We start from the raw sequence: 115343 nt of genomic DNA, 5'->3' as shown, positions 1-115343 counted from the left end.
CGACTTGCGAAGCTACTGCATTTGATCCTTGAATATGGGAAATATCATAACCTTCGATGCGGTGGGGTACATCTGGTAAATCAAGAATAGCCGCTAAATCTTGCATTGCTTGGTCGTTGCGATCGCCTAATTTCTGCATTCTTTGCAATTCATACTGGGCATTTCGCTCTACCATCTCAATTAATTCTGCCTTAGTTTGCCGCAAAGGAGTCAAGATTGTGACTTTTTTCCCTTTACGTTGAGTTAAGACATCCGCCAATATTTCGCTATCTGGTAAATCATGCTGTACTAGAATTTCTAAAGGTATTTCCACTGAGTCAGCAGTTTGGTAATGTTCCTCTAAAGCTCGTTGTAAAATAGCTCCCGGTTCTGCATGAGCATCCGCCACAAAGGCCAAGCGTCCTACCAATTGCCCAGCGCGAATCTGGAATAGTTGAATACAGGCGTATTCTTCGTTGGCTGCCAGTGCGATCGCATCCCGCGAAACTGTATCATCTGGTAAGGAAACTTTTTGATTGGCTGTCAGCGACTTTAACCCAGAAATTTGGTCACGAATCCGCGCTGCTGACTCAAAATTCAAGTTCTCAGCTGCTGCGTTCATCTGTTGAGTCAAAATCTCAATCAGTTCCTGAGTTCGACCTTGGAAGACCATCGCTATTTTTTGCACAATTTTGCGATATTCTTCTGGTGAAATCATTTGTTGACATACACCCGGACAACGCCCTAAATCATAATTTAAGCAAGGACGGTCTTTGAAAAGTGGTTGAGGCCGTTGTCGCTGTGGAAAGATCCGCTTGCACAGGCGAACAATTTCTCGTAAAAGACCAGCATCAGTATAAGGCCCGTAAAATTTATCCTTTTCTTTGCCGAATTGGCGTTTACGAGTAATAAAAATTCGCGGATAATCTTCTGACCAAGTGATGCAGAGATAGGGATATTTTTTATCATCTTTGAGCAGCACGTTAAAGTATGGCTGGTGCTGCTTGATCAAATTTGCTTCTAGCGCTAACGCTTCGGCTTCGGTATCAGTGACAATGAATTCAATTTCTGTTACCAACTTGACCATCGTGGCGATGCGTTCACTCTTGTTGTAGCCATCCCGGAAATAGGAACGGACACGTGATCGCAACTTACGTGATTTACCTATATATATAATGCGATCGCTACTGTCCCGCATGAAATAAACCCCCGGTTCCGATGGAATTTCGGCTAGACGATTTTCCAGTCGTTCTGGCTCTTTAACCAGTGGTAATATTTGAGTAGATATTGTCACAACCAAAATTAGTTAATCTTTCTCTATTTTAAGAAAAATTATTTTTTCGTGCCGATTTAACAAGTAAATGTAAAGTAGCCGTCATGAACTGCATACACCAGAACACATAAAACAGGTGCTGGGGACTAGTATTTTTACTCAGCACTGGCTCAACCATAGCTATCCGCTAACAGCACTTTCAAGTCAGATAGGCTTTGAATCCGTGCAAAGACAGGTTTTAGGGCCAGTTTCCCACCTAGACGTTTGCGAGTAAACTTGCTACAAGCATCAGAACTTTGGAGCAGACAAGAGTTTGTTTAGCTGCGATCTTAGTCATTAGCTGCTAAGTACGACGGCATAAATAATTAAAGGTTTGTAGCATACTTTAGGGATCTTGCTACGCGTAGCGTCTCATAGAGAAGACTAAAGCCCTTAAAAAGAGCTAGAGCCGCTTACTACAAACTTATTTAAATACTTTTACGTTACTTAAGATAGTTTTATTTATTCACACCCACTTACTGTCATAATAAAAATTTTGCTTTTTGAATCTATAATTAACATTTTTCAAATTGATAATACTTTATTGTTTAAAAATTTATAGTTTTAGAAAATAATATTTTTAGTATTGATTTTAATAATTTTGTATATGGCTTTTAATAATAAATAATATATTTATATATTAATTTTATAAATATAAGATAAATAATTTATTAATTAGCAATATTTTACTTTATAGATTGAACTTATAACATTAAGCGAATTAACGGATTTAGTAAGTTAAATTTAAGATTATGATTGAGAATATAGCTATTATATTGATTTCAAACTAAACGTTACCCAACAAAGCCTTGATAATGTTGGGTTACCCTGCCTTAAGCCCCTTTGGATCTACGTTCCTTAACCCAAGCGTATTGCCGTGTGTTCTATTCATAGACTTTGCCGCCAAAAATCTTTGGCGTTTAGTTTGAGAAGAAATTTGATTGACACTCTCCTGGCCTTTAGGCGAGGAGATTCTTAAGACTTCACAATCTTAATATCCTGTTTGCACAGGTTCTCAGACTCAACACGTTTGCACAAAAGTGCGTGCTGATATCTTCTGAGCGTTTAGCTTGGTAAGCAACCCGTTTATCTGTAATCTTTTTGTGAAAGCGTCCTAACTTGCTAGCTGCTTTTTTACGATTTTTACTACCTTTGACTTTTCTGCTAACTCGCCTCTGTCTAATTTTCAGAGTGCGTTTAACTTTTTTGTTGGTTGAAAACTTAGGATTATCAATTTGATACCTATCCGACAAGTGAACAAGTTTGGTTATTCCCAAGTCGCAACCAAGGACAGATTTAACTTCATCTAGTGGCTTTGATACGTAATCTGGAATGCTTTTATCTTCAATCCTAATCGAGATGTACCAACCATCTTGACGCTTGCGGATTGTCGCCGCCTTCAGAGTAAATCCATCTGGTATCAAGCGAGAGCTGAAGAACCGCATCCATCCCAACTTAGGGAGATAGATTTTATTCCCTTGAACTTTTACGCCCATCTGGTAAGTAAAGGATGTAAAATTACTCCGGTTTTTAAATTTGGGAAAGCCTCTACCTTCAAAGAAGTTTTTGTAAGCAGTGTCAAGTCGCTTGAGGTTTTGCTGTAGCACTGTAGAGTCAATCTCACGAAACCAGGGTCTAGCTTTCTTTAACTCTGGCAATGCGGTTATTTGAATATCTCCAGCACTACGACGTGGATTTTTTAGTTTACCATCCTTGTGGGTTTTAGCGTCCTTCCAAGGTTCCCCACTTGCACCATTCCTGCTAACAAAACAAGTCAGTGGACAGGCTTCTGCCCTAGTCCTGATGTCGCAATAATCACCCTGAATGAATTGCTGGTTGTATTGAGCTATTCTGTCTGCCAAACTCCAGTTGTAAGTAGAGCGGAGCATATCTAGCCATCCATCTATTTTGTTGGTTTGGCTAAGATTAGGACGTAGCTTAAAACAAAAGTTTGTTAGCAAATACCATCACCTCCTATTGTCGATTAGCTTATTTGAATATACACTACATATATACAAAATACAATCAGTAATTACAAAAAAGCATGGGAAGTTTTTCTCCAGATGAATATAGGCATGAAGGGAACGCAATATCGCTTCTTAACTATCACTTCGTTTTTATACCCAAACGCAGAAAGAAGGTATTAGTAGACGTAATAGCAGAGAGATTACAGCAAATCATCTGTGAGGTCTGCAATGAGAATAGGTGGAAAATTGTTGCAATGGAAATCATGCCTGACCATGTTCACTTATTTTTAAACGTGAAACCAACAGACAACCCTTCCCAAATCATGAACAGAATTAAAGGACGGGCTTCTCATCACTTAAGAAAAGAGTTTCCAGAATTGCTTAAACTTCCAACTTTATGGACACCGAGCTATTTTGTCTCAACTGCTGGTAATATTTCTACAAAAAATGTAATAGAGTATATAGCACATCAAAAAGATTAAATCAGAACACCCGTGCATGGTGTTGCTAGCCTTCATCAAGAGCCTAAAGTACGAGATACGGTGCGTAAGCACCTGTCTCTCAGGGGTTTTCGGCATTTCCCTTATAAATTTAATGAAGGAACTCAGCCATTCTTTCCACAGCAGTTTCTAACAAAGGTGGCTCATGCACCAAGGCAAAACGGACATACCCTTCCCCTGATTTACCAAAGCCAGCACCTGGGGAAGCGGCTACACCAGTTTGTTTGACTAGCTGGGTACAAAATTCTATGGAGTTTTGACTCCAAGCTGGGGGCAATTTTGCCCAGATGTACATTGTTGCCTGGGGAGTAGGAACATTCCAGCCAATGCAGTGTAAAGCAGTGATGAAAGCATCACGGCGCTGCTGGAAGGTTGCAACAGCAGATTTTACCCCAACTTGAGGGCCAGTTAGGGCAGCGATCGCACCATTCAAAATCCCCCGATACTGATTAAAATCAACAGCGGCTTTTACCTGGCGTAAGGCGTTAATTAACTCAGCATTACCGATGGCGTAGCCAATGCGGAAGCCGCCCATATTGTAGGACTTGGAAAGGGTGAAAAATTCAATAGAGACGCTTTTCTCTGGATCAGCTTGCAGAATTGAAGGGACTAGGGATTTTGGATTTTGGACTTCGGCTTCGCTCAGTCGAACGATTTTCGATTTTGGATTGGGAGAAGAATCTGCCGACTCCCCAGTTTCCTGAAATACCAAATCTACGTAGGGGAAATCATGAACCAGCACAAGATTGTGTTGCTGACAGAAGGCGACAGCTTCTTGGAAGAAAGATAAAGGAGCGATCGCAGCAGTGGGATTATGAGGATAACTTAATACCATCATCCGCGACTGGGCCAAGACTGGGGCAGGAATATCAGCAAATACTGGTAAAAAATCGTTTTCTGCCCGTAGTGGCATCGGGTAGATTTGACCACTGGCTAGGTAGACTCCCCCCGCATGGGAGGGATAACCTGGATCGAGCAATAGGGCGAAATCTCCTGGATTGAGTATTGCTAGGGGTAAATGGGCTGTGCCTTCTTGAGAACCAATTAGAGGTAGTACCTCAGTTTGGGGATCGACTTTGATACCAAATTTTTGTTCGTACCAGTTGGCTGCGGCTTCACGAAACCCAAGAGTTCCGTTAAACAACAGATAGCCGTGGGTACTGCGATCGCCAAGAGACTGGGCGATCGCCTCGATCACATGTGCCTCGGCTGGTAAATCAGAAGACCCCAACGACAAATCAATTACCTCTCGTCCAGCTGCCAAAGCGATCGCCTTGGCTCTGTCCATATCAGCAAATACATTAGATTGCAGGGGTTGTAAACGCTTTGCAAATTCCATATTAGTCATTAGTCATTAGTCATTAGTCATTAGTCATTAGTCATTAGTGAGCCAGCGCGGTTTTCTCCCATTCGTGAGAGGCTAGCGCCTTCTCTACGAGACGCTATGCGAACGCGCAACGTCTCGTAGAGAAGGGTGTTTACTCCATGAGTGAATGGCGTTAGCGTCGGCACGAGCCTCACTGAGGGTCATTAGTCATTTGGTATGGACTATGAACTATTGACTAATTACTATTTAAGTGCTTATCTAAGAGTTCGAGTAATTTATCTTTGCCGATAACTCCCTCAGTGGATATCAAAACTTCCTGGCCTTGAAATAGTCTGAGGGCTGGTACGCCTTCCACTTGGTACTGCTTAACAGTGAGTGGGTTAGGGTCAATTTCCATTTTAACGACTTTGAGGCGATCGCTATATTTCGTAGCAGCTGAGTTAATCAGGGGCGACATCAATTGACAAGGGCCACACCAGGAAGCCCAAAAGTAAACTAATACAGGCTGTTCAGCTTTTAATACTTCTGTTTCAAACTCAGCATCGGTTATGGTGATTACAGCCTTACTCATTGCAGTCTCCATCAGGTGGCGATCAAAGTTGGCACACACAATACTTTATCCCAAAGTAGTCAATAGTTTATAGTCAATAATTCATAGTTATTTTGACTGTTAACTATTGACTAATGATGTAAAATCCCACAGCCAACAGGCGTGGGACTAGCTCAAATAAGTTTTCTACCAATTTTACAATTGATCCAATTGCTTGCGTAGAGAATCCAACTCGGCATCAACCACTTCATTAGACTTAGGATTCGGGGCAGTGGTTTCTTGTTGCGGTGGCAGTTGCGCTTGATTTTGTGGAGTAGCCGGTGGTAACATTTGTGCTTTTAAAGCTGCCAACTCATCATCAACATCGCTACTACCTTCCAACTGGGCAAATTGGCTTTCTAAATCGGCACCCGCTAACTCTCCTAGTGCCTGGGCCCGGGATTCTTGCATCAAGACTTTTTCTTCCATCCGCTCGAAGGCAGACATTGCACTGCTGGTATTCATCCCACGCACCATGCCTTGGAGTTGCTCTTGGGCTTTGGCGGTAGTGATCCTAGTTCTGAGCATTTCTTTCTTGGTCTTAGCCTCAGAAATTTTGCTTTCCAGCTGGATTAAGTTGCGCTTGAGGGTGTCAACTTGAGTACTTTGCGTATCTAAACTAGCTTTGAGCGCTGTGCTGGTGTCAGTATAAGTTTTCTTGCGCTCTAGAGCTTGTCGTGCTAAGTTCTCATCACCTTTTTGCAGCGCCAGTTGGGCATTGCGTTGCCACTTATTGATTTCATTTTGGGCATCATTATACTGTTTCTCACTGCGTTTTTGGGCGGCGATCGCCTGGGCTACTCCCTGACGCAGCTGAACCAAGTCTTCCTGCATTTCCAGGATGGCTTGTTCTAGCATTTTTTCGGGGTCTTCGGCTTTGTTAACCAGGTCGTTGAGGTTAGAACTAACTACTCGCTTAATGCGATCGAATAATCCCATAACTTTGTTTTTCCTTGTTTGCTTTACGCTTTTTGTTGGACAGTTAGCTTTTTTATTTTTTAATAGCTACCTATTTCAATGTAATCTTTCCGGTTTGAATCAGTACCTCCTAACAACTCTTAATTTTTAAGATATCTCCAAACAGGGGTAATTAGCCGAACTTCAACCAAGAGGCAGGGGGCAGGGAGCAGGGAGCAGGGGGAAATGACCTCTTCAAGAGTCCTGAGTTTTAGGTAACTGTTGTTGGGGAGGCTGTATCTTCTGGCTCTCCTGGGTGAGGAGATTGTTATGCTGTGTGTTTTCTGCCCCGTTTAAAACCTGCACCTTCATCGCTGCCAATTCGGCATCTACATTATTAGTAGATTCCAAGGAAGTAAATTGTGTTTCCAAGTCGTCGCTACCGAGTTGAGCTATTGCTTCTGATTGAGCTTCTATCTGCAAAACTTTTTCTTCCATCCGCTCAAAAGCACTCAGACTACTGGTGGCAGAAACTCCGCCAAGCATTTCCTGGAGGCGATAAGACGCTTCGGCAGAACGGGCACGAGCAATATACATATCTTTTTTTGTTTTCGCCTCGGAAATTTTTAACTCTAGCGATCGCATATCCTTTTTTAGCCTAGCGACTATCTCGTTTTGCTGCTCTATCTGGGAAAAGAGGGCTGTAGCGGTTTCTTTATAGGCTTGGCGCTTAGTCAAAGCTTCCCGTGCTAGAGGTTCGCTGCCTTGTTGCAGCGCCAATTGGGCACGGCGATACCATTCTTCTGTTTGAGACTGGGCAGCGCCTGCCTGCCGTTCGGTGCGTTTCTGGGTAGCGATCGCTTGTGCTACACCCTGCCGCAACCGCACCAGATTTTCCTGCATCTCTAGAACAGTTTGCTCCAGAATCTTTTCTGGATCTTCTGCACCACCGATTAAACTATTGAGATTAGCTCGAATCACCCGCAGGATACGCTTGATTAATGCCATGTCGGCTCTCCATTCACGAAACCCAGTAATGAGTGCTGAGTGCCTAGTTAAAGTCCTGAGTATAATATTTTGTCATAGGGTAGTTATGGAGTGCTGAGTGCCTAGTTAAAGTTTTGAGTATATATAATTTTTGTTGTAGGGTTGTAAACAAACAATATTTTGTCTCTACCACTCAGCACTCAACACTCATTGACTTAGCGCTCGTAAGCTTACCCCCACCTAAAGGTGCGGGGCTTTAGCCACAGACTTGAATCATCGGGAAGAGAGACAATTGTCCCTCTAATTGACAACTCATCCCCGGACTTCCAGGAAGGCTTACAGACTTCCCCAAAGCAGCAATAATTAACGCTGCGTTTATATCAGCATCATGTTCAAATCCACAATGCCCACACTTAAAATTTTTCCCGTTGCGATACGATTTACCCTTGACTGGGTGAATGTGTCCGCATCGGGAGCAGGTTTGACTTGTGTAGGCAGGTGGGATAAATACCACTGGAACACCAGCAATATTTGCTTTGTACCCAACAAACAAACGCAACTGATAGAACGCCCAATTATTAGTTCTTCGACGTTCAACTTTGCTTCTTAGTTTTTGATTGAGCGACTCTCGAATATTGGTCAAATCCTCAAAAGCCAGTGTCGCGTTTGTTACGAGTGCATTTTGAACAAGCTGTTTAGAAATATTGTGATTCAGCCATTTCTGAAACCTTTGTTCTCTCCCAGAAAGCCTTCTCAGCAGTCGTCTAGAACTGCGAGTGCGTTTGGATTGAACATTAGCCCTGACCTTACTATATCGGTCACGAGTGGCTTGAATCTGCCTTCCACTCCACGATTCACCATTGGTTGTGGTGGCTATGTCTCGCCTACCGAGATCGACCCCAATTACACTTCGGCTACGCTCAGTGCTAGCTTTGGGTGTTTTACCTGTGGGGCTGGTAGGCAGGTCAACACAGATATTGATGTAGTAGTCGCCGTGTTTTGTTTTATTGAGGGTAGCAGCCGTTGGGGATTGCCCTTTAAGCAATGCCAATTGATAGTTACCAATGCTCAACTTGAACTTAACTCGACCACACATCAATGTAACGCCGACGGTTTGCAAATCCTCAATATACTGAAAAGTCCGAACATCCAAATTAATAGATGTCGGTCTAAATTTATGGACTTGCTTAACTGCTTTAGCGTTACCAGTTACACGACGAATTGCTTGGCAGACATGGTTTGCCTTCAAACCCGTAGCAACTCTGACTGGCTTGTAAACCAAGTGGTGAAGCTTGGTTGTATTCCAGCAATTCTCGCGTTTTGCAATCTCATATATCTGATTACAAGCGTCAGCAAATAAGAGCAAAGTGCGGTCTATTTCAGAGCGCAACTCTACAGGGACTTGAAGCTTGCATTTAACAGATATACTTTGCATTTAGCTGGGGTGGTAACTCATCCCAGTATATCACGTAAAGCCGTGCTAAAAGCACGGGGTTTCAAACCCATTTTTCTGATGACTCAGGACTGTTCTCTCATGGTATCGTAGATTTTTGCAACTTATGGCTGCTGAACCCGTGCCTTGATTCCCTTTGCCTGTAACAATTTCAGATGTTGTTGTACTTGCTCTTTAGTCTTAAAAGCACCCAAATAAACCAATTCTTTGTTGGGTGATAAATAAGCATCGGGAATTACTTGCCGTGCTGAGGCAAAAGCCGCATCTTTATTATCTATCACTACATGATAGAACCCATCTGTTGCTGGTTTGATTTCTGCATCCGGCTTTGGTGAGGTTTTTGCCGTTGAAGTGGCAGGCAAATTCAGGGGAGGCAAGGGCTGTACTGTCGGTACTGGTGCTAAAGCGATCGGATTTGTCGGTTTTAGGCCTGTGTTGGCTTCAGGCAATGCTGCTTGAGGATTTGCGGGGTTTTGGGGAACGACTGGATTAGGCACTACTGCGAGGGTTGGTTGGATTTTGGGTTTTAAGCCAACTACATCATTGGGATCTCTCACCTCAGGAAACTCTTGGGCAGCTAGATTCGGATACTTGGGTATAGATGTGCTTGGTGGCTGGATCTGAGGTTGGACACTACTTCCGACTTCCTGAGTATTTTCTGGTGCAGGAGACGAGTTTCCGTTAAACAACTTGCCTAAATTCCACTGTGGCAAGCTTTTGGGATTGAACACTACATAACCTAAGGTAAGACTCGCTACCAATAGCAGCAACATCGAGCCAATACCCAAAGGTGATAGCAGACTATCGCTAGAATTGCTTGGTTTCTTGGTTTCTGGTTGTTCTTCTGTCAGACTTCGCAGCAGTGCTTCACTAGATTCCAAATAGTCATCTGGGTGCTTAGGGGTGTCATTTGGCTGCAAGAGGTTTTCGCTCTTAGTATCTTTAACGATTGCTGACACGATGCTGCTACTAAAGTTGGGGGGCGGCGGCGGAAGTTGAGTTTGTGTTTTAGCAGAATCAGAGATGGAGGGCACATTGAGATTATTTAGTTCCTCAGTTTTTGGCATAGCTGACGCTGGGTTATTTTGAGGATTCACAGCTAGAGAAGATGTCGGTGGTACGTCAATTTTTGCCGTAGCTGGCGCTGAAGTTCCCTGAGGATTCACGGGTACAGATGCAGGCGGCACGTTAGTTTTAATTTCCATTACTGATGACTGAGTTGTGCCCGATGTTTTAGGGATGGCAGTTAACGGCTGGGGTTGACTGCTCATGTAACTTGCAACACGGGGCTGCTTTGATGCCACCAAACCAGTTCGTGTGCGTCGGTATCGAGCTAACTCCTGATCTAGCGGCACCTCTAAACTCGCTAGCGCTGCTGCTAGTGCTGGTTTCAACCCAGGTGTTTTAGACGATTGAGTACCGGAATCATTCAGGGGGTTTTGAGTCATTGCCTCTGTGCCTCAAACGTAGATTGCTGGAATTAACTTTAGATATATTTGTGACAATAGTAGCGAAAATTATCTAAATAGATAGATTGGAAATTGGGAATTGAAAAGAGGCAGAGGGGCAGGGGGAAGAGGGGAAAACTCTTCTCCCTTACTCCCTGCTCTCCTGCCTCTTCCCCACTCCCCACTACTTCGGCTTACCTCGGCTCCGGTTCCATCGAGCGACTTGTACTCTTGCTAGTCGAAGTAAGTCGAGATGCTCGGCACGAGTCGCTCATTACAAGTCCCCACTCCCCACTTTTAACGATGTCGTTGAAATCAATTAATGATATTTTAGGCGTTCTAGAAAAGCAGGCTAAATGGCAAGAACAACCATTTCAACGCCTGCTCAAGTGTTGGACAGAAGTTGTTGGGCCAGTGGTTGCCGCAAATACTCGACCATTGTCGATTCAACGCGATGTTTTGTCGGTAGCAACTTCTAGTGCTGCTTGGGCGCAAAACCTGACTTTTGGTCGCACGTCTCTGCTTTTAAAGTTGAATAAAAACCTGCCAACACCTCTGGTTGATATTCGCTTCTCTACTGCTGGCTGGCAGAATCCATCTCTGGAGAGAAAACAGCAACAAACGGTTTCGCCCCATGAGCATCCCAGTTACCTTGGTGATGAGATTAACCGCCCTGATGTTACACCCGCCAAGGATGTAAATGCTGCTTTTGGGCATTGGACGAAGATCATGCGATCGCGATCGCACGGCTTACCCCTTTGTCCCCAGTGTCAATCTCCCACCCCACCCGGCGAACTCCAGCGCTGGGAAGTCTGTTCTGTCTGTGCTGCTAAACAGTTTTGAAGGAAGTCAGTCCTGACTTCAATTGAAAGCAAAATAGTTTAGCGATTATTTATTGAGCAGAATTTCTCCTCAAATAACTTGCTGCTTCACATAAATATGGTTTTGATTCTTGAGAAACAATATATTTTACTGCTGAAATATGTCTAATGTGGTAATCAAAGCAGACTATTTATCTGAAATTATATGCCTGAAGCTATCCTTAAGGAGGAAGTTAAAATGCTACAAAAATCAAAAGCTTTAGTTTTAGTCTTGATCCCTAATAAGTTTTAGCCAAAATCTATAGGCAACCACTTTAAGCATTATTGAAATATATAACAAGAATATAAAAATATCCTAAAGTTTATTTTTTCGTCGGGATCGCTGAAACCTATAGAAAATAATGGCTTTTTGGCTCTTATCCGTCTTTATACATAGAAGCAAAATATAAGGATGAAATTCAGCCGCAAACGGCACTAAAGATGAATCCAAATGAAACCCATTAAATTTTTAGCATCTGCCTGTAAATATTGCCGTCATTACCAGCCAGAGGGTCGCCGTGGCGGAACGTGCCAGCAATTGGGAGCGCCAGTTCAAGGAACTTGGAAGGCTTGCTCTTTGGCGCTTCCACCTTTTGCACCTTCTTGGGAAACCTTGGAAGATGCTTGGATTTTGCCAGATGCAGCCCCAGTTTTAACATCTTCTCATTCCTTAGCCTCAGATTTAGACAATGCTGTTGCCCCTGTAGAAGAAATAGCTGCCTCTATATGTGAACAGGTAAAGACTAAAGCAGTCGTTATTTAGTCATCCATTATTACTGAACTGATTTTGTAGTTTGCTTAAGATAAGATTTTTTTAAGATTTTTAGTGCTGTAAACGTTGACATTTACAAAAATCGCACCTCGATAAAGGGTACGATTTTTGCAGTTTTAAGGTAACCAAGGAAAAGAGCGAAAATCTGGTGGCCGCTTTTCGAGAAACGCTTGTTTGCCCTCAGACCCCTCTTCTGTCATGTAATAAAGTAGGGTGGCATTGCCAGCGAGTTCTTGTAAACCAGCTTGTCCATCACAATCAGCGTTGAACGCAGCTTTGAGACACCGAATTGCGATCGGACTTTTTTCTAAAATTTCTTGCGCCCATTGAATACCTTCTGCTTCTAGTTGTTCGACTGGGACGACACAATTAATTAAGCCCATTTCTAGCGCTTGTTGTGCATCATATTGGCGGCAGAGAAACCAAATTTCTCTAGCTTTTTTTTGCCCCACAACGCGGGCTAAATAGCTGGCTCCAAAACCACCGTCGAAACTGCCGACTTTCGGGCCAGTCTGTCCAAAAATGGCGTTATCGGCGGCGATGGTAAGGTCGCAAATTAAGTGTAGGACATGTCCACCACCGATCGCATATCCAGCTACTAAAGCAATCACCACTTTCGGCATGGAACGAATCAGGCGTTGTAAGTCCAGGACATTCAAGCGGGGAATGCCAGTATCGTCCACATAACCCGCATGTCCCCGCACACTTTGATCGCCACCTGAACAGAAGGCATATTTGCCATCAGTATGGGGGCCATAGCCTGTAAATAGAACAACACCAATAGTAGTATCTTCACGAGCATTACAGAAAGCGTCGTACAGTTCAAAGACTGTTTCAGGACGGAAAGCATTGCGTTTATGGGGACGGTTGATGGTGATTTTCGCAATGCCATCAGTTTTTTGATACAGAATATCTTCGTAGGTTTTGGCAGTTTGCCAGTTAATTTGCATTGGTATGGAGTGCGCTGTTGTTTGAGAATTTTATCGCGGACGTAGGGACATGCGATACCTGCGGTGGGCTACGCCTACGCTAAAATTGTTGTCTCAAGCCTTTACAATCTGGTAATTGTCTGGGTGTTGAGGAATAAGGGACTTCCAACTAAAAAAATATCCTATTGCGGTGTAGGCAGGGGGGCTATTAGCTCTTAGCAGGGGGAGAAAGAAAAATATTATCTGAGTAAATTGGATAATTTATTTTCTGGAAGTCCCTAAAAATGCGGCGCGATACCATCTTCTACAAATTATTTAAGCAACTTCCCGGTTTGCTGTTTGAATTAGTAGATGAACCACCACCAGAAGCCCAAAACTACCAGTTTGAATCAGTTGAAGTGAAAGAAACGGCGTTTCGGATTGATGGAGTATTTTTACCTCCGGCTAATGCAGTTTCCAAAACCGTCTTTTTTGCTGAAGTGCAGTTTCAGAAGGACGAAGACCTATATCACCGCTTCTTTAGTGAATTGTTTTTGTTTCTATATCGCCACTCGATTCGTTACGATGACTGGTTTGGAGTCATAATTTTTGGCTCTGGCAGCCTGGAACCTTCTTCTTCTTCGATTCACCGCGCTTTGTTGTCAAGTGGTCAAGTCAAGCGGGTTTATCTGGATGAGTTGGGGGATTTGCGACAACAACCTTTGGGATTGGGTTTGATGTTGCTGACAAATGTTACTTCTGAAACAGAAGCAGTGGAAGGGGCGCGGTTTTTGCTGGAACAAGCACGGCAACAGTCGGAGCAAGCGATAATTGATTTGGTGACGACGATTATTGTCTACAAGTTTTCTAAGCTTAGTCGAGAGGAGATTCAAGCGATGTTGGGACTGAATTTGGAAGAACCACGCGCTATTCGGGAAGCGAAGGAAGAAGGAGAAAGAAAGGTCGTTTTACGACAGTTAAACCGACTTGTGGGTGCAATTCCTGATGCGCTTCTGTCTCAGATTCAAGGGTTATCGGTGGAACAGTTGGAAGCTTTAAGTAATGCTTTGTTGGATTTCTCTACTCTTGCTGACTTGGAAGGGTGGTTACAAGGTGAAGTAAGGGGGTAAGTTTTACCCAAAAGCGCAGAGGAGAAAAGCGATCGCACTCCGTAAAATAATTATGGCTACAAATAAAGTTTCTCGTAGTGAAGAAGCATTTGCAGACACGCGGGTATATCAGAAACGGTGGAAAAAAAAAGTGCGATCGCTCGTCTTCTGACTGTTAAAACGACTATTTGGTGAAATTGCTGAGGAACGTTGGAAGCGTTAGCTTTGGCGTTGTTGGAATTGAGATTGCGATCGCTGACTTAAGTATTGACATTTGTATATACAAAAGTTACTATCATAATATGACAGAGGCTGTATCAGGCTTTGACTGGGATGATGGAAATATTGAAAAATGCCAAAAGCACGGAGTCTCATTAGAGGAAATTGAGGCTTTGTTTCTTGATAAAAGTCTTAGGATTTCACCTGATATAAAGCACTCTGAAAATGAGGATAGATTTATTGCAACAGGTGTATCAATCAAAGGTAGATATATTTTCGTAGGATTTACATTCCGTGAAAAGCAAGGAGAAAGGTTAATTAGACCTATTAGTAGTCGTTACATGAGAGAGAAAGAGGCGAAAAAATATGAAGAAAATATTTCCTAAAATTAAAACTGATGAAGAATTAGAAAGTTTACTAGATGAAGATTTGTCAGATTATCTTCATGAAGAAAACTTTAAGCCTGTTACTTTTGAATTTAAACCTAAAGACAAAACTGTAAATCTAAGAGTGTCAGAGGAAATGCTAGAAACAGTTAAAACTGTATCTAAAAAAGAAGGTATTTCCTACCAAAAGTATATCCGAAGAGCAATAGAAAAGTCTTTGGGTGAATAAATAATTCAAAAATCGCACAATCTAGCAATCAGAATTAAATGTTTTAGGGTAGCCTTTTTAACTTTAATACCACAAGTATATTATTCCATCCAGCGATTAAACAACACCTAATGGAATAGTTAAATTTCAATATCGGCGGCAAACTTCCTTAAATTCTCTTGTCGCCACTTAGCATCTAATTTCCGATTTGTCTGCAACTCTAAAACCCGAATTCCTGTATTTTGTAGTGGGTTTAATCTTTGCTGCAATTGCTGCCAAGAAGTAATCAATTCATGCTGCACATTAAAAGTAGCGCACAATTGAGCAAAATCAATATCTTGGGGAGTCCCAAAAAACTCTTCAAATGGTGGGTCAAATTTGGCAATGGGTAACATTTCAAAAATACCGCCGCCATTGTTATTGATTAACACAATCGTCAGATGTCCGACAAACTTATTGCGGATTAAAAAACCATTAGTATCATGTAACAGAGCTAAATCTCCCGTTAACATCACACTACTTTGCTGGCGATGGGCAATTCCTAAAGCAGTGGATAATGTGCCATCTATGCCATTTGCACCCCGGTTAAAATACGATCGCACTCCTAAATTATTCGGTTTCCAGAAATATTCCACATCCCGCACAGGCATACTATTGGCAATAAACAGAGGCGTTCCTGGTGGTAAAATCTGAGAAATTAACCAAGCTGCTTTACTCTCAATGACTTCATCTATCTTCCCCATCGTCTGGTCAACAGCTAACCTAACCTTCGCTTCTACATCACACCATTGCTTTCCATAGTCTGAAGAACCAGATAAATTTATCTCCTCTGCCTTTATCTCTTCTACAGATATCCGTAAATGCGTCGTCCTCCCATGCAAAGGGTCGAGGTTTTGGTTACTGGGGTCAATTACCCAGCGTCGCGGTTGGGTTGCATCTATCCAGGTACGCAGTTCTTTACTTGTAGGCATTTCACCCACCTGAATCACCATTTCGGGCGCTAACTGCTTTGCTAGTTGCTGATTTCGCAAAATCAGGTCATAAGTGGAAATCAAATAAGGGTTGAGTTCGGCATAATTTCTGACTGGGGAGAGTCCCTCAGCTAGCACAGGCCATTTGAGAGTTTGGGAAAGTTGCCCGATCGCTCTACAATATTCCTCTGGTTGCGACGGTTGGGCAACACCTGCGATAATAATGCCGCGATCGCATTCTTTCCATTCTTGGGGGATGGGGAATGGGGAATGGGCTTGCCGTGAGCGTAGCCGAACGGGAGTAGGGAATGGGGTGGTGTTTGCTATTCCTGCAAAAAAGTCTTCTGGGTGGAACTGTGATTGCAAATAACTCAAGTCTGTTCCATCAGGAAGAGGCGCTAAGGGATCGCGAAAGGGAATATTCAAATGTACTGGCCCCTTTGTAGGGGTTTGCGCCCTTTCCCAGCTATGAATTACCGTTTGTCGCAGATAAGCTAGCATTCCCATATCAGCAGAGGGTAAGGCTAACTCTGTTTGCCAATTTGGGTAGTTTCCATATAATCTCAATTGATCTACAGTTTGCCCAGAGTGACAATCTCGCAATTCTGGAGGTCTATCAGTGGTTAATATCAACAGTGGTACGCGACTATATGAGGCTTCAATAACTGCTGAATAAAAATTTGCTCCTGCTGTACCAGAGGTGCAAACTAGTACCACAGGGCGTCCGGTTGCTTTAGCTTGTCCCAAAGCGAAAAAGGCGGCGGAACGTTCATCGAGAATGGAAATCGCTTCAATTTCAGGTGCTTGTTGAGCAAAGGCGATCGCTAAGGGTGTAGAGCGTGATCCAGGACAAATAATAGCACAAGTCAATCCCAACCGCTTTAGCGTCTCTGTTAAAATATAAGCCCAAAGTTGATTAACATTCCTATAAGCGATCGGCATTAAATCAAACATAGCTATAAAACAATCTTAAATTTTAGATTTTCTCTAAGGATCAATTTAAAATCCATCTGGGAAAGTTTGACAAATGCAAAGATGGAACCCAACACCGCCACGCGAGTTTGTGGGAAGGAAAATCTCCAAGCAAACTTGCTCCAGTTTCTACAAAATGCACAATTTGCTCTCAAACATTTATGGACTGCATTCATTTAACGGGAATTCGTTGCTATGGCTACATTGGGTATCTGCCAGAAGAACAGGTGCTAGGACAATGGTTTGAGGTGGATGTGAGGTTATGGTTGGATATCTCCACAGCCGCCAAGACTGACGCGATCGAAGACACTTTAGATTATCGCAGCGTCATTAGCCTGATACAACATCTGGTCAAAACGTCTAAGTTTGCTTTGGTGGAGAAATTGGTAACAACGATCGCAGATTCTATTCTCCAAGAATGCGATCGTGTAACAAAAGTCCAAGTCACTCTTAGCAAACCTGCCGCACCTATTCCAGACTTTAGTGGCAAAATTAGCATTGAACTGACTAAAAGTAAGTCCAATCTCTAAAGCACAAAAGGTGTTCTTTTTTCAATATCTATTCTTGATGACTAAATACACCCAAAAATCTTTAGTCTACTTCAGTAGACTTTAGCTATTAGCCTGGAACTAAAGTTCCAGGCGGGTGAGTCAAGCCTTCAGTTAAGCTATTTCTAATTTAAATTGACACCAATGCACAGATGTACGCCCCTACGAGTATATACGTTCATCTGTGGTTAATTATTTTTTCCTGTACCCTCTCTGTGCGGAAACTGCTCTCAATAGTTTTAAATAATACTATTTCGCTTACCATTGAAAATTTAAGACAGTTTCAGACGGTAATTTCGACTCCGGCTGAGACAAAAACTATTTGTAGACAAAGCGATATTAAAGTTTTTAATTTCAGATAATAATTAGTTTTAGTAATATTTTAGTGAGTAAATCCTATTGTATTAAATATAACACATTATATTATCTTCACTTGTATAAAAGTACTATGTTGTTATTTGAGGTTTTTTTGTCTTGATTAATTTATACATAAATCCTATACTTATTAATATTTATTTTCTTCAAAAGAATTATTGCATAATTTATGAAAATCGCTTTTTGATTGCTAGTAATTACATGGAAATTTATATTTGATGTTAATAGCTTGACATTAGCCGCATGAAATAATCAAAATTAGCTTTGACAAGTACAGAAATTATTGGAGTTTAATAAAATGATGTTATTTGATCGTGACTCAGTATTTATATCAAGCAAGAAGACAGAATAGCTAGAGATTGTTTATGATAGAATAATGAAATTTTAGATGAGTTGATACTCAGAACAAAAATCTGAATCTTAGCAAACAGGTTATTGTAATATGTTCGCCTGCAAAATCCTAGTTGTTGAGGACGAAAAAATCCTAGCCTCAAATATTAGAAAGAGTTTACAAAAATTAGGTTATTCAGTTTTAGAAATAACTAAGTCTGGTGAAGAGGCAATAAAAAAGGTAGCAGAAAATCATCCACATTTAGTATTAATTGATAGCTACCTAGCTGGAGAAATTGACGGTGTACACGTAGCGGATATTATCCAGAATCATTTCCATGTGCCTGTAGTATTTCTAATAGACGGTTCGGTATATAAAAAATTACAAAAAAATCAGCTAAGTGAGCCTTTTAGTTATATAGTCAAACCATTTGTTGAAAGTGATTTACGTTTTGCGATTGAAATGGCTCTGTACAAACATCAGACCAAAAAGATATTATACGAAGAAAAACAGAGGCTGGCGGCAATTATTAACAGCATGGGCTGTGCAGTGATTGTGACTTATGCAAATGGTTGTATTCAAATGATGAATCCTATAGCAGAAATAATCACTGGCTGGAAGCAAAGTGAAGCATTCGAGAAAGATTTAGTAGAAGTCGTTAGCTTAGTTGACAAAGATGTAGGAGAAAAAATTGAAAATTTAGCTACATACGTAATCGAAGCAGGCGAAGTTTTAAATTTACCAGAAAACTGTATATTGATTACCAAAGATGGCAAAGAAATATCCATTGGGGATAATGTTGCACCCATCCGCGATCAAAATGGCAATATTACTGGCGCGGTTTTAGTTTTTCAAGACATCACCAAACGCAAGCAGACTGAGGCGCAACTGATGCGTAATGCGTTTTATGATGGGCTTACAGAATTACCGAATCGGGTTTTATTTTTAGATCGGCTCAGACAAACCATTGAACGTAGCAAACGCAGAAGCGATTATTATTTTGCAGTTTTATTTTTGGATTTAGATGGCTTCAAAGAGATTAACGATCGCTTTGGGCATGGAATAGGGGATGATTTTTTAGTAGCGATCGCTAGACGTTTAGAGTCGTGCTTACGCGGTGGCGATACTGTAGCACGATTTGGTGGTGATGAGTTTACTGTTCTTTTGGAGGATATTAAAGATATTACCGACGCTACCAATGTTGCCAAACGAATTCAAGACTCCTTACGATTGCCAGTTAACCTGAATGGATATCAATTATCTACTACAGCTAGCATTGGTATTACTTGGAATTTTAGTAATTATGAGGAGCCTGCAACTCTGCTACGGGATGCTGATATTGCTATGTACCGAGCTAAAAGGCAGGGAAAAGCTACTTATGCCATATTTAGTTAATTAGTCCTTTCTGTTGCCACTTCAATTAAATTACTCAGATTTTCTTCACCAGTATCTGGAATTTTGATTCATGGCGGTTTTGATATGGATGGAGCTACTCTAGCCGCTACTAAGGTGTATCCTAGAATCAAGAAGCTAAATAAGTCTGTTATGGAAAAAACCGAAAAACAGAAAATGCTCGCAGGCGAATTATATCTGGCGGAAGATCCAGAATTGGCTGCCGAAAATAAGCGAGCTAGTCGTCTATTGCGAAGTTACAATTCTACGACTGAAGAACAGCAAGAGCAACGGCAGCAAATTTTGCAAGAGTTATTTGGAAAGATAGGTGAAAAAGTGTTAATTCTGCCACCATTTCACTGTGACTATGGCAGTAATATTTTCGCTGGCGACAGATTTTTTATGAACTATGGCTGTGTAATTTTAGACTGCAATACAGTTCATATTGGTGAAAATGTCTTGTGCGCTCCTTATGTGCAAATTTATACTGCTTATCACCCAACAGAGCCAGAAATTCGTCTTTCTGGGAGAGAATTAGCTGCCCCAATTAACATTGGTAACAATGTCTGGATTGGTGGCAGTGCAATTATTTGTCCAGGTGTAACTATTGGTGATAACACAACCATTGGTGCTGGCAGTGTAGTTGTCAAAGATATACCTGAGAATGTTGTCGCTGCTGGCAATCCCTGCCGCGTCATTCGGTATTTATCCTAGAATTTAAAATTTATATCCTCTGGCAATCCAATAGAGCCAGTCTGCGATCGCTTCTTGAGTTTCGCTGTCAGCATCAATGGCTGCTATTTCAGATAACTTTGCAGAATATACATCATCATCCTTACCATTAATATAAGCCACTTCTACAAGCATATCTTTTAAGCACTCATCATCTGGGGCCATTCCCAGCACTTCCACTTGTTTCTCCTCGGTAGAACCTGATTTGCGTCCCTTCTTAGTCCATTTAGCCATAAAGGGAAAATTCAGGGACTCTTCGAGGTAATAGTACCAACCCATTGCCCGGTCTTCTTTATCTTCAGCATCTACAATGATCTCTGTTTTAATGCGATGCTCTCGGTTTTCGTCGGCTTCAACACTAGGCATAAGATAACGCTTTACGTATAATGCATTTTGATAATATTACCAAAGTCTTGGCTAAGAATAATTTTTCTACAATATATAAGTGTATAGGACTTACGCATAAGAGATACCCCAATACTCTTAAAAAAGCGGCTTTTAGGGTTCTTTCCTTTTTAAGGAGGATTAGGGAGGATCTAGGTTTCAGTTTTCAGTGCGTAAGTCCTGGTATATCTAAGTTATACAAAAAACCGCTTGGTATTGACAAACGGTTTTCTAGTTATTGCCCTCAAAGGGTATAGCAATTCACGAAAATCCTGATACATATAGATTTATTGTAGGGGCATGGCAATGCCCATTGGTGTCAACTTAAGCCAAAAATAGCTTAACTGTTAGCTGACTCACCCGCCTAGAACTAAAGTTCTTTGGCTTTTAGCTAAAGTCTACTGAAGTAGACTAAAGATTTTTGGCTATATTTAGTCATCTTAAGATGACTTCCGCTAAAAGCCAAGGAACTTCAGTTCCTTGCGGGACATAGCTTTTACGTTAAGTTTACACCTATGGGCATTGCGCCTTGCCCCTACCAGCGTATTTATATGATTATTAAAGAAGAATTCAGAAGTCAGATTTTTCGTTCAGAATTCAATTCTGAATTCTGGCTCCTGACTCCTGAATTCTGTTTGTTAAACAAGTCTCAAATCAGGATAATTTGCTAGTACATCATCAGATGTCAGGGTATCATTTTCAGCTTGCGGAGTCCAAAGAACTTCAATTGCTAGAAGTTTCTCACTGGGGATACTACCAATTTGGCGCAAAGCTTGACGCAAATCATCAGCACTGTTAATCGCTGTGGGGATTTCAAACTTACCTAATGTCGCCGCCAGCAAGGTGACAATAATATATTCACCAGGGCCTTCGGTAAACAGGCGGGTGGGGTTGTCGAGTTCACCAGCCGGAGGTAAAGCATCTTTGGCAAGGGCTGCTCTTAGCTGGTTGTTGACGTTAGAAATAGTTTCTTCGCTAAACTTGCTGCGTTCTGCCAGTGACAGCCGATTAAACTGACTTTCAGCTGAATTTAAACTGGCTTGTTGAGTACCACCACCTGCATATACAAAGTATTCGGGATGGCGCAGTAAAGCTAGGCTGGCTTCTTGTAGAACTTCTGCTCTCCCCTGTGGTGTGTTAGTATCAGCAGTTTCAGCAATGTGGTTGAGTTCATTTTGCAATTCACGGGCTTGAGCTAACAAACCTACTTGCAAACGAGTCACAGAAACAGGAGAGTTACTGGTGTAATCTGCTTCTGGAGTTTCACCGCCAGAGACGCGGCGGAAAGTTTGCAATATGAAATTAGCGATCGCAAAGAAAATTAAGATGCTAAATAGACCACCAAATCCTCCCCCAATACCCCAGAAAGGAAGTAGGAAGGGAAAGCCAAAACCACCACCAAAACCACCACCAGGATAGTATCCGCCCCCGCCAGGAGGTGCATAGGTGCGCGGTGTATAGGTGCGGCTAGAAGGTACTCTAAATGAGCCACCACCGATTCGACCCCCACTGCGGGCCGCTAATGCTCCATCGGCGTGGCTAAGAGCCAAAGTTAACACCAGTCCTAGCGCTAACAAGCTTTTTAACAGTGGTTTGATGGTTTGTTGTAGTTTTTTACGCATAATACTATCGCTTGGAAAACTGAATTATTTATGATTTCTCCCCATGCTGGTAGGAGTGTTTCAACCAGTTATCAGTTATCAGTTATCAGTTAAAAAAATCGTCTGTGATAACTGTTCACTGACTTGAGTCCCCCACTTCTAACAAGTGATGTGTTTCAGTCGGGGTCAAATCCCTGAGAGAGTTACCGCGATTACTGATAACTGTTGACTATTCACTGATTTCTGTCGCTAACGCCAGCCCGTAAAAGCTTGCTTTGTAGCATTCACGTAGCATTCATCTTTTAAAGGCTACATATTTAATCTACCGCGTCTTCTGTTGGGTAGGCAGCGATCGCAGGGGGGATTTCTCGACTGGGGAACCGTACCTTAAGATATGTTCACAATTACATAAATTTGCGAACGGGCAATTGTTGCTACCTTTTGGACTACCACTTTCAGGCTACAGTCTGGAATTATACAGATGCTTTTAATTTTTAATAATTATTTTAATTAATTTAGGACTTACGCAAAATACCTCTCAAACTCTTATTCCTCCGTGTCGCGCCAGTTGCTTCAAGTCTCTTAACCGCAAGGGCGCACTGGCTTCTCTGTGCCTCTGTGGTTCGATTTTCCGTTACCTGTGCGTGAGTCTATAATTTTTAATACTTCACCTTACTTGTTTAATCACAAGGTGGGAGGATATTTTTAAAAAACGAGTACTATTTACTACATCTAGCACCCTGTAAGTTCCCTTTATTCGAGAGGCTATAAACTGTCCGTGATGCTTATCAATAAGCGTATACAGACACCAGATAGCTCTCAAATACTTATCTAAATTTTAGGAATTTTGGCACAACATCCTAGAGAATTCAGAATATTATATGTGAACGTAGCTAAATTTCGTAATTTTCGCAACAGTTCTTCACTGGGCAATTTGGCTACAAGTGTTAGCTTTGATTTATTGTTCATCATGCACAGAAATTCTCAAGTAGTGAGAAATTTGGAGCAAAAATAAAATCAACACAATAAAAAAACAATCTTCCTGGCTAATTTTGTAAAATCGGCTTCAAATTTGTCTACCACATTCGTTTTAAAAGAAATAAAATAAGAATTAAGGCTTTGAAAATAATCCTAATTGTAAATAAATTAAAAATTATTTGAAGTCAAGTTATCAGCTTTATTATGGAACATATTTCTCAACTAACAGCCGAAATCAGAGACAAAGCTGCATACCCAGATATCCTAGTCATATCCCGGATCTTCCTGCCGAAAGAAGCTGTAATTGGGGAATATATCTACAATCGCTGTCTCCAAGATCCAGAACGAGTAATTGTGCTGGCGGCTAGTTGCTCAGGAGACAAAGTATTTGATCAAGGTCAACAGTTTCCCGTGTATCGCTGGTTTTATCCTAGATACTGGCGTAGTGGCTTTGTGGGAAGTATCCTGAAGCCTTTGGTCAATATCGTCTGCTCATTTGTCCTAGCAATCAGACTTTATTTTCGCTATCACTATCGTTATATAGAGTGGGGCCACGGCTATGATTTCCCTTCGCTGTTGCTATTGAGTTATTTTCTACCGATTCGCTTTTTTATCTATCTGCACGGCAATGATCTTCATTGTACTTCACACAATCCCGTGCTGCGATCGCTATTTAAATTAACACTCAAACGAGCCGAAGGTATTGTTTGTAACAGTTCTTATACAAGAGACTACCTCAGAACTGCTTTCCGATTAGATACTCCTACTCACGTCATTAACCCAGTAATCAGACCAGAAAAATTTGGTAATAATGTAGCGAGTCCCAGCAGCCTGGATGATTTACGTGTTCGTGTGCGTCAGGCGTACAACATTCCCGAATCAGCAATAGTTATTCTCTCCATCGGCAGGCTAGTAAAACATAAAGGTTTCGACAGAGTAATTGATAATATCCCACTATTGCTAACTTTTGGGGTCGATGTCCACTATATAATTTGCGGTCAAGGGTCAAGTGAATTGGAACTGAAATCTTTGGCGCATCGTTTGCGGGTAGATAAGCGCGTCCACTTTGCCGGATATGTGCCTGAGCAAGAATTAGCAAGTTATTATGCTGCTTGCGACATATTTGCCATGCTGACTTTATTGGATACTAAAGCTAATAATATGGAAGGTTTTGGTATGGTTTATTTAGAAGCAAGTTACTTCGGTAAGCCTGTAATTGCTCCTCGCTTAGGCGGTGTTCTAGACACAGTTCAGCATGAAGAGAATGGAATACTGGTTAATCCCAATTCTGGTTATGAAGTTTTTCAAGCTTTCAATCGGTTGTGCAAAGACCAGCAACTACGTGAGCAGCTTGGCCGCAAAGGTAAAGAAGTAGCCAAGCGGAGAACCCTTCATCGATCGCTTTACAAATCAGAGGGGTGAAACGCGGTTTTGTAAAATAAATGCACATTCAGTATGCAATACGGTTCGGTTAGCTTGTTTACCCTGCGAAGATCCCCCCAACCCCCCTTAAAAAGGGGGGCTAATTTCCTCTTTTACCCCCTTTTTAAGGGGGTCGCCACAGGCGGGGGGATCTTATCCGAACCGTATTGATCCAGTATGGTAGCACAGATGTGCTACCCTACCGTGTATCTCATTCTTCTAATAAATAGCTGTAAATAAGCAAGATTGCAGTGTAAAATCTCGCTTGTGATGCGATTAAATGTGCAATGAAAAATATCTGGTTTCGCATAGAGCGATTCCTTCGGCGTTACGCAAATCGCCGAATGCAATCTTTTGTCTTTACAATTATTGGATGTCTGGCTGTATTGAGTGTGATTACCTCTGGGGTAATGTATGTTGTGGCTCAACCTGCCTCAACCTCATCTCAACGTCCCGCTGTTAAAGCGCCAAATTTCGGGCGACACTTTCAAGAATTTGGGCGTGAAGGCTCTATTTTGATTTACGACTCAAAAAATAACCGCTTCTATGAACACAATCCTCAACGTAATGCAACTGCGATTGCTCCAGCTTCGACATTCAAAATTTTTAACGCGTTGGTAGCTTTAGAAACAGGTGTAGTTCCTGATGATGTGGCGGTTCTGACTTGGGATGGAATTCACCGAGAAATTGATGCCTGGAATCATGATACGAATTTGCGTCAAGCCTTTAAAGATTCAACTGTTTGGTTCTATCAAGTATTGGCACGTAGGGCTGGATATGAACGGATGCAGCAATTTATTAATAAAGTAGGTTACGGGAACCGTCAAATTGGCACCGCCGCAGACATTGATCGTTTTTGGCTACAACAGCAGCTATTGCAAATTACACCCAAAGAGCAAATTAAGTTTTTGCAACGGTTGTATCAAGGCGATTTGCCTTTCTCCCAACGGACAATAAATCTTGTCAAAGACATTATGGTACGCGAACAAACTCCAGACTACACACTCCGGGGGAAGACGGGATGGTTAACGAGTACCAAACCAAACATTGGTTGGTTCGTGGGTTATTTAGAGGAAAATAAAAACGTCTATTTTTTCGCAACAACCCTTGATATGGATAAAGCAGAGGATGCACCCGCCCGGATCGAAATTACACGACGCAGCCTCAAGGATTTGGGCTTGCTTGCTCAAATTAACTAACCGCCACCAACAATAGTTACCACTTCTAAGCGATCGCCTGGTTGTACTTTTGTTTCTGGCCAAAACTGGCGATGTAAAATTTCGCCATTATACTCCACAGCCACCAAGCGCGGATTAAAACCCAACTGTTGAAGTAAGTCGGGTAAAAAAGTTTGAAATGAGCAGCTATGGGTTTCCCCATTTACCTGAACCGTAATCTCATTAGACATAATATGTGGGGAGTGGGGAATGGGGAATGGGGAGTGGGGAATTGATTGTTTACTTTGGACAAATGACAAATGACAAATGACTAATGACTCTTTTAAAGTTCTGGTTTAATGCGATTGAGTTGGGAAAGTAAATATTGTGCCACTAGGGTAGGCTGTTCGGCTTGCATGAGCGATCGCACTACCGCTACACGTTCGGCTCCGGCATCGATCACATCATTGATATTATTGGCATCTATTCCTCCAATGGCAAACCAGGGAATTGAGCAATTTTTGGCAGCATAGCTGACATATTCTAAACCTGTTGCTACCTTACCTAGTTTTGTGGGAGTTTCATAAACTGGCCCCACGCCAATGTAATCTACACCTTCAGCAATTGCTGCTTGCATTTCTTCTTTATTTGTGGTAGAAAGACCTATCAGACGCTGGGAACCGAGTAATTGCCGAGCAACAGCAATGGGCATATCTTGTTGTCCCAGATGCACCCCATCTGCATCGACAGCTAAAGCTACATCCACGCGATCGTTAACAATGAACAAAGCACCGTAGATATGGCATAACTGCCGGAGTTTTCTGGCTTGTTCCAGACGCAAAGAATCATCGGCAGTTTTGTCGCGGTATTGTAAAAGCGTTAATCCGCCTTTGAGTGCAGCTTCGACATTGTTCAACAAAGTTTCATGTGGGGAAGTAACAAGATACAAACGCGATCGCCACAATAATTGATGGCGCTGATGACCCATTAAACTACTTTCTAGGGTATAAACTTGATAGCGCATCTGTTTGCAAGCTTTAGCCATAGTTGGGTGATAAAGCTTGCTGTATTCTTCCAACACCCGCAATGCTTCTTCTATACGGCAAAAATTAGCTTGCAACACCGATTTGATACTAGCTCGTTGTTCTTCTTGAGGATGGGTTAAATCAGTCCCAGGATCGCCTGGTGTATCTCGCGCCGCTCGCAATTCTGGGGTATGCCACTTAGCAACTTCTTGCCGCAGCTGTTTGCATTCAAGAGCCAACTGAGCATTATTCAACCCAAACCGACACCATTCCTCAATAATTCGCAAGCCCTCACGAGCACGATCTAAATTGGCATCTAAAATGCGGTAGACAACTTGTTGTATTTGCTCTTTTTGGCTGTATGGCTCGACCATTACAACAACCCCGTTAGTGCTTTCATCGGAATGTGAATTATCATATATCCTAGTAACCATAAGTTAATTAATTTGCTTTTTTTACTCAGTTTTTGCAGAATATACGTAAATTACCGTAGTCGTGAGGGTTACGGGAAATTATCCCATGTTTCTATAGGCAGTGATAAGGGTAGTTTGAGGCTACAGTTTCGCGCTAAGGTTAGTCAAGTATTTTAGGGTAAACGACAAGCTTACAAAGCAATACTGCGTAGGTTTTGAGTCGATCCCCCCAACCCCCCGATAAATTGGCTTGCTCAAAATGCCTTATTTTCCCCCAATTTATCGGGGGACTAAGGGGGATCTCCAATGACTATGCACCAAAACCCGAGCAGTATTGGCTTACAAAGGACTAGTACCGCAAGGCGGAAGTAAAAAGTCACGCATTTACGCATTCAAAAGTCTTATGGAATCGGCTTTTTCTTTTTAGGGATTTTAAATGGTTGCTCTATTTACGCCGTGGCGTACTAGCCAGAGCAGATACACTAGAAAATCCACAATGGGCAAATTAAATAATTCGTAATTCGTAATTCGTAATGACGCTCGCGGACTCGCTAACGCTGCGCTAACGTGAATTTTGTTTTGTAATGGGGATTTAACCCCAACACAAAACTTGCTTTTTTATTGAACCGGGGGACTTAAACCCACGGCACTAGTTAAATTTGAGACTGCATGGATACTATTTAGAGAGCATTTATACAGTAAATCTTAACTTTCAAATAGAGCGCTTTCTCGCCCAAAATATCATCCGAGCCGATTATTGAAGCTCACAGTATATATAGCCTCACTGATAGTCAACAAATTTTAAAGTGAGGGGATTTTGGCGAACGCGAACAGCGTGTCCTTTAGGACAAGGTATTGTTGAACAGACACAATATCATTTATTACGCTGTCTTAAAAATCGACACTCGGTCAATATGTGAGTAATATTATCGACATAATACTCTTAGAGAGTATAAGAATTTATGGTTACTTCCGAGGAGTTGTGTTAAATATGATTCACCATTGTGTGTTTCCTAAGTACCATAAGGTAGATGTTATGCTTGCAAAGCTGAAGTTTATCAAATCAGCAAGGCTTTTATTTTTTATTTTTTCAGTATTATCTTTTACTGTAAGCATGGGAGCGGCAAGTATGGCGTTCCTGGGTGGCGCGTTAGCGGAGCTCGCCGTTGGCGAAGCCTCTCGTAGAGAAGGCATCGCTCAGATGCCATCGACACCAGATTCAATGCCTCTGGTTGAGAAAATAAATTCTCAAGTTAACGTGTTGTTTGTCAACCCAAATGGTGGAGATGACAAAGCAGGCAATGGCAGCGAATCCGCTCCTGTGAAAACGATTACCCAAGCTTTACGATTAGCTAATGCCAATAGTGTAATTATGCTCTCTACGGGCACTTATAGCGCCGAGACAGGAGAAGAATTTCCTTTAATATTGAAACCGGGTATCTCAATTCAAGGCAACCCTAGCAATCAAGGTAAAGATATTGTAATTCAGGGAGGTGGTGATTACCTGAGCCGGAGCTTTGCCGGTCAAAATGTCACAATTGTTGGAGCAAACCAAACCTTGCTCACTGGGGTGACGGTGACTAACCCAAACCGCCGTGGTTACGGTTTATGGGTTGAATCAAGTAATCCGGTAATCGCAGAAAATACATTTACTGGCAGTACGCAAGATGGGATTTCTGTCTGTGGTAATGCTGCACCCACCATTAGTAAGAATTATTTTGATCGCAATGGAGCCAATGGTATCACAATTGCTGGTAACTCCAGTCCCCAAGTGAAGGAAAATATCTTTCACGAAACGGGTTTTGGCATCAATATTGCCCAAAATGCCGCTCCTGTAGTCATAGGGAATCAAATTCAAAACAATAGATCGGGAATTGTGGTGCAAGCAAATGCCCGCCCGATTTTACGGAATAATATTATTCAAGATAATAAAGAAGATGGTTTAGTTGCGATCGCTCAAGCAATGCCAGATTTGGGTAGTGCATCCGAACCTGGGGGTAATGCATTTCAAAATAATGCTCGCTACGATATTAACGCCAGTGCTGCTAAACAGGTGATTTCTGCTGCTGGTAACAACCTTGTGAGCGATCGCATCACAGGCAAGGTAGATATCAATGGTACAACAGCACTAGCAACCCAAACTTCTCAACCTGCTGCTAACAATGTGTTACGAGAAATACCAGCAAATGGGGAAATCACCTTCTCGGCTCCCGAAATCTCTGAAAGTACTAATAGGCAAACCAGCAACAGCATTTCAGCAAATAATCCTGTTTCTGGGCAATTAAACAGTCAACTGCTGCCATTGTTGCCAGCCAATATACCACTTTCTGTACCCATATCCAATCAACAGCAAGCCACCTCTAAAGTTGCTGGTTTTCCTACTCCTAGCAGCTTATCGGCTAGACAAATACCAACTAACACTTCAAGAGTTGCAACTCCCAGTCCAGCACAGCCACCTGATACACCACAGTTGAATTATGTGCGGATTGAGCCTAATACGATTGAGTTTACTGCTCCTGAGTACCCATCTAATTCAGTTGCACAGCCACCAGTTCCAAGTATGACGGAGCAAACACAGCAGCCATTACCAATACAAGAAACTTCTGCCCCAGCTGCTTTTGCACTTTTACCACTTCCTGAGAACAATATCCCCATTGATAATACTTCCAATATACGAACAAGTTCTGCAAGTATTCCAGATAGCGGTAACTCTGCGACACAGTTGGGTACACGTTATCGCGTAGTAGTGCCACTAGCAACTGATAAAGAGCGAGATTTAGTGCGATCGCTTGCTCCTGGTGCGTTTCTCACAGTTTGGGATGGTCAAAAAGTTATGCAAGCAGGAGTATTTAACAGTGAATATAACGCTAAAGAAATGCTCAAAACACTCTCTAATAAAGGTTTAAGAGCCATTATGGAACCGTTGAATTAATTGGGCATCCCTTCCCTGCGGGACGCTACGCGAACGGCTTCTCTGCGAGACGCTGTTCGCGTTCGCTCAGGGCAAGTGGACATAGGGCAAAAGGGGTGGAGGGGAAAGACTTACATCCCCTCCAGTCTCAATACTGCGTAGGTTTTGAAGATTTGTAGTAGCGTGTCAAGGCTAAAATAGTGCATTAAACGTAGACGTAGGTTGGGTGGAGCGGAGCGCAACCCAACATATATCAGGATGTTGGCAATGGCTTAGCCTCCACCCAACCTACATTTTTTTTGCAACATTTTAGCCTTGTCACGCCAGTAGGTTGGGTTGAACTTTAGAGGTTGTTTGAAAAGTGGTTAGCTGTGATTTTAGGCACTTGTTGATCCCCCCTAACCCCCCTTAAAAAGGGGGGAATTAGAATCAAAGTCCCCCTTTTCAAGGGGGATTTAGGAGGATCTAAAACTTTTTGCTACCAACGAAAGGACTTTTCAAACATCCTCTTAGTGTTACCCAACAAAGAGAAAGAAAATGTTGGGTTTCGTTCCTCAACCCAACCTACATTAGAGTTATTTTTTAGGCAAAACCCACGCAGTATTGCCTCCAGTCTTTTTCCTCAATTTTGAATTTTGATGTAAGGGCGATCGCTCTTTAACGGGTAAAGTAAACTGAAGACAGAAATACCACAAATCCAAGAATTGCCCCCATGAGCGTTCAAATCGAATTTCAGGTTACCGCTCCACCGTTTCGTTGGGATGAAGCTGGAGGTATTCGCATCGGTCAAAGCCGCGTTACTCTCGATAGTTTGCTAGCAACATACCATAACGGCTCTACACCTGAAGAAATTGCTGTTCAGTATCCTGTTCTCTGTTTAGGGGAGATATACGCAGCGATCGCATATTATCTCACCCATCGCCAAGAAATCGACAATTACCTAGAGCAGCGTCGCAAAAAAGCTCAACAACAGCGAAATCAATTTGTCCCGATCGTTTAATCTTTGCACTCATCATTCACTTTTCTGCTTAAGCTTAGTACTTAGCTTAATTTGATACTTTATTCTCTCTTCACTTTTCAGTGGAATTTATAATTGACAAAAGCAATGTTATCCTAACTTGTCACGAATGAACCGATTTAATTTTATTCAATGGTAAGAGGTATGGCAATACGGTTCGGTTAGTATATTTGGCTCTCGGAGATCCCCCCAACCCCCCTTAAAAAAGGGGGGCTTTTCCTCCTATTTACCCCCTTTTTAAGGGGGTCGCCGTAGGCGGGGGGATCTTAACCGAACCGTATTGAGAGGTATGGAACCGACCATCGAGCAACTTAAAGCATTCTTTGACTTTTGCGTTCGGGCTAGTAATTTGTTTAGAGATATAGCATTGGTTAGATTTGATCAGAGGACAAGCCGAATCGTGATTTTGATAGGCGAAACCATCCAAGTAGAAATTCTTAGTAACGGGGAGAACATTATCCGATGACAGACTATTTAACTCTTAATGAGCAAGAATTAAGACAATATGTGATATCAAACCCCCAGGATGAGGAGGCATTTCAGCATTACCTCAGCATCATGAGAGCGAAACCGGGGGTAGTGGTCAGCACTCCAGAACAATTAGAGGCTGAGTTAAAACGGCGTATTAATCAAGCTAGTTAACATAGAACCCGTTACTGACATTCCAGTAACGGGGTTTTTTCAATTTAGCAGCTTGACTCAATGTGAATTTTGGGACTTGCCTTCAGCCATTATCTTCTTGGATATTCCCGCGATCGCACACCCTTATATCTGCGCTGATTTGGCGACTTGCGTCTGGATACAGCAGGCTGAGTTTTTTCCGTTTTACCAACTTTCGGTGATTGGCGATCGGCTAAGATATCCAGGGCAGACAAATGACGAAACTCGACGGAACAAGGGGTAGCGTTACCGTCAGTATGCCAGATTTTTATCGTTTTACCAACATTCGGTTATTTGTTGGGATTTACAAAATATCTTTAAGAGGATGTCTGAAAAGTATAAAGTTTAGCTCGTGCGCTAGAGCGAACACATGAGCCGAAAACCATACGAAACTGATTTGACAGATAGAGAATGGGAAATTATTGAGCCGTTAATTCCTGTTCCTAAGCCTGGTGGTCCCACATCAAGTGAATATACCAAAGATTATGAGTATTTACCGGAAACTGAAGAAGCCTTCATCTACTCAGCCAGCTTGCATACTTTACTTCGTAGATTGACATAAATTTTACTTTTCACACATCCTGTGAAATTGTGTGCATGGGAAGCATCGCCTGAAACCCTTGTTGTCTCGTTAAAATTCAAAAGTTTTCGGTCTACTGAATTTGGTGAAGAGTGTCGAAATTTTCGGGGTTGTCTCTATTCGTCGGAACAGGTGCAGAATGAGTGTTCAGGAGCGCCCAAATGACGCCTCCGATAAGTAACAACAACCAGAAAGAAGGCTTGTTGTCAACATTTCGGACATCATACGATTCTCGACAATGAGGACAAAAGTAGACATTTTCATTATGTGGGTGCTGCTCAAAGCGGCAAGGGGGAAAAGGATGATTTTGATATTTGCATGTCATCGGAAATTACCTCCAGATTGTTAATCTATATCTGCATAAGACAACGGTAAATTTTGTGACCGCTTCAAAAGTAAGCCTATAGCTTGCATCGTGTAAAAGTGTTTGTTGTGAGGGATTGGTTCGCAAATGAACCCACAGTTAACGCGAAGACTCAAAAATAATCGCGATCGCAAACAGACAAAAGATGAAAACTGCTATCCGCAGAAGCCATTGCCACAAACTTCCACTCAGTAGTATCTTGATAATGGGAACAACGCCGAAAATTGTAGACATAATGTAGGCGATCGTAAAGCCAAGTAGAGTCAGTAGAAAGTACTTGAGTCCTTTACATGCCAAGTTGAACAGTAGATTATTGTTGTTTGATAAATTGGTTTTCATAGTTCTTCTTCTAATGTTGAGAGATGAATCTAGTGAACGCTACCTAATAATTTGAGTTTATAGGAGGCTAATTCATCCATACCAGAGAAGATAAGAGCAGTTAAGTGCAAATAGCTTAAAAACAACTATCTGCATTTATCCACTTCGCAGTTTTTGACCCCGATTTCCTAAAGTCTTGTGAGAAATCCGGGTTAATGCCTGAGCAATATCTGCTGCACTACTTTTGATGTGTGGGTCTTTAAGAGAGGCTAAAACTTGTGGATGGATCTTGTTCGCCAACAACGATTATAGTAGAGACAGTTCTCGGTGACTTTACTTACTACCAATGACTGAATCAGAAAGCACAAAGGGTAAACAGTCAAGGCAACGTGGGTATATAGCAAGCCCAGACGGAGTTAGAAAACTTCAAGAAAGAAGGTTTTCCAAGGGATTTTCTTATGAGACTCTGGCAAATGAGGCAGGTTTAGCTACCGATGATGGGGTGAAGCGGCTGTTTAACCCGCGCTGGGGGCGTAGAGTGCAATTAGAGACGATTGAAAAGATTGCTAGAGTCTTAGATTTAACCCCAACAGATATCATTAATCCAGACGAGTGGAGTTCATCAAATAAGGAACCAGACGTACATATTGATGATTCTAATACCATTTATCCAGTATTTCAATCTAGTATAGAATTGAAAATCGGACTGTCATCTGAAACATCAAGGCTAATATCTGATCTCCTCAAGGATTTTGAGAATATTATTAATGCTTTTGTGCCGAAATCATTTCCTCAACTAAATTTCACCATTATTGAATTAGGAAATGAGGAAGCTAGAAAAAAATTTAAAAAGCCAGAACTCTACGATATCATTATGCTAGATGATCCTTGGATTCCAGCTTACTTGAATAACATTGAACCATTGGATAGCTACTTAACAGAATTTGGTTTGAACAGTAACGCTTTATTTGGTAAGGTATTCCTGGAATCATTTCGCTCTGTTTGTATATATGAAGATCAAATAGTTGCGGTTCCTATTTTAGGGAATGTGCAATTATTAATTCATCGGTGCGATGTAGCAAATAAACTCTCAGAGAGAACAGGAAGTAACCTGCTTGATCGAGAGTTGCTACATCCTAATATGCGGATGATGGAAGATTTTTATTCTATTGTTCAAAGTACAAACTATATTAACAAGAACTCCTATTCTGCTATGTTAAGTGCGGAATTTCTTCCCTTAGTTGTTCGTGACGATGGCAATGGTAATTTTGTCGTAGCCTTTTGGGAAATACTACGTGCCTTAGGTCATGAAGATGGAGATAGAGCCGTTGATGATCCAGTCAGAATTGATTTGAATACTGCAAATCGAGCACGCTCTTGGCTATACGATTTTACTTGCAGGCTGAATTATTCAGATCTTCATTCCTCCTTGTTAGCAAGATCTTCTAACATCGCTACTGCTCTTGCTTGGCCTGGATGGATTACTTATGCTCTTAGCAAGAATCCACTAGCTCTTAGTGAAATTGAGTTTCAAAGGTTCTCGAAAGCCCCTCTTATGGGAGTATGGTGTCTTGCGTTACCTCGCTATCCTGCTCAACTTAAATTAAGGGAATATGCAGTAAAAGTGATACTTGCCTTAACTACTGATCCGAATATTCAATTCTTTCTTGCTAAACGAGGTAACATTCCAGTTTTAGCGGATTTTGATGAAAAAGTAGAATCCCTAAGACAAATTCCATTTTGGAGAACAAATTATAACAGTATTTGCGCTGCGCTTGCTGATTCGTTACCACGTCCACGCACAAAATATTGGAATGATATTGAAAAGGAATTAGATCTTCAAATCTATAGAGGAGAATTTAGAAGTATTCCAGGGAAATTAGAATTTTAGATTTTTCTATAGCAGTCCTAAATCATTTGTGAAAAATCAAACTTGTTGTAAACTGGCATTAAAAAGAGAAATAGAAGGTTCAAAGATGAAACCGGAATTGAATCTTTCGCCGCAGGAGAGTTTTGAATTTCAAACTGGTGCATGGTCGGATGAGCTAGAGACACTGCCAAATTGTTTGCAGGATGCCTCAAGTCGTAATATATCTGTAGTCATTGTCACCCTTGGTCGTCCCCAATTAGAGCAGGCGATGGAGAGCGTTTATCAGCAGGATTTTACGGGGACAATTAGACTCCTGGTAATAGGAGACAATTGTCAAAAGCTTCCCATAAATTTGCCAACTCCCCCACACATCAAGCTCACAGTCGGCAATACAAGGTTAAATCAAGACAGTAATCCCTACCACCGAGTGGCGCGACTGCGAAACATTGCTTGTTGTCTTGTGAATACACGGTTTTTTTGCTTTTTGGATGATGATAATCTTTGGGAAAAAGACCATATCTCAACGCTGATAGATTTGATCCAAAAGACTGGTTTCCTTGCTGTTCATAGCTGGCGTAAGTTGATAAATCATGACGGTAAGTTTGTGATCCCAAATCGCTATCCCTGGCTACCTTCGGGATCTCTATCTGAGCAGATGTTCTCTATCTACTGCCAACACGGAGTTATGAACCCAAATGATTCGATCATCCGCGATCGCCCAACACTAAATGTTGGTGAACAAGACTACGGCATGGTTGATATGGGGGAATGGCTGTTTGATCGAGAGTTATTTTCTCTAATACAATTCAACGAGGATGAGCCATCGGGAAAGCATCAGCTGCATTCCGGCGAAGACGACAAGCTGCTGCGCGATTTGAAAAAACTGGCTGTTCCGACGGCTTGTACCTCAAAACCTACATTACTTTATCGCTTAGGTGGGTTCTCAAATGATTTCACAAAATAGTAAACTACTGACACGAGCAGAGAAAAACAACAACTGGGTTTCAAAGCCTCTCTCCGTTTCGGGGAGAGGAATGGAAGTGGGGTAAAAAGCCATGCCACAAAACGAGAAATCAAGACTTATGTATTTTTCTTTCTTCGTATGAAACCACCCTGCCCTCTCCGTGTCGGAGAGGGGTTGGGGGAGAGGTCAAATAAGACTTGTCGAACTCACGTTAAATTAGAAGTTGTATGAATTACAGCAGTTTTCAGGTATTTAGACCACGACTGAGACGAGGAATGGGGAGTAGGGAGTAGGGAGTAGGGAGTAGGGAGTGGTGTAGTTCAATTACTTGAAAAGCGCTGTAAAACTGAACTGTTTCAGTGGGCAATTTTGCGTCAGTGGGGCGATCGTCGCCTCACACAGCTAGAACAATACCTGTCGAATTACCTGATCATTCCAGTCGATCAATCCCTTTGTCAAGAATGGGCACAGGTTCGTGCCAATCGACAAAGCGCAAGACGACCAATATCCCCACAAGATGCTTGGATTGCCGCAACGGCTCTACGCTACGACTTACCGCTAGTCAAAATGAAATCAATTGCCTTAAGAGAGCGATCGCTTTCCTACTGTAGGGAGGCATCGCTCTTTTAGTCAAGGGGGTGATCGTATTTTGGGAAGTCGGTCAAAAGGCGATCGCCCTTAGGCATAAGTTGAATTAGCGATCGCGTTCTTGTTTTAGCGAGCGATCGGGGAAAGCATCCTTTATGCATCACCTTCATCTAGATATTTCAAGAAAGAATGAACACCCAGTAACTGAATGCTATAGCTTGCCATTACCGCTCTCAAGTCATCATCAGCCCGCAAGTCATCATCCCCAGATACGATAATCCCCGCTTTGCCATCAATCGCTGTAGCCAACACAGGTAAATCTTTGGGATCTCGACAATTAGGCAAAACAGTTTTCAACTCAACCCATAAGGCGCGGTAGTGCAACTGTTGTTCTAGGCGAATCGCCTGACTAGAGTCAATCCGCTCTCTTAAACGGGGGCGATTCCAAACAAGATGGAGTTCTTCCATGAGGGGTTGACTCATTACCAACTGGAATTTATCCTCATTAAATGCTGCCAAAATCGGCAATGTAACTCGCCCTTTTAGCAAAATACGAATCCAAATGTTAGTGTCGATGACCACTCGCAACATCAGACCTGCTGGGATTGCTGACGCACAGCTTTAATTTCAGCCCTGATTTCATCGTCTGTAATCTCATTCACGGGGGGTTCGGCATAAAGTTCTTGAATTAAAGCCGTCAAATCTGAACGTAAATCTATTTGAATCAAGGCTCTAGCGACTTTTGCTCGTTCGTCTGGCTGCAACTGTTGTACCGCCGTAATGAGTTGTTCCAAAGTAATTGGGATCGATACCATGTCAGTACCCATCATGATGGTTTCTTAAATTTTAGTGCGTTTGTGCGATCGCTATCAGTCTTTTCAGCGGAATTTATAATTGACAAAAGCAATGTTATCCTAACTTGTCACGAATGAACCGATTTAATTTTATTCAATGGTAAAAGGTATGGAACCGACCATCGAACAACTTAAAGCATTCTTTGACTTTTGTGTTCGGGCTAGTAATTTGCTTAGAGATATAGCATTGGTTAGATTTGATAAGAGGACAAGCCGAATCGTGATTTTGATAGGCGAAACCATCCAAGTAGAAATTCTGGCGTTGCTGAATCAAGGGATGATTCTTGTAGGGTGGGCGTCTCGCCCGCCCTGAAATACAAGGGACGGGCTTTTCGGCCCATCCCACAAAACTAGCAAAATCATCCGGCAAATATGCAACGCCGAAATTCTTAGTAATGGGGAGAACATTATCCGATGACAGACTATTTAACTCTTAATGAGCAAGAATTAAGACAATATGTGATATCAAACCCCCAGGATGAGGAGGCATTTCAGCATTACCTCAGCATCATGAGAGCGAAACCGGGGGTAGTGGTCAGCACTCCAGAACAATTAGAGGCTGAGTTAAAACGGCGTATTAATCAAGCTAGTTAACATAGAACCCGTTACTGGAATGTCAGTAACGGGGTTTTTTCAATTTAGCAGCTTGACTCAATGTAAATTTTGGGACTTGCCTTTATTCAGCAACGCCGATATTCCCGCGATCGCCTTCGCCGTAAATCGGGTTAAGGCAAGAAAACTCATCATCTAGTACTTCAACACGACTTTGAAGTACCTCAACACGACTTTGAAGTACCTCAACACGATGTTGAAGTACCTCAATACGATGTTGAAGTACCTCAACACGATGTTGAAGTACCTCAACACGATGTTGAAGTACCTCAACACGATGTTGAAGTACCTCAACACGACTTTTAAGTACCTCAACACGATGTTGAAGTACTCCAACACGACTTTGAAGTACCTCAACACGACTTTGAGGTATCTGTTGCTTATTTAATGTTACTTTTTTGACAAATTTAATAAATACCTCAGTACAATCAACTAAAAATAATTAGGTCGATCTTAATTTGCTTTAATTTTTCCGAATTATCTCTCAGAGAAGTTTATTGTTGCATTGGCTAGAGTACATGCAGTAATCCCATAACTTCCTTCAGGAGCGCATTTTATGGCACGATTAAAACGCAGTTCACCCACTCTAGAAAAGGCTCTCCGTCGAATTGCAGGAATGCGATCGATTAGCCCGACGCTAGAATTTGGCAACGGATTAAATTTGACAGACTACGACAGCCGCATCCAAACCTTGCAAACCCAGCTATCTACCTACAACACTTTACTCTCTAGCATAGATGAAATGGCAGGTCGCCTCTCTCTAATTGAAGAAGAATTGGGCGGCTATTCTGAAAAGATGTTAATGAGTGTGGCAACGCATTATGGCAAAAACAGTTTGCAATATGTCCAGGCGGGAGGCAAGTCACGCAAGAAATTATCACGCCGTTCGAGCAACACCCAATCCCCATCTGAGAGTACAGCTACAATCTTGAATGGTGCAAACAACAATAGTAAAGAAACCTCTGTTGTTTTACCTTAATCGTTTAACTGCATCATGCTGGAGTGTTGCTAATTCTGGGTATAAATTAGAGGTTGTATGAATTAAAACTGAACTGTTTGAGTGGGCAATTTTGCGTCAGTGGGGCGATCGTCGCCTCACACAGTTAGAACAATACCTGTGGAATTACCTGATCATTCTAGTCGATCAATCCCTTTGTCAAGAATGGGCACAGGTTCGTGCCAATCGACAAAGCGCAAGACGACCAATATCCCCACAAGATGCTTGGATTGCCGCAACGGCTCTACTGGTCTGTCAAATTCATTTTGACGGTTAAAGAGACGCGATAAATCGCTGTCTCTACAGGAAATTTATCCATCAATTATTTATTGACAGACTACTACGCTACGACTTACTGCTAGTCAAAATGAGATCAATTGCCTTAAGAGAGCGATCGCTTTCCTACCGCGAGGAGGCGATGTCTAACGACAAGCCACTCCGTGTCTACGTTGTTGAAGTAAAAGGGCGATCGTAGTTTGGATATGAATTAAAGAGCGATCATTAACTGCTTCAGTCATCATAGTGAAATCGACAACTCAAAATGATGATTTCAGTTTCAGTCACTTCATACACTAAGGGAACTCCAACAAATAAATTATTCAATGTTGTGGGGTGGGCATCTTGCCCGCCCAGTTCACAGGACGGGCGAGACGCCCATCCTACAAGAAATATTGGGATATTTTATTACTTGGAAGTCCCTAAACGATGCTCATCCGTAATTCGTCGTGACCAATATCCGCTCAGTTCATGCTTTAGAGGTTCAGTGCCAAGTCCAGTAAATGGTTGACGAACAATATCGTTAATCAGGGTGATGATCTTGCGATGAATTTTCTTATCTTGTGCTGCCCAGTCGTTGAATTGTTCAAATGCCTCAAGAGCGAATGTTATATTCTTCATTCCATTCCTCAGGCGTAAAACTGACCAAGTTGGTCTTTGTTTCAATGTTTTGAATAGCGGTCATCAAGTGGTAACGATTGGCTTCAGTAGACAGCAAATACTCTGTCACATCTTGTTGAATAGATTGGTTAGCATTTGTCTCAACAACATCTTGTTCAACCAAAACAATCACTTCAACAACAGTTCCTTCCGCTAAATCAGACGTTTGAATCTCGATTTTGCCATCCTTGCCAACGACCACTTGCTGTTTAATGCCACTTAACATGATTAAACCCTCATGGTGCTATATTTCACATTAGTTTTAGCTTAACTTAGTATGATCGCAATGGCTGAAATGGTGAACGGGCGATCGCCAATATTGTAAGTTGGGTTTGGCTCACTCTGGAGACAACCAGGGATTCATAATCTCAATATTTGTTCCATCGAGGGTTAGCTTTTATTCTTCAGTTTTGTTTAAGTCCCGTTATTCCCCTTATCTCCCCACTCCCCTATCCTGGCTTATGATCCAAACGAGTCGCTTGCTCTAGGGCGGCTTTTTCTTTGGCTCGGCGGACATAGGGTTGTAATTGGGTGCGATCGCAACCTGTTAAAATAATCAGGTTTTCCAAGCTGATCCCTCGCATTAACATTTCTACACGCCAGGTTTGTTGTGCCTGAGCAATCGCTGGCGTTTGTCCTTGGGGAGTTAACAGTCCCTCACTCCATACTTGCCAACGTATCTGAAGCTCTGATTCTGAGATGGGTGTGCCTGTTTCATTCAAAAACATGGCTGTTTGAGTATCTTTACGGCTTTTGAGCCATTTGATTAGAGGATTATTAGTGAAAGAGCCATAACGTTTGCCCAGAATCCATTGATTCACAGGTACTTGTCGGACAAATCCTGGAATTGTAATTTGCAAGAAGTGCCCTTGAGTATCGTAGATTTGGTGCGATCGCTCCAAGCTAATTATTTCTGTGGCGGATAACCCAGCCCCAAATAACACATAAACCAAGGCATAATCTCGTACTCCCGAAATTCTTGCTTGTTGCAGAATTTCGTGAACTAAACTAGCAGGCAAATCAGCAACTTCTGTGGTAATGAACCCGCCTTGTAAAGAGTTGATCGCTGATTCTGCTGAAGATGACATCGCTCCATGTAAAAACAACTCCACCAAATTTTCCAGAAAATCATCCCGATCCTCCCAAAGTTCGTGAAATTCGCTGGTGAACTCAATTACGGCATATCCCAAGATCATCCCATTCAGCAAACTAGCTAATTTTTCTGCCGGTAAATAGGTATTTAAGTGCCCTTGCTGGATTACAGTAGCTAAATACTGGGCTACATAGCGGTTTGCCTCTGTTACTCCCCTGCCTAATGCGCGGCGATTTTCTGCCGGGAATTGGTCGGCTTCACCTACCACAGACCGGACGAACTCTGGCACTCGTTCTAATGCATGTAAGCTATCACTTGCATAATCTTTAAGAGCTTGGTAGACATTGCCGGGAGGCGTTGCCCGCCGCACCAGCGACTCACCTAAATCCTTGAAGGCTGCGGACTCTTCCAGCACAGCCAAAAGCAGCCCATGCTTATTGCCAAAATTCCGAAATAGAGTCACTTCGTTGACTTCGGCTCTTTCAGCAATTTGGCGGGTTGTGGTAGCGCTGACTCCGTGAGCAGAAAACAACTCAAGTGCAGCTTGAATCAGGCGTTGACGAGTGGAAATGAGTTGAGATGACATAGAAAAATGCAAGTGGCACTTGCACGGAAATTAGAATCCTGCTAGCATAACAAATGTAAGTGATACTTGCTTTACTCTACTGTAACGAACTCGTGTACAGGGTGGGTAAATCCTAGTGGGATTATGCCCAAGAAAAAGCAAATCGCTTCATGATCCATCAACAGGAACTTTTATGACCGCAAATTTTGGGGCGATCGCCCCTGAGAGAGGCAACTCACCTCAACTCAGTTGGACAAATGTAGTATTTTTTGCTACATTTCATGCCTTAGCACTTCTGTCTCCTTGGTTTTTCTCCTGGCCAGCATTAGGTTTGCTAGTGTTTCTGCACTGGTTATTCGGGAGCATTGGTATTTGCTTGGGATATCACCGACTACTGAGCCATAGGAGTTTCCAAGTTCCTAAGTGGTTAGAGTATGCGATCGCCCTTATTGGAGCGTTGGCTTTGCAAGGTGGGCCAATTTTTTGGGTAGGTGGACATCGCCAGCATCACGCCCACACAGAAGACATTAATTTAGACCCCTACTCTGCCCAAAGAGGCTTTTGGTGGAGCCATATACTGTGGATTTTCTACCCGCGCCCAGAATTTTTTGACTATGACACCTATAAAAAATATGCCCCTGATCTAGCAAGACAACCCTATTATTGCTGGTTAGATCGTTACTTCTTGCTATTGCAAATACCCTTCGGGCTGCTGCTATATGCTTTAGGAGGATGGCCTTTCGTATTCTACGGAGTATTTCTCAGATGTGTCTTGCTTTGGCACTCAACCTGGTTTGTGAACTCAGCATCACACTTGTGGGGTTATCGCACCTTTGATGCCAATGATGGCGCTCGTAATCTTTGGTGGGTATCCATCGTAACTTATGGAGAAGGATGGCACAATAACCATCATACTTATCCCCACATGGCAAAATCTGGGTTTTCTTGGTGGGAGATTGATGTTACTTGGTGGAGCATCTTAGTTTTGCAGACTTTGGGTTTAGCCAAAAAAGTTGTCTCGCGTCCTCCTCAAGGTGCAACTCACGGCTAAATTGCAACTAAATTATCATGAATTTGTTATGCCGATTGCTTCCCGCAGTCGGCTTAATAAGCTATTACGCATTCTAATTGCATATTTAGTAGAAACACTTTCAATTGCCGATTCCACGAATGACTAACTACGTAGAATTAAGAATTTTAGCTGTTTTAAAATTGAGAAATCACTCTGCTGCACCTTAATTAAATCACCACAATGCATCGAATTTTAATATTTGGCAATTCCGATCCTGGAAAAAGCACTCTTGCAAATAGACTTGGTAAAGACTTCAGGATTCCAATTCTTGATCTAGATACTATCGTTTGTAGGGCTATTTCATTCTCATCTAGCCCGCCTCAGAATGAATTCTGAGGCTAATAGTCCAAGTCCACTTTAGTGGACTAAAAGCCTTTCTTAGTCCACTAAAGTGGACTTTTGCTAAAAGCCTGTGAACTTCAGTTCTGGGCGGTTTATGTCTAGAACGAAATAGCCCTGCTATCGTTTGGGAACCCTGATGCCTTAGCGATGGATGCACTGTTACAGATTACAATGTGGAAAGTAAGGACGATGATTAGAGGTAGAAGATGACTAGCAAAGAATTATTAATCCAAGAAATAGAAACTTTACCACCAGAATTGTTAACAGAAGCACTTAATTTTATTCGAGAAATCAAAACCAGTCATACAGCAAAACAGTCAAGTACAAATAACTTACGTGGTTCTACAGCTGAAGATTTACTAGAATTTGCAGGAACTTGGTCAGGTGATGATATCAGAGAATGTCTTCAGCTTGTTCATGATACTCGTATGCCACTGGAATTTTAAGAATGTATTTGCTTGACACAAATCATTGCACTTTTTTGATAGAAGGTAAACCAAAAGTTGTCAATCACTTTCGGAAATTAGGTAAAGTTACACTCGCCACCAGTGCTATTGTGGCAGGTGAACTCAGATTCATGGCACAAAACTCCCAACAAAAAACTGCAAATCTCATCAAAATTCGCGCATTTCTCAACCGAATTGATATTTATCCAATTGATGATGAAACGGCAGAAATTTACGGAGATTTCAAGTCTGAAATTATTAAAAAATTTGCAGCCAAAGAAAAGAGTAAACGCAAAACAACTCAACTACAAGAAATTGGCATCGGTGAAAATGACCTGTGGATTGCTGCTACAGCTTTACGCCATTCATTAATTCTCGTTACATCAGATAGTGATTTTCAAAGAATGCGTAAAGTCAGGGAATTTCTTGTAGAAAGTTGGATTTAATTTAGGCTAAAAAACTGGTTGTATATTAAAGAACTTATACCAATTCTGGATGAAGATGCGCCTATAGTGCAAGAAATAAAGAACGAACCGCCAAGAGCGCCAAGTACGCCAAGAAATAATCAATTAAGAGATTTGGCGCAGCTTCACAAAGAAATGGTATTAGCAAGCCCCGCTCCATATTCCTCGTAATTAACCTGTAACAAGGCACGACCTAAGGTGCTATATGAGGGCAGCGTTCTAGCATAAACCGCCCAGAACTAAAGTTCCGCGGCTCAGAGCTACAGCTACTCGCTTAGTGGACTAAAAGCCTTTATGAGTCGTCTTGAGACGACTTTTGCTATTAGCCTCAGAATTTATTCTGAGGTGGGCTAGATGAGAATGAAATAGCCCTATATAACCTACAATTAGCACTAATCGCAGATACCTCTAAATATTCCTGCTATTTTCCATTCCCATTAATTTTTTATTTTTTGTATGATTTCGCTCTCTCCCATTCTCCAAGCTAGACTCTCCCAACCCCTCAAAATTGGCTCCTTCGAGGTAAAAAGTCGGGTTCTCCAGTCGCCTCTTTCTGGAGTGACAGATATGGTGTTTCGCTGTCTCGTGCGTCGCTATGCGCCAGATTCAATGATGTATACCGAAATGGTGAATGCTACAGGGTTGCATTATGTCAAGCAGTTACCCAAAATTATGGAGGTAGACCCAAATGAGCGTCCAATTAGTGTTCAACTATTTGATTGCCGTCCAGATTTCTTGGCAGAAGCAGCAATAAAAGCAGTTGCTGAAGGTGCTGATACTGTTGATATTAATATGGGTTGTCCGGTAAATAAAATCACTAAAAATGGTGGTGGTTCTTCGTTGTTGCGACAACCGGAAGTGGCAGAGGCAATTGTACGGGAAGTGGTGAAAGCTGTTGATGTACCTGTGACAGTAAAAACCCGTATTGGCTGGAATGACAACGAAATTACTATTCTCGACTTTGCCAAGCGGATGGAAGATGCAGGGGCGAAAATGATTACGGTACATGGACGCACCCGCGCCCAAGGGTACAATGGTAATGCTCGTTGGGAATGGATTACCCGTGTAAAAGAAGTGCTTTCTATCCCAGTGATTGGGAACGGAGATATTTTTTCCGTTGAAGCGGCGGTGAAGTGTTTAGAACAAACTGGCGCTGATGGTGTGATGTGTTCCCGTGGAACTTTGGGTTATCCGTTTTTGGTGGGAGAAATTGATCACTTCTTGAAAACTGGAGAGATATTACCGTCACCAACCCCGATTGGGCGCTTGGAATGTGCAAGAGATCATTTACAAGCCTTGTGGGAATATAAAGGCGATCGCGGTGTGCGTCAAGCCCGTAAGCACATGACTTGGTATGCTAAAGGTTTCGTTGGTGCTGCCGAACTCCGAGGACAGTTAAGTGTAGTTGAAAAGGTAGATCAGGGTTTGGCAATGATTGACCAAGCAATTGAAAAATTGGCTAATGGTTATGAACTAGAAGAAGAAACGCAAGGTAGTTTGGTAATGCTTTAAAAAATGAATATTATCAAAATTTTCTTTATTACTCTATACTTTATATATTTAACAAGCCAAAGTGGAGGCTCACAATGTTAGTTTCCAAACACAACGATGTTGTATCCGTCCCTGAAATCCTCTCTTTAGAAGACTTCATGGCAAATCCTCCAAAGGGGATGGAATGGGTAGACGAGCAACTAGTAGAAAAAACAGGGATGACATTAAAACATAGCGAAATTGAATTGAGTCTTGGTTTTTACTGGAGAAGTTACATCAACTCCAATCAACAAGGTGGTAAAGTTTACACTGAAGTACCTTGTCGCACATATAAACAGGGTCGTCGTCCTGATGTGGCTTATCTGACGCCGGATTTAGTAGCTCAGTTTGGCAATGTTCCCACTTTGCCACAGAGTTTCCCGTTGATTGCTGAGATAGTTTCACCCACCGATTTAGCTGAAGACTTATTTCTCAAAGCGCAGGAGTATTTACGGTCTGGTTGCGAGGAAATTTGGTTAGTATTTCCTGACAGTCGGTTAGTTTTTGTAATGACTGATAATCAGGTTTTGGGGTTTAAAGCTGGTGATTTGGTTAGTACTCAAAAAGTATTACTGGGTTTTAGCGTAGTTGTAGACGAATTGTTGGGTTGAAAAGGCGATCGCTTTAGTTAAATAATTTTAAATTTTAGATTGACCGAATAATTATTAATTCATAATTGATGGTCACAAACCCTCCGAAGTAGTCCCTTAAAATCTACTTTTTGAGTAACAGGCCTTATGGATGGACTTTCTGCGCGAGCAGCTAACGCTCTCGTCATCTGACAACCCATCGCCTGAAACCCTTATCAATAGGGTTCGGATAAGGTTTTTTGATGAGAGACCCTCTTATCACAAAGACACGATAAATCGCCGTCTTTACAATAATCAGTCCTTTGTAGAGACGGCGATTTATCGCGTCTCTTTATCGCGTCTCTTTATCGCGTCTCTTGCCTTAACCGAACCGTATTGAAACCCTTATGATTCCGTCAAGTTTCCAAAGTTTTCGATCTACTGAATGTACGTCTGTATAATTAATTCGCCCGACTTGGTTAACTTTTATATCAGTAAGTGGGGATGGCTTTGCTAGCGATCGCTCACTTTTAGTCTAAACTTTAGTAATAAGTGATTAAGGCACCTTGGTAAATTAATTTCAAGGGTGGTTTATGGAAGTATGGGTAAATTTGCAATTTGGCGATGGTGATTTTCAGCAGGGATTTAGTAAAATCAAACTTCAGATAGATGCTTTTTCTACTCATAGTGATACCACGCAACTAGAAATCCAATTACCTCCAGCCGAAGAAATTCCAAATAGCTATGAACGTTGGAAAAAAACCTATAACTTGTTAGTTCAACCTGACAGCAGAGGTTTTAAAAGTAACCAAGTTACAAATGTATCCGCAGATATCTGTTCTGAATATGCTAAGTCTTTACGTGAAAAACTAAATCAATGGCTACTACCAATTAAGTTACAGTTAGAACCAGCAATTACCTCAAATACTAATATTGATATTCGTTTAATTGTCAATACGCACGGAGTTACATCACAACCTACAAAAAACATCTTACATCGCATACCTTGGCAGGAATGTTATTTATTTGACCAACATTCTTCCTCGGAAGTAGCGCTTTCTTTTAAAGATTACCTGCAAAAAACGGCTGGCTCTACAACTAAATTAAAGTCGGAAATTTTCCGAAGAATTAAAATTATCAGTATTTTTGGAGATAGTAAAAACCTGGATACAGAAACCGATGAAAAATTAATTATACAGCTAGAAAAACGAGGTGCAGAAATTATTTATTTGAAAGAACCAAAGCGTGAGTCACTTCAAAAACTTTGGGACGAGCCTTGTGATATTTTGTTTTTTGCGGGACACAGTGAATCTCAAGAGTATGGTAAAAAAGGTATAATTGGCCTGAATCCCCACGAAAGTTTAGATTTAGAAGAAATTCCGCAAACTTTAAAATTAGCAATTAGTAAAGGTTTAAAATTAGCAATTTTTAATTCCTGTGATGGTTTGGGTTTAGCACAACGATTAGCAGATTTAAATTTACCTTACGTCATAGTTTGGCGGGAACCAGTACCGGATAAAATCGCGCACAAGTTTCTCAAGTTTTTTCTTTCTTCTTACGCTGGTGGAGATTCTTTATTTACCGCTGTTTTGAAAGCAAGGGGTAAATTACAAGAACTGACAGGAAAGTCTGAGGGAGAAAAGCCGCTTCCTGGAGTGAGTTGGTTACCGATTATTTGCAAGAATACATTAGAACTTCCTCCCAGTTGGTCAGATTTGGGTGGATTATCTGGGAAGTTACCTGACTGTCCTTATCAGGGTTTGTCGGCGTTTGGGGAAAAAGAGGCAGATTTTTTCTTTGGTCGAGAGAAGTTTGTTGATCAGTTGGTAGCAGCAGTTCAAAGTAAATCTTTGGTTCCTGTGGTTGGTGCTTCTGGGAGCGGGAAGTCCTCTGTGGTGTTTGCGGGGTTGGTTCCGAGTTTACGAAAAGCTGGGAATGTGGAGATTATTTCTTTTCGTCCGGGGAATAATCCTCTTGGTAATTTAGCGATCGCATTAAATCATCATTATCATTCCCCTGCACCACTACAAGGAGAAAATTCAACAGATATACAACGCAGATTAGACCAAATGGTTTTAGAGGTAGACTTGCAGCATGATGAGACAAAGTTGTGTGATGCGATCGCAAGTATTGATAAGAACCTAACCCCCCTACCCCCCTTCCCTACGAGGGAAGGGGGGAATAAGAGTTCACCTCCCCTTGCAGGGGAGGGGTTAGGGGAGAGGTCACATCTAGTACTGATCGCCGACCAATTTGAAGAACTCTACACCCTCGCAGCGCCAGAGGAACGCCAGCCTTTTTTAAATGCATTAATCTATGCGATCGACCACGCTCCTAGATTTACCTTGGTTCTGACGCTGCGGGCAGATTTTTATGGCTATGCTTTATCTTACCGTCCTTTTAGCGATGCTTTGCAGCAGGGAATTTATAATCTTGGCCCCATGAACCGGGAGGAGTTGCGTAGGTCGGTTGAAAAACCAGCACAAAAAATGAAGGTTGTACTTGAGGAAGGGTTGACAGATACTTTAATCAGAGATTTGGGTAATGAATCAGGACGTTTACCTTTACTTGAGTTTACCCTGATGCAGCTTTGGCTCAAACCGAGAAAATGGTTTCTCACCCACGAAGCCTATCAAGAAATTGGTGGTTTAGAGAAAGCTTTGGCTAACTACGCCGATACGGTGTTAGATAAGCTGAGCGAGGTTGATAGAAAACGGGCGGAAAAAATATTTATTCAGTTAGTGTGTCCTGGGGAAGGTACGGAGGATACCCGACGTGTGGCGACTCGAAAAGAGGTAGGGGAAGCAAATTGGGATTTAGTGCAACAATTAGCTGATGCGCGTTTGCTGGTGACTGGTTGTGATGAGACTAGCGAAAACAAGGAAGAGACGGTAGAGATAATTCACGAAGCGTTAATTAGAGAATGGGAAACTTTCCACAAGTGGATTCAAGATAACCGGGAGTTTCGCACTTGGCAAGAGCGCCTGCGAGGAGCAATGCAACAATGGAAAATTAGTAATGACGAAGGTGCTTTGTTGCGTGGTGCGGCGTTGGTAGAGGCCAAAGAAAGGCTAGAAGAACGTCTAGATGACCTAAATCAAGATGAGCAAGACTACATCAAGCAGAGTATTGAACTACGTGAACGTCTAATTAAGCAAGAAAATGAACGCAGAAAGCAACAACTCTTAGCAGCGTCGATAACAACTATATTTTTTGCCGGATTCGCCATCTTTTCTGGTTTTCAATGGAGAAACTCAGAAATTAATCAAATTCACGCCTTGACGGAATCTTCTGAAGCACTATTAGTCTCTAATCAAAAGTTAGATGCGTTAATTAGCAGTTTGCACGCAGGAAAAAAACTTAATCAGCCCTTCTTACAAATATTTCCGCCAACTACCACGCTCAAAGATAAAGTTAAAAGAACTCTGCAAAAAGTTGTTTACCAAGTACAAGAACGTAACCGTCTTAATGGGCATGAAAATGCCAATAATATCAGCGTCAGCTTTAGTCCAGATAATCAACATTTAGTCACTGTTGAAGAAGATGGTACTATCAAGCTATGGGATTTTCAAGGTCAACAGTTGTTAACTTGGCACAAAGAACTACAGATAAATGATATTAGTATTAGCCCAGACGGTCAAAGACTAGCTACTGCTGGAAATGATGGTATTATCACCCTGTGGAACTTGAAGGGTCAGCAATTATCTACTTGGAAGGGTAATCAAGGCTGGATTAGAAGTATCAGTTTTAGTCCAAACGGACAGTTGCTGGCTACCGGAGGAGAAAAAGGCGCTCGTTTGTGGAATTTACAAGGTCAGCAACTGGCAAAATTAGAAAGCGATCAAAATTGGTTCTGGAGCGTTCGTTTTAGCCCAAATGGACAATTATTGGCTGCTGGAGGAAGTGACGGCACTATTGGTTTATGGAATTTACAGGGTCAGCAGTTGGCAAAATTAACTGGTCATAAAAAGACAGTCAGAAGTGTTAGCTTTAGTCCAGATGGTCAAAAATTGGTTACTAGTGGAGATGATGGCACAGTTCGTTTGTGGAATTTGCAGGGTCGAGAATTAAATAAATGGCAAGAAGATCAGCGCGGAGTTTCGTTTGTTAGTTTTAGTCCAGATGGTGAAAAATTACTGATTGGGAGACATAGTACATCTTATTTACGAGACTTGCAGGGTAACGAACTGTCAAAATTTACTCACCTTAAAGGTTCAATTCGTAGTATGAGTTTTAGCTTAGATGGTAAACGACTAGCGACAGCAGGAGATGACGACACTGTTTACTTATGGGACTTGCAGGGTAAGCATCTGTCAGAATTTGATCAGCATCAAAGTCAAGTCAGAGAAGTCAGTTTTAGCTCAGATGGTCAGCGACTAGCTATAGGAGATGATCGTACTATTCGTTTGTGGAATTTGCAGGGTAAAGAATTAAAAACAATTAAAGGGCATTTAGTTACTTTTAGCCAAGATGGTAAGCAAATAGCTACCGCAGAAGATGATGGTACTGTTAGCTTGTGGGATTTTCAAAGCAACCAGTTATTTAAATTTACTACTCATCAAGGTCGAGTCAGAAAAGTCAGTTTTAGCTCAGATAGTCAGCGACTGGCTACAGTAGGAGATGATCGTATTATCCGTTTGTGGAACTTGCAGGGTCAGAAATTATTTCAATCCCCAGTTTTAGCAGATACAAACTTTAACTTTAGAAGTCTTAGCTTTAGCCCAGATGCTTCCTTGTTGGCAGCTATAACAAATGAAGGGTCAATCAGTGTGTGGAACTTACAGGGTCAAAAATTAGTTCAGTCTCCAACACCAGATGTAAACTCTGAGTTTAAAGGTCTTATCTTTAGCCCAGACAGTCGTCTGTTAGCAGGCGTAGCATATAGCAGAGAGGTCAGTGTATGGGACTTACAAAGTGATCAGAAGACTGAAAAAACAATCTTGTATGGACATCCAGGTGGAACTAGTGGTGTCATTTTTTACTCAAATAGTCAACGATTGGCTACCGCAGGAGTTGATGGTGCTGTCCGCTTTTGGGATTTGCAAGGTAAGCAGTTATCCAAATTTACTGCCCATCAAGGTTTGGCTAAGAGTCTTAGTTTAAGCCCAAATGGTCAACAACTGGCTACTGCTGGAGACGATGGTACAGTTCGTTTATGGAATTTCCAGGGTCAGCAGTTGGCAGAATTTTCAGCAAATTCTCGGAAGGTTATTTTTAGTCCAGATGGTCAACGATTAGTTACCGTAGGAGTTGATGGCACTGCTAAGTTATGGCAAATTGAAACGTTTGAGGAATTGTTGAAGCGGGGTTGCGGTTGGGTGGGTGATTATTTGAAGAATAACCCGAATGTTAGTAAGAGCGATCGCACTTTGTGTAACGGTATCGGAATTCAAAAGTAAACTCTTTATACTCTGCCAAAATAGCACTAAGTTTAGGTGGGGAAGTGGGGAGAGATAAAGGGAAGGCGAACACCTGGTAAGCGCTACCAGGTGTGGGCTTTTGTAGGAGTAGTTTAATACTACTCGGCAACTAATCTTCAGGCGTTAGACACAGGTGGTAATTGTACTTCACCTTCTACGGGTTTAAGCACGAATTCTGGCTTGCTAGCTGCCTTATTTGCCTCAATAATCTGGTTCATGGCATCCATCAAATGTGACTGTGTAACTTGCTTGTGTTCCTTAGGTTTATCCTCTTTGGCAGCAGCAACCACTGCTTGGAACACGGCATTTTGTATATCTCTGCCGGATACATCTTCAAATCGTTGGGCAAGTTCGTTGCAATTTACCGATGTATCGAGAGGAAGTTGGCTAGGAAATTGAATCTTCCAGATTTTTGCGCGTGTTTCCTGATCAGGAAGATCAAACTGAATCTGCCAGCGAATTCTGCTAATAAAGGCAGGATCAAAGTTGCGAATCAAGTTTGTCGCAAAAATTACAACACCTTCATAAGCAGAAAGCTGCATAAGCATGACACTACGAGTTAAGTTAACTGCGGTGTCACTCGATTGAGTAACATTTTCTAAACGTTTACCTAGAAATGAATCTGCCTCATCAAAAAACAGAACTGCTTTGTGTTCAGTTGCAAACTCAAAAGCTTTCGCTATATTCTTTGGAGTTTCACCTACATATTTAGACTCAAGTAGTTGATATGGTACCGCCAATATTTTGAGATTGAACGCATGAGCAGTAGCCTCAGCAGAAAGTGTCTTGCCTGTTCCAGGAGGGCCAAAGAAGTTAATCGAGAGGGCTTTACCAAGCTTGTGCTTTTTACCCATTCCCCATTCTCTGTATATCAAGTCTTGATGCTCAAGTTCAGCGAAAACTGATTCCAATTGACGTTTAGTTTCTCTAGGTAGAGCAACATCTTCCAAAGAGTACTCCGGCTCTTTTAGATAAGGAGAAAAATCTATGGTTGAATCTAAACTTTTATTAGGTTCTGATGCTACCCCTACACTACTTGTACTTGTAGAATTCTGACTAAAGCTACCTTGCTGGGCAACGGAGGATACATCTCCGTTATTTTGAAACGCTCTTAAAGGATGTACGCGTGGCATAGGAAGTTACTCAAATTATGAACTAAAGGATAAAATGAATCCAGATTTTTGGAGTTAATCTATCTGAACAATCAAAGTATCAAAGAACAAAGTTTCAAGAATGCCATGATACGGAATTGTTTTGCTCATCACAGATTCTACTCTCTTAAACAAAGGAATATTTGCTAAACTCTCTGGCATTTCAGGCAATTTTACAAACTCTGCAAATAGGGGTCTAAATAGTTTTCTGACCTCTTGCTCCCAGTCGTCAAGTTTATCGTCTTGAACTTTGTTGTCTAATATGTAGATGTTCCTCAATTGAGATGCTGAAATATCCGAAGCAATCTTTAAATCATCTTGATCTAACTCTGGGATTAAATACTCCAAGTTCTGCCTATCGCTCTTAGAGTCATAGAGCCATATTTCAAGATGCTCAAAATTAGAACCTATATTGTGACTGCGCCTAAAGATTTTATCAACTATTAGCTCATTACAGAAATCTCGAATTTTCTCATTCACAGAAAACTCTTCATTTTCCAATTCTCGACCTGGTACACCATGTAATTTGATAGAAGCTAGTCTTCCGGTAGGGTTTGTAGAGCGGAAGTCTATACTAAGATAAACTTTGGTAGATTGTGGCATAGTTTCAATTTAATCAAAGCTAGTTCAACAACAATGAGCTATTTATTTGTCAATCAACTCGCGATTCAAATTAAACTGTTAGTCCAAGTGGATCATTAATCTTAAATACTTGTGAAGTATTCCGTTGATCTTCCCGTGGAATCGGAACTCCATTCGGTGCTTTAGTAATCTCAAAAGTTCGAGATGGTTTTCCATATTGTAATGAGTTTGGATCCCAAAATTCCATGTTTACTATGTCTTTTACTGTCCGGTAGAAAAGAACATAAAATTGTGTTACTACTCCAAAAAAGTATCGAAGAACAGGAGCAATTTGCGCTTCCCAAGAAGATTGAATTCTGGAGACTAGTTGCTGTATCCATGCACTAAAAACTTTTCCTAGCCAATTTATTAAATTATCAAATAGTGTATCTAACCATCTAGAAAATGTCATTATTTCCCTCCACTTAATGCAAGAATAATTCGTGTACTATTAGAGCTAGTTCAGAAGGTAATTGCTTGTTTATTCTGCTTCTACTTCTATATAAGTTCAAGTCTAATCAGCCTATACACTTAATCTGACGCAAATAGAAGTTTACTTTCAATAAACACATTCTCTAACCCTTATATATCAGAGCTTACAAAAATTTGTGTTTCTTCCAGATGTAACACCATTTCACAAAATCTATATGTATCGCGATTAAGGTGACACAGTATAACAGGAGCGATCGCTACCCCCGTCAGAGGCTCACATATTGTATCAAACCTCGATATCGCAGGAGAGTCACGCGCCGCTTTGCTCTCAATTTTTACAAATCATATAGAATTGCTATAGTTTACTACTGACAAAAGTGTATAAGCTGAAAAAAACAAACCTATATATATGATGTAGTCCCCAGAAGATGAGTTAAAAATAGTCTCTGGTGCTAAAGCTTCGCTGTTAATGTCATGTTTTCAAGAGACTTGAGGTAACTAAAATTACTATGGTGTCACCGTCAAAATATTGGCAAATGCAGATACTTCCAATCGGGGAAAACGTTCAGCTAAAAAAATACAAAGAAATTTCTGTAGCTAAGGAGTTTTTTAAAATACAATTTTCTCACTTAACCAGCCAACCCACACTATCGACAGAAGAAAATAAACAAGTTCAAACAGTTTTGTGGGAAATTTTTCGTTCAAAAGACGACATTCACCAACGTGCTCTTGCAGGGCTTTGTTTGCGGTGCTATGTCTCACACAGAATTCTCATCACCTGCAAAACCATCCCTCACATCTACAACGTCAGTGCAGAAAACCTTTTCAGGTACACCGATTTACTTCGCTTCGTTTTAAACGACGATGGTAAAACACTGGTGATTGTAGATAGTGAGGGTAAAAATCAACATATCTTAAACCATCATGATGGCACAACTCGACCCATTCCAAAAGGCAGAGGATTTTTTAGCGTTGACATTTTGCAAAGATTTAATCCCAACTTAGGTTCTAAAGAAAGCTTAGATAATTGGACTACCAGACTCACCCGCCAGAATCAAGAAATCAAGTCATTTTTGTGGGAGTTTGGGTTAGCCACTCCCAGTGATTGGGGGCTATTATGTAAATCTGTTCCTCGTTCTCTGTCTGGGCTTCTTTTAACAGAAGACTATGAAATTGTAAAAGCTTTTCAAACAGTTTACCAACGAGATAGACTAAAAACACGCCAAAAAGGACGCTGTTCTGAACCAACACCAAGCCAACTGCAAGAAATGTTGCATTTGTTGCAGCAAATAAATATTACTTTTTCTCCACAACAATTAATTTATCATCTTAAACGCATCGCAGAAATCTTGCGACAAGACTGGCTTTATAGAAAAACGGGCAGTACTAAAACTGTACCTACAGAAGTATACGATAATTCAACAAATGATTATTTTGAAAACCCAGAATTACCTTATTATACAGACCGCGAACCGGAGGATATAGAATTAGAAAAATTACAAGAAATATGTAACAATTTGTTTGAAAAAATGTTATATCAAATAATAGCAGAAGTAATTCAACAGCGCATTGAAGATTTGCAAAAAAGTAGAGGTTACAAAAACTTTGCTCAACGGTTCCAGGAAGGTTTACGATTTTATTACCAAGAAAATAAGTCTTTGAGTGAAATTGGTAAGCTTTGGCAAATCGAATGGAGTAAAGCTAGACGAATTTTTCAACTAGAAAATTTTTTGGAAATTGTGCAGTATCGAACTGAAGAGATTTTTTTAGAGAAACTTTTACAATCAGTTAATAAATATCAGTCAACTAGAATTTCTCATGAACCTGATTATCTAAAAAATCTTGCTGCTGAAATTAGAGGATTTGCCTATGAGAAAACATTTAAAGAAGCAAAAGCAGAATTAGTTACTAGTAAAAGACAGATAAAAAACAGCTTATTTGCTCGACTAATCCGCCTTTACCTTAATAATTAATATTAACAGATTTAATGAATAATTTATTATCAACTATACCTAGCTATTGTATTATAGAATTAATTACGGCGGAGGAAATATGGTTAACTCACACATTTATATAATTGGTACACAAAACATAAAAATAAACTTGTCACCAAAAATTGTTTGGCTAGAACCAGAAGATTTTGACGAAGCGCGAGTAATCAGTGAGAATCATTTTAGCCAGTTCGGCGAGTTCGGCGCATGGAAAATATATTTAAATGCACTAGCACAACTTGGTTTTGAAAAGTGTCTGAAAGAACGAAATCCAAATATCAAAATTAAACCAGACAAGAGTGCTAATGCAATTGATGACGTCTGTTATCTCAGTGTAGGTGAATTTCGCCTCTGCTTAATTACCGTAGATAACCTGATTGATGATTTTGTCATCGTACCAGCAAAACTTGTTACCTCAGCGAAAACGGCTGCTCATTTCTATGTCTTGCTGGAGGTGTTAGAAGAAGAAGAACAATTAAATATTCATGGCTTTTTACGTTATGATGAACTATTTAAATATTCTCAAACACCAGATTTTAAATCTCAGCTAGATGGTAGTTATCAATTACCCCTGTCTTTGTTTGACACGGAGTTAAATAACCTCTTGCTATACACTCGTTTCCTAGAACCATCTGCGATTAAATTACCTGTAGTAGTAATAAGTAATAATACAGTTATAGAAACTCTAACTCAGGTAACAACTCAAGTAGGTAAAGCATTAGTCAATCTGGGTAAATGGTGGGATAGAGTATTTGAAGAAGGTTGGCAATCTACAGATTTTATTGGGAGTAGAATTCCAAATAACTTAACTTGGGGTTATGTTAGAAGTCGGAAAGAGTTAAATAATTTTCCTATTTCACAAACTAAATTATTTGATTTTGGCCTATTGCTGCAAAATAAACCCTTAGCTTTAATTGTCAATCTTAAAAAAGAAGAAAATGGAGAACAAGGTGTGCTTGTACAAATTCTTCCTCCTCAAGAAGAATGTTTACCTTCTGGCTTGAACTTGAAAATTACTCTTAATCCCAATACCCCTGATTCTATAAGTCAGCAAGTCAGTGCCAGGCAAACTGATAATGCTATTCAGTTAGAATTTAGTGAAGCACTGGATAAACAATTCCAGGTTGAAGTCAGTTATAAGGGAGCTGTATTTACTGAGGAATTTATATTGTAAAAAGGTAAGACACTCCGGAATCATTGACTGAGTGCGGCGCTAAAACTGCCAGCACCAAAGGCGAAATTCCAAAATAATTTGCGGTTTGCTAGTTAGAGGATGTTTTAAAAGTTGCAAAGTATACTAGAAACCCCTCTCCAAACCTCTCCCCGAAACGGAGAGAGGCTTTGAAACCCTTATTTATATAGATGGAGATGCAACCATTTTTTGCCCCTTCTCATTTTGTACACCTACCCATCCGCGCATTTGGCAAGAAAATTAGTCTAATTACCGATCGCTACCTCTATTAAAATAAGCGATCGCCTAATCCTTGCATACCTTAATTTACCAAATCAGGGAATACCTCTTGCACAGCAGGATGCACTAAGCGATGGTTCTGCACGTTTACACCCTTAGCTAATGCTGGATTAACTTCCAGTGCCTTAATTCCTAGATTCCCCAACTGGACAACATAAGGTAATGTACTGTTATTGAGTGCCTGGGTTGCTGTCCAAGGTACTGCTCCTGGCATATTGGGAACGCCATAATGCACCACACCCTCTTCAACGTATACCGGATTGGTGTGGGATGTGGGGTGTAAAGTTTCTATACAACCACCTTGGTCAACGGCTACATCAACTATTACAGAACCAGAACGCATTTGTTTGACCAATTCGCGGGATACTAATATTGGCGCTCTACGTCCCAGTACTAAAACTGCACCGATGAGCAAATCGGCTTCAATGACTGCGGCTTCGATATGAGCAGAGTTACTGTAAACCAATTCGACTCTAGAGCCAAACAAAGTTTCTAAATAAGATAATCGCTCGACACTCACATCTAAAATCTGGACGCTAGCACCCATGCCTACAGCAATTTTAGCTGCTTCTGTCCCAACAACGCCGCCACCTAAAATTACTACTTTGCCTGGTTGGACTCCAGGGACACCGCCTAAAAGAACTCCTCTACCACCTTGTTGGCGTTCTAGAAATCTCGCCCCAAATTGTACTGCTAGCCGACCGGCAATCACGCTCATGGGGGTGAGCAAGGGTAGTCTGTTAGCACCAAGTTGTTCTACGGTTTCGTAAGCGATCGCAGTTGTGCCACAATCAATTAAATTCTCTGTCAATTTGCGATCGGCTGCTAAATGTAAATAAGTAAATAATATTTGCCCTTTCTGCAAAAATTTATACTCGGATGTTAGCGGCTCCTTGACTTTAACAACTAATTCCCGATTCCAAGCCGTTTCTGATGTAGGGACAATCTCGGCTCCAGCACTTCTGTAGTCGTCATCTGAGAATCCAGCACCATTACCTGCTTGCGTCTCTACGAAGATGCTATGACCATTTTCCCGCAGTACCCGCACACTAGAAGGACTTAAACCTACCCGAAATTCTTGATCTTTATTTTCCTTGGGAACGCCAATTTCCATATATCGCCTCTGATAATTTTTTTGTTTAACTGTAGCCTGGGAATTTTTTGCTTGCTACTGATCTATTACAGATAGCTGTATTAGAGATAGTTAATCTGTGTCCTAAGTTTCTCAATTTAATTTGAGTAGACTCAAACTCTTACCCTTGACTATTGCCCCAGTATTTATACAATATATAAAGAATAGTAACAATTTATTAAAAGAGCGATTGTATACCTTCCTACTAGGAAGCTTTTGCTGAATTTCTCAAGTCATCTTGGTATTCAAGCCTGCAATCAGCTTATAAGCTACCAAGTCTAGGGTAAAAGTTAAGGGCAAATAATTCCTTTAACCTTTAGCGTTTATCCTCACCTTCTTAGACAATTGCTGCGAAGTCTAATATCAAGTCCCGTTTGCCGAAAAAAGGTTTCTTAAAAATGACACAAATACAACCAACGATTACACCTAAACTAGAAGAGCCTAAGTTTGGCTTTAACGAATATGCTGAACGCTTGAATGGTCGAGCTGCAATGATTGGCTTCGCTTTGCTGCTGGTGATTGAATATACAACCAGTCAAGGGGTGCTATCATGGCTAGGTCTGAAGTAGTGCCACCCAAAAGCACAAGGTAGAAGTTCTAAGCTAGTAATTAAAAGAGTTTCAACCAGCTGGAACAACCAGTTGGTTTTGACTTTAACAATTGATAGCCAAGTACTTCGCCCTAGATACTTTAATTAGACTTATTCGTAAATTATTGCCCTAGAATGTAAGCAAGAGAGGAATCAAAATATTTATTAGTTATAGAAATATTATAGACTTGCAACTAGTACAGTAGGGCGGAAATCCAGCCACTATGTCAATTAACAAGACTTGGCAAGGGGCAAAATCCCACAAAATCCCACAGTTATAGGTAGGCAAACTTCCGCCACAGTCTACTAGTATATACAAAGCGATTAATGAGTCAACTTCCTCCCCTACCTAAGAAAATCATAATTAGTATCTGCCTTGGATGAGAAAGGCAAATTACGGGTGAGGTATTCTTGGTAAATATACACAAAAGGTGAACTGGAACCAACCAAGCTGTGATGAATGCTGTATTACCTCGTTTTTTGAAGTCAACCTACCGAAAAGAGCCACTAATCAGTGTATTGATTACGATGGGCGCTATAGATGCCCTGATTGGCGGATTGAATGATAGCTGGTCGTTGTTCGCTTTTGGTTTGGGAACAACAGGGATAGCGCTAGCCTTTAAATTGTGGCGTTTCCAGCAGCGTCGTCCTTTACCAGATGAGCCTGTAGTGCAACATTATTTGCCCTCTCGTTCTTCTAGTGCGCCTTTACCAATGTTAAGCGTTTCTAAGAAAAAACCACCTCTTTAGGAAGTGCAGAGTTATTACTTAATAACTCTGCAAAATTGATTGGAGTAACCGTATCTATAAAAGTGAGGAAAAAGAGTGAGTAGTGAGGGAAGAGGTGGGGGTAATTTTCTACGCCCGTATATTATTCTGGCATTTATGGCAGCTGTTGCCCTTCCAGTGACTACCTGGGAAGGGTTTTATATTCATGAAGCTCATGCTGCCATTGAGGTAACACCAAACTCCCAAACTACCAACAGCTTTGCTAATGCCCAACTACTTTACACACTTAAAGGACATAACGGAACTGTTAAATCTCTCGCTTTCAGTCCAGATAGCAGAGTTCTTGTGAGTGGAGGCGCAGAAAACGAGGGTGTAATTCGCCTGTGGAACCCAGCAAATGGCAAAAAGTTGGGGAATATTAACAAAGCGCACCAAACAGCTGTAGAATCTTTAGTGATTTCGCCAGATGGGCAAACCCTCGCTAGCTGTAGTGATGACAATACGATTAACCTGTGGAACCTGAAAAATTTTAAATTTACCCGCTCTTTTGTCGGACATACGAGTAACGTATTATCTTTAGCGGTGTCTCCTGATAGTAAAGTTCTCATTAGTGGAGCTTTGGATGGGATTCGGATATGGGATTTGCTACAGCAGCGCCCGCTTGGTACTCTAGTACGTTTTGATAATTTAATTTATACCCTGGCTATTAGTCCTGATGGGCAGACTTTAGCTAGTGGTGACAATAAGGGTGTAATCAAGCTGTGGAATTTGAGTACTGGTAAATTAATTAATGAATTTATAGCTCATGATAATGCTGTTAGCAGTGTGATCTTTACACCAGATGGACAAACATTAGCTACTGCTAGCCGCGATCGCACGATTAAATTGTGGAATATTAATACTGGAGAATTAGTCCGCACCCTTACAGGACATAATAACTGGGTAAATGCGATCGCCATTAACCCCGATGGACAAACCCTTGCTAGTGCTGGCAGAGATGGGATTAAGCTGTGGAATTTAACTACAGGTGAGTTAATAAATACACTGAGTGGACATACAGACTGGGTGAGTGCGATCGCTTTTAGTCCTGATGGTAAAATTCTTGCCAGTGGTGGATTTGATCAACAAATCAAGATTTGGGGAACTCCATCAAAACCTAATTAACACTGAACACCAGTTACTCAACCATTTCAAGAAGTCGGGTAACTGAATGATACATGGTAAAAAGTGCGTAGTTTACCGCCGTAGGCATCGCATCATAGTAGTACTAAGGTGATAAATATATGAATATTGAGCAAGCAGTTTTGGAAAAATTGCGCCACCTACCTATAGATAAGCAGCAAGAGTTATTGAATTTTGCAGAATTTTTGTATCAAAAAAATATTCCCAAAAGTCCCTTACGTAGCGTTAGAGGATTATGTGCTGATTTAGCAGTGGATATTACTGAAGAAGACATTACCCAAGCTCGTCAAGAAATGTGGGGAAATTTTCCCAGAGATATTGTTTGATGACATCAGTAGTTGCAGATACACACGCTTTAACATTTTTGAGGGGTCTAAGTCCCTCGCTTCTAAATCGCGACAAGTTTTGCGGTGGGGTTAAAATCCCCAGACGCTCGCGGACTCGCTAACGCTTCGCTAATGCAAAACTTAATTACGAATTACGAATTACGAATTACGAATTATTTTAATTTGGTATGTTTTTGACCTAGATAGACTATCAAAAACTGCCCAAACAGCTTTAGAGCAAGCAGTCAACAGTGGTAATCCTATTTATGTTTCAGGGATTTCAGTGGTTGAAATCGCTTATTTGGTTGAGAAGGGACGTTTTGCAGAAGAGGTATTAACACGAATTTTAAATGCTCTGGATGACCCTAATGTAGGTATTGTATTAGCACCTTTAGATCGTAATATTTCGGGCGCAACGAGACAAATTGACAGAGCAACTGTTCCTGATATGCCAGACAGGATCATAGCAGCTACTGCTTTTTGTTTAGGTCTTCCTCTAGTTACCCGTGATTTCCAAATTCAGGCATTAACAACTATTCAAACTATTTGGTAATAAATTGGGAAACCTGATACCAGTCGCTTATGGGGTTTTCCTAAAACCGTGCTGGCTCAGCGCGCAGCCTAGTGATTACTGTCCAGGTTTCTAGCCTGATAGTGATTTTTAGATTGTTTGCTAAAATTTAATATTGCATTTTTAGAGTTTTTATAGTAAAAAATCAACCAGAGCTTAGATAAAATTTTGCCAAAACTAGCTAAAATCAATGCTGGTAGCAACCAAGAGCGATGTCTACGATGGTCACTGAGCGGCTGGTCCTGAGCCTTGGGAGAGCGTAGCCGTAAAGCCTGCGGCATAGCTACGCTTAGGGCGCAGCCTAAGAAGAGAAGGGCGCAGTCGTTCGCGTTAGCGTCTCCGACAGGAGAAGGGAGTCGAACCATGTCGTACCACTTCGGGGATCTTCTTGCTACGCGCAGCGTCTCCAAGAGTTGTGCGGGCTACGCCTACCCCAATTGTTGAAGAACTGTGAATCCTTGATGAAAATACAGCCGAGCTAATATCTTATCTAGCAAATTATTGTAAGTATAAACATAGGTTATTCTAAATCATCTATGCAGCTACTTACCCTCTAAATTGGAACAATTTCTGAACTTAGACAATCTTAGAAATGGTCATCTTCAGTAAATGCACTCAGGTAAATATCACTATCTTGGCTCAAGCAAAGGGTTATAGCGCTTAAACGCTACTTGAAACGTAGGACAACTTGCTACTTAAATAATGTTGAATTTTCCCGAACTGCTTTTGATCCCCATTTCGATAGAATGACTAGGCAGAACCCTAAAACTAAAAACCGCTTTTGACTGCGACGCCCATGAATCAACTGAACAATGGTTTTACGATATTTCTCAGTCTGCTAGTCGAGGCGATGCCTTTTTTGCTTCTTGGGGTTTTATTCTCCAGTTTGCTGCTGTTTTTTGTTGATGAGCGCAAATTAGTAGAAAAAATGCCCAAAAATCCGCTGCTGGGTGCTTTAGTTGGCAGCATGATCGGCTTTTTATTTCCGGTGTGTGAGTGCGGGAATGTACCGGTAGCACGGCGGTTCCTAATTCAGGGAGTACCCACACCAGTCGCAATTGGTTTTTTGCTAGCAGCACCAACAATTAACCCAGTTGTAATTTGGGCAACTTGGACAGCATTTCGAGATCAGCCAGAAATAGTGGTTTTACGAGTCGTATTTTCTCTAGCAATTGCCACAATTATCGGTTTTGTTTTCAGTTTTCAAAAGGACTTAAATCCCATAGTCCAACCTGCGATCGCTCGGTATATGAAGTTTAATCCCCCCGCACAGCCCCAAACCAAACGCCGTGATAAACGTTACCAAGTACAACAGGAAGCAACAGTACCGAATCTGTTACAATCCGGGACTTATATCTTAGGGGGAAAAGCAAGTATACCTATGCGGATAGATGCGAATTTGGTACCGCCTACCTTAATCTCTACCTCCGATAAACCGCTTGCAGCTAAACTGCGCCTAGTTGTGGATAATAGTATCCAAGAATTGCGAGAATTAGGCGGAATGATGATTTTAGGAAGTGCGATCGCTGCTGCTATTCAAGTGCTAGCTCCCCGTGAATTAATTCTCAGTTTGGGTGCTGGGCCCATTACTTCAATTGTGGTCATGCTGATATTAGCAGTAGTGGTGTCAATTTGTTCTACAGTCGATTCTTTCTTTGCACTATCTTTTGCCTCAACCTTTAATAGTGGTTCATTGTTGGCATTTCTGGTGTTTGGCCCAATGATTGACATCAAAAGTGTTGGTTTAATGTTATCTATTTTTAAACCCAAAACTATCTTTTACTTATTTGCTTTAGCAGCACAATTGACATTTGTATTCACCCTTTTTCTGAATTTGCACGTCTTTTAAAAAACTATTTGTCATTTGTCCTTTGTCCTTTGTTTAATGACCAATACTTCTCTTCTTAGGCTGCGCCAACGACTACGCTCAGTACAAGTGACCAATGACTAATGACTAATGACTAATGACTAACAAAAATCCCAAATCTAAAATCCCTAATCTGTTACTCCCTTGGCTGGATGCTCTAGCAATTACAGCTTGGGGCATTTTAATGTTGAGATATTGGCTAACTAACAAGCTGAACCTTTTGATTCACCCAAATTATTTTTGGTTGGCAGTCGTGACTGGTATCAGCTTCATCATTATTGGTTTCTTTAAGATGCAGGAACTTTGGCAACGGCGTCGCCGTGATGTTACGCCAAACACCCAGCATATTAGTTTATTTCCCCCTGGTTGGGGCAGTGCTTTGTTGTTGACTACAGCGATTTTAGGTTTTATAATTACACCGCAAGTTTTTGCTAGTGACAAAGCACTCCAAAGAGGTGTGACGGCTGATTTATTGGGAAGCACGCGTGTTAAACCCCAAGCCTTTCGAGCTACTGTTCGTCCAGAGGAGCGATCGCTTGTAGACTGGGTACGCACTGTCAATGTCTATCCAGAGCCAGATACATATACAGGGCAAAAAGTCAAGGTAGAGGGATTTGTCATCCACCCGCCAGATATAGGAAAAGAATATTTGTTCTTAGCCCGATTTGTCTTAACTTGCTGTGCAGCAGATGCTTACCCTGTAGGATTACCCGTCAAACTCCCAAACAATCAAGAAGCTTATTCCCCTGACACCTGGTTGGAAGTAGAAGGAAAAATGGTAACAGAAAATTTGGCAGGTAAACGCCAACTTGTTATTGCCGCTACGTCTCTCAAAAAGATTCCTCAACCACAAAATCCTTATAGTTATTAGTTATTTGTTGATGACAAATGACAAATGACTAATGACTAATGACTAATGACTAATGACAAAATCTAAAGCATTTATCCAACCACTAGATCGGATAGCGATGGCACTAATGCTACTGCTGAGTGTGCTGATTGGGTTAATCATATTGCAAGGTGATGTGGTAACTGCTCGTGTCCGGGAATTTACCTGGCAAAATCAACAAATTGGGGCAGAAGATAATTCTTTCACCCTCACCTTCAGTCGCCCAATGGAAGTAAAAAGCGTAGAGGAAAACTTGAAAATCGAGCCACCCCTAGCAGGTAAATTCAGTTGGGCTGGGCGGCGGATGGTTTATACACTGATAACACCAGCACCCTATGGCACGAATTATAAAGTGCAGTTACAGGGAGCCAAAGATAAGTTTGCAGAGCAAGAAGGCAAAAATCGGGTGATACAGCCCTTTGTTGGTAGCTTCCGCACACGCGATCGCATCATTCTTTACATAGGAACTGATAAAGAAGAACAGGGACGATTAGTTCTTTACAACTTAACCCAAGAGCAAAAAAGACTACTTACCCCTAAAGATTTGATAGTAATGGACTTTGAGTCCTTTCCTGATGGGGAGAAAATTTTATTTTCGGCTCGCACCGCTAACAACCAAGACTTACTTTCAGCCCAATTGTACACAGTAACAACAGCCGTTCCTGGTAAATCTGAACAAGAAGTAGAACCAGCAGGTAGAGTTGACCTGATTTTAGATAGTAAAGATTATCAAAACCTAAAATTTGACTTATCACCTGATGGGCAAACTATTGTGATCCAACGGGGAAATAAAACTAATCCCGGCGACTTTGGACTATGGTTTATGCCAGCAACCAGTGACGGTTCAGCAGAAAAACCCACCCCTAAACGTCTGGAAAGCCAACCTGGGGGAGACTTTATGATCACACCAGATAGTCAAGCCGTAGCAGTTGCCCAAGGACAGGGAGCAGCCATCCTACCACTGCAAGGTGATGCTAGTAAACCCTTAGATTTTCTGCCGCAGTTTGGCTTGGTACAAGCTTTCTCTAAAGATGGCTCTCAAGCAGCGATGGTAAAGTTTAATACAGATTACACGCGAGATTTGTTTTTAGTGACAAACCAAGGTGTGCAGAAACAACTATTAAAAACTACAGGCTCAATTCTCAGCTGTCAATTTGATATCGCCTCACCCACCCTCTATTGCTTGCTGACACAACTAGTATCCAAGGAACAATACATAGAACAGCCTTATGTGGTGGCAATTGATCTGAAAACCGGGCAACAGAAACCACTGCTAGTACTGCCTCCCGCTCAACGAAATGTGCAAATGAGTTTATCTGCTGACGGTTTGGGCTTGTTATTTGACCAAGTAGTACCGCAGACAAACCCCCCAGCATCATTACCCACAAACACTTTGAAAACTGATGACGGAGATGCGATCGCAACCAGTAGCCTGTGGTTAATGCCTCTGTTACCCATCGCTGATGCTGCAACTGTTGAAATTAGACCAGAACAACTCCCCTTAGCCGGATTTCGTCCCCGATGGTTACCTTGAGCGAATAATTTGTAAGTCGATTTCGGAAGTTCAGTTAAGGTGTCGCCACCAAAACTCGAGTTGAACCTAAGAGGATGTTTGAAAAGTATTAGGCGAATAGAATTCGCTACTACACAATCAAAGTCTACCTCCGTAGACTGAATGCAAAATCAAGGGTTTTATAACCCACGGAGGTGGGTTTTGTCTCGTGTAGCCAAGCCAGTGCGTTGGGCGGGCAAAGCCCGACTTGAAGCAACTGGCGCGCGACTTCTAGTCGCTAGGGCTAGTAATAAATTAGACTTGTTCATTCATCCTCTAATGGAGTTCAGTTCCATTCTTACGGAGCAGATAGCGATCGCTAATCAACTTTAAGACTACTCTACCTATTTCTGGATGGGTTTTCTCAATGACCGGTTGCACAACAACGCCTTCCATGATGCAATTGGGACTGACTACACTATTGGCATTATTAAACTGAGACACTGCTTCCCAAGTGTAAGCACCGATATAAAGCACAGGCACTCTCGGCAAAGCAAATTCCTCGCAAAAAGCCACAAAATCGCTGTAATTGAGAAAATAACTGCCGCGACGCACAGCAAATATAGCAATTCCAATATTGCCATTATTCAAGCCATATTTGATATCTTGTACGCCGTAAATTTCCCCAAAAATCTGAGTTCCTGGCGGAAGTTTCTGGAAAGCTTCGTTTTCGTTGTAAGCACGAATATAAACTAATTTTTTGTTTACTTCGCTGTTTTTCCAGAAGTAATTATGGCTGCCAATTTTAGTTGTGCCATCAGCATCAACTAAGACAGTGAAGTTAGTTCCGTGCAACTTCTCTGTTACAACAACTTCTTCACCTTCAATTAGTATATTTTTGTAACGTTTCAGGTTTTCTGGACTGGGGAATTTGTAATGTCCAATAAAACTTTCTACTTCCCCACTCATCCCTTGAGGAATTGGATATTCGTACTTTGTTACACCAAAATACTCCGTGTAGTCGTCTCCGACATTTCCCATAAAGTTATTACCAACGGGAATAAGCAAACCCTCAGAAAAAATTCCGCGAAGTTTGGCAGCACGCAGTTTTTTTGAGTAGTAGTTACGAATACTAAACTCATCCAAAAACTTTTCTGGAATAACACTATCAATAGGAAAGTAAAAAGCTAAATCTCCAGGGTGAAAGTGACCTTTGACTATAATTACTTGATACGCCATATCTTCAATAGAGGCAATATCTAGCCTATCAGCATTGGGATGAGGATTAATGCTGTTGATTTTGACAACTTCAACTTTAAAAATACTCATAGCTCACCTCTTTTGAAAAAAATAGATTTTAGAAAAACTCTAAATTTATTACACAGTATGGGCGCACAGCTAGCTGTGCATACGTGTCAACTTAATTTGAAAATCTAGACTTTGGTTCTCTTGTAGTGGCGTGGGTTGACTAAAGTACATTATATTTATGGTTTTTTCAGGCTAAAGCTCTACTACGAGCCTTTGGCTATTACACCATTTCAGTCTTGCCATGCCACTACCAAAACACTGACTACATGAGCATTTGAAGCTCAATTTAACACCAATAACAGCTGTGCGCCCCTACTGTGTTCATTTGTGCTAAATTATTTATTTTTATACTTATGTGGGAACTGCTATAGCAGTCCTATCTGATTTGTGAAAAATACTTTTTTTAATCGAACCACAGAGACACAGAGAACACAGAGAGATAAGAAAGAGAGATTTTCACGAATTATTTAGGACTGCTATATATGTTAAATAGATATATTAAATAACTAATAAATAGATGCGATTGCCTAAGCAACCGTTAACTAATTTTAGCAATATTAACTATTTTAAATTAGGTTTAAAATCCGCTTAAAATCAGGCGGTTTTACCTCCCAATATATAAATCATGGCTGTAATATAAAACCCTTTTTTAAGGATAAAAAAACTTTTTCTCTTGTTATTTTTAGCTTTTTGTCTAATATTTACAGATTGTATTCGCTGACGAGCGATGCCGCACGTAAACTGATTGGTAAGTTAGATTATTTAGTTCAATACTACCATACTACAAGCGTAATACAAAGTTGTCAAGTTGAGAAAAATGTTCGCGATCGCCCAGAATTACAGAATTATATCGAAATAAAAATGTATTGAAGGAGGCATTTTTTTATTTATATCTTAAGACAGATGCCATTACAGATGATAAAGTGTAAGCTGATGCAGTTTTTTCATGTAGAAAAACTTCATCAGCCAATGGTTTAGCTTTCAAGTATGAGATTTCCCCTCTCTCCTCCCTATCCCTAAAGAGGCGAGACATAGGAGTAAATTTCTCCTTGTCGTCCCTCCGAAGTTCTGATGCTTGTCTTGAAAAGTGACGCTCCTGCGTCGCTATCGCTATCGCTATCGCTATCGCTAACAGATGCCTGCGGCTTGCCGCAAAGCGTCTACGGCGGAAAACGACGCGATACACTTTTCGCTACGGCTACCCTGCGCCAACGCCGGTTCGCCTTTAGCGTTCCTGCAGGGTAGCCGACGCTCAGACTTCTCTCCTCATCTCCCTCATCCCCCTTCTCCCGCCATCCCCTCCGCCTCTTCTTGACGGGAAAGAGCATCATAGTGTTATAACGGCATCAGTCTAGATACAAAATCGGGAACACCAATTGATGATTAATTGCTGGTGCTTGGAGAGAGTTAAACTTAGCTTCTAGAGCAAACCCTGATTAGACAGAGTTGATAAGCAATGCTAATGCCAGCACTGCTGAATATTTTTAAGCAGGTGAGTCAAGAGTGATGAATGAAGCTAACACCTCAAATAAGGGGGCTGTGATGGAATCCCTAAATTCTGCTAATTCGCCACAATCGGAGCAGGCGAGTTGTCCCTTTTACTCAGTTGTGCCTAATGACAATATGGTAGTCAGCAAACTACCACTCCTCATGCCAGCTGAAGATACGAAATTTTCAAAAGATACCACCCAGCAGGACTGGGTTGCAGAGCCTGAAAGCGGCAAACAAGCACTTATTGACTCGGAATTTCAGAACCTGCTGGCATTGAACGAAGAATTGCGTGCGGCTAACAATAACTTGTATGAACAAGTGGAGCAGCTAAAAGACAACCTAGCTGAGTCAGAAAAGGTTTTGCAGTGGCAGAAAACGCGTTCCAGCGTTAGTGAGTCGATGCTCAACCAACACGCAAAAGAACTGGCTGCGGCTCAAGAACAGATAAAATCCCTATTTCAACAATTAGAAACTGCTGTACAAACTGTTAAACGCCAAGAAATTCTCACCGAAAGTTATAAAGCACAGCTACAAATCAGCCAACAACGCCTTGCCCAGTTAGAGCGAGAATGTACGTTGCTACACACTAACAGTAGCAAACAGTCTCAGCAGTTATTGCAATCAGAAACTGTTTGTCGGGAGTTACGTACTAGACTGATGCGACAACAACGCCAGACGCTCCAATATAAAGCAGCTTTGGAAAAATGTCTAGATACATCGGTTCCTAACTATGACTCTTTAGAAGATACTGCAAAACATCCCAAAGACATAACTAGTGGGCAAGGAAGATTCTCTAGAAAAGCTCGATCTTTATTTCCTAACGCCCAGCCAATTCAACCTTGGTCAGCAGAACCCGAATCCTTGACTGATGATCTAGATAATTCTTGGGGCGAACCGTCAGCACCAATCCCATTCCAAAGAAATGAACCGACTCCGACGCCATCATCTTCTTGGAACTGGTCAGTTAAGCAAAATCCCCCAACACCAGCAGAATCCGCCCCTTCTCCAAAAATTGAGGATTTTCCAGATACACCGGAAGCTGTTTCAACTTTTGGGTCATCAAATTTAGATCAGCAATTAGATAGTCTCATCCAAATGTTTTTCACCTCCCAGCCTGCATCTGCATCAGCACCACCTGCGGCAAAAACGAATGTGGATAGTAATCAGAGTGATGCCCCTATCTGGGAGACTTTAGCAACAATCTTAGAAGACGATGAGGAATTAGAAAATCCCCAGGAGGAGCAGTTGGAAGCAGAAATTAATCCTCCTACAACTACCTCCACTTGTTGGACAATAGATTCTGTAGTTTCACCAGCCAATAACTTACCAGTTTCTTCTACTTCACCTCACACTGAGACGCCGCCTGAAGGAACTGAGGACTACTGGTCAGAAGTTTCACAATTGACACAGTTGGAATTATCGGCAACTGATTTGCCTCCAGAGTCATTAGGTGATAACACCAATGATACATCACCTTCACCAGTGGTTTATCCCCAGCGTCCACCCAAGGGGCGTAAGTCGTTGGCATCTGTGGAACTGCCAAATTTTCGCCCCAAGAGTCAATAGTTAGGAGTCATTTGTCATTTGTCCTTAGTCATTTGTCTAATAAGTAAGCATACAGAATTAATTACAGTCATTGCGAGCGTTGGCGCAGCCTAAGAAGAGAAGCGAACGCGAGTGCGTCTCTAAGAGTTGCAATCCCAGCCGCAAGCGAATTGCTTCATTTCGCAACTCTTGGAGACGCTACCGCGTTAAGCGAAGCTATGCCGTTGGCGGAGCCTCTCGAAGAGAAGGCTTTACGCTGCATTCGCAATGACATTGTGTAATTAATTTTGTTTATCTACTTACTAATGACTAATGACTAATGACTAATGACTAATTCTTACTTCTGACTTCGGAATTATGGCTTCTGGGTTGGCTTTTACTACTTGAGCGCGCGATCGCGGTTTGCCTGTGGCGATCGCATAATTAATCGCCAACAACCACAGCCACAATCCCGGATTCCGGGGTTCTAGCCAAAAACCGACCCGGTTCAAGAAGCGCCCGAACCACGGACTCAGCAAAGCACTAATTAGGGCATGACGACCGAAGTTGAAATAACTACCAAGCCATCGCCCTAAATCTCTAGGCCCAGCAAGTTCCCAAATCCATAAAAGTAAGGCAGGATTTTTTCTAGCGGCTTTGAGTGCTAGGCGGTTAAAGGTTAACCAATCACACCTATCTTTAATGAAGTTATCTGCTACTTCTTGGGGTTCGTCTGCTAACAGTCCAAAGAAGGTGTTGAGCATAGAGTTAATGCGCTGGGGTGGTAAAAATTTTCCAGTAGGTACCATCATGCCTTTGGAAAATAGCCAAGTGACGGAAACGTTGCTTTGGTAAGCACGAATTTGGTTCAAGTGGCGGAAACTTAACAAGTCATGTTTGAGAGCAGTATCCAACAGGGTTGTTAAACGCTCTAAGTTGCGAACTAGCGAACCAAAACCGGTGAAGACGAGGGGAGACTGGAGTGATGCAGCATCACCGATCGCAATCAATCGATCAAAGGCAACTGTGCGATCGCTACTTCCCACACTAAAATGCCCCGGTATGTACCCAAATGTCGGCTTTTTCCACACCAATTTGTCCATATCGCACCTGCGATACTCTGGCAAAATCGTGAAAAAGTCCTCGTACATCTCTAGCAAGGAACCGGGATTTTCAGCATTGACCTCATGGTAATGAAATAAATAAATCGTCAGTTCATCATCTGCCCCAGGAAACAGTTCCCAAATCAGCTGTCTTCCCCGCGAAATATCCCCATGACTGTAAAGAACGTCCCCATATTGGGAATCCCATACCTCCGGCTCAAATCCGCTCTCAATTGCCGCTCCCACCGTCGGACATACACTATCAAAAGCACGACCACCATTTAATTGCCAAGCGATGGGGGACGCAGTTCCCATTGCATCTATTAGCAGTCGTCCACTTACTTGCTTCTCAATCTGACTGGGTAAGTGCTTGACTTTTACAATAACTTGTGATATATCAATATCTGCACGGATAAACTCTGTTTCATCCCAGATTTCACCGCCTGCCGCTTGCAATTTTTGCCCACACATTTGGAGCCATTTTTCGGAATCTAAACCTAAATTTAGGACTGTGGGTGTGTGGAGGACGGGCGATCGCAGTTTGGCTGGATTATTAGCATCAAAAAACTTATTGAATCCATCTTTGTATTCCCTGGCAATGATGGTTTCTAACTCAGCGGGGGTGACTAAACCCAGGTTAACCAAGCTTTGAATCTCATCGCGGGAAATATTCCATTCTCGGTTCATTCGCCCAAAGGGCATTCGTTCCAGCAGCAAGACTTTATATCCGAGTTTTGCCATCAGTGCTGCATGAATCGCGCCTAGTGCGCCACCGATGTAGATGATGTCGTAAGTAGGGGATGAGGGGGATGAGGCAGGGGAGCAGGGTGCAGGGTGCAGAGGAGAGAAATTTTCCCCCTGCTCCCTGCTCCCTGCTCCCTGCTCCCTACTCCCTGCTTCCCCTGTTCCCCTATCCCCTTGACTGGAAAAAACCACCTGATGCGGCTGCTGCGGATTCCGTACTCCTTCGCGCCATCGTTGTTCCCACCAGTAGGCACGCGTTAGATCGTATTCACCGTTGGGCATTTTCTGAAAATACTTGACGGTGAGGGGGTAAGCAGAGCCTAGTGCTGCAAATATTGATTGCTTAGATAAATCAATCGCTGGCGGTTCTGGGTAATGATGCGGAAAACGGCTTCTGATTTCTTTGGTTAGGCGTTGCAAAATCTGCCCCTCTTTGGGAAAGGGTTGTTCTGCCCAACGAAACACTTTTAGATAAGTAGTTCGTTGCACCGACCAGACAAATACCGAAAGTTCCGCAGGCAAGTTTTCCCAAAGAGCCACCCCAGCAGTTGTAGTAGCACTGGGGATTTTGAGGCGAAAGCCTTCCGAGGTAAGCACTTTTTCTCCATTTCCGGGTTCAAAATCTGTTTGTAGCCAGCTACGCACAGTTGCTATATCCGGAGTTGGAACTTCTAAATAAAGAATTTCTCTCATCGTTTCCTGACATCTCCGATCAATCTACTCACTAAGACAGATTTTATGAAGGCACAAAGTAAGGTAAACTCCGCCCTATTACTTTCGTAAAGATTCAGTGAAGAAATTTTAAGAATTTGTCAAATTTATTGTACATTTTGTATTTCTGTAAACCCACGCCATGAATTATCCCATTCCAGATAGTCCCCAGGAAATTTTTGCCCTACGACAACAGCCGATTGATGAAGAACTAGTTGCCAGTGCGATCGCTGGAGTAATTAAAATTGTCCGCGCTCAGGGTCAATCTTTGGAAGAATTAACCGCTCAGTTGCTAGCGGAAGATCCATTGCTGGATCAGCAACAACGTCGCTGGTTGAGCCAATTAGTTGCCCAATCTTGGGAAAAGTTCTCCTAAAACCTTGCATAAAATGAAGTTTTTGTCGCAGCATTAGATTTTTAGGTGCAGACCTAAATATTGGCGATCGCATTTTAGGTATAGGAGTAACATGTCTGGAATTGGCAATTGGGTTGCTATTTTTGCATTTACGGCATAGAAGCCACTAACTTAACCATATCAGCACTCAATACGGTTCGGTTAAGAATATTTGTAGGTTGGGTTGAACATTCGTGTTACCCAACAAACCCTGCAATATGTTGGGTTTCGTTCCTCAACCCAACCTACACATTTTTATTTTTTGGGCTTAACCGAACCGTATTGTATCAGCACTGGGCACTAATCAGGAAAAAGGTGAAAGGTAAAAGTAATTACTTTTACCTTTTTTAAATTGAGTTCGATGGGTTGGAAAAGGATTTTAGCTAAACCATTTCAGCTTATTCTCCTTAGATCACCTCCGGCAAATGTCTATTAAGCCAAGCTTTATTTTTTTACTTAAGAAGAAAAATGAGGCTTTTTTGTGGTCTAAAAACCCATGCCTACTCACCTACGAAATTCGTAAAGCTTTTTTCCGGATTCTGATCAATTCATCTTGTGTCACATATTAATGTTATGAAAAAATCAACATAGCATTATGTATTATTTAGCATTTAATGCTACATAGTAATATTTTGTAATTCAATATAATATCTATGTCAAACTCCCAATTTCCACGAAAGAACCCCGCACTTAACCTACTTAAAAAGATATGGAATTTTTTCAAAAAGATACAAAAGGTGTTATTTGTCTATTTTGTTTTTGCATACAATGCTATCGTTGTTGCGTCTACAATACTTTGGATTTTTATTTTGAGCCTTGCAATAATTTTTTCTCTGACGAAGAGGAATATTGATATTGAGAATCTTCCTTTTTATATAAGTTTTTTAGTTACAATAGTAGCGCTAATAGGAATATTTCCTGTTTCATATTTTGCTTATCTATTTTATAGAAGAGAACGAACTCAATCTGAACGGATTAAAAATGATTTAAAGCTCTTAGGCTTAGTGACTGAAGAAGAATATAATAACTTTGATAAGATATATAAAACAGTTTACGATCCAATTCAGTTTGGAACTTTTATACTCCTGCTAACCTCAATATCAACACTTGTTTTTACAATTTATTATCTCGTTAAAATAGAACGAAATCCTAAAATTATAAATTTGTTGACTAGCACTCAAAGCACTCAATTAGAAATAATTTTTTATGCTTTTTTAGGAGCTTATTTGTTTGGAATTCGGCTTGTAATACGCCGTTATAATACCTTTGATCTACAACCTCAAGTTTATGCCACCATCGTCCTACGTATTCTAGTTTCTGGAGCAATAGCCTTGGGAATGGGTTTATTAATTAAATCAGGACATCTTACACCGTCGGAAAAGTCCCAAGAATCTGCAAGCAATACGAAGGCATCTAACGGCAGGCAACAAGAAAATCAATCTTCCGAACCACAGACAACTGATCAAGATAAATCAAATGACAACAGCACAGCACCTGATCCAGAAAAACTTCTTCCGTGGCAGATATTAGCTTTTCTTATCGGATTTTTCCCAGAACAAGGTTTACGCTGGATTGTTCTTGTTGGTAAACGTGCTTTTCGAGAACCAACACTTTATCAATACAGCGAGCTTCCTTTGAGGAAAATTTTAGGTATCAATGAATGGCATCAATCCCGATTAGAGGAATTGGGAATCGATGACGCTCAGAGTTTAGCGACTGCTGATATTTCCAAACTGCTTCTAACTACCCAATTTGATACTATGCAAGTAATCAATTGGATTGATCAGGCAATCTTACATATGAAAGCAGGAGCAACAACTGAAAAATTTATTGCGTTTCAAATTAAAACATATCACGAGTTATATACTCTACTCAACCAAATAAAAGTAAAAGTATCCGAAGCAGAAGTGAAACGAGAAAATATAAATAATTATAATCAAGATATTAAAAATGAAACTAAACAAAATCAAAAAGATGAGAAAGACAAGCAATTAGATGTTTTGCATGAAATCAATTCTCACATTAAAACAACACTGAGTAAAAATTCGCTTCAAGAAGATTATAATAAACTTTTACTTGCATTAGGATTTAGCTTAACAGAATTAGAACGTCTTTGTGATTACTCAAATTATCCTAATTATGTGCGTATTCAGGAGTATTATAAGAATCTTGAAAATATTACACGTGAGCAAGCAAATCAGAGTGCAAAGGAAATAATACGCTCTATAGGTTTTGGTGGCAAAGTTGTTGATATTATCAGAGATAATTATGGAAAAAGCTTAACTTCGCAGGAAAAGCAGGTAATTGAAAATGAAGTTAGTAGAATTTCTGCTAAATTGCTATTCAGCCCCCCAACTCGTTCAACTGCTGAGGCATGGGTAAAATTGGGCATAGGGTATTATATGCTCGATAAATTAAATGATGCTTTAAACGCTTATGAAAGCTCTTTAAAGATTGACCTTCAAGTTAGGGCTTATATTGGACGTAGTTTGATATATATCGCTTTGGGAAATCAAGAAAGAGATAAGGGAAAACAGAAGGAGAAAGAAGTTACGCTCGAACAGAAGCAAAAGGAGAAAGAAGTTACGCTCGAACAGAAGCAAAATGAAAATGTACAGGGAAGTACACCCAATGAAATCAATCAATTACGAAGCAAAATCACAACATTGCCCGATGAAATTCGATCTTACTACACCAAAGCTCAAAATTACTATCAAAAGGCTATTTCTGATAACACATCTGCTATCGAAATAGTGCCTTCTAATGCAGTTGCATTTAATAATCGTGCAGTGGCTTACATGGAGCAACGTAACTTAGTTGCAGCCTTAAAAAATCTTGAAATAGCTTTACGGTATAATGATAGCCTTGCTACTGCTTACTACAATCGAGGAACAATTACAAACACTCTAGGAACTTCAGAAAAGGATTTTATAGAAGCATCTTTTGATCTGCAACGAGCGTATCTATTAGGCTATCGTCCGGCTGCACTATGGGCAACTTGGGGATTAGTATTGCTTAACACAGGGCATTATCAAGAGGCGGTTGAAAAATTTAGTCAAGCTATTGCTTTTAGCGCTGAAAATAGCGCTGAAAATCCCGCACCACACTATTATAATCCCGCACTATACTATGCGCGACGAGGGTTTGTCTATGTAAAATTGAGTAAGGATGCGAAAGAGCAAAAGTTAAATTATTCCTCAGAATATGCCAAGCAAGCTAGTCGTGATTTTGATAGAGCAATTGAACTTTCTCCACAGCTTGCTATCACTTATGTTCACTATGGGTATCTCAAGATATTTGAAGGAAAATACGACGAAGCTATTCATTACTACGAAGAAGCGATTGAGAAAGGAGCTAAATATGATATAGTCTACGCAAATCTAGCTGAAGTTTATTTTCGACGGGCGCATAAGAGTACAGAAATGACTGCGGATAATACAGATATCAAACAGGATTATCAAGAGTCCATTAAAAATTATAAAATAGCAATTGAGCTAGAAGATAAAAGACCCGAAACCTTCTTCAATTTAGCAGTAGCATATTATATTACTGACAATATAGACAAAGCAGAAGAAAAGGCGTTGGAATCTCAGAGAATAATAAATGAATATTTAGAATCTTCTATATCTAGCTCCCTCTTAGAGATTAACCAACTCAAAGAAGAAGTTTCTGGATTTTTAGAGACACTTCCAAAGAAAGCCTAGAGTCACTTCCAAAGAAAGCCTAGAGTCATTTAGGTATATTCAATTTGCAATGAAAAGCGAAGATTTTTAGTCATGAACATCACAATGTATTATACCAATAGTGCCCAAAAAGAATATATAAGCGAAACCGATCCATTCCTAAGCAAGGGCATTAATATCTATAATGATCCTCTTGAAAACCTTGATAGCAAACGACCTTCTGTAAAAATGCCATACGGTATTTATCTTGGGGGAGATATTTCTACAGGGGGTGGAGAGCCTGTTGGGGTTAACACATGGGTTGCTTGGCGCGATGTAGAAAGGAGCAACGTAAAAAAGTAAGCTTCAGTTATTTTTTGACCGCTCCTTAGCCGGATATTATATGAGCCGTCGAATTTAGGTAAGTATTATTTGATCGGAGGAAGCGATCGCCAAAGTGCGATCGCTTCCCCTCCTCATCGAAAAGCGTAAACTTTTCTTACACTACATAGCTTATTTTGTCAACTAGAGGCTTTCACCGCCGCTTCCGCTTGGGAGTGCAATAACAAACCATATTCCAAGCCTTCCACCACAGCTTGATAAGAAGCTTCCAAAATATTGGTGGAAACGCCTACCGTCGTCCAGCGTTGACGACCATTGCCCGACTCTACCAAGACACGGGTTTTCGCCGCAGTGCCCGTATGTCCGTTGAGAATCCGCACTTTGTAATCTGTTAAATCAAAGGTTGCGATTTGGGGATAAAAATTCACCAAAGCCTTGCGTAAAGCCGCATCCAAAGCTGCCACGGGGCCGTTACCTTCCGCCGCCTCTAGAATATTTTTGCCGTCAACAGCGAGTTTAACCGTGGCTAAGGCGTTGCTAGTTTCTTTCCCCTCAATCAAGTCACAGTGGACTTGAAAACCTTTGACTTCAAAAAACTTCTGGCGACCTCCCAAAGCTTCGTGCATCAGTAGCGCAAAACTGGCCTCTGCTGCTTCAAATTGAAATCCTTCACTCTCCAAATCTTTGAGGCGCTGGAGAATTTGCTTGGCTTCAGCTTTGAGTTGATCCAGGTCAATGCCAAAACTGCGGGCTTTAGCTAAAACATTGCTAAGTCCAGACTGTTCAGAAATCACAATGCGGCGATGATTCCCGACTTGTTCCGGCTGAATATGTTCGTAAGTCAGGGGATTACGTTCCACTGCTGATACATGAATACCGCCCTTGTGGGCAAAAGCCGAAAGTCCTACAAAGGGAGCGTGTTCATCTGGCGCGAGGTTGACCACCTCGCTAACAAAATGACTAGCTTCTGTAAGTTGTGTTAGCTGGTCTTCTGTGATACAACTGTAACCCAGTTTCAGTTGTAAATTGGGAATTAACGAACAGAGGTTAGCATTACCGCAACGTTCACCGTAACCGTTAATTGTCCCCTGTACCATCTTTGCCCCTGCCATCACGGCGGCTATTGCGTTAGCAACCGCCATTTCCGAATCGTTATGAGTATGAATTCCAATTTGGGGCATTGGGCATTGGGCATTGGGCATTGGTGATTGGGAAGAATCTTTCCCCATTCCCCATTCCCCATTCCCCATTCCCCATTCCCCAGTCACTCTTACCACATCTTGAACAATTTGGCTAATTTCATGGGGTAAAGTGCCACCATTGGTATCACAAAGGACTAGCCATTCAGCACCAGATGCGATCGCAGCCTCTAATGTCTGTAAAGCATAATCTGGATTGTGCTTGTAACCATCAAACCAATGTTCGGCATCGTAGATAATGCGACGCCCTTGAGAACGGAGGTACTCAATCGTGTCGCGGATCATTGCCAAATTTTCTTCTAATGTCGTCTTGAGGCTGGTTGTGACATGTAAATCCCAAGACTTGCCAAAAATCGTTACCCAGCGAGTTCCCGCAGCCAAAATATCCTGTAGCATCGGTTCGGTTGCGGCAGTGGAATTGGGGCGTCGAGTCGAACAAAAAGCCACAATTTCAGCAAGTTTTAGTGGATCTTCTTGGAGTTGCCAGAAAAATTGTACATCCTTGGGATTGGCACCAGGCCAACCGCCTTCAATAAAGGGAATTCCCAGTTGATCAAGTCTACGAGCAATGCGTAACTTATCTTCTATCGATACTGATAGCCCCTCGCGCTGAGTGCCATCTCGTAATGTAGTGTCATAGAGCCAAAGTTGAGGTGAAGAATTTGTGGTCATAAAACTGGGACCGACGAGACAACTTTCGAGGCAATGTGTCAATATACAACAAAACGCCAGTTTGGCAATTTAAAAATGCCTAAGGTACTAGCTCAAGGTAAAACAGTTGAGTGCGTAAGCAAAAGCAATCTCCGAACAATTTTGCTGCAAAATGGTATTGACCTCTACAATGACGGTGCTAAGGTAATAAACTGTCGGGGCATTGGCAGTTGCGGAACCTGCGCGGTTAAGGTAGAGGGTAAAGTATCAGCAGCGAATTGGCGTGATCGAGCACGGCGTTCGTTTCCTCCCCATTCTCCTACAACAGACTTGCGTAAGAAACTGCCAAACCTGGTTTTAGGCGATGTGAAAGTGACAAAGTTTGATGGATTTTGGGGACAAGGTTCTCGAATAGTGTGGACACCAAAAGGTTAAAAAGGAGTAAGACAAGATGGGTAGATGGACACCCTTAATTTTAATGGCTGGAGGTTTGGCCATTCTGCTTGGTACATTACTGGGCATCAACTTTCCGATGGGCGTACAAACCGCTAACAATCCCAGTGACAAAAAATCACAAGTCCTCCCAGCTAATATCAATGTTAATAGCAGTGCTGGCAGCAAGAATGAAGAAACTGCAACTGAAGGAAATGAAACAACCGAAACAAACCAAAACAGGCGCACTATTGTAGCCCCAAGACCTGACAACAGGAGCAGCGTTGCCCAGAATCCTTCTGATGACTCAACATCACCTGCTGACACTACAACAGACGGCAATACAGATTCTTCACAAACAAATACGCCATCTGGCGATACAAATCAAGGCAACGAACCAATTCGCGCCTTGTGGTAACGATAGATCCGTCTATAGTTACGAGTTATAAGTTATAAGTTATGAGTTATGAGTTATTAGTTATGTACTAATGACTAATGACTAATGACTAGTGACTAATGACTAATGACTAGTGAGATTGTAATTATTGGTGGCGGCGTTATTGGTTTAGCGATCGCCATTGAGCTAAAACTGCGCGGGGCAAGTGTCACCGTGCTTTGTCGTGACTTCCAGGCTGCCGCTACCCACGCCGCCGCCGGGATGTTAGCACCAGATGCGGAAAACATCCCTAATGAGGCAATGCGTTCATTGTGTTGGCGATCGCGTGCTTTATATCCCGACTGGACGCGCAAACTAGAGGAACTAACCGGCTTAAATACTGGCTACCGTCCCTGTGGCATCCTTGCACCCGTATTTGAGGAGGCAGAAGGGCAGGGGGGCAGGGGGGCAGGGGGAGATGAGAAAGCAGGGAAAGCAGAGGAGCAGAGGAACAGAGCAGAAAGTCTTTTCCCCTCTTCCCCCTCATCCCCGGCTTACTGGTTAGACAAAGAGGCAATTCATCAATATCAGCCAGGATTGGGAGCCGAGGTAGTTGGTGGCTGGTGGTATCCTGAAGACGCACAAGTTGATAATAAGGCTCTAGCTCAGGTATTGTGGACGGCGGCTGAGTCTGTTGGTGTTAAACTCAAAGACGGGATTACAGTAGAAGCATTTTTACAGCAGCAAGGGCAAGTGGTTGGCGTGCAAACCAATGCTGGAATAATTCGCGCCACGCACTATGTTTTAGCTTCAGGTGCTTGGTCAAATGAGTTGTTACCAGTACCCGTGCGTCCCAGAAAAGGGCAAATGCTGAGTGTGCGGATACCAGAATTTGTGCCGGAATTGCCCTTGAAGCGGGTTTTGTTTGGGCAGGATATTTACATCGTACCAAGACGCGATCGCCTTGTTATTGGGGCAACCAGCGAAGACGTTGGCTTCATTCCCAACAACACCCCAGACGGCATTCAAACACTATTACAAGCTGCCATCCGGCTGTATCCCCAACTAAAGCATTATCCCATCCAAGAATTCTGGTGGGGATTTCGCCCAGCCACCCCTGATGAGTTGCCCATCCTTGGCACTAGCCACTGTCAAAATTTAACTCTTGCTACAGGTCATTACCGTAACGGCATTCTACTTGCACCCGTAACAGCCGCATTGATTGCCGATTTCATCTTGGAACAAAAGTCTGACCCTCTACTTTCAGATTTCCACTATTCGCGCTTCCAGTCCAAGCCATCTACCTCTACCCCAATGCTGACTCACTCTGCCAATTTTTCCAACGGGCATCACCCTGCTATATCGCCCCATTCCCCAGTACAGACGCGATTAATCGCGTCTCTCTCCATTCAAGACTCCCCACTAATTATTGCTGGCAAAACCTTCCAATCCCGCTTGATGACTGGAACTGGTAAGTATCGCAGCATTGAAGAAATGCAGCAAAGCATTGCCGCCAGTGATTGTCAGATTGTCACTGTGGCAGTACGACGGGTACAAACCAAGGCCCCCGGACATGAAGGTTTAGCTGAAGCCTTAGATTGGACAAAAATCTGGATGTTGCCTAATACCGCAGGTTGCCAAACTGCTGAAGAGGCGATTCGGGTGGCGCGTTTAGGGCGAGAAATGGCGAAATTGTTAGGGCAGGAAGATAATAATTTTATAAAGTTAGAAGTAATACCTGACCTTAAGTATTTACTCCCAGATCCAATTGGGACATTACAAGCCGCAGAACAATTAGTTAAAGAAGGCTTTGCAGTATTGCCCTATATTAACGCTGACCCCATGTTAGCCAAACGTTTAGAAGAAGTAGGCTGTGCTACAGTCATGCCTTTAGCATCGCCAATTGGTTCTGGACAAGGGCTAAAAACAACTGCCAACATCCAAATCATCATCGAAAATGCGGGTGTACCAGTGGTGGTAGATGCCGGAATTGGTTCACCCTCGGAAGCCGCCCAAGCAATGGAATTGGGAGCAGATGCTTTGTTGATTAATAGTGCGATCGCTCTTTCTCCAAACCCAGCAGCAATGGCTCGTGCCATGAATTTAGCAACAGTTGCCGGTCGTTTAGCATACCTTGCTGGCAGAATGCCTATCAAAGACTACGCCAGCCCTAGTTCACCTCTGACTGGGACGATTACTAGTTAGGGAATGGGGAGTGGGGAATGGGGAGTGGGGAGTGGGGAGCAGAGGAGAAGTTGCAGTAAGTTTTTCCCCTCTGCTCCCCCTGCCCCCTGCCCCCTGCCCCCTGCCCCCTGCCCCCTGCCCCCTGCCCCCTGCTCCCCAATCCCCAATGTAACGATTTGTCTAGCAGTTTCAGGGCGGATTTAGCATTTATGTAACATTAAATGAACGATAAAGATAAAGGAATTAATTCATGCCCTATACAAATGAAGAAGGCGGCCTTCTGAATAATTTTGCCCGGGAACCAAAGATTTATCAAGCAGAACCTCCCACGGAAGGGCAAAAACGAACTTATCTCTTCCTAGGAATTGCCGCTACAGTTTTGGTTGGCGGCTTGATTTTAGTTGCCTTCTTTGTTTCTAAGAGCAGTTGATCATAAAATATTTTAATAAAACTTCATTTTCTTGATAGTTTTTCAGGTTCCGATTTTAAAAGGAGCCTGCTTTTTTATTTTTTGTTAAAATTAAATTAAAATTTAAAGTATAATTATATACTGTTTTATTCTACTATACCTGAAAAGCTCAATTTATCCTAAGCGGTACAACGTTAGCTTAAAAATCATTTCTATTATGAAGTTAGCCCACTTGGATGCGTCCAGAAAAGTGATTATGTACTGTGTTTTGGCTCTTTAGCCGCCATGAGCGTGAATGATACTGCACAAAATGATAATTCTAGTTGGAATCGGCAAGTATACCACCGCCTGAAACTTGCCCTAAGTCTTGGCTTAAGACGACAAATTTTTTTAGCAGTATGTGATGATTTACACTTAAGGAATCAAGTAGCGACCCGTTTGCATTCTACATTGGCTTATCCTATTGGACAAGTGCTATCTCAGCCATCAAATGCCCAGGAAAATAGCACTCTAGCTTATCCGCGATTAGTTACGTTGCGTTTGAATTTAAACGATCCCAATCCCATAGTTCAAATAAATCAATGGTTGGCAAACTATCCACCGCCAATTGTTGGGGCATCAAAAGATACCCCTGGAAGACCTTTCCCAGTACCAGCATTTCAGATTGTCGGCGTGGAGCATCTCACCAAGCAACCAGTCGCTACACAACGGTTATTTTTGCACCATCTCCGCTTAAGCGAACAATATTTCTCTGTACAAGAATCTAGCCGATTCCTTGAATCTAACTTGCTGTTGTGGATACCGCGTCCTTGGTTATCTGCTATCAAGCAATCAGCGCCACAGTTTTGGCGTTGTCGGACTGGCGTATTTGTGTTTGCCGGAGAACCCACACCAGCGACTCAGAATTCAGGTTATCCAGAACGTTTTTCTAATCCCAGAAGCTTGGATTTAGGCTATATTGAGCAGTCGATTGTAGATGAATCAGTTACCCAAACAGAACTCAGAACCCCAGGTACTGAGTTAAAGTTGAAGAATAATTCCGATTTTCCGGCAGAAACACAAGGGAATAGCGTACATAAAACCCAAGAAGTTTCGCCATCGACAGCAGATTTATTGAAGGCTGCGCCACAACAGCAGGAATCTACTAATAGGTCTGGTAGTGGGAGTAATAATCAATCGCTGTCGTCTTTATCTCATATTAGTAGCGAGTTAACGGAGCTAGTAATAGCAACAATAAATACAAATATTGCCCAACATACAGAGGATTACTTGCAACCGCAGCAGATTTTGTTGGAGATTGAAGAATTACACCAAAAGCAAGTTCCAGGGGAGGTACTGGCAGAAGCTTATCATCGCTTGGGCAGCTTATACCGCCTTCGGATTGAGCAAGGAGATTCAACCCTAGAAAATCTGATGGTAGCAATTATTGCCTATCAGGAGGCAATTAGCTATGACGAAACCTCACCACAACTCCCAGATATCTTGAATGATTTGGGTACACTCTACTGGATGCTATACCGTACACCGCCCAATTCTGAGGAGGGACAAACTTATATAGAGCAGGCAATAGAATTTTATCAGTTGGCGTTAAAAATGATTTCGCCCCAGACACATTCAGAAACTTACGCTCGTGTGCAAAATAATTTGGGGACGGCTTATGGTGATTTAGCTCGTTTTTCTCACCCATCTGAAAATTGGCAGCAAGCAGTTTTAGCTTATAGTGAAGCACTCAGCTACCGTACAGCCGACATGGACTCATTAAAATATGCGGCTTGCCAGAACAATTTGGGTACTGCTTACTGGCATCTAGGGCAATACAACCAACCCATTGTGCATTTAAAGAAAGCGATCGCAGCTTACAACGAAGCACTTGTACACTACAACCCCGAACAGGAACCGCTCAAATATGGCATGATTCAAAACAACATCGGCACCGCCTGTTGGAATCTAGCACAATACGAACAACCTGCCCAAAATCTCCAGCTAGCTATAGATGTCTACACTGAAGCTCTCAAGTATCGCACTCCAGCTAATGTTCCCAGCGCCTGCGCTGCTACACAAAATAATCTGGGTACTGCCTACTGGCATCTAGCAAACCTATCTCAGACAACTCAAGAGGCACGGCAAAAGTATCTGCAACTATGTATCAGCGCTTACGAAGAGGCCATAGCCTTGGCTCACTCACTTAGCGGTATTCCTTTAAGTTTTGATTTGCTTGCCTCTTATAACAACCTGGGACTAGCACATTATCAGCTAGTAATAGATAAGTCATTTAATGGTGACAAAGCAACACGTTCTCAACATCTAGAAGTAGCATTAGACAACCATTTACAAGCCTTAAACGGATTAAGCAAACAGCCAGAGGTTTATCAAACAACCTTTAATTATATAGTGAAAACTATTCGTGCTTTTCATAATGAATTAGGCATACAGGGACAAAATCTGGCTTTATCTAAAGTTCCTAGTCAGTTGTTGCCAGAGATTTTGTCAAAGCTATAAAGCAATACGCTTGGGTTAAGGCTAAAAACTAAAACTGGCGTAGGTTGGGTTGAGGAACGAAACCCAACATTATCAAGGCTTTGTTGGGTAACGCTTATGCTCAACCCAACCTACTATTCTTCTTCTTAATCCAAGCGTATTGAGCTATAAAGCAATACGCTTGGGTTAAGGATTTTTGGTATTGATTTTAGGTATGTAGAGACTAGCAATTGCAACGTCTCTTGCATTGGATTTGGGGCTTAACCCAAGCGTATTGTGATATAGATGATTTCTGCTTTTCCGTGGGAAAGCTTGTGGCAGCAAGTACCACATACCTACCATCAACAACAGGAGAACGGCGCAGTAAATCACCTTGAATTCGACCAACGAATCAGATTTGTCGGGAGCATCCCAAATATGTAAGTTATATCAAAACCACGTTATGAATTAGACCTCTTGCATAAATCAAAAATAAAGAACCCCACCCCGCATTTGCTCACGCAAACGCTCCCCTCCCCGCAAGCGGGGAGGGGTTAGGGGTGGGGTGTGTTAGGGACTTTTGCAAGAGGTCTATTGTCATTGCGTTCGCCCAAGGCGTTCCCGCAGGGTACGCAACGTAGTGGAGTGAAGCAATCCCTATCTTGCGATTGCTTGTCTGCGACACGCTGCGCGAACACTACGCTACTGCTTCATTCGCTTTTGACTTACACCTTCGTGCAAAATTGGGATGCTCCCGATTCGTCCCAATAGCGCGGAGAGTGTCAAAAAGAGTAACTTTATATTGACTTGACAATTAATTAGAGAACCAAGTAATGTAACGATGTCTACGACGGGCTACGCCTACGCAATTACTGTTTTAGTAATTACAAAATGGTAAGATATTGTGACAATACATAAATTTAGCTTAATAATATAAATCCTTAAATAAGATTTTATAATATATAAATCCAATAAAATATTGGTGTGTCTTCCGTAAATTTACTAAGGTAGACTGGAGACATAGTTTAAAAAGCTCCAGAATGAGATTTGGATACTTAAGTTATGAAACTAAGTTTGGTTTTTGCGGCTGCTATATCTAGTTTTTTTGTGGGTGCAACCACAGCACTTGGTTTCTCTGACCAAGCAGATGCTCTAACTTTTTCTGGTATCTCTACTGGTACATGGGGAAAACCTACTTCAGGAAGCACCGATATCAATCCCAATCCCATATACACAGGTGTGGGAAACAACATATTTACTTGGGGTGATGCTAATGTGTGTCTACCAAGTCCAAATCCTAGTGGGTGTACAATAACAGGCTCAAATAAACTTACCTTTACTGGAAATTCGTTTTCAACTGACATTAACTCTGTATTCAAAATAGCTGATTTAGCTTACTTTAATGGAACTGTAGTTAAAGGTACAAGCGTTGAAGATGTGCCTTTAAATGTCAATGTATCCTTCAGCCCTCCCATTGGAATCAGCCAAGTTTTTAATTTTAAATTGCATCTAGTAAATACACCTAATGACGCAACAAATTCTGAAGAAGAGAATGCAGACTTTGTATTTATAGACGAAAACTTTAGTAATCCGACTTTTACCTTTGAAGGCAATGAATACACGCTTGAACTAACTGGTTTTAATGCAGACTTTGGCCAGATAAGTATTAAGGCTCTTGAAGGAGGCACAACTAAAACAGCTATTTATGCCAAAATCAAAACCATACCTGAACCTGCAACAGTAGCGGGTCTATTCCTGGTAGGGATGTACTTGATATCTAGTAAAAAATTGCCAAAGAAGAAACACTAAGAGCTTTCGCTGTTAAAACATCTGCTCCTGTTCGCGCTTGAGGATGTAATTACACTAGAGATTTTTTCGGCTCCAATACCAGGTTTGTAGCGGTCGTACCTGTGAGAAATCCTACCAACGATAAGCCAGTTTGCTCAACTCTCTTAAGACGCCCACACAACTGGCTCCTGTATTTTATGCATTTTATGCAATTGAGAACCGATACATACCCATATTCCATAATTGATAAATTTTAACCCAGCACAAGAATTGCTGCGATCGCATCAAAATTTATTTCCAATAACCTTTACTACTTGAGAAAATACCTCTTACAAGACGTGCAAGGGGCGAGTGATATTAGGTTCGGTTAAACACTTATAATATCTGTAGGTTGGGCAGCCACTGCGTTCATTGGTGTCAAATTAAGCTAAAAATAGCAAAACTTTCGGCTTGACTCACCCGCCTGGAACTAAAGTTCTTTGGCTTTTAGCTAAAGTCTACTAAAGTAGACTTTAGATTTTTGGCTATATCTCAATACTGCGTAAGTTTTGGCTAAAAAATAAAAATGTGTAGGTTGGGTTGAGGAACGAAACCCAATATTTTGAAGGGTTTGTTGGGTAACGCTTAAGCTCAACCCAACCTACGAATATTCTTAACCGAGGAGTATTGGGGCATATCTTAGTCATCAAGAGATGACTTTTGCTATTAGCAAGGAACTGAAGTTCCTTGCGGGACATGACTTTTAGGTTAATAGGACTAGCCCTTTCAAGGTGGATAACAATTTTAGACCAGAAATTCCTCTTAAAGCTCTTTACTCTGTGTTCTCTGCGCCTAATAAAGTTAGAAAAATTATTTTTAAACCGCAGAGGCACAGAGAAGCCAGTGCGCCCTTGCGGTTAAGAGACTTGAAGCAACTGGCGCAGCGCAGAGAGAAAAAAAGAGATTTTACCCACCTTGAAAGGGCTAGTTAATAGGACTTACGTACTGTACAAATGCATCGTGATGTGCATTACCTAAAATAGGTTGGTCTCAGGCTTTTCTTAATTATCCTGCGATCGTAAATAGACCATGCTGTGCCCTTACGAAAGATGAGGTGTCCCTGGCTTTGCTCCTGACTGACAAAGAAAGCGAAAACCTTTCCCAAGTTTTAGCAAATAAATCTATAATAGAAGTACCAGTTCGCAGTCAGCCCATTCGCCTCTATTCAGTGGTGTAGATATGTGGACGTAAACAATGAAACAACTCTGGAAACAATTAGACTTATTTTGCGTCATGTTGAGAGTATCTCACCATCTATTTAGTGACGCGCATTAGCAAGATACAAATTCTGAGGAGCGATATCTCCGATAGGCGTGGCTGTAACACAAACTTCAGGTTATATAAGCACCTTAATATTCCGAATCGCCTATAAACAGGTTTCATAAATTTCAGAAACAAACTCAGTGAATCCACGTCATTAGATACATAACATACACAAAGGTTTACCCACTTATGACTCGCTTACATCAATGGAAATCTGGAACTGCTGCGCTTATGGCAATAGCCGTTACCACAAGCGTCACTGCCCCACTGTTAACTTTAGCTCCTGCTAATGCACAATACAGAATTGGGCAAGACAGAATTGGGCAATATGGAAATGTTACCATTCCTTCTGGGGTTGCTTTACCTGTTACCTATGAGAAAGAGACAATTACTATTGCTCCTGGGGAAACTAAATCTCTAACCTTGAGAATAGCGAATGACATTATCGATAGGAATAGAAATGTCTTGATTCCCGCCGGTACTAAAGTAAATGGACGACTAGAAGCTGTTGACCTAGATAGTTATTCAAGAGATACAGCTGATAATCAAGGAAAAGGCGTGCGGTTTGTAGCTCAAGAATTAGAATTTTCTAATGGTCAGCGTCAGTCAATTAATGCAAGTTCTCGGACATATACCACAACTCAAAAAGTTTCACAGGGGCCCAGCACAGGTCAGATTTTAACTGATGCAGCTATCGGTGCGGGTGCTGGTCTTTTAGGTTCACTAGTTACTGGTAACCGCAGAATTGACGATTTAAAACCTGTTATCGGTGGGGCTGCGGGTGCGGGAGCAAGTGTGCTGTTGCGGAAAAAACAAGGAAATGCCTTTGTTCTTAGACCCGCACAGGATTTGAGGCTCACACTGAATTCTAACTTGAATTTAGTACCAATATCCCGCTACTAGATTTAACTCAATTCAAGTCGTGACTTTAATCACCCCTGATAGGCGATCGCAACTTTAAATATACTGTGCGATCGCCTTAATTTTTGATAGTAAAAAATTATATTTAGCAGCAACTATTCTACCTCTATATTGCAATACGCTTGGGTTAAGGATAATTGTAGGTTGGGTTGAACTTTAGTGTTACCCAACAAATGCCCGAAAATGTTGGGTTTCGTTCCTCAACCCAACCTACGCAAATTTATTTTTATGGCTTAACTGAACTGTATTGCTCTATAGTGTCTTAATCAGTATCAGTATTGATTAAAATACTTATTTAATTGCGCTATAGGACTAATATTTGATTTCTGAAGAAGCTCGGTACAACTCGAAAAGCCTAACTCTCCACTCCCAACTCCCCGCCTATCGCGCTTGCGCTGCGCTTCTCTGCGAGACGCTTTGCGAACGCGCACCACGTAGATAATTTCAAAAATCAAATACGATTCCTATATGTGAGGAGCTAGTAAAATCGGTTCTATTTTCTTCTCTATCCAAAAGAGTATTCAAAATTACGTAATATCCTGATATTTTTGTTAAATAGTGGCAATAAAGGAGGTTTTACTTATGGAAATTCGAGGTTTAGGTATAGGCGCATATCTTGCAATTCCCGTAGTATTAATTCTTTTAACTCAGGGAGAAAGGATAAAAGAATTTTTAGCTCAAAACTTCCATCAGGTATCCACTAATAAGGAAATGAGCCTATCCAGCCCCCAGCTAATTAGCGCCAATTCAAAACCGAAAACATACTATGTTAGTGGTAGTGGAAAAGACCAAAATAGCGGACTCTCTACTTCAGCCGCCTTTAGGACAATTCAAAAAGCAGCAGACCTTACCAACCCTGGCGATACAGTATTGATTATGAACGGAGTATACAAAAATATAGCCAAAGCTGGGAGTGTAGTAAGTATTAAACGTTCTGGAACTGCAAAAGCATGGATTAGGTATAAAGCATATCCTGGGCATTCCCCAAAAATTCAGCACAATACATGGAACGGTATCCTGATTTCAAATGGAGCTTCATATATCGAGATCAACGGGCTGGAGGTTATAGGGAACAATGCCAATATCACCCTTGATTATGCGATGAGTCAGAAGACTAACAAACTAAATCCACTGACGAATGGAAACTGCATCAGCATTGACGGACGAACCAATGGTCGTGTTCATCACATCCGTATTCTGAACAACAAAGTGCATGACTGTGGAGGAGTAGGTATTTCAGCGATTCAATCCGACTATGTAACAGTAGATAATAACGTGGTGTTCAATAATGCCTGGTATAGTGTTTATGGTTGTAGTGGCATTTCAATGTTGAACAATTGGAATTCTGACAATAACCGGGGATACAAGATGTTCGTAACTAACAACAAAAGCTACAACAATCGCATGTACATCCCTTGGATCGCAGTCGGAAAGATCACAGATGGGAATGGCATCATTATCGATAGTTCAAAAAATGAGCAGAAGAACTTAAAATTAAGTGCATATACAGGACGTACTTTAGTTAAAAATAATCTTACATTTAATAATGGTGGTTCCGGCATTCATACATTTATAAGTGCTCATGTTGATATTGTAAATAACACTGCTGTTTTAAATAATCAGAGTCCAGAAATTAAAGATGGGCAAATATTTGCTAATAATTCGTCGGATGTCAGAATATTAAGGAATATTCTCTATGCTTTCCCTGGCAAGAATATTAACAGTAGTTATAAAACTAAAAACGTTACTTATGACTATAATATCTACCTCAATAGTTCTAAGGTAAGTGTTAAGGGCCCTAACGATGTTGTTGCAGACTCAGAGTTTTTAAGTAAGCATCCCACTCTAGAAAAAATATCTGAAAATTGGCAATCACAGCTAGATAAACAAAATCCGCCAAGGCGGACTAATGTAGAGTCTAAGTCGGCAAGTTTAGTTTGTGAGCCAATGATTTATACTTTGCAAAACAAACCCATCCAAGTGGGATGCTCCCCGACATCTTTGGCTCAAACTACTCCTTCATCTTTGGCTCAAACTACTGCTTTTTCTGATGTGCCTAGCAACTATTGGGCGGCACAATTTATTCAACAATTGTCACAGCGAGGTGTAATTGCTGGATTTCCTGATGGTAGCTTCCGCCCTGAAGAACCTGTGACACGCGCTCAATTTGCCGCAATGCTCAACAAAGCTTTCCAAAAAGCACAGCAACGGCAGGCGATCAAATTTTCTGATGTGCCTAGCAACTACTGGGCATCCAGTGCCATTGGGCAAGCCTATAGCATTGGTTTCTTATCAGGATATCCTGGTAATCGCTTTGGGCCTAACCAGGCTATTCCCCGCCAGCAGGTTTTGGTTTCCCTCGCCAACGGTCTAGGATATACTTCTGGTGGCAATACCGAAAGCACTCTGAAGTATTTCAACGATGCCTCTAACATCGCTAGCTACGCCCGTAGCCCGATCGCAGCAGCAAGTGAAAAGCAAATTGTTGTCAACTATCCTAATTTGAAGTCCCTGAATCCAACTGCAACTGCTACTCGCGCCCAGGTAGCAGCTTTTATCTACCAAGCATTGGTTAGTTCTAATCAAGCCCCAGCAATTAACTCGCCCTATGTCGTGTCAAACCCCAGGAATTAACTGCCTTATGTCGTAACTCAATTCAAGTTGTGACTTTAATCATCCCTAATAGGCGATCGCCACTTTAACTATAGTGTGCGATCGCCTTCATTTTTAACCCTAAAAAATCTATTTTTCAGCAACTATTCTCTCTCTATATCGTCTCACTCAGTATTCATATTTTTTAAAATACTTATTTAATAGCGTTAATCGGTAATGGGCTGATTACACTATTACCTCTTGCTAGCTCTGTTGGCAGGTATTTTCTGATTTTTACTATCTGATTATATTGTATGTCGGAAGTAATGGTTTTTACAAAAAGCAGAAATAATTGGGAACCTAATATTTCAGCAAAGGTCTAATTAATTAACAGTAAAAAAAACTAATTGTACCGGGATTAAAAATTAATGTTTACTTTAAATCGTTTGCAATCTGGAACAGCTGCACTCATGGCTTTAAGCGTCACAGTCGGTACTGTAGCGCCTTTCATTACAGCTTCACCATCTTTTGCTCAAACTACTTTTTCTGATGTTTCATCTAACTATTGGGCAGCACAATTTATTCAACAATTGTCAGGGCGAGATGTAATTGCCGGATTTCCTGATGGTACTTTCCGCCCTGAAGAAGCGGTGACACGCGCTCAATTTGCCGCTATGGTCAACAAAGCTTTCCAAAAACCAGCGCAACGTCCGTCAATCAATTTTGTTGATGTGCCCAGCAACTATTGGGCATCCAGTGCCATTGGGCAAGCTTATAGCATTGGTTTCTTATCTGGTTATCCTGGAAATCGTTTTGAGCCTAACCAAGCTATTCCCCGCCAGCAGGTTTTGGTTTCCCTCGCCAACGGTCTGGAATATAGTCCTAGCGGCAATACCGAAAGCACTCTGCAATACTTCAACGATGCTTCTAACATCGCTAGCTATGCCCGTAGCCCGATCGCAGCAGCAACAGAGAAGCAAATTGTGGTGAACTATCCTAATGTGAAGTTCCTGAATCCAACTGCAACCGCCACTCGCGCCCAGGTAGCAGCTTTTATTTACCAAGCTTTGGTTAGTTCTAATCAAGCCTCAGCAATTAACTCGCCTTATGTCGTGGCTGTCGGGTCTACTACCCCAACACCTATAGCTGTGACAATTCCTCAAGGGACTGCTATCCCTGTGAAGTATGACAAGGCAGAAAAAATTCTGGTTACAAAGGATGAAACAGCGCCTTTGACATTGACAGTATCCCAAAACGTGGTTACGCAAGAAGGTGCTGTAGTGATTCCGGCTGGTAGTCAGGTGATTGGTCAACTCAAACCTGCTACAGGTGGTTCTCAATTCGTTGCCGAGAGACTAGTTTTAACTACAGGTCAAGAGTATCAGCTTAACGCTAGCTCTGAAGTGATTACCAAAACTGAAACCGTCAACAAAGGTACTAGTACTGGTTCAATTATCAAGAATACTGTATTGGGCGCAGGTGCAGCAGCTGCGGTATCTGCCGTCACAGGCGATCGCGCCATTGCCACAGAAGAAGTCTTGGGTGGTGCTGGTATCGGTGCATTGGTTGGTTTGTTCTTCGGTAAAAATAGTGTTGATTTAATTGCTATTGACCCAGACACCGATTTACAAATGACAATCAATCAAAACTTGTTGGTTTCACTAAGATAGTCATTGGTCATTGGTTATTAGTATTTACACAGGGCTATTTCGTTCTAGACATAAACCGCCCAGAACTAAAGTTCCGCGGCTCATAGCCCAAGTCCACGCTTAGTGGACTAAAAGCCTTTATTAGTCGTTTTTAGACGAATGAGTGCTATTAGCCTCAGAATTTATTCTGAGGCGGGCTAGATGAGAATGAAATAGCACTGGTATTTACAAAAGACAAATGACTAACTCTCAACTTCAGTTATTAGCCATTAGTCTTTACAAATGACAAATGACTAATTCTCAACTTCCGGCAACCAAATAATAAATGTAGTCCCCGGCGCATCGGGTGAAGTTAGCTTAGAGTTGATTGCAGGGCTGAAAACCTCGATTTCGCCCTGCATTTGCTCTATTAATTGTTTAGCGATCGCTAACCCTAAACCAGTGCCGGGGATTTCTGTTTGCGCTTGTACACCCCGATAATGCCGTTCTCCAAGATGTTCTAAATCCTGGGGGGGAATGCCAGGCCCGTTGTCACTAATGACAATTCCCTGAAAATTAGCCTTTTCTTGCCCCGCCTGAATCAAAATTTTGCCCCCAGTGGGAGTGTATTTCAAAGCATTATCAATAATATTAGTTAACACCTCTCGTAATGCTTTGACGTTGGCACGTACTAGGGGTGAATTTTGTTGAATTTCAGTTATTAGTTTTAGCTTTCGCTCTTGTGCGATCGCTGTGGCTGATATTAATAATGGTTCTAATATATCTGCTAACGAGCAGTCTACTGCTTTATCTCCCGTTCCCGGCAATAATAACGGCGGTTTAGCGTCTTTTTGGATAGTTGCTTCTACAAATACTTCTTCAGGGAGATGTAGTGGTGCTAAATCTGCCTCTGTCAAATCAATTACTTGATCAAATTGTTGCAGCAATTCTTGGAGGCGATCGCTTTCCCGCACAATACTATTTGCCACATTTCGGTTGGAGTCTGCTGGTCTGAGCCTTTTCAATAGCAGTTTACCAAAAGTCCGTAATGCCGTTAAAGGGTTACGAAACTGATGCAACAGGTTATCCAGCAAATCTCGCTGTTTTTCTTGGAGAATTTGTTGCTCATGCAACTGCTGCTCAAACCATGCTCGCCGTTGATCTAAAATACAAGCGATCGCCAGTGTTTGCGCTATCCGTTGAATCTGACTTTCCTCATGTTCATTCCATGCCCGGTCTTCCCTACCCGTCACTAGTAACCCCATCATCACACCCTCATAAACCAGAGGTAAAACAATTTGGTTGCCACTAAATAAATATTCCTTTTTTAGATGGGGTTGAGACGCATCTGGTATCTCAGACTCCGGTGACGAGGTTGGAGATTCTGATCCTGCTGTCAATAACCTTCTCTGATGATTGGGTAATATAAACACATTTCCAACTTGAAGTTGCTTGTGTACTGTCGCTTCAGCAATTTCTTCCCCTGCTGGTAATAATGCTGTTTCCGGGTAGATTACCACAGGAATCAGTTTGGCCTCACCCGAAGGAGTCTCTACCAATTCTTGTGTCAGGTACACAATACTTAAAGTTGCTCCCAGCCCTTGGGTTAGCAGCGCTATTTGCTCTCGACATAGAGCAAGAAAATCGGAACTGGCAGACATTAACATTTTTTAGCTTTTGCTCAATATTACAGATTTTGAGGCATGATTAAGAGAAGATACTTAGTTTTTACCTCACCCATTTAATAAAGCTTAACTAAAATCTTCTACATGAAAGGTTTGTACCAAGGGATTATATCCTTAGGTTATTTTGTTTTCTCTATCTCCAAAGATATTAATTTTATTAAATTAAAAGGTTAAAAACTATTGATCTTTTGAACTAGAACCTATATAATGACGACTGATTTTGTAGCTATCACTACAATCTATAGCTTGAAAGAGGAGGACAATAGATTGGCAAGGAGACGCAAAAGGAAAAGTCGTCGTCGTCAGGAAGGACGGCGAATTTTGGAACATGTGCCTCAATATAGCATCGAAAGTGGCGAAGAAAAACCTGTGACAGCAGCGAGAAGATTTATTCAAGCTGAAGGTATTTTGCCACCTGCGTTGCTACTCGTAAAGCGAAATGAACACACCACAGACCGTTATTTCTGGGCAGAAAAGGGACTCTTTGGTGCTCAATACGTAGAGGAAAACCATTTCTTGTTTCCTAGCTTGAGGGTGTTAGAACCTTCGCCAGGTCAAGAACCTCTTGCTTTAGCTAGTCGGTGAACTATAAACAGTCATCTTAGGCATTGAATGTGGCTCCTGACTATTATTGAACTGGCAAAATTGCTAAGTTTATGCAAAATTTAATTTTTTTTTAGTTTGGAGCTGATTTGCTTTTTAAGGCTAGTCCAGGTAGTTGGAAAATTAACTTGTCTCAAACCACGCTAGATTGCATGGGTTGATGCTAGTGTCATGATGCAGAAGGAAATGGGTATAGAGCCAAGCGCCTCCAAAAGCGCTAGTGAAGTTGCACTCTTGTGCCGTAAATTGTTAACCAAGCTCTGTCAACGAATTTAAGTTAATGAATTTAAATTTTTCCCTGCGACACAAGTCGTGGGGAAAATTGACAAAGCAGAAGTCTCGATTTCCTCCTTCCTACTTTCTATTTCATAAAGAGTAGGTCAGGTCATAAGTCTGCATATCATAGTTAATAGATCGTCATAAAAACCAACAATTATTCACCAGCCTTGAGCTGTAGATTCCTCTGTAACTCGCTGAGTTCATCTCGATGGGCAACTACAGTGATCTTACTTGAGGAGGTTAGTTCGTTCTTAGTTGTTTCTACTTTGAGCGACACCTTCTCAAGTCTTCCAGATTTTTTCCAATAAAATAGACCACTCAAGGGCGACAGCAGTACCATAGGCAGAACAAAGGTACTGAAGTTAGGAAAAAGCAAGTACACGACTAGTGATAGACAAACAATACCAGTCGCTGCCAGCAGAGTTAAAAATATAGCTAAGAACCAACTGGGGCGAACATTACCTTCAAAAGTCACTTTGTTTTGTTCTCGGTCTACCTCTGCTACTCGGTAAGACCGCGAGCGAAAATACTCTTTTAATTGAGACATTAAAGCAGCTTCGTCTTGCTCAGATACCAGTTGCGCTGTTTCTATGCGGTCTTTAGTCGAGGCACGAATAAAGAAAAACAGCCCAACTGATAACAACAAGGTTAGCAGGAACGTAGATAGCAAAATAGCAGTATCCATAACTAATTGTTATTGTTTGACTGGAGGAGACTTATTCATTATCAATTATTCGTTACTTTGTCCTCTTGTTGATGTAGTCAAGCCATTGAAAAGCTAAATCCTGCGCTTGAACTTGCCATTCTGGAGAAACTTGGTACATTCGCCTGGGGCGTCCTCGTCCTTCGAGTTTCTTCCAATATCCAGTGATTGCCCTTTCATCTTCCAGAAATTTGATTGCACTATAAAGTACGGTATCCGAAAGCCTATAGGTTGGATATTCAGTTTCTAATTGCTCAATCAACTCGGTTCCGTAGGATTCACCTTGTAACAAAACAGACAGTATGTAACAAACTGCTACTTCCTGACAAAGGTAAGTTGGCGGAGGATTTTCAAAGAATTGATATATATCCTCAAGTTTCATGGTTAGTGAATGGCTAAAAAAATGCCTTAGGGTAGGGTCTACAATCCTTGTAGTCAGTATACAGTGCTACTACTAAGTGAGTAATATATATAAAGCTACTTAGACTAGATATCCATTGCGTAAATACGAAATAACTACCCACGCCTGTGAAGTTGTGGGACGAGTTTGCGAGTTTTAGGGGCACAAAATAGTGTATCCCTACTCAAGCTCGATACGGGTGGTGAGGAGCGGACAGACAGTGCCAAATTCACTGTCTTGGTGTTAAGTGATGCCGAGCTAGTTAGAACTGCTTAAGCAATAAAATGCCATCGAAGAAATTTTACAGGTAAAATGCTATTTTGTCTGTAAAAGTTAATAAACACTTTGTTTTCCAGTGATTTTTCCAATGCGAATTCTGAAAGCTTACGCTAAGGGATATGTCTGGGTTAAAGCTGCTACGCCAGTGGAAACACTTAAGCAGTAACCATTACTGATTTTCTCAACAAGAGAATCTTTTGTCTCTTATGGCAAGTGTGATAGTAAATTTATCAAAGAAGACCCAAAGGTGGGGGGAAAGAAGACCTGACAATTCAGGTTATATGGAAAAGCTAACGATTAACCTAACCCCCTCTTCCCGACACTCTAAGGGGGAAAATTCAAAGTCTCTCTCCTTCTAGAAGAGAGAAATAGAAGTGAGGTTTTCCAGATACCGTGAAAATTCAGAAAGAAGACGGGGAAACGCTCTGACGCGGGTAAAGAACTCTCCGCGTCCCCTTGTCCTCGCGTCCCTTAATCAAGCGCCCAGCACATTGGTGATCAGTATGTCACAAACTCCCGATGCTCCATCATCTTCCTCAACTCTCCGGGCAATTGCCCAAACTTTTCGCCTTACAGGTTGGATTAGCTTCTGGATTCAGCTAGTACTAGGCGTTGTTTCTAGCATAATTGTGTTGCTGTTCGCCATCTTTAATCAAAGAACTGGCAGTCCTAGTAATAATCCTGGGACTGGCTTTGGCGTATTTTTAGCAGTTTGTGGACTGGTTATTTTGGGTGGGGGCATTTATTTAGCTTACCGTTACACTAGAATTGGCAAGCAATTGGAATCCTCCAATCCCAGCAACCGCCCTCGGAAAAGCGAGACTGTGCAAGTATTACGCTTAGGGCTGTGGGTGAATTTAGGGGGAACGCTGGTAACTCTTTTGGGGGCGCAAGCGATCGTCGGTACACTGGTAGCAAGATCCATATCCCCGCAAGCTATAACTACGCAATTTTTTGACCCCACCCGAATTATTAGCGGTCTAGATATGCTTGTGGTACAGGCAAACACCAACACTGTCTCAGCGCATTTTGCAGGGCTTATTGCATCACTTTGGTTGCTTAATCGCATTAACCGTCCTTAGAAAATCAGAGGAGTAATACCAAATTTTGGATTTTAAATTTTTCTAGCCGTAGCAAGATTGGCAGGGCAAAATTTTTATGTTTGCTTTTCTGGTCATGGCAAGCCAAAATCAGTATATGCTGATGTGTTGGCAGGTAGAGAATAGGCTAAAAACTGAGAAAAATCTGTGCTGGATATCAAGCAAATACGGGAAAATCCGCAATTAGTTCAAGAACGATTGAATAGTCGTAGTGGTAAATACGACATTGAACCGATATTACAGTTAGATCGGCAACAACGGGAACTTGAGGGAACGCGCAGTCAACTTCAAGCTCGTAGCAACGAAATTGGTAAAATTGTCGGGCAAAAGATTAAATCTGGGATAAATCCTCAAGACCCAGAAATTCAGGCTTTGCGGGATGAAGGTAACTCTGTCAAAGCTACGTTGAGCGAACTGGAACCCCAAGAAAAAGAACTCAAAGCTGAAATTGCCCAACTTGTGTTGGCACTTCCCAACTTACCAAGCGACTCTACACCCCTTGGTAAAAATGAGGAAGATAACGTAGAAGTGCGGCGTTGGGGTGATGAGTACATTCCCCAAAATCCGAATATTCTCCCTCACTGGGAAATTGGCGAAAAGCTAGGTATTCTCAATGTTGAACGAGCTGTGAAAGTTGCCCAAAGTCGCTTTGTGACTTTGATAGGCGCTGGTGCGGCATTAGAGAGGGCATTAATTCAATTTATGCTGTCTCTCCATACTCAAGCTGGTTATGTGGAAGTCAGTCCGCCTCTGTTAGTTAATACCGAGTCTTTGACAGCGACCGGTCAGTTGCCTAAGTTTGCTGAAGAAAGCTTTAAATGCGCTGATGATGACTTGTGGCTGATTCCTACGGCGGAAGTTCCAGTTACCAATCTTTATCGGGGTGAAATTCTCGCTGCTGAAAACTTGCCTATCTACCACTGTGCTTTTACTCCCTGTTTTCGCCGGGAAGCTGGTAGCTATGGGCGCGATATGCGCGGATTAATTCGCCTCCATCAGTTCAACAAGGTGGAAATGGTGAAGTTTGTCGAACCCGGTACGTCTTTTGATGAATTGGAGAAATTGGTAGGGAATGCAGAAGCAATTTTACAAGCGTTGAAGTTGCCTTACCGAGTAGTAAATTTAAGTACTGGAGATTTGGGATTTGCCTCTACCAAAACTTATGATTTAGAGGTTTGGTTGCCTTCTTCTGGCAAATACCGCGAAATTTCTAGCTGTTCCAATACTATAGATTTCCAGGCGCGACGGGCTGATATTCGCTTCAAAGAGGCGGGGAAGAAAGGTACCCAGTTCGTACATACCCTCAATGGTTCGGGTTTGGCTGTGGGACGGACTATGGCAGCAATTTTGGAGAATTATCAACAACCGGATGGGACAGTGAGGATACCAGAAGTATTGCAACCTTATTTTGGGCGTGGAGTTTTGTAATTTGTCATTAGTCATTAGTCCTTGTCTTTTACCAATGCCCAATGCCCAATTAGAATGGAGATAACTATAGCTTAATATCTTCACTAATTTACTCTATGTCAATGCATTAGATGTAGGTTGGGTGGAGCGGAGCGCAACCCAACACATATCAGGATGTTGGCAATGGCTTAGCCTCCACCCAACCTACAATTTTTTTTGCAACAATTTAGCCTCGTCACGCCACTACTAGCTTTAGATGTTAGAACCAGATACGAAAAATCGAACTATGACTAATGCCCCATGCCCAATACTTCGACTTACCTCGGCTTACTTCGACTACGCTCAGTACAAGTCGCTCGGCACAAGTCGCTCAGTACAAGTGCTCCATGCCCTATGCCCTATGCCCAATTAGAATGGAGATAACTATAGCTTAATATTTTCACTAATTTGCTCTATGTCAGTTTTAGCAGCGATCGCAGTTTTGGCTATTTTAATCTTGGTACACGAGTTGGGACATTTTGTTGCAGCACGTTCTCAAGGCATTCTCGTTAACCGCTTTTCTTTGGGTTTTGGCCCAGTTCTGTTAAAGTACCAAGGTTCACAAACCGAATATGCTGTCCGCGCCTTTCCCTTGGGCGGCTTTGTGGGCTTTCCCGATGATGACCCCGATAGCGATATTCCACCCAATGACCCGAATCTGCTGCGTAACCGTCCAGTTTTAGACAGGGCGATCGTCATCAGCGCTGGAGTGATCGCAAATTTAATATTTGCCTATTTAGTGTTGGTTCTGCAATTGGGTATCGTCGGCATTCCCAAAGAATTAAACTATAAAGCTGGTGTCACCGTACAGCCTATTAATCAAGAATCTGTTGCCTATCAAGCAGGAATTCGGGAAGGAGATATTATTCTGGCTGTTAACGGTCAAGAACTCCCGGCTTCTGATAAGTCAACTCCTTTGCTGACAAAAGAAATTCAAACTCATCCCAATCAGCAAATCGAACTGAAAATTCTGCGTGACAACCAACAACAATCCCTGAAATTAACGCCAAAACTGGGAGCCGATGGCAAAGGTGTAGTTGGTGTGGCACTTAGTCCAAATGCTACAGCAGTTTATCGCCGTCCTAATAGTCCTTTTGAAATTTTTGGCATTGCTGCTAACAGGTTTCAACAATTATTTGTTGGTACACTCAGTGGTTTTGGTCAGTTGATTACCAACTTTCAACAAACTGCTGGACAAGTTTCTGGGCCAGTTAATATTGTCAAAATCGGTGCAAAGTTAGCTGAGGACAATACCGTAAATTTGTTGTCTTTTGCGGCAATTATCAGCATTAACTTGGCTATTATCAATATTTTGCCTTTACCAGCTTTGGATGGCGGACAACTCGCCTTTTTGCTGATTGAAGGTTTACGCGGTAAGCCTGTACCTGCGCGGATTCAAGAAGGTGTAATGCAAACCGGTTTGGTGTTACTCTTAGGGTTAGGAATTTTTCTGATAGTCAAAGAAACCACTCAATTAACTAGCCAATTAGAGTGGGTACAAAAATTATTTCAGTGAAAATAAAGAGTGGGGAGTAGGGAGTGGGGAATAGGGAAAAGAAACTTTTACCTTTAAAGCAACGGGCGATAGAAATTTTAGCTCGGCTGAAGCGTCTTTATCCAGATGCTACTTGCTCTTTGAACTACTCAACGCCAGTACAATTGTTGGTGGCAACGATTCTCTCTGCTCAGTGTACTGATGAGCGGGTGAATAAGGTGACACCAGCTTTATTTGATCGGTTTCCTGATGCTGAGAGTTTAGCGATCGCTGACTTGGTAGAATTAGAAAACTTGGTGCGTTCAACAGGGTTTTATCGCAATAAAGCCAAGAACATTCAAGCCGCCTGTCGAATGATTGTTAGCGAATTTGACTCTGTTGTGCCAAACCAAATGGAGCAATTATTAAAGCTTCCAGGTGTGGCGCGGAAGACAGCAAATGTAGTCTTGGGTCATGGTTATGGCATTAATGTTGGGGTGACGGTAGATACTCACGTCAAGCGCCTCAGTGAACGTTTGGGTTTAACCCAAGCAAAAGACCCCGTTCGGATTGAGCAAGATTTAATGGGTTTATTGCCACAGCCTGATTGGGAAAATTGGTCAATTCGCCTGATTTATCACGGTCGTGCTATTTGTAAAGCACGCTCTCCCGTTTGCATTGCTTGTGAACTTGCCGATTTATGTCCTGCTGCTAATAAGCCAGTGGTTGTAAGGTAAGGGACACAAGTAACCCCAGAATTGATGGAGAGACTGTAGAATGGAAAACGGTGTCTTTAAATAAGTTAGAGAATATATGGCAAAAAAGAGCTTGATTGAGCGCGAGAAAAAGCGCACCAGGTTGATAGAAAAGTATGCTGACAAGCGGGAAGCTCTTCTGGAAGAGTTCAAAAGTGCAGCATCTCCCCTAGATAAGTTGGAAGTCCACCGGAAGATTCAACAGCTACCCCGGAATAGTGCGCCCACCCGCCACCGCAATCGTTGCTGGTTGACTGGTCGTTCTAGAGGTGTTTACCGCGATTTTGGGTTGTCTCGGAACGTGCTGAGAGAATGGGCGCATGAAGGTCTATTGCCTGGAGTTGTTAAGTCTAGTTGGTAGTTAAGAGTCATTAGTCATTAGTCATTAGTCATTGGTAAAGAACAAATGACAAAGGACAAATGACAAATGACAAAATATTATTGACCACAACACTTATCAATTCCTAGACTTTCTAAGAGTAGATCGCTGACGGCGTTAGCGATCGCAAACTCTCCGTAGAAGCTATTGGAAAAATCATACGACTGCATCTCTGTGACAATGGCAATTACCAGAGAACCAAGGTCGTTTTCTCCTTCCATCCGTTGACGCACAAAAATCTGTGCGGCTCGTTGGGCAATGTTTTGGTTGACTGCTTCGGGGATAAATTCTGTATCTAGCCACCGTTGTAAGCGTTCTCGTAACCATTCACCTTCGAGCAGAGGGTTTTCAGGCGGTGGTAGGGTAATGGGTGGAATTGGTTGAGTCATTTTTTTTATTTTAAACGCAGAGGGACGCAAAGGGAAACGCAGAGGAACGCTGAGGATGATTGATAGGATCGAATTGCGTTTCTAAGAGTGTTTTTTTATATTTATTTATGCAATATGATATCGCGGCTATTGTTGAGGGTTATGCACAAGGCTATTTTCTCATGGCTGATGATAGCGATCGCCTGAGTTGGTACGGAAGTTGCGATCGGACTTTTATTCCTTTGGATGAACGGTTTCGCTACCCTAAGTCTTTGCAGCGTGTCTTGAATCAAGAGCGTTTTAGTGTGGCTATTAATCGGGACTTTCAAGCTGTGGTGGCTGGGTGTGCTAACCGCGAAACAACTTGGATTTCACCGGAATTACAAAAGATTTATTGGCTACTTTACCAAAGTGGTTATGCTTTTAGTTTTGAAACTTGGCAGGGTGACGAATTAGCTGGGGGAATTTTAGGGATTGTTATTGGTGGGGCTTTTATTGGCGAGTCGATGTTTTACCAGATTCCTGAAGGCTCGAAGGTAGCGATGGTAAAGTTGGTGGAAAGATTGCGCCAGAGGAAATTTGTGTTTTTTGATGCCCAAATGATGAATCCACATTTGCAGAGGTTTGGGGCTTATCGGGTTGAGGATGAAGAATATCAAATGCTACTTAAGCAAGCGTTGGAACGTCCTTGTTCTTTGATATAAATGTGTAGTAGGAAAAACATTCCAATAGTCTATGTAGAGAGGTAATGTGGATAGCCTTATACAAAATATTCCCGTAATTATCGAAAAATCAGGAAATCCTTTTGGGATACTTGCGCTGATTGCACTCGTTTTTACGTTTGTTGCCTTCATATTTTTCAGGAATGCAGATCCAAGACAAAGAGAAAGAGTTTTCATTATCACAACTCTTTTCTTATTAACACTTATCGTTATTGCATTCATTGCTGGCATTGCCAAAGAACGAGATCCATTATTCGTAAATAACAGCACTTTAGGTGGTCATGTGACAATCGATGCAACCGCTGGATTACAAAATTCAGGAATTTATCTAGAGAAAGGTGAAAAGGTGCTTTTAGAATCCGAAGGACGTGTCCATCTTGCATCAGATCAAATTGTTAATTTTATAGACCAAGTAAGGTATTTCATAGTTCAAAATATGGATAGTGGAAAAGTTCCTAGCGAAGATAAGCAACGCTATGGATCTCCACCAGTCGAAAAGCGACTTAAGAACGATAAAGTCTTTCGTCGAAATTGGACTGGCCCAGATGGAGAAGATATTCAAAGTCCATTCCGTCTTGATCAGTGTAAACTTCGCAACGACTTGAACTGGGGTATGTTGTTGGCAGTAGTGCTTCCAGGGACAAAATCAAAAAAACCTGATCAATCTCTAGCAACAAAAGATCCAGTTAAAGTTTTAAATGAGTCCGGTTTAAAACTGAATGATTTAGAAGCTGTTACAAAGCTTAACCAGTCAACATTAACTGCGGTAAGAGACGGATGGTTGACATTTATTATTAATGATGCAATCATATCTCCACTTTCGGAAGTTGATGCTTCAAAAGAGTATTTTGCCGCTCTAGTCAAAGCTTCTGATAAGCTAGCTAGCAATGGTAGTGGTCTTTACAAAATACCTCAAGAATCAATTCCACTTATTTGGTACTCAGATAACGTCGGTGCATTTCGGATAACTGTAAAGCCTGCATGAGCATTGCAAGTCCGTGCGTCAAGCTACATAACAACGCATGACTTCGTATTTCTCTCTACGAGACGCCAAAGGCGAACGCGCTGTGCGTCACTACATACATATTTTTTCCTTCTCCATAAATAAATTTACTTGCTCTGTATCATGAGTCGGTTCCGGTCACCATTCCCGAAGCGGTATATTGTGAGCTTACCGATATCGATCCTCCCGTTCCTAAAACCTCTGAAGTTCAAACTGCTTCTTGGCTGGAAGTTCGACAAGTTGCAAGCCGTGAGATTGTTGAACGCCTTCGAGATAAGGTAAGATTAGACCCCAATACAGTTCAGTTAAGCATTTATTTCTTCTCTCAGTGCCGCGCCAGTTGCTTCAAGTCTCTTAACCGCAAGGGCGCACTGGCTTCTCTGCGCCTCTGTGGTAGCCTGCGGCAAGCCGATGCAGCGTCTACGTTAAAAAACTTGACTTTGCCAAAAGTTTTTAGCCTTAAGTTATATCTTGCACCTGCCTATCCCGCCTGAGAATAAATTCCCAGGCTAATAGCCCAAGTCCACTCAAGTGGACTAAAACCCTTACTTAGTCTTCAATAGATAGACTTTAGCTATAAGCCTCAGAATTCATTCTGAGGCGGTCGTGGGACTGGTGCAAGTTCTGAGTTAACCCAAGCGTATTGGATTAGACCCTGGAGAGTCTGAGGCATCGCCCTACCGCAAAAGGCAACAAAACAAAAAACTTTCCCGACCAGGTAAATTAAGCTTGTCAGACCAATTGTTGATGACGTTGGAAAAAAGAGAGAGTACCGTACCTACTTCCAAACAAGCAAATGCTCTCGCTCAACAAGCAAATGCTCTCGCTCAACAAGCAAATGCTCTCGCACTCTCAAATTCCTTAGAGTTGTCGGGAAATAAGACTAGAAATCTTTGAAATCTTATGCAGCTAGCGTTTTGGGAAATTTTAATTAAAATGGCTGTAAGCTATGTTTAGCAGTACTTTCAGATATCTTTATCGTTATTTCCCGACAAGTCTCTTATACCCTTTCTTCAGTAACTAATGTTAGATTAACCCATTCGCCTTTATCGTTATACCTGCGAATCATCCTCTGGCGCAGATTTGACTGGATTAACCAACCCGCTTCCAAGAATAAGGGTTGACGTAATTGCACCTTTAGAGAAGAAGTTGCAGAAGCGCCATCAGGTAACAATAATACTTGTACTTGCTTTTGGGGATCTTGGTCAAAGAGAACGATGGAACCTTTAATGGTAGCAGTTGAGGTAATTGTACGATCGCCAAAAGAGGTAGTTTGAATTAATCGCCCAGTATCATCAAGTTGTATTTTCAAAGTTGTAGAGTAAATATCAGGCGAACGCAAATCTCGATATATTGTTACTGCTTGGCCTTGCCATTGTCCCAACAAATCATTTATCTGCAAAGGTGGACGTTCTACTGCTGGGGTTGTGGCTAGATGTTCTCGAATTAGAACTAGTCTACTTAGATTACCAGTCTTATCAAACAGTTGCACCAGACGTAAGCGGTGATTTCCATGAACAAAAGCGAGTTCTGCACCGAATTCTGAAAATGGCCCTAGCTGAATTAAACCCTCAGAAAATGAACCATTTTCAAACAATAACAGACCCCCTCCCACAGACCTAAATTCTCTGATTACATCATCTCTTCCCGAACGGCTCAGAGTTAGTAGCACTGTCTGGTTATTGTTCAAACCTTCTAGAGAAAGACGGCTAGGAGTCTCGCTCAGAAGTGTACCTTCGGGAGAAAAGTTGGTAAATGAACCTTCCCATACACCGAGATTTTGCAGAAAACATTCCCATTGCGATTTCATAAGGTTTTGTCATTAGTCATTTGTCATTTGTCCTTTGCAATGGCCAATGATTAATGACTAACCTTTGGCAAAACGTCGGACAGCGAATAAGCTTCCCATTAATCCTACAGCTGCACCGAAACTCAAGAGAATCAGGGGCAAGAGTAAAATTTGGGCTGGAGTGAGTTGCACCCCGTTGGTGATAGCTTGAATAAACTCAGGTTGATTGGCTAGCAACTTACCGAGAAACTGTTGAATCACTGAAATGAAACTCCAAGCGATCGCACCACCAACCAAACCGAAGGTAATTCCTTGTAAAATAAATGGGAGGTAAATCCAAGCTCTGGTTGCTCCCACTAGTTGCATAATTTCAATTTCCTGGCGTCGCGCCATGACAATCAGCCGAATTGTGGTGGTAGTCACTGCGATCGCTGTTAAAGTCAAAATAATTGTAATTGTTAAAGTAATCCAGTTCAGACCTTGATGCAATTGGGCAATGCGTTTAACTGCTTCATCCACATACTGCACCGTCTCAACTCCCGGCAATTTAGCCAACTGTGTTGCTAAAGTTGGTACAACTTGAGAATTACGCGCTTTTACCTTCATCTCATCAACCAGAGGATTCTCACCTAGCTGCTGCGTAGCCCCCTCAATATTAGAAATTCTCATTTCCTTAACTAACTTAGTCCAAGCTTGCTCTTTGGTAATGCTTTGTATCGCCGCTACCTCTGGCATTTTTGCGATCAGTGGCTCAATAGTTTCGACTTGCGTATCCGGTTCGAGATAAACTGATACTTCTAGCTGGCTACCAAACTGGTAGAGGAGTTTTTCGACTTGCCAAGAGGTTTGCAAACTCAAGCCGAATAAAAACAGTAACACTGTTACAGTACTTACAGCTGCCCAATTCATCCAACCTCCCCGCAGTAAACCGAGAAAAGTTTCTTTGAGCAGATAGTCAAGTTTGGTAAGAGATTTAAACACACATCACCTCAATATTTGAATCAATACAGTTCAGTTAGCGCCAAAAACCATAAACTGCGTAGGTTGGGTGGAGGAACGAAACCCAACATTTTCGCGGGTTTGTTGGGTAACACTTAAGTTCCACCCAACCTACGATTATCCTTAACCCAAGCGTATTGATATTTGAATGAACTTAGCGCCTTGGCGTTAAGTTCAGCTTTTGCGTCTTTGCGTCAATAACACCACTATTTATAGTCAATAGTGCAAAGTTTGCCAATACATCAGCTTTTATAATTGCTTCCTGCTCCTTTCCTCCTGTACCCTCTTGCTGTCTCGACCATTTACCTTATCTTCGTGCCATTTACCATAGATACACTCACTGTCGCTCTTACAGTTATTGATAACAATTGGCTACCTGTTCTGGTTTCTAAGCAATTTTACTGTTTTTACAACTGACTTTAAAAAAGGGGAAAAATAGTTTGGTAATTTTACGATGTTTAGTATCTGAGGATAGTTGTAACTTTAAAGGAACAAACAAGATTGATTGAAGGAATTTTAAATTATGAACTTCTTAAATAAAGCCAACTTGGATAATAACTTATTAAGCCAGATCCGATATCAACTTGAGTCTATAGAAATACATGATTATCATCTAGCCAAACTCTTGTGCAAAGTAATTCCCTCCAATTGCCCTTTTGAAAGAACTGTTACAGTTTTCGGTCGGACTCTATTCCAGATTCCACCTTTGTGTAAAATTAATCCCCTCTATGAACAAATAGTTGGTCTTCGTTTTAAGTCTTTATTATATTTAGTCAATGAATGTGGTGAGGATGCGAGAAAATATTGTTAAACATGGGTTTTCATCAATAAAAAATAGATTGAAGAAGTCTTTTTACTAAGAAAAATTTTGTATAGGAATCCTAGTTGCAATCAGATGTGAGTCAGAAATGGGCTGTCAAACGACTTACAATCAATTTCACATTAGGTGAGCCTCAGAAGCTTGAAAAGTACTGTTTGATGACGTAACCCTAGATAAAATTATGACTCCAAGGATGGTGCAAGGTGACTTCACTAGAATTATTTTGGAGATTGGTACTAGGTCTAACTAAGATTGATATAGCGGTTCTCGTTTACGTGAGGTACACCTGTAGGGTATTGGTGTCAACAAAAGCTTAGAAACAGCTTAACTTTCGGCTTGACTCACCCGCCTAGAACTAAAGTTCTAGGCTAACAGCTAAAGTCTACTGAAGTAGACTAAAGATTTTTGGCTATATTTAGTTATCTTCTCTACGAGATGGACTCACGTTCGCTTAGAGCGAAACGGACGCTCGTTCCGACGCTCGTTCCGACGCTCGTTCCGACGCTCGTTCCTCGCTAACGCTGCGCTATCGCTAACGCTGCGCTATCGCTAACGCTGCGCTATCGCTAAGGGACTTCCAAGAAATAAATTACCCAAATAAACGAACCACAGAGACACAGAGAACACAGAGGAATGAGGAGGAGAGAGCTTTTTCGTTAATTTTTGAGTATTTTTTTATTTGGAAGTCCCTAACGCTACTGCTTCGCTAACGCTATCGAGCGTCGGGAACCTCCGCAAAACACTGGCTCCCCTATATGTATTTCAAAAATCAAATATGAGTCTTATAGAATTAAAGTAGTAGGAATTTTCACCATCTAGCCATAAAGACCATGCCTTCTGAAATTGCTGTAGAGAAAAAAAAGTTAAAAAATCCACCTTTGGAGCTTCATTATTTAGGCGATCGCGTCCTACGTCAAGCTGCAAAGCGAGTTGCGAAAGTTGATGACGAACTCCGCCAAGTGGTGTGCGAAATGTTGCAAACTATGTATAGCAAAGATGGCATTGGTTTGGCTGCACCCCAAGTGGGAATTCACAAACAACTAATTGTCATCGACCTGGAACCAGAGAACGCAGCTAATCCACCTTTGGTGCTGATTAACCCCACCATTAAACAAGTAAGCCGCGACATCTCCGTAGCCCAAGAAGGATGCTTGAGTATTCCCAACGTATATCTAGACGTAAAGCGCCCCGAAGTCGTAGAAATTGCCTACAAAGACGAATACGGTCGTCCCCGGACATTAAAAGCTAATGACCTCCTGGGACGCTGCATTCAGCACGAGATGGATCACCTTAACGGCGTGGTATTTGTAGACCGTGTGGAAAACTCCTTGACTTTAGTCCAGGAGCTATCTAAGAATGGCTTCTCGTATCAAGCGGTGAAACCAATAACATAGGTAGGGGGCTAGTAGTGTATTTAACTCCAAAAAGCGGTTTATTTCTGGGTGGTTCTTGTGTAAGTGCGATCGCGGCTGTCGGTTCGATTTTTGAACTCAGTTACGGACGACCAGATTTTGGTTTCACGACCACTGCGATTATCCTGGCATTGAGCATTCCACTCACAGGATTATTTTTCTTTGCCGCAGTGAAGGACGCAAGGGCTAACATGAAATAAGCATCAGGTACATAAAAAAGGTAAAAGGATGAAGTAAAAAGGCAAAGTTCATTCTTTTACCTTTTATTTTTGCTCTCCATCTTCCACTGCCCCTAAAGCTTTTAGCGTCACTAACTGCGCTGCCGTTAACCCTGTAACCCCGGTGATATTCATTTTTTCGTAAGGTCGTGGCGATCGCAGTGTTCTTAGGCAATCACCTGTCAATACATCCCAAAGCTTAATTGTCTCATCTTGGCTACCACAAATCAGGGTTTGACCATCAGGACTAAAGGCAACTGACCGCACCCAATTGGCCCCCTGCAAAGTTTTAATGCACTTGCCATGATGAACATCCCATAATTTTATCGTTTGGTCTTCACTGCCACTAGCTAAAGTCTTACCATCAGGACTAAAGGCAACTGACCAGACTCGATTTGTATGTTCTTGCAAAGTTGTCAAGCACTTACCATTATGAACATCCCATAACTTCACCGTTTGGTCATCACTGCCGCTAGCTAAAGTCTGACCATCTGGGCTGAAAGTAACTGACCTGATCCGATTGCTATGTCCCAGCAAAATTTTGACACATTCTCCCGTGTGGATATCCCATAACCTCACTTTTTGGTTTTCACTGCCACTAGCTAAAGTTTGACCATCGGGACTAAAGGCTACTGATCTTACCCAACTGGTATGCCCTTGCAAAGTTATCAGGCATTTTCCCCTATAGACATCCCATAATTTCACCGTTTGGTCGTCACTGCCGCTAGCTAAAATTTGACCATTAGGACTGAAGGCGACTGACCTAATTCGATTGGTATGTTCTTGTAACCTTTTGAGGCATTGTCCCGTCTGAAGATCCCATAATTTAATTGTTTGCTTTTCGCTGCCGCTAGCTAAAATTTGACCATCAGGACTGAAGGCAATTGACCGTACCCAACTATTATGCCCCTGCAAAATTCTGAGTAACTTATCGTTAGGGACATCCCATAATTTAACTGTTTGCTTTTCACTGCCACTAGCCAAAGTCTGACCATCGGGACTGAAGGCAACTGACCTTACCCGATTGCTATGCCGCCCCTTCAACACTTTCAAGCAGTAACCATTATGGACATCCCATAACCTCATTGCTTGGTTTTTACTACCACTAGCTAAAGTTTGACCATCGGGACTGAAAGCAACCGACCGTACCTGATCGGTATGTCCCAGAAAGGTTTTCAGGCACTTACCATTACAGACATCCCATAATTTCACCGTTTGGTCGTCACCACCACTAGCTAAGGTTTGACCATTGGGGCTGAAAGCAACTGACCATACCCGATTGGTATGTCCCTGCAAGGTTTTCAGGCACTTACCGTCATGAACATCCCATAACTTCACAGTTTGGTCGTCACTACCGCTAGCTAAAATTTGACCATCGGGACTAAAAGCAACTGACCTTACCCAATTGTTATGCCCCTGCAAGGTTATCAAGCACTCAGCATTGGGGACATCCCATAACTTCACTGTTTGCTTTTCACTGCCACTAGCTAAAGTTTGACCATCGGGACTGAAGGCAACTGACATAATTCGATTGGTATTCCCCTGCAAAGTTATCAGACATTTTCCAGTGTGGACATTCCATAACTTCACTGTTTGGTCTTCACTGCCACTAGCTAAAGTTTGACCATCGGGGCTAAAGGCAACCGATCTGACCCAATTGCTATGTTCCTGCAAGGTTTTCAGGCATTTACCGTCACGAACATCCCATAACTTCACTGTTTGGTCATCACTGCCACTAGCTAAAGTTTGACCATCGGGACTGAAGGCAACTGATTTTACCCAACTGCTATGACCAGTACAGGCAAAAAGTAGCTTTCCATCGTCAACTTGCCACAAGTAAGTCTTGCCATCAGCATCACCCGTAGCCAAAAGTTTTCCGTTCGGGCTAAATGCTACTGACGAGATACTAACTGATGTTTCTGCAAAAACAGACTTAGCTAAATCAGCATTGGTAAAATTTACCTGATGCAAATTCACACTTTGTAAATATGCTTGCCAAATAGTCAGATTAGAAAAGTCATAGCCGCTAAAATCAATTTGTAGTTGACAAAGAATATTTAACAGATTTCCACCTGCATATCCTGCTGTTTGGGGAATCTGTCGCAGGGACAATAAAATTTGATATAGATGATGTTCAATATTTTTAGCATATCTAAAAATAGTTGATAACCTACCTATAATTGGTTTAAGGATCAGGGTAATCTGAGTGTTTCTAATATAATCTTTTGCCGTAGCTTCCATTAAAACATGGCTGATAAATAGTTTAATATCACAAGTGGTAATTTCGTGACAAACCTGTTCAACTAGTCTGTCAGTCATGTATTCCATGACCACAGACTGGAGGGTGAAAAGTGCCGTTCTTTGTTCAATTAGCGATCGCCTCCGTAGAGATTCTAGCGCTTCTAGTATTTCCCTTTTAGGCAAGAGACGCACAATATCATTTAGCAATTCGTCTAGAGAAACTAACTCGCGCTTGATTGCTAGCCAATAGATTATTTCTTTTTCGATCTCTGACAAAGGCTCAAATTGCTGGTCTAGTAAATTCCGGGTGTCACCAAAAATTATCTCTCCTTTAGCCAGAAAGCCAGCGATATCACCACCAAACAACTCCCGAATTTGCTCAGAAACTAGCTTTAATGCCAAAGGATTGCCTGAATACTTCTCAACTAGCTTGGCCCATTCTTGTTGTGAGCCAAACAAGCCTTTATCTTGGAGAATTTTTTGCCCTTCTGTTTCTCCTAAGCCGAGTAACGATAATGTTCTGACTGGTGATGCTTCTCCCTCTAAAGGAGCAAATTCTTTTGGTTTTTCACGAGATGTCAGCACCAAGCAGCTTTGATGTGGTTCTTCCCCTATTCGTCTAAGTAGTTGACCATAATCTTCATATTCTTGTCTATATTGTCCGGCGCGATCGCCTCTTTGTAAAATTGTCTCTGTATTATCAAATACCACAAGACAACGACGCTCTCGTAAATAATTAATCAGCAGCGTTACTCTACCATTTACAGTTTCTGGTAACTCCGTTTCTCTCTCATCAGATAAAAACCGGATAATGTCTGCTAAGAGTTCTTTGATAGGTGGAGCATTGCGGAGACTTCGCCAAATCAAGGACTCAAAATTCTCCTGAACTTCCTTTGCCAGTTTCACAGATAAAGCAGTTTTCCCAATTCCCCCCATTCCCAATATTGCCACTAGTTGGCAGTTATCCTTGATGAGCCACTGTTGAAGTTGAGACAGTTCTGCAAAACGTCCAGAAAAAAAGCTCATACCAGGCGCTTGGCCCCAATCCTGGCGGTTATTAGCAGTCGTTACTTTATATTCTTCTATAGCTTGAGGTAGTAAGGGTTTGACTGGTTGGGATTTCTGTTTGCAAGTTCTTTCCAGTACAGCCTGAAGAGTATTTTTAGTAACTTTTTCCCCTAACACTTTGGAAAGAAGCTCCCATAGTTTGGGGGCAACATTTCGCATAATATGGTCAACACCACAGCGATAAGAGCAATTCTGGTGAATCTCTTTGTAACTTTTACCTTGCCAAGCTCCCCGGAATATGTCCCTTTGCAAATCATTCAGTCGTTTACTTTCCTTATCAGAAACCAAGCCATCTGCAAAAGTCAGAGCTTCTTCAACGTCCATGATTAGCAAAAGGTAAAAATTTACTTTCTAGTCTAAACTGAACTTTACTGAACTTCAGTTTTATTGATTTGACTAATAATCCTTGATTTCGCTGACTTGTGGGTTTTTGGCTTTGGCAATCAGAATGTGAGTATGGGTTAAGTTAACCCGCTATGAAGTTACAAAACAACATTAAGCCACAATATGCAAGACAAAGCAAAATCCCAAAAGCAAGACCCTAACCATAAAGTTTCTATGTTAGACCGGATCGTAGCTGCATTCGCAATCATAGCCTCGATCGCCCAAGTAATTGGGGCAGGTGTCCGAATCGCCGAGTACATTAACAACCAATCAGAATCGCAATCTGTGCATATAATCCAGAGAAACAGCCCAAAATTAACTCAGACAAAGCAATTCCATAGTTAGTTTACCACTCCTATCAAGCAATCAAGTAATCCCTCATAGCAACTTGATTGCTTTTCCTGGCTAACGGGCATCGTTTCTCTATCCAAAGCGATCGCTTCTAAAATAGAAGAATGCTGTCAACTCCCACTCAACTACTGCGACTGTCTCAAGGACAACTTAACTTACTAGAAGCTTGTCCGCGTAAATTCCAACATACTTACCTAGAACAACTAAATTCACCCTCAAATCCAGAACAAGAAGAACGACAAACTTTGGGTAGTCGCTTTCACTTGCTAATGCAGCAGCGAGAAATGGGTTTGCCAATTGATAGTTTCCTGCAAGCAGATGCTAAACTGCAAAGCTGGATGCTAGCTTTTGCTGATGCTGCCCCAGAAATTTTAACGCCTGCATCTGACAACCAAACTTTTCGTGAGAGTGAACACTACCGAACTCTGCAAGTTCAGGACTATTTGCTGACAGTTGTCTATGATTTATTGATTGCAGATAACCAACAAGCGCAAATTCTCGACTGGAAAACTTATCCTAAACCACCTAATAAACGCAAGTTAGAATCCAACTGGCAAACACGGCTTTATCTCTATGTATTGGCAGAAACTAGCGACTATTTGCCAGAAAATATTTCGATGACTTACTGGTTTGTCCAATCTGAGGGGAAACCGCAAAATATTAAGTTTAATTACAATACTGTTCAACATACACAAACAGCAAAGAAACTTAATCAACTATTAAGCCAGTTAACTAATTGGCTGGAAAATTACCAAAATAACCAGCAGTTTCCTCAAGTGGTGGAGGGTAGCAAAACCTGTGATTATTGTCAGTTTGCCAAACGGTGCCATCGCACACAAGTTACTGAAGAAGCAGTGAAAGATTCATTGCCCAATTTTGACAGCATTCAAGAAGTCTCACTAAACCCTATACTTTAGAGCAATACGCTTGGGTTAAGGCTAAAAAATAAAACTGGTGTAGCGCGTCGCACCTGTGTACTTGATCGCGGTGCGACAAAGTTTGAAGTACTCCAACACGACTTTGAAGTACCTCAAAACGACTTTGGAGTACCTCAAAACGACTTTGGAGTACCTCAAAACGACTTTGAAGTACCTCAAAACGACTTTGGAGTACCTCAAAACGACTTTGGAGTACCTCAAAACGACTTTGAAGTACCTCAAAACGACTTTGGAGTACCTCAAAACGACTTTGAAGTACCTCAAAACGACTTTGGAGTACCTCAAAACGACTTTGAAGTACCTCAAAACGACTTTGGAGTACCTCAACACGACTTTGAAGTACCTCAACACGACTTCGAGGTATAGGACTAGTATTTGATTTTTGAAATGCACGTAGTAGCGTGTCAAGGCTAAAATGTTGCAATAAATTAGCGCTAATTTATTGCAACATTTTAGCCTTGACACGCTAGTAGGTTGGGTGGAGCGGAGCGCAACCCAACATATATCAGGATGTTGGGTTACGCAAAGCCTCCACCCAACCTACAATTTTTTTGCAACATTTTAGATGTTGGGTTACGCAAAGCCTCCACCCAACCTACAATTTTTTTGCAATCATTAAAGCCTAGACAGTCCATTACAAGACTACCGAGATTTTTTCAGAAATCAAATATGATTCCTATATCTGTTTCTAAGATACTAAGGTTGGGGAGTCACTGCGCCCTTGCGGTTTCCCGACTTGTTCGCTTTTAACTGGAGTTTAGACTAAGCTATACAAAATGACCCAGCAGGGCTGAGTTAATCAGAGACTTAGCAAAAGTATGAATAATCTAAGGTATTAAACAGCAACAGATGCTTCTTTACGTGGTGGAGT

The 115343-nt window shown here is 41.7% G+C and carries 104 protein-coding genes and 2 pseudogenes (1 of these 106 running past the window's edge); 69 read left to right on the top strand and 37 right to left on the bottom strand.

Translation table 11 applies throughout. The annotated features are described in order from the left end of the window. Nucleotides 1–1273: the 5' portion of an excinuclease ABC subunit UvrC gene (gene uvrC, locus LC653_RS02360; RefSeq protein WP_229492415.1), read on the bottom strand. Its footprint begins 602 nt before the window's first position; only the first 1273 of its 1875 coding nucleotides appear in the window; its start codon is at nucleotides 1271–1273; its stop codon lies off the left edge, out of view. A 1001-nt stretch (nucleotides 1274–2274) separates the two neighbouring features. Beyond that, nucleotides 2275–3252 (bottom strand): RNA-guided endonuclease InsQ/TnpB family protein, encoded by a 978-nt coding sequence (locus tag LC653_RS02355; protein WP_229492414.1) that lies wholly within the window; start codon nucleotides 3250–3252, stop codon nucleotides 2275–2277. 83 nt (nucleotides 3253–3335) lie between these two features. Between LC653_RS02355 and tnpA the strand changes: the two genes are divergently transcribed. Then, nucleotides 3336–3740 (top strand): IS200/IS605 family transposase, encoded by a 405-nt coding sequence (tnpA, locus tag LC653_RS02350; protein ID WP_229492413.1) that lies wholly within the window; start codon nucleotides 3336–3338, stop codon nucleotides 3738–3740. Nucleotides 3741–3849: 109 nt separating this feature from the next. Here tnpA and LC653_RS02345 read toward each other — a convergent pair whose 3' ends face one another. From LC653_RS02345 to LC653_RS02320, 6 genes are all read right to left on the bottom strand, one after another. Continuing rightward, nucleotides 3850–5106: an LL-diaminopimelate aminotransferase gene (locus LC653_RS02345; protein WP_229492412.1), complete on the bottom strand. Its 1257-nt coding sequence runs from the start codon at nucleotides 5104–5106 to the stop codon at nucleotides 3850–3852. 214 nt (nucleotides 5107–5320) lie between these two features. Continuing rightward, nucleotides 5321–5656, bottom strand: coding sequence for a thioredoxin family protein (locus tag LC653_RS02340; RefSeq protein ID WP_229492573.1), 336 nt, complete (start codon nucleotides 5654–5656; stop codon nucleotides 5321–5323). A gap of 174 nt (nucleotides 5657–5830) precedes the next feature. Further along, entirely contained in the window at nucleotides 5831–6613 is a 783-nt protein-coding gene (locus tag LC653_RS02335) for a PspA/IM30 family protein (protein WP_229492411.1), read from the bottom strand. A 213-nt stretch (nucleotides 6614–6826) separates the two neighbouring features. Next, on the bottom strand, nucleotides 6827–7579 hold the full coding sequence (locus tag LC653_RS02330) for a PspA/IM30 family protein (protein ID WP_229492410.1): 753 nt from the start codon (nucleotides 7577–7579) through the stop codon (nucleotides 6827–6829). Between the two features lie 235 nt (nucleotides 7580–7814). Next, nucleotides 7815–8993, bottom strand: coding sequence for an RNA-guided endonuclease InsQ/TnpB family protein (locus tag LC653_RS02325; protein WP_229492409.1), 1179 nt, complete (start codon nucleotides 8991–8993; stop codon nucleotides 7815–7817). 122 nt (nucleotides 8994–9115) lie between these two features. Continuing rightward, entirely contained in the window at nucleotides 9116–10459 is a 1344-nt protein-coding gene (locus LC653_RS02320) for a hypothetical protein (protein WP_229492408.1), read from the bottom strand. Between the two features lie 303 nt (nucleotides 10460–10762). On the opposite strand from LC653_RS02320, the gene LC653_RS02315 reads away from it, so the two are divergent. Both LC653_RS02315 and LC653_RS02310 read left to right on the top strand, forming a co-directional pair. Then, entirely contained in the window at nucleotides 10763–11302 is a 540-nt protein-coding gene (locus tag LC653_RS02315; RefSeq protein ID WP_229492572.1) for a DciA family protein, read from the top strand. A 468-nt stretch (nucleotides 11303–11770) separates the two neighbouring features. After that, a complete protein-coding gene (locus tag LC653_RS02310) occupies nucleotides 11771–12082 on the top strand; it encodes a hypothetical protein (RefSeq protein ID WP_229492407.1) in 312 nt (103 codons plus the stop codon). Between the two features lie 125 nt (nucleotides 12083–12207). On the opposite strand, the gene menB is transcribed toward LC653_RS02310, so the two are convergent. Then, entirely contained in the window at nucleotides 12208–13041 is an 834-nt protein-coding gene (menB, locus tag LC653_RS02305) for a 1,4-dihydroxy-2-naphthoyl-CoA synthase (RefSeq protein ID WP_109011247.1), read from the bottom strand. 263 nt (nucleotides 13042–13304) lie between these two features. Between menB and LC653_RS02300 the strand changes: the two genes are divergently transcribed. The 3 genes from LC653_RS02300 to LC653_RS02290 all read left to right on the top strand — a co-directional run bounded on the left by LC653_RS02300 (nucleotide 13305) and on the right by LC653_RS02290 (nucleotide 14942). Further along, nucleotides 13305–14129, top strand: coding sequence for a DUF2887 domain-containing protein (locus LC653_RS02300; RefSeq protein ID WP_229492406.1), 825 nt, complete (start codon nucleotides 13305–13307; stop codon nucleotides 14127–14129). Nucleotides 14130–14299: 170 nt separating this feature from the next. Next, complete coding sequence (locus LC653_RS02295) at nucleotides 14300–14713, top strand: BrnT family toxin (RefSeq protein WP_229492571.1); 414 nt, start codon at nucleotides 14300–14302, stop codon at nucleotides 14711–14713. After that, on the top strand, nucleotides 14694–14942 hold the full coding sequence (locus tag LC653_RS02290) for a CopG family antitoxin (RefSeq protein WP_229492405.1): 249 nt from the start codon (nucleotides 14694–14696) through the stop codon (nucleotides 14940–14942). Before LC653_RS02295 ends, LC653_RS02290 begins: the two co-directional genes overlap by 20 nt. A gap of 119 nt (nucleotides 14943–15061) precedes the next feature. Here the strand turns inward: LC653_RS02290 and menD are convergent, their stop codons facing one another. Further along, a complete protein-coding gene (gene menD / locus LC653_RS02285; RefSeq protein ID WP_229492404.1) occupies nucleotides 15062–16846 on the bottom strand; it encodes a 2-succinyl-5-enolpyruvyl-6-hydroxy-3-cyclohexene-1-carboxylic-acid synthase in 1785 nt (594 codons plus the stop codon). Between the two features lie 179 nt (nucleotides 16847–17025). On the opposite strand from menD, the gene folB reads away from it, so the two are divergent. The 3 genes from folB (at nucleotide 17026) to LC653_RS02270 (ending at nucleotide 20224) form a co-directional block, all read left to right on the top strand. Beyond that, entirely contained in the window at nucleotides 17026–17394 is a 369-nt protein-coding gene (gene folB, locus LC653_RS02280; protein ID WP_229492403.1) for a dihydroneopterin aldolase, read from the top strand. Between the two features lie 835 nt (nucleotides 17395–18229). Then, nucleotides 18230–19513, top strand: coding sequence for a GGDEF domain-containing response regulator (locus LC653_RS02275; RefSeq protein ID WP_229492402.1), 1284 nt, complete (start codon nucleotides 18230–18232; stop codon nucleotides 19511–19513). Between the two features lie 150 nt (nucleotides 19514–19663). Continuing rightward, nucleotides 19664–20224, top strand: a complete 561-nt coding sequence (locus tag LC653_RS02270) for a sugar O-acetyltransferase (RefSeq protein ID WP_229492570.1) — start codon at nucleotides 19664–19666, stop codon at nucleotides 20222–20224. Nucleotides 20225–20227: 3 nt separating this feature from the next. Here LC653_RS02270 and LC653_RS02265 read toward each other — a convergent pair whose 3' ends face one another. Beyond that, entirely contained in the window at nucleotides 20228–20608 is a 381-nt protein-coding gene (locus LC653_RS02265) for a calcium-binding protein (RefSeq protein WP_229492401.1), read from the bottom strand. A gap of 656 nt (nucleotides 20609–21264) precedes the next feature. Continuing rightward, a complete protein-coding gene (locus LC653_RS02260) occupies nucleotides 21265–22248 on the bottom strand; it encodes a DUF1517 domain-containing protein (RefSeq protein ID WP_229492400.1) in 984 nt (327 codons plus the stop codon). Nucleotides 22249–23409: 1161 nt separating this feature from the next. On the opposite strand from LC653_RS02260, the gene LC653_RS02255 reads away from it, so the two are divergent. Together LC653_RS02255 and blaOXA are read left to right on the top strand one after the other, a co-directional pair. Next, complete coding sequence (locus LC653_RS02255; RefSeq protein ID WP_229492399.1) at nucleotides 23410–24627, top strand: glycosyltransferase family 4 protein; 1218 nt, start codon at nucleotides 23410–23412, stop codon at nucleotides 24625–24627. Nucleotides 24628–24971: 344 nt separating this feature from the next. Continuing rightward, the gene (gene blaOXA / locus LC653_RS02250; RefSeq protein ID WP_229492398.1) at nucleotides 24972–25826 is read left to right on the top strand and encodes a class D beta-lactamase; all 855 of its coding nucleotides are present in this window, start codon (nucleotides 24972–24974) and stop codon (nucleotides 25824–25826) included. Here the strand turns inward: blaOXA and thiS are convergent. Both thiS and LC653_RS02240 read right to left on the bottom strand, forming a co-directional pair. Beyond that, nucleotides 25823–26035, bottom strand: a complete 213-nt coding sequence (thiS, locus tag LC653_RS02245; RefSeq protein ID WP_229492397.1) for a sulfur carrier protein ThiS — start codon at nucleotides 26033–26035, stop codon at nucleotides 25823–25825. The two genes, blaOXA and thiS, sit on opposite strands and share 4 nt — an antisense overlap. A 92-nt stretch (nucleotides 26036–26127) precedes the next feature. Continuing rightward, nucleotides 26128–27183, bottom strand: coding sequence for a thiamine phosphate synthase (locus tag LC653_RS02240; protein WP_229492396.1), 1056 nt, complete (start codon nucleotides 27181–27183; stop codon nucleotides 26128–26130). Nucleotides 27184–28258: 1075 nt separating this feature from the next. Here LC653_RS02240 and LC653_RS02235 point away from each other — a divergent pair. The 6 genes from LC653_RS02235 to LC653_RS47175 all read left to right on the top strand — a co-directional run bounded on the left by LC653_RS02235 (nucleotide 28259) and on the right by LC653_RS47175 (nucleotide 32373). Further along, nucleotides 28259–30154: a DUF1565 domain-containing protein gene (locus tag LC653_RS02235; protein ID WP_229492395.1), complete on the top strand. Its 1896-nt coding sequence runs from the start codon at nucleotides 28259–28261 to the stop codon at nucleotides 30152–30154. A gap of 691 nt (nucleotides 30155–30845) precedes the next feature. After that, complete coding sequence (locus tag LC653_RS02230; RefSeq protein ID WP_229492394.1) at nucleotides 30846–31133, top strand: DUF433 domain-containing protein; 288 nt, start codon at nucleotides 30846–30848, stop codon at nucleotides 31131–31133. A 307-nt stretch (nucleotides 31134–31440) separates the two neighbouring features. Beyond that, nucleotides 31441–31617, top strand: coding sequence for a DUF6888 family protein (locus LC653_RS02225; protein WP_229492393.1), 177 nt, complete (start codon nucleotides 31441–31443; stop codon nucleotides 31615–31617). After that, nucleotides 31614–31793: a DUF6887 family protein gene (locus tag LC653_RS02220; RefSeq protein WP_100899738.1), complete on the top strand. Its 180-nt coding sequence runs from the start codon at nucleotides 31614–31616 to the stop codon at nucleotides 31791–31793. The genes LC653_RS02225 and LC653_RS02220 overlap by 4 nt, the downstream gene beginning before the upstream one ends. Nucleotides 31794–31869: 76 nt before the next feature. Continuing rightward, the gene (locus LC653_RS02215; RefSeq protein WP_229492392.1) at nucleotides 31870–32055 is read left to right on the top strand and encodes a hypothetical protein; all 186 of its coding nucleotides are present in this window, start codon (nucleotides 31870–31872) and stop codon (nucleotides 32053–32055) included. A 126-nt stretch (nucleotides 32056–32181) separates the two neighbouring features. Continuing rightward, the gene (locus tag LC653_RS47175) at nucleotides 32182–32373 is read left to right on the top strand and encodes a transposase (RefSeq protein ID WP_372478089.1); all 192 of its coding nucleotides are present in this window, start codon (nucleotides 32182–32184) and stop codon (nucleotides 32371–32373) included. Nucleotides 32374–32854: 481 nt separating this feature from the next. Here the strand turns inward: LC653_RS47175 and LC653_RS02205 are convergent, their stop codons facing one another. Together LC653_RS02205 and LC653_RS02200 are read right to left on the bottom strand one after the other, a co-directional pair. Next, entirely contained in the window at nucleotides 32855–33094 is a 240-nt protein-coding gene (locus tag LC653_RS02205; RefSeq protein WP_229492391.1) for a hypothetical protein, read from the bottom strand. A gap of 135 nt (nucleotides 33095–33229) precedes the next feature. Further along, nucleotides 33230–33373 (bottom strand): hypothetical protein, encoded by a 144-nt coding sequence (locus LC653_RS02200; protein ID WP_229492390.1) that lies wholly within the window; start codon nucleotides 33371–33373, stop codon nucleotides 33230–33232. 46 nt (nucleotides 33374–33419) lie between these two features. On the opposite strand from LC653_RS02200, the gene LC653_RS02195 reads away from it, so the two are divergent. The 3 genes from LC653_RS02195 (at nucleotide 33420) to LC653_RS02185 (ending at nucleotide 36537) form a co-directional block, all read left to right on the top strand. Then, complete coding sequence (locus tag LC653_RS02195) at nucleotides 33420–34964, top strand: hypothetical protein (RefSeq protein ID WP_229492389.1); 1545 nt, start codon at nucleotides 33420–33422, stop codon at nucleotides 34962–34964. Nucleotides 34965–35049: 85 nt separating this feature from the next. Next, entirely contained in the window at nucleotides 35050–35907 is an 858-nt protein-coding gene (locus tag LC653_RS02190; protein ID WP_229492388.1) for a glycosyltransferase family 2 protein, read from the top strand. Nucleotides 35908–36276: 369 nt separating this feature from the next. Beyond that, entirely contained in the window at nucleotides 36277–36537 is a 261-nt protein-coding gene (locus LC653_RS02185; protein WP_229492387.1) for a PIN domain-containing protein, read from the top strand. A 111-nt stretch (nucleotides 36538–36648) separates the two neighbouring features. Here the strand turns inward: LC653_RS02185 and LC653_RS02180 are convergent, their stop codons facing one another. Both LC653_RS02180 and LC653_RS02175 read right to left on the bottom strand, forming a co-directional pair. After that, entirely contained in the window at nucleotides 36649–37086 is a 438-nt protein-coding gene (locus tag LC653_RS02180) for a putative toxin-antitoxin system toxin component, PIN family (RefSeq protein ID WP_229492386.1), read from the bottom strand. Further along, nucleotides 37086–37310, bottom strand: coding sequence for a hypothetical protein (locus LC653_RS02175; RefSeq protein ID WP_229484255.1), 225 nt, complete (start codon nucleotides 37308–37310; stop codon nucleotides 37086–37088). The genes LC653_RS02180 and LC653_RS02175 overlap by 1 nt, the downstream gene beginning before the upstream one ends. Before the next feature lie 148 nt (nucleotides 37311–37458). Between LC653_RS02175 and LC653_RS02170 the strand changes: the two genes are divergently transcribed. After that, nucleotides 37459–37662, top strand: a complete 204-nt coding sequence (locus LC653_RS02170; RefSeq protein ID WP_229492385.1) for a DUF6888 family protein — start codon at nucleotides 37459–37461, stop codon at nucleotides 37660–37662. A 101-nt stretch (nucleotides 37663–37763) separates the two neighbouring features. Then, nucleotides 37764–37943 (top strand): DUF6887 family protein, encoded by a 180-nt coding sequence (locus tag LC653_RS02165; RefSeq protein ID WP_100899738.1) that lies wholly within the window; start codon nucleotides 37764–37766, stop codon nucleotides 37941–37943. A 153-nt stretch (nucleotides 37944–38096) separates the two neighbouring features. Here the strand turns inward: LC653_RS02165 and LC653_RS02160 are convergent, their stop codons facing one another. After that, nucleotides 38097–38321 (bottom strand): hypothetical protein, encoded by a 225-nt coding sequence (locus tag LC653_RS02160; protein ID WP_229492384.1) that lies wholly within the window; start codon nucleotides 38319–38321, stop codon nucleotides 38097–38099. Between the two features lie 196 nt (nucleotides 38322–38517). Here LC653_RS02160 and LC653_RS02155 point away from each other — a divergent pair, with 196 nt between their 5' ends. Together LC653_RS02155 and LC653_RS02150 are read left to right on the top strand one after the other, a co-directional pair. Continuing rightward, entirely contained in the window at nucleotides 38518–38940 is a 423-nt protein-coding gene (locus LC653_RS02155) for a hypothetical protein (protein ID WP_229492383.1), read from the top strand. A 91-nt stretch (nucleotides 38941–39031) separates the two neighbouring features. Further along, a complete protein-coding gene (locus LC653_RS02150; protein ID WP_229492382.1) occupies nucleotides 39032–39235 on the top strand; it encodes a PIN domain-containing protein in 204 nt (67 codons plus the stop codon). Nucleotides 39236–39642: 407 nt separating this feature from the next. Here the strand turns inward: LC653_RS02150 and LC653_RS02145 are convergent, their stop codons facing one another. From LC653_RS02145 to LC653_RS02135, 3 genes are all read right to left on the bottom strand, one after another. Beyond that, on the bottom strand, nucleotides 39643–39855 hold the full coding sequence (locus tag LC653_RS02145) for a Txe/YoeB family addiction module toxin (RefSeq protein ID WP_229492381.1): 213 nt from the start codon (nucleotides 39853–39855) through the stop codon (nucleotides 39643–39645). Beyond that, nucleotides 39830–40120, bottom strand: coding sequence for a hypothetical protein (locus LC653_RS02140; protein WP_229454068.1), 291 nt, complete (start codon nucleotides 40118–40120; stop codon nucleotides 39830–39832). The genes LC653_RS02145 and LC653_RS02140 overlap by 26 nt, the downstream gene beginning before the upstream one ends. Nucleotides 40121–40343: 223 nt before the next feature. Continuing rightward, nucleotides 40344–41573: a TetR family transcriptional regulator gene (locus LC653_RS02135; RefSeq protein ID WP_229492380.1), complete on the bottom strand. Its 1230-nt coding sequence runs from the start codon at nucleotides 41571–41573 to the stop codon at nucleotides 40344–40346. Between the two features lie 172 nt (nucleotides 41574–41745). Between LC653_RS02135 and LC653_RS02130 the strand changes: the two genes are divergently transcribed. From LC653_RS02130 to LC653_RS02105, 6 genes are all read left to right on the top strand, one after another. Next, on the top strand, nucleotides 41746–42603 hold the full coding sequence (locus tag LC653_RS02130; protein WP_229492379.1) for an acyl-CoA desaturase: 858 nt from the start codon (nucleotides 41746–41748) through the stop codon (nucleotides 42601–42603). 569 nt (nucleotides 42604–43172) lie between these two features. Next, a complete protein-coding gene (locus LC653_RS02125; protein ID WP_104902398.1) occupies nucleotides 43173–43412 on the top strand; it encodes a DUF2281 domain-containing protein in 240 nt (79 codons plus the stop codon). Nucleotides 43413–43414: 2 nt separating this feature from the next. Next, on the top strand, nucleotides 43415–43858 hold the full coding sequence (locus tag LC653_RS02120) for a type II toxin-antitoxin system VapC family toxin (protein WP_229492378.1): 444 nt from the start codon (nucleotides 43415–43417) through the stop codon (nucleotides 43856–43858). A gap of 474 nt (nucleotides 43859–44332) precedes the next feature. Further along, complete coding sequence (gene dusB, locus LC653_RS02115) at nucleotides 44333–45388, top strand: tRNA dihydrouridine synthase DusB (protein WP_229492377.1); 1056 nt, start codon at nucleotides 44333–44335, stop codon at nucleotides 45386–45388. Nucleotides 45389–45462: 74 nt separating this feature from the next. Further along, the gene (locus LC653_RS02110) at nucleotides 45463–46017 is read left to right on the top strand and encodes a Uma2 family endonuclease (RefSeq protein ID WP_229492376.1); all 555 of its coding nucleotides are present in this window, start codon (nucleotides 45463–45465) and stop codon (nucleotides 46015–46017) included. Between the two features lie 551 nt (nucleotides 46018–46568). After that, complete coding sequence (locus LC653_RS02105) at nucleotides 46569–51374, top strand: nSTAND1 domain-containing NTPase (protein WP_229492375.1); 4806 nt, start codon at nucleotides 46569–46571, stop codon at nucleotides 51372–51374. 137 nt (nucleotides 51375–51511) lie between these two features. Here LC653_RS02105 and LC653_RS02100 read toward each other — a convergent pair whose 3' ends face one another. The 3 genes from LC653_RS02100 to LC653_RS02090 all read right to left on the bottom strand — a co-directional run bounded on the left by LC653_RS02100 (nucleotide 51512) and on the right by LC653_RS02090 (nucleotide 53579). Next, the gene (locus LC653_RS02100; protein WP_229492374.1) at nucleotides 51512–52528 is read right to left on the bottom strand and encodes an ATP-binding protein; all 1017 of its coding nucleotides are present in this window, start codon (nucleotides 52526–52528) and stop codon (nucleotides 51512–51514) included. A 54-nt stretch (nucleotides 52529–52582) separates the two neighbouring features. Beyond that, complete coding sequence (locus LC653_RS02095) at nucleotides 52583–53149, bottom strand: hypothetical protein (protein ID WP_229492373.1); 567 nt, start codon at nucleotides 53147–53149, stop codon at nucleotides 52583–52585. 70 nt (nucleotides 53150–53219) lie between these two features. Next, a complete protein-coding gene (locus LC653_RS02090; protein ID WP_229492372.1) occupies nucleotides 53220–53579 on the bottom strand; it encodes a hypothetical protein in 360 nt (119 codons plus the stop codon). A 556-nt stretch (nucleotides 53580–54135) separates the two neighbouring features. Between LC653_RS02090 and LC653_RS02085 the strand changes: the two genes are divergently transcribed. Next, on the top strand, nucleotides 54136–55572 hold the full coding sequence (locus tag LC653_RS02085) for a hypothetical protein (RefSeq protein WP_229492371.1): 1437 nt from the start codon (nucleotides 54136–54138) through the stop codon (nucleotides 55570–55572). 46 nt (nucleotides 55573–55618) lie between these two features. Continuing rightward, entirely contained in the window at nucleotides 55619–56764 is a 1146-nt protein-coding gene (locus tag LC653_RS02080) for a DUF1822 family protein (RefSeq protein ID WP_229492370.1), read from the top strand. A 319-nt stretch (nucleotides 56765–57083) separates the two neighbouring features. Here the strand turns inward: LC653_RS02080 and ald are convergent, their stop codons facing one another. Then, nucleotides 57084–58175 carry an alanine dehydrogenase gene (gene ald / locus LC653_RS02075; protein WP_229492369.1) on the bottom strand — a complete coding sequence of 364 codons (1092 nt, stop codon included), beginning with the start codon at nucleotides 58173–58175 and terminating at the stop codon, nucleotides 57084–57086. Between the two features lie 416 nt (nucleotides 58176–58591). On the opposite strand from ald, the gene LC653_RS02070 reads away from it, so the two are divergent. The 8 genes from LC653_RS02070 to LC653_RS02035 all read left to right on the top strand — a co-directional run bounded on the left by LC653_RS02070 (nucleotide 58592) and on the right by LC653_RS02035 (nucleotide 65880). Next, nucleotides 58592–58762: a CAB/ELIP/HLIP family chlorophyll-binding protein gene (locus LC653_RS02070; protein ID WP_229492368.1), complete on the top strand. Its 171-nt coding sequence runs from the start codon at nucleotides 58592–58594 to the stop codon at nucleotides 58760–58762. A 476-nt stretch (nucleotides 58763–59238) separates the two neighbouring features. Next, a complete protein-coding gene (locus LC653_RS02065) occupies nucleotides 59239–59532 on the top strand; it encodes a hypothetical protein (RefSeq protein ID WP_229492367.1) in 294 nt (97 codons plus the stop codon). A 135-nt stretch (nucleotides 59533–59667) separates the two neighbouring features. Further along, nucleotides 59668–60675: a WD40 repeat domain-containing protein gene (locus tag LC653_RS02060; protein WP_233718012.1), complete on the top strand. Its 1008-nt coding sequence runs from the start codon at nucleotides 59668–59670 to the stop codon at nucleotides 60673–60675. A 119-nt stretch (nucleotides 60676–60794) separates the two neighbouring features. Then, nucleotides 60795–61019: a DUF2281 domain-containing protein gene (locus tag LC653_RS02055; RefSeq protein ID WP_229484283.1), complete on the top strand. Its 225-nt coding sequence runs from the start codon at nucleotides 60795–60797 to the stop codon at nucleotides 61017–61019. 151 nt (nucleotides 61020–61170) lie between these two features. Beyond that, nucleotides 61171–61572, top strand: a complete 402-nt coding sequence (locus LC653_RS02050) for a type II toxin-antitoxin system VapC family toxin (protein ID WP_308189025.1) — start codon at nucleotides 61171–61173, stop codon at nucleotides 61570–61572. 814 nt (nucleotides 61573–62386) lie between these two features. Beyond that, the gene (locus tag LC653_RS02045) at nucleotides 62387–63439 is read left to right on the top strand and encodes a permease (RefSeq protein ID WP_229492365.1); all 1053 of its coding nucleotides are present in this window, start codon (nucleotides 62387–62389) and stop codon (nucleotides 63437–63439) included. A gap of 115 nt (nucleotides 63440–63554) precedes the next feature. Next, nucleotides 63555–64328: a TIGR03943 family putative permease subunit gene (locus LC653_RS02040; RefSeq protein ID WP_229492364.1), complete on the top strand. Its 774-nt coding sequence runs from the start codon at nucleotides 63555–63557 to the stop codon at nucleotides 64326–64328. Nucleotides 64329–64380: 52 nt separating this feature from the next. Beyond that, nucleotides 64381–65880, top strand: coding sequence for an Ig-like domain-containing domain (locus LC653_RS02035; protein ID WP_229492363.1), 1500 nt, complete (start codon nucleotides 64381–64383; stop codon nucleotides 65878–65880). 294 nt (nucleotides 65881–66174) lie between these two features. Here the strand turns inward: LC653_RS02035 and LC653_RS02030 are convergent, their stop codons facing one another. Then, a complete protein-coding gene (locus LC653_RS02030) occupies nucleotides 66175–67167 on the bottom strand; it encodes an RNA ligase (ATP) (protein WP_229492362.1) in 993 nt (330 codons plus the stop codon). A gap of 1485 nt (nucleotides 67168–68652) precedes the next feature. Here LC653_RS02030 and LC653_RS02025 point away from each other — a divergent pair. Further along, nucleotides 68653–70203 carry a hypothetical protein gene (locus tag LC653_RS02025; RefSeq protein ID WP_229492361.1) on the top strand — a complete coding sequence of 517 codons (1551 nt, stop codon included), beginning with the start codon at nucleotides 68653–68655 and terminating at the stop codon, nucleotides 70201–70203. 302 nt (nucleotides 70204–70505) lie between these two features. Here the strand turns inward: LC653_RS02025 and LC653_RS02020 are convergent, their stop codons facing one another. Beyond that, complete coding sequence (locus LC653_RS02020; protein WP_229492360.1) at nucleotides 70506–72701, bottom strand: NAD(P)/FAD-dependent oxidoreductase; 2196 nt, start codon at nucleotides 72699–72701, stop codon at nucleotides 70506–70508. Nucleotides 72702–72861: 160 nt separating this feature from the next. Here LC653_RS02020 and LC653_RS02015 point away from each other — a divergent pair, with 160 nt between their 5' ends. The 3 genes from LC653_RS02015 (at nucleotide 72862) to LC653_RS02005 (ending at nucleotide 77138) form a co-directional block, all read left to right on the top strand. Continuing rightward, entirely contained in the window at nucleotides 72862–73095 is a 234-nt protein-coding gene (locus LC653_RS02015; RefSeq protein ID WP_229492359.1) for a hypothetical protein, read from the top strand. 671 nt (nucleotides 73096–73766) lie between these two features. Continuing rightward, nucleotides 73767–76817 carry a tetratricopeptide repeat protein gene (locus LC653_RS02010; protein ID WP_229492358.1) on the top strand — a complete coding sequence of 1017 codons (3051 nt, stop codon included), beginning with the start codon at nucleotides 73767–73769 and terminating at the stop codon, nucleotides 76815–76817. 72 nt (nucleotides 76818–76889) lie between these two features. Next, nucleotides 76890–77138, top strand: a complete 249-nt coding sequence (locus LC653_RS02005; protein ID WP_229492357.1) for a hypothetical protein — start codon at nucleotides 76890–76892, stop codon at nucleotides 77136–77138. 158 nt (nucleotides 77139–77296) lie between these two features. On the opposite strand, the gene cimA is transcribed toward LC653_RS02005, so the two are convergent. Then, nucleotides 77297–78988, bottom strand: a complete 1692-nt coding sequence (cimA, locus tag LC653_RS02000) for a citramalate synthase (protein ID WP_229492356.1) — start codon at nucleotides 78986–78988, stop codon at nucleotides 77297–77299. A gap of 75 nt (nucleotides 78989–79063) precedes the next feature. Here cimA and LC653_RS01995 point away from each other — a divergent pair, with 75 nt between their 5' ends. From LC653_RS01995 to LC653_RS01955, 10 genes and pseudogenes are all read left to right on the top strand, one after another. Next, nucleotides 79064–79402, top strand: a complete 339-nt coding sequence (locus LC653_RS01995) for a 2Fe-2S iron-sulfur cluster-binding protein (RefSeq protein ID WP_229492355.1) — start codon at nucleotides 79064–79066, stop codon at nucleotides 79400–79402. Nucleotides 79403–79418: 16 nt separating this feature from the next. After that, nucleotides 79419–79817 carry a hypothetical protein gene (locus LC653_RS01990; RefSeq protein ID WP_229492354.1) on the top strand — a complete coding sequence of 133 codons (399 nt, stop codon included), beginning with the start codon at nucleotides 79419–79421 and terminating at the stop codon, nucleotides 79815–79817. Nucleotides 79818–79922: 105 nt separating this feature from the next. Further along, nucleotides 79923–81980 (top strand): glycine oxidase ThiO, encoded by a 2058-nt coding sequence (gene thiO, locus LC653_RS01985; RefSeq protein WP_229492353.1) that lies wholly within the window; start codon nucleotides 79923–79925, stop codon nucleotides 81978–81980. Between the two features lie 229 nt (nucleotides 81981–82209). Further along, nucleotides 82210–82389, top strand: coding sequence for a photosystem II assembly protein Psb34 (psb34, locus tag LC653_RS01980; protein ID WP_229484300.1), 180 nt, complete (start codon nucleotides 82210–82212; stop codon nucleotides 82387–82389). A 264-nt stretch (nucleotides 82390–82653) separates the two neighbouring features. After that, nucleotides 82654–84867 (top strand): tetratricopeptide repeat protein, encoded by a 2214-nt coding sequence (locus tag LC653_RS01975; RefSeq protein ID WP_229492352.1) that lies wholly within the window; start codon nucleotides 82654–82656, stop codon nucleotides 84865–84867. 1020 nt (nucleotides 84868–85887) lie between these two features. Further along, on the top strand, nucleotides 85888–86634 hold the full coding sequence (locus LC653_RS01970; protein WP_229492351.1) for a choice-of-anchor K domain-containing protein: 747 nt from the start codon (nucleotides 85888–85890) through the stop codon (nucleotides 86632–86634). A gap of 1470 nt (nucleotides 86635–88104) precedes the next feature. Beyond that, entirely contained in the window at nucleotides 88105–88818 is a 714-nt protein-coding gene (locus LC653_RS01965) for a conjugal transfer protein TrbI (protein ID WP_229492350.1), read from the top strand. Nucleotides 88819–89418: 600 nt separating this feature from the next. Beyond that, nucleotides 89419–90447: pseudogene (locus LC653_RS48260) on the top strand (right-handed parallel beta-helix repeat-containing protein); the annotation flags it as partial. Nucleotides 90448–90816: 369 nt separating this feature from the next. Next, nucleotides 90817–91455: pseudogene (locus LC653_RS01960) on the top strand (S-layer homology domain-containing protein); the annotation flags it as partial. A gap of 401 nt (nucleotides 91456–91856) precedes the next feature. Then, a complete protein-coding gene (locus LC653_RS01955; RefSeq protein WP_229492349.1) occupies nucleotides 91857–93098 on the top strand; it encodes an S-layer homology domain-containing protein in 1242 nt (413 codons plus the stop codon). A gap of 272 nt (nucleotides 93099–93370) precedes the next feature. Here LC653_RS01955 and LC653_RS01950 read toward each other — a convergent pair whose 3' ends face one another. Then, nucleotides 93371–94723 (bottom strand): GAF domain-containing sensor histidine kinase, encoded by a 1353-nt coding sequence (locus tag LC653_RS01950; RefSeq protein ID WP_229492348.1) that lies wholly within the window; start codon nucleotides 94721–94723, stop codon nucleotides 93371–93373. A 285-nt stretch (nucleotides 94724–95008) separates the two neighbouring features. Here LC653_RS01950 and LC653_RS01945 point away from each other — a divergent pair, with 285 nt between their 5' ends. Next, the gene (locus tag LC653_RS01945) at nucleotides 95009–95326 is read left to right on the top strand and encodes a DUF3155 domain-containing protein (RefSeq protein ID WP_041566316.1); all 318 of its coding nucleotides are present in this window, start codon (nucleotides 95009–95011) and stop codon (nucleotides 95324–95326) included. 451 nt (nucleotides 95327–95777) lie between these two features. Here LC653_RS01945 and LC653_RS01940 read toward each other — a convergent pair whose 3' ends face one another. Then, nucleotides 95778–96308, bottom strand: a complete 531-nt coding sequence (locus LC653_RS01940; protein ID WP_229492347.1) for a cofactor assembly of complex C subunit B — start codon at nucleotides 96306–96308, stop codon at nucleotides 95778–95780. 52 nt (nucleotides 96309–96360) lie between these two features. Then, nucleotides 96361–96708, bottom strand: a complete 348-nt coding sequence (locus LC653_RS01935; protein ID WP_229484307.1) for a PadR family transcriptional regulator — start codon at nucleotides 96706–96708, stop codon at nucleotides 96361–96363. A gap of 800 nt (nucleotides 96709–97508) precedes the next feature. Here LC653_RS01935 and LC653_RS01930 point away from each other — a divergent pair. From LC653_RS01930 to rpsN, 5 genes are all read left to right on the top strand, one after another. Then, entirely contained in the window at nucleotides 97509–98087 is a 579-nt protein-coding gene (locus tag LC653_RS01930; protein ID WP_229492346.1) for a DUF3611 family protein, read from the top strand. Nucleotides 98088–98252: 165 nt separating this feature from the next. Beyond that, nucleotides 98253–99533, top strand: a complete 1281-nt coding sequence (serS, locus tag LC653_RS01925; protein ID WP_229492345.1) for a serine--tRNA ligase — start codon at nucleotides 98253–98255, stop codon at nucleotides 99531–99533. 433 nt (nucleotides 99534–99966) lie between these two features. Continuing rightward, complete coding sequence (gene rseP, locus LC653_RS01920; protein WP_229492344.1) at nucleotides 99967–101067, top strand: RIP metalloprotease RseP; 1101 nt, start codon at nucleotides 99967–99969, stop codon at nucleotides 101065–101067. 23 nt (nucleotides 101068–101090) lie between these two features. Further along, nucleotides 101091–101762, top strand: a complete 672-nt coding sequence (gene nth, locus LC653_RS01915; RefSeq protein ID WP_229492343.1) for an endonuclease III — start codon at nucleotides 101091–101093, stop codon at nucleotides 101760–101762. Nucleotides 101763–101838: 76 nt separating this feature from the next. Continuing rightward, nucleotides 101839–102141: a 30S ribosomal protein S14 gene (gene rpsN, locus LC653_RS01910; protein ID WP_229492342.1), complete on the top strand. Its 303-nt coding sequence runs from the start codon at nucleotides 101839–101841 to the stop codon at nucleotides 102139–102141. A gap of 77 nt (nucleotides 102142–102218) precedes the next feature. Here the strand turns inward: rpsN and LC653_RS01905 are convergent, their stop codons facing one another. After that, complete coding sequence (locus LC653_RS01905) at nucleotides 102219–102548, bottom strand: DUF8822 family protein (RefSeq protein WP_012410384.1); 330 nt, start codon at nucleotides 102546–102548, stop codon at nucleotides 102219–102221. Nucleotides 102549–102655: 107 nt separating this feature from the next. On the opposite strand from LC653_RS01905, the gene aat reads away from it, so the two are divergent. From aat to LC653_RS01890, 4 genes are all read left to right on the top strand, one after another. Beyond that, nucleotides 102656–103231 (top strand): leucyl/phenylalanyl-tRNA--protein transferase, encoded by a 576-nt coding sequence (gene aat / locus LC653_RS01900; protein ID WP_229492341.1) that lies wholly within the window; start codon nucleotides 102656–102658, stop codon nucleotides 103229–103231. A 46-nt stretch (nucleotides 103232–103277) separates the two neighbouring features. Beyond that, entirely contained in the window at nucleotides 103278–104234 is a 957-nt protein-coding gene (locus LC653_RS01895) for a hypothetical protein (protein ID WP_229492340.1), read from the top strand. Between the two features lie 119 nt (nucleotides 104235–104353). Continuing rightward, complete coding sequence (locus LC653_RS48255; RefSeq protein ID WP_504828423.1) at nucleotides 104354–104746, top strand: PIN domain-containing protein; 393 nt, start codon at nucleotides 104354–104356, stop codon at nucleotides 104744–104746. Between the two features lie 235 nt (nucleotides 104747–104981). Continuing rightward, nucleotides 104982–105149, top strand: a complete 168-nt coding sequence (locus LC653_RS01890) for a hypothetical protein (RefSeq protein WP_229492339.1) — start codon at nucleotides 104982–104984, stop codon at nucleotides 105147–105149. A gap of 103 nt (nucleotides 105150–105252) precedes the next feature. Here LC653_RS01890 and LC653_RS01885 read toward each other — a convergent pair whose 3' ends face one another. Together LC653_RS01885 and LC653_RS01880 are read right to left on the bottom strand one after the other, a co-directional pair. After that, on the bottom strand, nucleotides 105253–106062 hold the full coding sequence (locus LC653_RS01885; protein WP_229492338.1) for a DUF3598 family protein: 810 nt from the start codon (nucleotides 106060–106062) through the stop codon (nucleotides 105253–105255). 57 nt (nucleotides 106063–106119) lie between these two features. Continuing rightward, nucleotides 106120–107022 carry a cell division protein FtsX gene (locus LC653_RS01880; protein ID WP_229492337.1) on the bottom strand — a complete coding sequence of 301 codons (903 nt, stop codon included), beginning with the start codon at nucleotides 107020–107022 and terminating at the stop codon, nucleotides 106120–106122. A gap of 541 nt (nucleotides 107023–107563) precedes the next feature. Here LC653_RS01880 and LC653_RS01875 point away from each other — a divergent pair. The 3 genes from LC653_RS01875 (at nucleotide 107564) to LC653_RS01865 (ending at nucleotide 109472) form a co-directional block, all read left to right on the top strand. Then, nucleotides 107564–107851, top strand: coding sequence for a Mo-dependent nitrogenase C-terminal domain-containing protein (locus LC653_RS01875; RefSeq protein WP_229492336.1), 288 nt, complete (start codon nucleotides 107564–107566; stop codon nucleotides 107849–107851). Nucleotides 107852–108690: 839 nt separating this feature from the next. After that, nucleotides 108691–109254 (top strand): peptide deformylase, encoded by a 564-nt coding sequence (def, locus tag LC653_RS01870; protein ID WP_229492335.1) that lies wholly within the window; start codon nucleotides 108691–108693, stop codon nucleotides 109252–109254. Between the two features lie 14 nt (nucleotides 109255–109268). Beyond that, the gene (locus tag LC653_RS01865) at nucleotides 109269–109472 is read left to right on the top strand and encodes a hypothetical protein (protein ID WP_100899691.1); all 204 of its coding nucleotides are present in this window, start codon (nucleotides 109269–109271) and stop codon (nucleotides 109470–109472) included. A gap of 63 nt (nucleotides 109473–109535) precedes the next feature. Here the strand turns inward: LC653_RS01865 and LC653_RS01860 are convergent, their stop codons facing one another. Next, on the bottom strand, nucleotides 109536–113123 hold the full coding sequence (locus LC653_RS01860) for a WD40 domain-containing protein (protein WP_229492334.1): 3588 nt from the start codon (nucleotides 113121–113123) through the stop codon (nucleotides 109536–109538). 183 nt (nucleotides 113124–113306) lie between these two features. Here LC653_RS01860 and LC653_RS01855 point away from each other — a divergent pair, with 183 nt between their 5' ends. Together LC653_RS01855 and LC653_RS01850 are read left to right on the top strand one after the other, a co-directional pair. Continuing rightward, a complete protein-coding gene (locus LC653_RS01855) occupies nucleotides 113307–113528 on the top strand; it encodes a hypothetical protein (RefSeq protein ID WP_229492333.1) in 222 nt (73 codons plus the stop codon). Nucleotides 113529–113638: 110 nt separating this feature from the next. Next, entirely contained in the window at nucleotides 113639–114451 is an 813-nt protein-coding gene (locus LC653_RS01850; protein ID WP_229492332.1) for a PD-(D/E)XK nuclease family protein, read from the top strand. A gap of 21 nt (nucleotides 114452–114472) precedes the next feature. Here LC653_RS01850 and LC653_RS01845 read toward each other — a convergent pair whose 3' ends face one another. Continuing rightward, the gene (locus LC653_RS01845; RefSeq protein ID WP_229492331.1) at nucleotides 114473–114880 is read right to left on the bottom strand and encodes a hypothetical protein; all 408 of its coding nucleotides are present in this window, start codon (nucleotides 114878–114880) and stop codon (nucleotides 114473–114475) included. Between the last annotated feature and the right edge of the window lie 463 nt (nucleotides 114881–115343).

Source organism: Nostoc mirabile CHAB5784, assembly GCF_020829645.1.
Lineage (GTDB): Bacteria > Cyanobacteriota > Cyanobacteriia > Cyanobacteriales > Nostocaceae > Nostoc > Nostoc mirabile.
The sequence above is the reverse complement of the archived record's forward strand: the minus strand, read 5'-3'. Positions and strand labels throughout refer to the sequence as shown.

What these genes read in the sequence shown, in the direction of transcription:
- LC653_RS02145 (WP_229492381.1), bottom strand. Translation starts at nt 39,855, where the DNA reads ATGAAGAATATAACATTCGCTCTTGAGGCATTTGAACAATTCAACGAC.
- LC653_RS01950 (WP_229492348.1), bottom strand. Translation starts at nt 94,723, where the DNA reads ATGTTAATGTCTGCCAGTTCCGATTTTCTTGCTCTATGTCGAGAGCAA.
- def (WP_229492335.1), top strand. Translation starts at nt 108,691, where the DNA reads ATGCCTTCTGAAATTGCTGTAGAGAAAAAAAAGTTAAAAAATCCACCT.
- psb34 (WP_229484300.1), top strand. Translation starts at nt 82,210, where the DNA reads ATGCCCTATACAAATGAAGAAGGCGGCCTTCTGAATAATTTTGCCCGG.
- LC653_RS01855 (WP_229492333.1), top strand. Translation starts at nt 113,307, where the DNA reads ATGCAAGACAAAGCAAAATCCCAAAAGCAAGACCCTAACCATAAAGTT.
- LC653_RS01885 (WP_229492338.1), bottom strand. Translation starts at nt 106,062, where the DNA reads ATGAAATCGCAATGGGAATGTTTTCTGCAAAATCTCGGTGTATGGGAA.
- aat (WP_229492341.1), top strand. Translation starts at nt 102,656, where the DNA reads ATGCAATATGATATCGCGGCTATTGTTGAGGGTTATGCACAAGGCTAT.
- LC653_RS02325 (WP_229492409.1), bottom strand. Translation starts at nt 8,993, where the DNA reads ATGCAAAGTATATCTGTTAAATGCAAGCTTCAAGTCCCTGTAGAGTTG.
- LC653_RS02195 (WP_229492389.1), top strand. Translation starts at nt 33,420, where the DNA reads ATGACTGAATCAGAAAGCACAAAGGGTAAACAGTCAAGGCAACGTGGG.
- LC653_RS02235 (WP_229492395.1), top strand. Translation starts at nt 28,259, where the DNA reads ATGCTTGCAAAGCTGAAGTTTATCAAATCAGCAAGGCTTTTATTTTTT.
- LC653_RS02310 (WP_229492407.1), top strand. Translation starts at nt 11,771, where the DNA reads ATGAAACCCATTAAATTTTTAGCATCTGCCTGTAAATATTGCCGTCAT.
- rseP (WP_229492344.1), top strand. Translation starts at nt 99,967, where the DNA reads ATGTCAGTTTTAGCAGCGATCGCAGTTTTGGCTATTTTAATCTTGGTA.
- LC653_RS02335 (WP_229492411.1), bottom strand. Translation starts at nt 6,613, where the DNA reads ATGGGATTATTCGATCGCATTAAGCGAGTAGTTAGTTCTAACCTCAAC.
- LC653_RS02140 (WP_229454068.1), bottom strand. Translation starts at nt 40,120, where the DNA reads ATGTTAAGTGGCATTAAACAGCAAGTGGTCGTTGGCAAGGATGGCAAA.
- LC653_RS02340 (WP_229492573.1), bottom strand. Translation starts at nt 5,656, where the DNA reads ATGAGTAAGGCTGTAATCACCATAACCGATGCTGAGTTTGAAACAGAA.
- LC653_RS02055 (WP_229484283.1), top strand. Translation starts at nt 60,795, where the DNA reads ATGAATATTGAGCAAGCAGTTTTGGAAAAATTGCGCCACCTACCTATA.
- LC653_RS01850 (WP_229492332.1), top strand. Translation starts at nt 113,639, where the DNA reads ATGCTGTCAACTCCCACTCAACTACTGCGACTGTCTCAAGGACAACTT.
- LC653_RS02065 (WP_229492367.1), top strand. Translation starts at nt 59,239, where the DNA reads ATGAATGCTGTATTACCTCGTTTTTTGAAGTCAACCTACCGAAAAGAG.
- LC653_RS01940 (WP_229492347.1), bottom strand. Translation starts at nt 96,308, where the DNA reads ATGGATACTGCTATTTTGCTATCTACGTTCCTGCTAACCTTGTTGTTA.
- thiO (WP_229492353.1), top strand. Translation starts at nt 79,923, where the DNA reads ATGACTAGTGAGATTGTAATTATTGGTGGCGGCGTTATTGGTTTAGCG.
- ald (WP_229492369.1), bottom strand. Translation starts at nt 58,175, where the DNA reads ATGGAAATTGGCGTTCCCAAGGAAAATAAAGATCAAGAATTTCGGGTA.
- LC653_RS02255 (WP_229492399.1), top strand. Translation starts at nt 23,410, where the DNA reads ATGGAACATATTTCTCAACTAACAGCCGAAATCAGAGACAAAGCTGCA.
- LC653_RS02205 (WP_229492391.1), bottom strand. Translation starts at nt 33,094, where the DNA reads ATGAAAACCAATTTATCAAACAACAATAATCTACTGTTCAACTTGGCA.
- LC653_RS02005 (WP_229492357.1), top strand. Translation starts at nt 76,890, where the DNA reads ATGAACATCACAATGTATTATACCAATAGTGCCCAAAAAGAATATATA.
- LC653_RS01935 (WP_229484307.1), bottom strand. Translation starts at nt 96,708, where the DNA reads ATGAAACTTGAGGATATATATCAATTCTTTGAAAATCCTCCGCCAACT.
- LC653_RS02035 (WP_229492363.1), top strand. Translation starts at nt 64,381, where the DNA reads ATGACAAAATCTAAAGCATTTATCCAACCACTAGATCGGATAGCGATG.
- LC653_RS01930 (WP_229492346.1), top strand. Translation starts at nt 97,509, where the DNA reads ATGTCACAAACTCCCGATGCTCCATCATCTTCCTCAACTCTCCGGGCA.
- LC653_RS02180 (WP_229492386.1), bottom strand. Translation starts at nt 37,086, where the DNA reads ATGTTGCGAGTGGTCATCGACACTAACATTTGGATTCGTATTTTGCTA.
- LC653_RS02100 (WP_229492374.1), bottom strand. Translation starts at nt 52,528, where the DNA reads ATGCCACGCGTACATCCTTTAAGAGCGTTTCAAAATAACGGAGATGTA.
- LC653_RS02265 (WP_229492401.1), bottom strand. Translation starts at nt 20,608, where the DNA reads ATGCCTAGTGTTGAAGCCGACGAAAACCGAGAGCATCGCATTAAAACA.
- LC653_RS02260 (WP_229492400.1), bottom strand. Translation starts at nt 22,248, where the DNA reads ATGCGTAAAAAACTACAACAAACCATCAAACCACTGTTAAAAAGCTTG.
- cimA (WP_229492356.1), bottom strand. Translation starts at nt 78,988, where the DNA reads ATGACCACAAATTCTTCACCTCAACTTTGGCTCTATGACACTACATTA.
- LC653_RS47175 (WP_372478089.1), top strand. Translation starts at nt 32,182, where the DNA reads ATGAGCCGAAAACCATACGAAACTGATTTGACAGATAGAGAATGGGAA.
- LC653_RS02315 (WP_229492572.1), top strand. Translation starts at nt 10,763, where the DNA reads ATGTCGTTGAAATCAATTAATGATATTTTAGGCGTTCTAGAAAAGCAG.
- dusB (WP_229492377.1), top strand. Translation starts at nt 44,333, where the DNA reads ATGATTTCGCTCTCTCCCATTCTCCAAGCTAGACTCTCCCAACCCCTC.
- LC653_RS02225 (WP_229492393.1), top strand. Translation starts at nt 31,441, where the DNA reads ATGGAACCGACCATCGAGCAACTTAAAGCATTCTTTGACTTTTGCGTT.
- LC653_RS01905 (WP_012410384.1), bottom strand. Translation starts at nt 102,548, where the DNA reads ATGACTCAACCAATTCCACCCATTACCCTACCACCGCCTGAAAACCCT.
- rpsN (WP_229492342.1), top strand. Translation starts at nt 101,839, where the DNA reads ATGGCAAAAAAGAGCTTGATTGAGCGCGAGAAAAAGCGCACCAGGTTG.
- LC653_RS02290 (WP_229492405.1), top strand. Translation starts at nt 14,694, where the DNA reads ATGAAGAAAATATTTCCTAAAATTAAAACTGATGAAGAATTAGAAAGT.
- LC653_RS02130 (WP_229492379.1), top strand. Translation starts at nt 41,746, where the DNA reads ATGACCGCAAATTTTGGGGCGATCGCCCCTGAGAGAGGCAACTCACCT.
- thiS (WP_229492397.1), bottom strand. Translation starts at nt 26,035, where the DNA reads ATGTCTAATGAGATTACGGTTCAGGTAAATGGGGAAACCCATAGCTGC.
- LC653_RS01860 (WP_229492334.1), bottom strand. Translation starts at nt 113,123, where the DNA reads ATGGACGTTGAAGAAGCTCTGACTTTTGCAGATGGCTTGGTTTCTGAT.
- LC653_RS02040 (WP_229492364.1), top strand. Translation starts at nt 63,555, where the DNA reads ATGACTAACAAAAATCCCAAATCTAAAATCCCTAATCTGTTACTCCCT.
- LC653_RS02125 (WP_104902398.1), top strand. Translation starts at nt 43,173, where the DNA reads ATGACTAGCAAAGAATTATTAATCCAAGAAATAGAAACTTTACCACCA.
- LC653_RS02110 (WP_229492376.1), top strand. Translation starts at nt 45,463, where the DNA reads ATGTTAGTTTCCAAACACAACGATGTTGTATCCGTCCCTGAAATCCTC.
- LC653_RS02025 (WP_229492361.1), top strand. Translation starts at nt 68,653, where the DNA reads ATGAATGAAGCTAACACCTCAAATAAGGGGGCTGTGATGGAATCCCTA.
- LC653_RS01965 (WP_229492350.1), top strand. Translation starts at nt 88,105, where the DNA reads ATGACTCGCTTACATCAATGGAAATCTGGAACTGCTGCGCTTATGGCA.
- LC653_RS02085 (WP_229492371.1), top strand. Translation starts at nt 54,136, where the DNA reads ATGCAGATACTTCCAATCGGGGAAAACGTTCAGCTAAAAAAATACAAA.
- LC653_RS02045 (WP_229492365.1), top strand. Translation starts at nt 62,387, where the DNA reads ATGAATCAACTGAACAATGGTTTTACGATATTTCTCAGTCTGCTAGTC.
- LC653_RS02095 (WP_229492373.1), bottom strand. Translation starts at nt 53,149, where the DNA reads ATGCCACAATCTACCAAAGTTTATCTTAGTATAGACTTCCGCTCTACA.
- LC653_RS02230 (WP_229492394.1), top strand. Translation starts at nt 30,846, where the DNA reads ATGAGCGTTCAAATCGAATTTCAGGTTACCGCTCCACCGTTTCGTTGG.
- LC653_RS02070 (WP_229492368.1), top strand. Translation starts at nt 58,592, where the DNA reads ATGACACAAATACAACCAACGATTACACCTAAACTAGAAGAGCCTAAG.
- LC653_RS02010 (WP_229492358.1), top strand. Translation starts at nt 73,767, where the DNA reads ATGTCAAACTCCCAATTTCCACGAAAGAACCCCGCACTTAACCTACTT.
- LC653_RS02330 (WP_229492410.1), bottom strand. Translation starts at nt 7,579, where the DNA reads ATGGCATTAATCAAGCGTATCCTGCGGGTGATTCGAGCTAATCTCAAT.
- LC653_RS02135 (WP_229492380.1), bottom strand. Translation starts at nt 41,573, where the DNA reads ATGTCATCTCAACTCATTTCCACTCGTCAACGCCTGATTCAAGCTGCA.
- folB (WP_229492403.1), top strand. Translation starts at nt 17,026, where the DNA reads ATGGACTGCATTCATTTAACGGGAATTCGTTGCTATGGCTACATTGGG.
- LC653_RS02060 (WP_233718012.1), top strand. Translation starts at nt 59,668, where the DNA reads ATGGCAGCTGTTGCCCTTCCAGTGACTACCTGGGAAGGGTTTTATATT.
- LC653_RS02240 (WP_229492396.1), bottom strand. Translation starts at nt 27,183, where the DNA reads ATGGTCGAGCCATACAGCCAAAAAGAGCAAATACAACAAGTTGTCTAC.
- LC653_RS02270 (WP_229492570.1), top strand. Translation starts at nt 19,664, where the DNA reads ATGGAAAAAACCGAAAAACAGAAAATGCTCGCAGGCGAATTATATCTG.
- LC653_RS02105 (WP_229492375.1), top strand. Translation starts at nt 46,569, where the DNA reads ATGGAAGTATGGGTAAATTTGCAATTTGGCGATGGTGATTTTCAGCAG.
- LC653_RS02015 (WP_229492359.1), top strand. Translation starts at nt 72,862, where the DNA reads ATGAATTATCCCATTCCAGATAGTCCCCAGGAAATTTTTGCCCTACGA.
- LC653_RS02020 (WP_229492360.1), bottom strand. Translation starts at nt 72,701, where the DNA reads ATGAGAGAAATTCTTTATTTAGAAGTTCCAACTCCGGATATAGCAACT.
- LC653_RS01955 (WP_229492349.1), top strand. Translation starts at nt 91,857, where the DNA reads ATGTTTACTTTAAATCGTTTGCAATCTGGAACAGCTGCACTCATGGCT.
- LC653_RS02170 (WP_229492385.1), top strand. Translation starts at nt 37,459, where the DNA reads ATGGAACCGACCATCGAACAACTTAAAGCATTCTTTGACTTTTGTGTT.
- LC653_RS01975 (WP_229492352.1), top strand. Translation starts at nt 82,654, where the DNA reads ATGAGCGTGAATGATACTGCACAAAATGATAATTCTAGTTGGAATCGG.
- tnpA (WP_229492413.1), top strand. Translation starts at nt 3,336, where the DNA reads ATGGGAAGTTTTTCTCCAGATGAATATAGGCATGAAGGGAACGCAATA.
- LC653_RS02175 (WP_229484255.1), bottom strand. Translation starts at nt 37,310, where the DNA reads ATGGTATCGATCCCAATTACTTTGGAACAACTCATTACGGCGGTACAA.
- LC653_RS01875 (WP_229492336.1), top strand. Translation starts at nt 107,564, where the DNA reads ATGAACTTCTTAAATAAAGCCAACTTGGATAATAACTTATTAAGCCAG.
- LC653_RS02155 (WP_229492383.1), top strand. Translation starts at nt 38,518, where the DNA reads ATGGCACGATTAAAACGCAGTTCACCCACTCTAGAAAAGGCTCTCCGT.
- LC653_RS02090 (WP_229492372.1), bottom strand. Translation starts at nt 53,579, where the DNA reads ATGACATTTTCTAGATGGTTAGATACACTATTTGATAATTTAATAAAT.
- blaOXA (WP_229492398.1), top strand. Translation starts at nt 24,972, where the DNA reads ATGCAATCTTTTGTCTTTACAATTATTGGATGTCTGGCTGTATTGAGT.
- LC653_RS02300 (WP_229492406.1), top strand. Translation starts at nt 13,305, where the DNA reads ATGCGGCGCGATACCATCTTCTACAAATTATTTAAGCAACTTCCCGGT.
- LC653_RS02220 (WP_100899738.1), top strand. Translation starts at nt 31,614, where the DNA reads ATGACAGACTATTTAACTCTTAATGAGCAAGAATTAAGACAATATGTG.
- LC653_RS02190 (WP_229492388.1), top strand. Translation starts at nt 35,050, where the DNA reads ATGAAACCGGAATTGAATCTTTCGCCGCAGGAGAGTTTTGAATTTCAA.
- menB (WP_109011247.1), bottom strand. Translation starts at nt 13,041, where the DNA reads ATGCAAATTAACTGGCAAACTGCCAAAACCTACGAAGATATTCTGTAT.
- LC653_RS02320 (WP_229492408.1), bottom strand. Translation starts at nt 10,459, where the DNA reads ATGACTCAAAACCCCCTGAATGATTCCGGTACTCAATCGTCTAAAACA.
- LC653_RS02120 (WP_229492378.1), top strand. Translation starts at nt 43,415, where the DNA reads ATGTATTTGCTTGACACAAATCATTGCACTTTTTTGATAGAAGGTAAA.
- LC653_RS01995 (WP_229492355.1), top strand. Translation starts at nt 79,064, where the DNA reads ATGCCTAAGGTACTAGCTCAAGGTAAAACAGTTGAGTGCGTAAGCAAA.
- LC653_RS01990 (WP_229492354.1), top strand. Translation starts at nt 79,419, where the DNA reads ATGGGTAGATGGACACCCTTAATTTTAATGGCTGGAGGTTTGGCCATT.
- LC653_RS01970 (WP_229492351.1), top strand. Translation starts at nt 85,888, where the DNA reads ATGAAACTAAGTTTGGTTTTTGCGGCTGCTATATCTAGTTTTTTTGTG.
- LC653_RS02275 (WP_229492402.1), top strand. Translation starts at nt 18,230, where the DNA reads ATGTTCGCCTGCAAAATCCTAGTTGTTGAGGACGAAAAAATCCTAGCC.
- LC653_RS02165 (WP_100899738.1), top strand. Translation starts at nt 37,764, where the DNA reads ATGACAGACTATTTAACTCTTAATGAGCAAGAATTAAGACAATATGTG.
- LC653_RS02345 (WP_229492412.1), bottom strand. Translation starts at nt 5,106, where the DNA reads ATGACTAATATGGAATTTGCAAAGCGTTTACAACCCCTGCAATCTAAT.
- LC653_RS02030 (WP_229492362.1), bottom strand. Translation starts at nt 67,167, where the DNA reads ATGAGTATTTTTAAAGTTGAAGTTGTCAAAATCAACAGCATTAATCCT.
- menD (WP_229492404.1), bottom strand. Translation starts at nt 16,846, where the DNA reads ATGTTTGATTTAATGCCGATCGCTTATAGGAATGTTAATCAACTTTGG.